Origin of the sequence: Anaerobiospirillum thomasii, from assembly GCF_900445255.1 — a bacterium.
GTDB classification, from domain to species: domain Bacteria; phylum Pseudomonadota; class Gammaproteobacteria; order Enterobacterales; family Succinivibrionaceae; genus Anaerobiospirillum_A; species Anaerobiospirillum_A thomasii.
Genome location: NZ_UAPU01000007.1, coordinates 1 through 115,343, shown reverse-complemented (window position 1 = coordinate 115,343; position 115,343 = coordinate 1). Strand labels below are relative to the sequence as shown.

The window sequence follows — 115,343 nt, the reverse complement described above, 5'->3', positions numbered from 1 at the left end:
CAAGGCAGCTAATGAAAAGGGGGCTAACTGTATCTTGATTGAGTCAGGTCCTTTAGGTACCACATCACAGCGATCTGGTGACATTCCTGCGGCCATTTTAATGGCTGCTGCCAAAAGAGTCAGAGCCTCAAGCAATCTTGATGCCTTTGGTCTGCGCCTTATAGGCGAGAGGGAGTATGATACCTCCGAGGTTATGAATGCTCTGCGCGCAGTCAGAGCTAGGGGTACTACAGAAATACTCTCTGTAATCTATAAAATACCTGAGAGCGAGCGCATCATAGGCAGAGCCAGATTTGTAGATCCTTACTGTGTTGAGATTATAGATCAGGATCTTAACATCACCTTTAAAACTGCTGTCATAGCCACAGGCTCCACCCCTGATATTCCCTATGAGATAGCTAAACTTGGTGATATTTTAACCACCAATGATATCTTTGAGCTTGATACTATACCAAAATCCCTGGCCGTCTTTGGCTCAGGTGCCGAGGCTTTGCAGCTAGGTCAGGCCTTATCATATCTTGGCTCTGATGTAACCATATTTTCGCGCAGCAATTTATGGCATCTTACCGATGAGTCTGTCATACAGGTGGCAGCCGATGAATTTGCCTCCAAGGTTAATATTGCCTTTAACAGCGTCATTACGGCTATTGAGAGGGAAAATGACAGCTATGGTCTGTATTATATTGATGACAGCAACTACGAAAACTATCTGAAGGTGGACAAGGTTTTATCTGTAAATACCCGTGTTGCAAGAACGCAGGGACTTAATCTGCGCGATATAGGGGTAAGACTTGATAAGCGCGGTTTTATTGATATTGACAATACCACCATGCAAAGCTCGGTCAATCATATTTTTGCTGCTGGCAATATAACAGATGCCAACATCTCAACTGTGCAGTCAAAGGCACAGGGGCGTTTTGCCGGAATGAATGCCGCCACCTATCCTCTTATCAATGTTATGAAAGAGAGGGTTAATCTTAAGATTTTAGATGCCGATCCGTCTTTGGCCATTGTAGGTATGTCGCTTGAGAGTATGCGTGACAGAGCCCGCAGAGGACAGAGTTTTATTGTAGCTGAAAGTCATACCTCATCTGGTATGTACCGTATTCAAAGAAAGGTAAACGGTATTGTCAGACTCTATGTTGATGAGGCAAGCCATGAGATTTTAGGCTCTGAAATGTGTGCCTCAGGTGCTGCCCATTTAGCGCAGTTTTTATCATTGTGCATAGAAAAGAAGATGACATGCGAGGAGCTTGCCTGCTATCCGTTTTTCAATCCAACCTATGAACAGGTGCTAAGCGATGTGGCAGGCAATGCCAGCAGAACCTTATCGCGTAAAAAGGTTATTTAAACAAAAGGAAAATTTGCTTTATGACATATCCAAAAACCATAGTTCTAGCCTCAAACAATGAGCACAAGGCCCGTGAGGTGGAGGCTATGCTTGAGGTTTTTAATATAAAGGTAGTGCCACAGAAAAATTTTAATGTGCCAGATGTGGCAGAAGATGGCAAAAGCTTTATACAAAATGCTCTAATTAAAGCCTATAACGCCAGTGCCTATGCCTCAATGCCGGCCCTTGCCGATGACAGCGGCATCTGCGTTGATGCCCTAAACGGAGCTCCTGGTATTTTCTCAGCCCGCTATGCAGGTGTGCATGGTGATGACAAGGGCAATAATAAAAAGCTTTTGGAGGAACTGGCTCATGTCAAGGCAGATAAAAGAACTGCCCGCTTTGTCTGTGCTCTTGCCTTTGTGCGTCATGGTGATGATCCAACCCCGCTTATTGCCACAGCCTCATGGGAGGGTATGATTGGCTTTGAAGAGCGTGGGGCCAACGGTTTTGGCTATGATCCACTGTTTTATTTAAAGGACAGACATGCAAGTGCCGCGCAGATTCCGCCACAGCTTAAGAATCTGCTCTCACACCGCTTTAAGGCCATGCAGCAGATGCTTGAGCTGTTAAGACAGTCCTATGCACACTAAGCTCTCTTTATATCTGCACTATCCATGGTGTATAAGAAAATGTCCTTACTGCGATTTTAACTCGCACAAAAAGGATATAAGTTATGATGAGGCCTATTTTGCAAGGCTTTTGGACGATTTTAAGGCCTCGCAGGAATATATACAGGGCAGGCAGTTTATATCTGTCTTTGTAGGCGGCGGTACTCCGTCGCTTGGAAATGCCTCATGCTACGCCTCCTTTTTTGACACTATTGCTCAGTTTTTAGATAAAGACTGTGAGATAACCTTTGAGGCCAATCCCGGCACTGTTGATTATAAAAATCTCTGTGACTTTAAAGCTGCAGGTTTTAACCGCATTTCTATAGGTGTACAGAGCTTTGATAATGCCATGTTAAAGGCCTTAGGGCGTATCCATGACAGTGATGAGGCCAAAAAGGCCTGTCTTGAGGCCAGAAGGGCAGGTTTTTTAAGGCGCAATTTTGATCTTATGCATACCCTGCCAGGTCAGAGCACTGCTATGGCTTTGGCTGATCTGCAGACAGCCTGTGACCTTGAGTGCACACATTTATCCTGGTATGAGCTTACCATTGAGGAAGATACTCATTTTGGCGCCCATCCTCCAGTCCTGCCTGATGAAGATACTATGCTTGATATAGAAGAGCAGGGGTTTGAGTTTTTGCAAAAGCATGGCTTTGAGCGTTATGAAGTATCAGCCTTTACTAAAGAGAGGCGCTGTGTTCACAATGAAAACTACTGGCTCTTTGGTGATTATCTGGGACTTGGTGCCGGGGCGCACTCTAAAATATCTTTAGGGCAGAGCATAATGCGCAGAGCACATCACTCTCTGCCAAAGTCTTATATGCAAGAGGACTATGCCAGATTTTATAATGTGAGCGACAATGATGTGCCTTTTGAGTATATGCTCAATCGTTTAAGACTGTTTGACAGTATTTCTCTTACTGATTTTACGGACAAAACCGGCCTTGATGTTGCGCTTATTGAAGATAAACTGCACAAGGCATCTGAGCTTGGACTTATATGTTTTGATACAGCTAACACTTATCACATAACCAGGCTAGGTAAAATTATGTTAAATGATATTCTTGCACTATTCTTAGAATAAAGTATAGACAGAATAAGGACAAAGGTATGGAAGATATAAAGGATATGCAAAGCAAGATAGACTTTTTGCTAAAAAGTCCCAATGCTCCAAAAGGTGAGGTGGCATCCAATCTCAAAGTGGCGCTGTATGTGGTAATGCAGCTGTATCCTCTTAATATTTTTAATCCGCAGGCGCAGGGCTTTTTATTCTATGCTCTAAAGAAAGTGGGATATGAGGAGAATACCTTAGGTCTTGGCATGGATGTGGTGCACAGCTTTTTAGATGAGCTGGTCAAGGAAGGAGCGCTTAGCTATCTTGAGGATTATTCATGCTATATCTGTGAGGACAATGTAGTAGAGTTTAAAGGCAAAATCTTTGAGGGTAAGATCTTAGGCGAATTTTTCATAAAGGATCTTGAGAAGGTTACAAGATATAAAGTTGAGTCCAAATTCAATTTAAACTCTGGTGATGAGGTTCTTGTAATTGCCGATAACATCAAGATGGTGGCCTATGTCAAGGAGCTTTTGAGCAAGAGCTCTGGTGTTATAGGCTATCTGAGGGCATCTGGATCATCCTTTGTGGTTGAACCATGTGATGTATCAAATAACAGAACTTATGAAATACTCTCCAAGGCCAGTTTGAACGGGGCCAGGGAAGGTGACATTGTTATTGCCCGCTATGCCCACAATAAAAAAGGCTCTGGTCTTGTGGTGCAGGAGGTGGTAAAGGATCTTGGCAAATTCAATAAAATTCTGTTAAGTGCCATTTTAAAATACGATATTCCAAATATCTGGCCACCTAACATGAAAAGAGCCCTGACCAGAATTCCTGACAGTGTAGATGAGTCAGAGATTAAAGGGCGCAGGGATCTGCGTGATCTGCCGCTTGTGACTATTGACGGTGAGGATGCAAGAGACTTTGATGATGCCGTCTATTGTGTCAAGGAAGGCACTGTATGGCGTCTTTATGTAGCTATTGCCGATGTGTCATACTATGTCAAGACAGGCACAGTGCTTGATGCTGAGGCTTTAAACCGCTGCAATTCAGTCTACTTTCCAAACTATGTCATACCTATGCTGCCAAAGAAGCTGTCAAATGGCATCTGCTCTTTAAATCCTAAGGTTGACAGACTGTGTATGGTCTGTGAGATGATAATCAATGGCAAGGGTACTATAGAAAAGTATGATTTCTATCCTGCTGTCATGAACAGTCATGCGCGTCTGACCTATACCGAGGCGCATGAGATGATAGAAAAGGGCAGTACCGATAATGCAGAACACAAAGCTTTAATTGGCGATCTGCAGGAGATTAATAAATTATACAAGGTCTTAAAAAGGGCACGTGAGATAAGAGGCGGCATTGCTGTTGAAGGACAGGAGGTGCATATTATATTTGATGAGCATATGGAGATAAGTGCTATTGAGCCTTATATAAGAAATGAGTCACATATGCTTATTGAAGAGTGCATGATTGCAGCCAACGTAGCAGCAGCCTGTTTTGTGCAGGCTAATGCCTCACAGACACTTTACCGTGTGCATGCCAAGCCGAGTGCTGTAAAGCTTGAGGCTCTGCGCAGCAATCTTTTAACTTTCGGTTTAACTCTAGGCGGTGGTGACAATCCTTCCAATCAGGATTTTGCAGTTTTAGCCAAACAGATAGAAAAAAGAGAGGATAAGGCCATTATTGAGCAGATTGTACTACAGGCTATGTCAAAGGCTATGTACAGTCCTGACAATATAGGTCACTTTGGTCTGGCTCTTGATAAATATGCCCACTTTACCTCTCCTATACGCCGCTATCCTGATCTGCAGCTGCATCGTGTGATCAAATATCTTTTAGAGAAGAAAAAGACTCACAGCTGGGGACGCATAGGCGCTAAATCCTATACCAAGGAGGAGCTTGTAACCTTGGGTACACGCTGTACTGACAGAGAGATTGCAGCTGATATGGCAGAGCATGATGTTGATAATGAGCTCAAGTGTGAATTTTTGAAAAATCACATTGGAGAGACTGTCACAGGCACCATCACAGCTCTTGTCTCCTTTGGCATCTTTGTGCGTCTTAACAATTTCTATATTGACGGCATGATCTTTATTGGCAATCTGCCAAAGGGTGAGATGAGAGACAACTGCTATGAGTACGCAGAGCCAGGCGGCTTAAAACGCCTGCATGTAGGCTCTCCTGTCAAGGTGGTTATTGCCTCGGTTGACTCAAAGACACACAAGGTTGATCTTTTCCTTGAACAAAGGGGCAATCCTGTGCTCAAGAGCATTATAAAAAGCGCCAAGCAGCAAAGGGCTAGGGAGATTGAGCAGAGCTCACTTGACAATGATGAGTTTGATGCTGTCTTTAACAATATCATGGGCTCTAATATCAATCAGGCCGTTGAGGATGACTCACTCTTTTTAAAAGAGCGCTCTGATACATTGTTTGAAAAGATAGCCAAAGAGAAAAAGCTGTCTAAAAAGCAAAAGAGCAAAGCCAAAAAAGATAAGGAAAAAGACAAGGTCAAAAAGAGCAAAGGCAAGAAAAAGGATAGATAGTCTGACTTTTTGTGTACCAAGCAGTATTTAGACAAAGGCAGTCTGGGGCAAAAAGCACAGCTTCAGACGGCCTTTAATTTTTTGTCTGCTGTGATAAACTTAGGGCCATAATTTTTAAACGGGCATTTATATATGATACATAAAAGTAAAAAGGGTTTAAGAGAGCTTGTCTATGGCATCAATGCCGTGACAGCAGCGCTTGAGAGCGCTCCTGAGAGCATCATTACAGCTTATATTCTAAAGGGCAAGGAAGATAAAAGACTTGAGACCATTGTGCATCTTCTAAAGGCATATGGTATTTCCATGCAGCACTCATCACGTCAGTATCTTGATGAAAGATCACAAGGCGGCGTGCATCAGGGCATTATGCTTGAGGTTAAAGCTTCCCCGCCGCTTACTGAAAGAGATCTGCCTGCTATTTTAGATAAGGCACAGGATAATGGACAGGATATGCTGGCCCTGATTTTAGATGGGGTTACCGATCCTCATAATCTTGGTGCCTGCATGAGATCTGCCTGGGGAGCAGGGGCCTGCTGTGTTATTGTACCAAAGGACAAATCAGCTTCATTTACCGCAGCAGCCAAAAAGGCAGCCTCAGGCGCTGCAGCTGTTATGCCGCTTGTCTACGTTACCAATCTGGCCCGCACCATCGAGTATTTACAGGATGAGCGCGACTTTAGAGTGGTAGGTATGGCAGGTGAGGCAGAGGATGACATCTACAAGAGCGATTTGACAGGAGCTCTTGCCCTGGTTATGGGCTCTGAGGAGAGCGGTATGCGTCGACTGACACGTGAAAAGTGCGACAGCATCACCAAAATTCCAATGGCCGCAGGCGTTGAGAGTCTTAATGTGTCAGTTGCAGCAGGCATTGCGCTGTTTGAGGCCAGACGTCAAAGAGGACTGCAGGACTAAAAGGTGCTAGCCTTAGTATAAAATGGCGCCTTAACTATGTCAGAGCAGCAAGTAGAAGCTCATATATGCCAATGGAATTTAAGGCTTTTGCGTCTTAAGATAAAAAGCTTTATAAAATCTGACTTGGTTCAAAAAAATACTTGCAAAATTATTTTTTGAGATTAAAATATTTGCCATTCTGTCGTTTCAGAAATTTTTTCTTATTTTCTGAATTTAGCTTCCTTGTCTACTAGATCTGACAGATATCTTTAGACTTTTAACCGTAAGGGGCATTAAATGCGTCACTACGAAATAGTATTCCTGGTTCACCCAGATCAGAGCGATCAGGTTCAGGGCATGATCGAGCGCTACACAGCCGAGATCGAAAAGACCGGCGGTAAGATTCACCGTCTTGAGGATTGGGGCCGTCGTCAGCTGGCTTATCCAATCGAGAAATTGCACAAGGCTCACTACGTTCTTATGAACGTTGAGGCTGAGCAGGAAGCCATCGATAACATCGAGAACAACTTCCGCTTCAACGATGCTGTTATCCGTAATCTCGTTCTCCGTACCAACGGTCCAGTAACCGAGCAGTCACCTATGCTGAAGGCTCGCGAGGAGCGTCGTGCACGTGATGAAGATCAGGACCGTCGTCAGCAGTTCAACAAAGACGCCGATGAGGCTGAGGTTGAAAACAATGCTGAAGAAGCAATTGAAACTCAAGAGTAAGGGAGAACTTTAAAATGGCTCGTTATTTCCATCGTCGTAAGTTCTGCCGTTTCACTGCAGAAGGCGTAACTGAAATCGATTACAAGGATGTTGCTTTATTAAAGAACTACATTACCGAGTCAGGTAAGATTGTTCCAAGCCGCATCACCGGTACATCTGCAAAGTACCAGCGTCAACTGGCAACAGCTATTAAGCGTGCTCGCTATTTAGCTCTTTTGCCTTACACCGATCTTCACAGCCGTTAATTGGTTGTTAAATAAGGAATTGCATAATGGAAATCATTCTGCTTGATAAGATCGCTCACTTAGGCGGTCTCGGTGACAAGGTTAAGGTTCGCAATGGCTATGCCCGCAACTACCTGTTACCACAAAAGAAAGCCGTTATGGCTACTAAAGAGAACCTGGCTAAGTTCGAGGCACAGCGTGCCGAGTACGAGGCTAAGCTGGCTTCAGAGTTAAAGGCTGCTCAGGACAGAGCCGCCAAGTTAGCCGAGTTAGGCACTCTGGTTATCAAGGCTAAGGCCGGCGATGAGGGCAAATTATTCGGCTCTATCGGTACTCGTGATATTTCTGATGCTCTTACTGCCCAGAGCTGTGAGATCCACAGAAATGAAGTTCGTCTCCCAGACGGCGTTCTGCGTTCAGTTGGCGAGTACGAAATTGCTATTCAGCTTCACGCTGATGTAAAAGCAGTAATTACTTTATCTGTTCAGCAGGACAAGTAATTTCAAAAGTGGCGGAGTAAAATACTCCGTCATTTCATTTGTGGGGGTATAGCTCAGCTGGGAGAGCATCTGCTTTGCAAGCAGAGGGTCAACGGTTCGATCCCGTTTACCTCCACCATCAGATTCCCATTTTTTTATTACTCTTCTATCTTTTACCAATCATTCTCTCTTAATAGTCTATTATTGTCGTGCCTCCGCTTTTTATATAAAAGCTGCAGCAACGTGCATATATAAAAAAAGTCCGGACCGGCCAGACTTTTAACATTTATAGCTTGTCTTTAAGCTTAAAAATAATTTCTTATAACCACCTCTGAGACCTTGCCGCGGTCTTTGTGATTGGCATTTATAAAGCGTGTGGTTTTAACCTCGGTTATAGAGAAGTTGGCAAAGAGTTTTATAACAGTCTCTGTCATAGAGTTTGATAGCATAAATTTAATGCCTCTTTTATCAAGGCTCTGACAGGTTTCAAGCAGCTGTCTGTGATCAGAGTACATAAAGTTATCTGAGGTATAGCGCGTAAAGCTTGAGTCCTTTAGCGGCATATATGGCGGGTCAAGATAAACAAAGGTGCCAGGTGTGAGACTGTCTAAGACCTCTTTAAAATCAAGACAGGTCATTTTAATTTCACTGTCTGCAAAGTAGTCTATAATGGCACGGGCTCTGTCCATATGCAGTATGGTAGGGTTGGCATACTTTCCAAAAGGAGTATTGAAAAAGCCTTTTGAGTTGACGCGATACAGACCGTTAAAGCAGGTATGGTTTAGATAGAGCAGTCTTGCCACCTTCTGAGCATCACTTCTTTTGCTGTAGCCCTCAACATCTCTGTCCCAGGCTCTAACCTGCATATAGCATTCTTTGGTGTTCTCAAAAGTATCGATTACTGCCTTGATCTCATCTAACTGCGTGCCAATGATTCTATAGAGTGTCATCAGCTCCTGATTTATATCATTGATCCAGGCCTTTTTAGGATGAATGTGGAAAAATAGTGAACCACCACCTACAAAAGGTTCGCAGTAATAGTCATAATGCTCAGGCATGAGCTTTTCTAGTGTAGTCAACAGGCGTTTTTTACTGCCCACCCACTTAACTAAGGGCAGCATGCTGTTATGTTCCATAAAATGTATATGCAGTTGAAGGTTGATAAAGATTTGATTATAGCATGTCATCTGCCTAGATACAGAAGATGACATGGCTTTTATTTAATTTCTCTGCTCTTTTTCACAGCTTGCATAGCATCCAAGGATTTTAAGCTCGCCGGTGTGCTCGACAAGGTTGGACATAATCTCCTGCATAACTGATGTATCAAGATTGGCCTGTACATCTGCAAAGAAGATCTCCTCCCAGGTTTCATTCATCTGTCCTTCACGTGGACGGGAGTGGAGCTTGGTCAGATTGATATGATGTCTGTTAAACTCATTGAGCACAGCTACAAGTGAACCTGGTTCATATTTCTTGGTAGTAAAGATAATAGAGGTTTTGGCATCAACAAAGGTTGGTATGGATATAGGAGTCATGGACATAACCACAAAGCGGGTAAAGTTACTGTGATTATTGGCTATGTCTGAGACTATGGAATTTAACTTATAGTAAATGGCTGCATTTTTAGAGCCTATGGCCACAATGTTTTTATCTTTCTTTTCATTGATAAGCATCATGGCATCTGATGTGGCCTTGGTGTAATGGATACGGGCCTTTGGCATATGCTCACTGATAAAGTGCGAGCACTGTGCAATAGGCTGCGGATGTGAGTAGATATCTGTGACATCTTTCAGATCGGTTGCAGGATCGGTGCACAAAATGGAGTGATCTATTGGATAAAAGAGCTCACCTACAATTGAGGCTTTAGTGGTCTGAATGACATCAAGCACTTCATTAATGCTGCCTGAGCTTGAGTTCTCAATAGGCAGTACACCAAACTCGCAGATGCCACTTTCTACAGCATGAATGATATCGGCAAAGGAATTACAGCCTTTTTCCTGAATCTTGCCTGCATATGAGTCAAGAAATTTATGGGCGGCAAGATGAGAGTAGGTACCTGTGGTTCCTAAATAGGCCACAGAGGTATTGCGCCTGTAATTGCGTGATGACATTTTGTCAACGATAAAGCTCTGCTCATCTGAGACTGTATGAGCCATAATGATTTTGTACATATCATTGACTAAAAGCGGGGATATTTCCAGATCAAGGGCCATCTGCATCAGACGGCTTATTTTTTCATTCTCGCGGTTTTTATCGGTAATAGGCTGATTGTGCTGCAGCTTATAGGTGGCAATATCAAGGGCTACGGCTTTGCGCTCTTTGAGCAGTTTTAATATTTTCTGATCTATATCGTCTATAGCATCACGACATTCTAATAAATCACGCATGATGTAAATTCCAATGTGTTAAGCAGTAATATGCAACTAATATTTAATATATCATAAATAGAAAAAGGCCGGTTTAACAGAAAAACCGGCCTTTTTTAGAATTTAGCTTATTTTAGTGCACAGCTTACTCACGCTTTGAGAGCAGACGCAGGATCTCAAGGTAGAGCCAGCAGATGGTAACGAGCAGTGAGAAGGCATTGAAGTACTCAAAGTACTTTGGCAGACCCTGATCAACTGATACCTGAATGTTGTCAAAATCAAGGATGAGGTTGAAAGCTGCAATGGTGCACACTACAAGTGAAATACCAATAGACAGAGCACCACTTGATGGAAGCAGAACCACATCAAATAATGACAGTACCATGTGCAGAATATAGATTACAGCAACAGCTAAGGTGGCACCTGTTACAATGGCTCTGAACTTTGCTGTAGGCACAATGATTTTAAACTTCCATAAGGCCAGCATGACCAGCACCACGGCAAAGGTTGAAATCACTGCTGTTGAGACAATACCTGGATATTTAAACTCAAAGACAGCTGAAATCACGCCTAGGGCTACACCCTCAAGGACTGCATATAAAGGAGCTGTATACATAGACAGCTGAGGCTTGAAGATGGTGAGCATGGCTATTGCAAATGTAGCAATGGCAGAGCCGATGGCTAAGGTGTTGGCAAAGCCTGCATTACCTGAAAAAATAAGACCGAAGGTATAGTTCATGGCAAAAAAGCCGACTATAAAAGTTAAAGCGACAAGAATTAATGACTTGGTGGCAGTACCTGATACAGTGGCTGCAGCCTCTACACCTCCAAAGTTAAACTGACCTGCCTGTGTGGCAATAACACGCATGGCTGGATTTGAACTTTGCATTTTTATCTCCTGTAAATTAAGTATCTGACACTATAGTATCATAAAGACAAAAGTGCAGAAAAATGTTTTTGCATTAAATATTTATATTGATTAAATTCATCATTTTTTTAATATTTGTATATAAAAAGCTGATAGCCTAAAGTAGTAAAAAAGTAACAATTGTGCCTTGCTTGGTACTTTACTCCATGCTCTTTTTTTACATTGCTACTCTAAAAAGATAGCGAAGAGATAGTAAATACCAGCTATAGAGACAATAAAGCTATAAAAGCGCTGTGTAACTTACAGATAAAGACAGAACAATGATCTGAGCAGCGCTCAGATCGTTATGGCTCGGACATTATTAAAAGAGAGTTAGTCTATAAAGTACGAGTGCGTGCACTTGTCCATAACACTTTGCAGTGAGATATAGGTCTTGTTGATATGATCGCACATAGCCTTATGGGCTGCAGCTGCTTCATGCTCTGCTATGGCTTTTATAATGCTTTCGTGGAAAAAGCAGGTGGTATGAATAGGAGTAAGCTCATTTTCAATGGATAAAAAGCGCACACGATCCATAGTACCTTTGACACCCTCTACTATATCCCATATCTGATTCAGACCTGACATTTCAATTAGCATACGATGAAAGACATCATCAAGGGCAAAGTGCTCATGCAGATTAAATTCAATGGCTGCTATTTTCTGCGCCTCAAGATTGTCCTCAAGCTGTGCAAGCTGAGCCTGATTAATATGTTCAGCAGTAAGGGCTACAGCATGACCTTCAAGAGCTATGCGTATCTGACAGCCCTGACGTATGCTCTCTTTTGATATGCAGCTTACTCGGGTGGCTTTTTTGGGCTCAATGGTGACAAAGTTATTGTTGGCAAGGCGGATAAGGGCCTCACGCACAGGCTGACGTGAAATATTGAAAAGGGCGGCTATTTCATTTTCACTTACTCTGTCAAAAGGCTTGTAGTGGCATTCAATAATGGCGTTTTTAAGATATTCATAGACCTGTGAGGCTATGGGTTTATTCTCATCAAGTTTAAAATAGATCTGATCTTTTTTGTCTGTGGCCATATCTGCTCTACCATAAGAGTTAAATAGTTGATATATAAACTTTTTAAGTTAAATTTAACCCAAAATAAGCGCAATAAACCTAAATTTTTTGATTTTGAGTTTTAGAAAAATGATATCAATTTTGCAACACTCATCATACAAATTTAATTTTATTAGCTCTTTATGGGTGCTATAATATTTTATTATAAACGTACAGTTGCTAACATCATTTTGTTATAGGAGTTATGTTATGGGTAAAGGATTAATGCTCGCCGGAGAGCCAATGGGTCTGTTAATTGCTCAGGCAGAAGGTTCACTTGACAGCGTCAGCGGATATTCACTGGCTGTAGCCGGTGCCGAGTTCAATGTGGCAACAGGTTCAGCCCGCCTGGGTCATAAAACTGCTTATCTTACCAAGTTAGGAGATGATCCTTTTGGCAAACTTATTGCCCGTACCCTACGTAACAACGGCATTATGGATGATCTGGTGCTCTATACTAAAGAGCGCTCAACAGGCTTTATGTTAAAGAGCAAGGTTTCAAAGGGCGATCCTGAGATTTTCTATTTCAGAAAAGGCTCTGCTGCATCCACATTAAATGTCGATGATGTTGAAAAGATTGATTTTACACAGTTCTCCCATATTCATCTGACAGGTATTCTGCCAGCTCTTACCGATGATACCAGAGCTGCAGTATACAAGATGATTGACAAGGCACGTGAGGCCAACCTCTTTATCTCATTTGATCCAAATCTGTGTCCACAGCTGTGGCCTTCAAAAGAGGTTATGGTTGAGACTATAAATGATCTGGCTTCCAAGGCCGATATGGTGCTGCCAGGTGATGGCGAGGGTGAGATTCTCTGCGGTACAACTGATCCACATGAGATTAATAAATTCTACAGAAATTTAGGTGCCAAGATTGTAGTTACCAAGTGCGGTCCTGATGGTGCCTTATGCTCAGTTGAGGACAGAGAGTTTATGACCCACGGCTTTGTAATTGACAAGGTTGTAGATACAGTAGGTGCCGGTGACGGCTTTGCCTGCGGTGTTATCACCGCTTTAATGGAAGGTCTGCCACTTGAGAGCGCTGTTGAGAGAGCTTGCGCAATTGGCGCCATTCAGTGTACATTTGTAGGAGATAACGAAGGTCTTCCTACACCTGAGGCCTTAAAAGAATTTATGTCAACCCACGCACGCAGAGGTTAATAATATGACTCAGTCAGTATTACAGCAGATTTCAGAATATGGTATTGTGCCACTTGTCACCCTGGATGATCCAAATGATGCAGTGCCACTGGCCAGAGCTCTTGTAGAGGGCGGCATTCCTGTAGCTGAGGTTACCTTCAGAACAGCAGCCGGCGGCGAGAGCATCTTACGCATGGCCAAGGAAGTGCCTGAAATTTTAGTGGGTGCAGGTACTGTACACAATATTGAGCAGGCTAAACAGACTGTAGACAACGGCGGTAAGTTTATTATCACCCCAGGCTTTAACCGTGAGGTTGTAGAGTGGTGTGTCAAGAACAATGTTGAAGTCTGCCCTGGTACTGTAGTGCCATCAGATATTGAAGAGGCTATGAACTTTGGTCTAAAGACTGTCAAGTTCTTCCCTGCCGAGGCTTATGGCGGCATCGAGACTCTAAAGGCTTTAGCCGGCCCATTTGGTGATATCAAATTTGTTCCAACAGGCGGCGTAGGTCTGCACAATCTTGAGGAGTACCTCAATCAGCCTAACGTAGCAGCCGTTGGCGGCAGCTTCATTCCACCATCAAAGATGGTCAAGGAAAAGGACTGGGAAGGTATTGCCAGTCTGGCCAAGAGCATTATGCGCAAGGTCTTTGACTTTACCGTAGGTCACGTTGGTATCAATGCAGGTACCGATGACAATGCCAAGCAAATTGTAGCTGGTATTGAGGCCTTATTTGACACTGTTTCCAAGGATGCTGGAATTTCATACTTTACAGGCAACATTGCAGAGGTTATGAAGGATCCATTTGTAGGTACCCACGGTCATATCTGTGTTGATACCCGCGATCTGCCTCGTGCCTATGCCATGTTAAAGCGCAAGGGCGTCAAGTTCAATGAGGATCTGGTATTTTATGATGCCAAGGGCCGTTTATTAACTGCCTACCTCAAAGAGGAAATTGGAGGCTTTGCCTTCCATATCCGCCAGCGTCCTGGCAAGTAATCCAATCACTAAATACTCTTTTTATCCTCAAAGCGCATCGCAAGGTGCGCTTTTTTGCGCTCTGTACTTTTTTAAATCAGATCCATCATTTTTGTAAAAACACGTAAAGTTTGCACTACCAAAGCCGTTAATATCAATAAATATATACATATAATGCAGGAGAGATAAGATGGCGCTTTATGTTAAAACAAACATAAGCTCGATTAATGCCATGCGTAACCTGAATAATGTTACACAGCAGCTTGATACTGTCTATAAGCGTCTATCCTCTGGTCTTAGAATTAATTCAGCAAAGGATGATGCTGCAGGACTGCAGATAGCCAATCGACTTACAGCTCAGATTAATGGCCTAAATCAGGGCAACCGCAATACCAACGATGGCATAGCTATGGCTCAGACTATGGAAGGAGCCATGGATGAAATGACATCTATGTTGCAAAGAATACGTACCCTTACCATTCAGGCAGCCAACGGTACAAATAATGCCAAAGATCGTCAAGCTATACAGCAGGAGGTCACACAGCTGTCGCTAGAGGTGACACGCATTGCCTGTCAGACCAAATATGGTGGTGAAAAGGTTTTGGCAGGTGTTGGCGGTATTATCAATGACAAAGGTCAGATACAGTTGCAGGTAGGCGCCTATGCCGGTGACACCCTGACTATGACAGGTTTTAGCCTGGGCTATACCTTATCCATGATTGCCGATGCCGCCAGCAAAAAGCCTGAAGCTGACGGAAAATCAGGTCTTATTCTTGAAAATGGCATCTCACGCTTTACTGTAAGTACACAAAGTGCAGCCAGCACTGCTTTGAGCGCTGTTGATGATCTTATCTCTGTAATTGATAAACAGCGTGCCCATCTTGGTGCCATGCAGAATCGCATGGAGTCAACCATACGCAATCAGTCAAATTCAGCCATGAATCTTGCCGATGCCAGATCGCGCATACGTGATACAGATTATGCAGAAGAAGCTGCCAGACTCTCACAGCTGATGATTATTCAGCAGGCTGCAGCCTCTATGCTCACACAGGCCAATCAAAGGCCGCATCTGGCTCTTAAGCTGCTTGGCGGCTAGTTTTTATATATCTTAAAGCAAAAGTGCTGTCCTCACACCTGACAGCACTTTTTTATTGTCTAGTGCAAAAAGAGCGCCTTGAGTCTTTTTGCAGCTGGCTTTAATTTATGCATCAGCCTTAGAACTATACTTTTTATTACCCCTGGGAGGTTTTTTATCATCACTCTCAAGCTTCTTTTCCACGCTCTCAAGATAATCGCACACGGCAATCTGAGCTCTGACCTTGATATCATCATTTGACGGCTGTACATAATTGTTTAAAAGCTTGTCATCAATGATACGGGCCTTTTGATTGTCAGAGGCCTGAATCTTGAAAATATGCATAACTCTCTCACGCAGCTTTGGATCAAGAATAGGGGCACCCACCTCAATACGATAATCAAGGTTACGTGTCATCCAGTCGGCTGATGAGATAAAGACATCAGGATCATTATTGTTGCAGAAAATCATAATGCGCGGATGCTCAAGGAATCTGTCAACAATAGAAGTAACAAAGATATTTTCAGACAGACCCTTGATGCCAGGGCGCAGTGAGCACATGCCACGGATAATGGCTCTGACTCTGACGCCAGCCTGTGAGGCCTTGTACAGTCTCTCAATAAGACCATTGTCCACAAGATTGTTAATCTTGATATGAATATAGGATGGGAAACCCATAGAGGCATTTTCTATCTCACGGTCAATCATGGAGTAGATTCTGTTTCTGGCATTGATTGGTGAGACTAAAAGATGTCTGTACTGCGGTCTTGTATATGGATATTCGATAAAGTCAAAGACAGAGTTGACCTCGGCTGTAAGCTCAGGCTTTACAGTAAAGAGGGCAAAGTCTGTGTAGATCTTGGCTGTCTTTTCATTAAAGTTGCCGGTACCTATATGGGCATAGCGTACAAAGCCTTCATCCTCCTTTCTGGTGATAAGGCACAGCTTGGAGTGGATCTTAAGGGTTGGCAGACCAAATAATACCTTAACGCCGGCATCGGTAAGACGTGAGGCCCATTTGATATTGTTGGCCTCATCAAAGCGGGCTTTGAGCTCTACCACTACAGTTACACTCTTGCCATTGTTGGCAGCATCTATAAGTGAGTCTATAACACGGCTGTTGGAGGCTACACGATAGATATTGATCTTTATAGACAGTACCTTTGGATCATATGAGGCCTGGCGCAGGAATTCTGTAAAGTATTCAAAGGAATAATATGGATAGTAAAGCAGAATATCCTGGGTCTTAATAGCCTCAAATGGGGTTATGGCTCTGTCAAAATGATAGCTTGGAATCAAAGGCAGACGTTGGTTTTCAAAGCCATCATCACCTACACTTGGGAAGGAGAGCAGATCTTTGAAGTTATGATATCTGTTACCTGGCATGAGCGAGTCAATTTCAGACATCTTAAGCTTGCCTGCAATAAATTCAACCATAGGCTTTGGCATGTCTCTGTCATAGGCAAAGCGAACAGGCATGGCATTGAGTCTTTGCTTGATGGACTCTGACATACCCTCTAATATACCTTTGTCCACAAGACCTGTAAGATCATATTCAGCATCACGGTTCATCTTGATGGAATAGGCCTCAATGACAGAGTAGTCAAAAAGACCTTTGAAAATAGTATCAAGACCTATGCGTATGACGTTATCAAGGAAGATAAGGGTAATGCCCTCACCCTCAGATGGCATGCGTATAATGCGCGGCACCACATCTGATGGAATTTCAATTAAAGCATGGTTCTGACCCTTATCACCAGACATTCTGACTACAAGATAGGTATACTCGTCTTTTAAGAATGACACCAAATCGGTAGCTCTGGTCACAATAATAGGGTTTATATGCTTTAGCACATGATGCTTGAAGTAGGATTTGACCCAGCTTATCTGATTTTCAGTAAGCTGCTTTTCATCGCGCAGGAAAATATTGTGGGTCTCAAGCTCATTAAATACATCATGGAAAATTTTATTTAAAATACTCTGATACTCATTGGCTGCAAGCTGCACCTGACGTAAAAGGCGGCTTGGCTCCTCACTGTCATTGCCGCTTTCCTTGGCAATAATGACCTGACGCTTGAGTTCTGCCACTCTTACTTTAAAAAACTCATCCTGATTGTTTGAGTAGATGCCTAAAAATCGCACTCTTTCAATAATTGGAACGGAAGGATCGGAGGCCTCCTGCAGTACACGGCCGTTAAAAGCCAGCCAGCTTAGCTCCTTAGGTATTAAAGTATCCATATATTTCACCATATAAAATTTTAGGTCAATATATTATAGGCTTAAGATAAATAACATGTTAAAGCCATGTCAAAATTATGCAAAAAGTCTGGTATTTTAGAGAAAAGTTTTTATTTTTTAGCCTTGGTACTGGCCTTGTCTGAAAGCCTTTTTAGCCTTCTGTCCTTGGCTTTAAAGTAATTTTCATTATATTGATTGGAGGCAATGCGCAAAATAGACAGAGCATTATAATTGCCAAGACGTACTGACTGCTCAAGCATAGAGGCACCCGTGGCAAGCGTTTTTCTGTCTTTTATAAAAACAGAGCCCAATGTTTCATAGCCATCTGCAAGGCCCTGCATATTGAGCACTCTTTGAGCCCAGTAGGCACCGTTTAACAGATCATATCTTTTATAGAAGTAGCGGCTGATGTGAGAGGCAAGATTAGGACTTCTTACAATCATGTTAAAGGCGCGGTCATCGCCAGTCTCATGAGCTTTGATGGCGCACTTTTCAAAGATTTTATTGGGGGCTAATTCAAAAAGAGCCATGCCTCTGTCAGATTTCATATCTGCAGCCGAGCGCATGTACATGGACATTATTTCATCAAGAGAGGATAAATCGCCTTTGATGCACTTCAAAGTCAGTGCAGAAAAGGTGTCTTTGTGCATTTCAAGATCAGAGGGTCTAAGTTCAACAAGATCTTCTTTAGACTCGTCATTTTCAATAGTGCAGCCTGTCATCAGGCTGCAAAGTAACAGTGCACAAAGAATTTTATACACGCTGTAATCCTAAATATCGCTCAGATCCACCTTATTGACAATAGTGCTGTTTTCATTAAAGGCAGCAGGCTTTTTAAAGTCACCTGCAATATCAACCAGGGTTCTGCCGTTAAAGAGCACAATAAGATTTTTTATCTGTGGATCAGACCAGCCCTCACGCAGATAATGCACATAATACCAGCGTGTGTTGTCAAAAGGATCAACCAGCATAGGGGTGCCCAGGACAAAACGTACCTGCTCATCAGACATGCCATAACGCAGTTTATCAATATTCTCCTGCTCCACAAAGTTGCCCTGAGCTAAATCGGCTCTGTAGGCACATGAGGTGGTAAGGGTCATGGCAGCTGCTGTGGCTGTAATAAGTGCTAATTTTTTAAAGTGCATAGTAAAAGGCCTCAGATAAGAGGGTTTAAAATTCGATTTACACACTAGTATAATAATTCTTTTATAAAATACCTAGTTTTTTGTTTGATTTAGTAGGCCATTATAAAACATAGGGCGCCATCTGACAAAATTCACATGTCCTGATAATCATTAAGACTTTAAATTAAAAGTCAGTCTTGCCCATAGCACCACTGTGTCTTTCTTTTAGCCTCTAATCGTCCTTGAGGTTTAATTTATCATCAGATTCTTTGGTGTTTTGTTTTTTGAGTTTTTCAATCTGAGTTTTTAGATCATCAATATCACTGCCAAGTTTGACTATAGCCTCTTTTATCATGGCCAGATCTGATGGCTGCGCACTTTGATCTTTTCTGCCCATAAGCACACGATAGAGTAAAAAGATAACGGCTAAAAGCAGCAAAGGTGTAATGATATGCATAAAGCCCCCTAAAATATCAAGGTACCATGTTTGTAAATAGTAGGATAAAAGCCCTATTGAGACTAAATGCAGTTTAATTTAAAAAGCTAGACGTGTCACATGATATATATAACCTAGATCCTAGATTTTTTTGTATGGCACCATATATGGTGCCATTTTCTTCTCTGTCTAAAAATTATATCTCTTTGTTTTATCGAAACAAATATAAAATTTGTAGATTTAGTGCTTGTTTTATGGTGCCATACAACTATGTTTAATAGTATGGTGTCAATCAATGCTTTACACATCAGTTAATTTTGCCATTCCTGATAATCCCAGGTATGAGAGAATGAAAGTCCATAACGGCAGTGTGTATCTTTACTATAGGGTCAAATCATTTCACGAGAATGGTAAAAAGAAAAATGAAAGATTTATTGTTGGCAAGGTGTTTAAGGATGCTCAAACAGGGCTTGATTATTTTTGCCCTAATGATAACTACTACTCAAAAATCTTAAAGTCAGATCCACCAGCAACAGCTACTACAGCTGTAAAGGGCATAAAGAAATCTAAAAAGACTGTTGCCACGTACTCAGAGTGTAAAGATGAGATGGGGTTTGGCTATATGCTTGCCTGTCACTCTATTATCCATGAGCTTCAGCTGGATGAGATTTTATCTGACAGCTTTGGCTGCTTAAGTCAGGATATTATTGCTGTAAGCGCGTTCCTTGCCTCTGGGGCGCCAGGTGGTCTTAGTAATATTGATCACTTTACTCAGAATAATTTTTGTTTTACCTCCAAAATAATAACATCTGAGTCACTCAGCCAATTATACAAAGACATTTCACAGTCAATGTGCAATGATTTTTTTCGCAGCTGGATCAGAAAGTGCTGTCAGAATGATTATATCTGCTATGACGTAACATCAGTATCAAGCTACTCAGACAACCTGCCTTTTGTTGAATGGGGCTACAATAGAGATAAAGAGCGCATGCCTCAATTTAATATAGGCATGTTCTGTACCGTTAAAAGCAAGGTACCTGTATATTACAGCCCTTACAACGGCAGCATAAACGACTATAGCAACCTTCCATATGTAATTAATAAAGCAAGAGGTGTAGGACTTGAGCCTGATGCTGACAAAAAAGTTACTTTGGTCATGGACGGAGGTTTTGCTATTCCAGATGTTATCCTTAAGGCCTCAGATATGGGCTTTAAATTATTAATAGGTGCACCTCAGGACTTTGGGGTTAAAATCAAGGAGCATCTTAGTGAGTGGGTAACAAATGGATTTCTTGAGGACTCTATATTACGTAGAAATGATGAGGCTATTCGATATAAAGAAAAGGAAATAACTATAGGCAGATTGCGTACCCGTCTTATGATGTTTAAATCTCCTCTTTCAGGTCTAGATCAGGAAAAAAGTTTAAACAGCATTATTAATCAGATGGAAGTTGAACTGCAAGATAAGAATAAGATTATCAAGGGCAAGCATAAATATGCCCCTTTTTTTCATATTACCACCAACGAAAATAACACATTTACATACACCTTCGATAAACATGAGCATGCTAAAACTCTTGCCTTATGCGGATGCTTTGCACTTTTGTGCACTAATACTGAGCTTAGTTGTGAAGAGGCACTAGATCTTTATCGCTCCAAGGATTGTGTTGAAAAGGCATTTGCAGTGCTAAAAAATGATATTTTGGATGAAAGAATAAGGACCAAGTCGATTGAAAGCACCAATGGCAAGATGTTTTTAGCCTTTATAGGTCTTATTATCAGGCGCACTCTAGAAGACAAATTAAGACGCTATTTAAATAAAAGCAGAATTAGCCTAGATAGTGCAATAAACAGGCTGTCATATATTAGATGTATTAAGGAAGATGAAAAATGGCTTTTATCTAATTGTCTGACCAAGGTGCAAAGGGAGCTAGTCGATATTTTAGGACTACCTGTTAGCGGGCTTGGACATTAATATAGACGCCAGTAGCCATCTGTCAGAGTAGCTCCTTTTACTTGAGCCTATCATCATTTTATATTTTGATGGGTAAAACCACCTATACCCTAAAATATACGGTACAATACAAAAAATTCTAGGATATAGGATATAACATATTGAAAATTTGGCTTTTTATCTGTACCTGATATGCTTTTTTTAAAAAATAGGGGCTTTTTACTTGAATTATTAAGATGCTATCCCCATATATGATTTATGTGAATAAACACCAAAGTGGAATTTAATAATGAGCGATTTAGAACAAAGACAGACAGAGCAGAATGTATGCTCTATGAATGAGGCGGAAAATACAGCCTGTGAGTGTGAAAAAGACTGTGAGTGTGCCATGCACGAGGGCAGTGACTGTCAGGATGAGGCTGTCTCAGAGAATGATCTTGTTTTAGAGTGTGAAACACTGCGCGGTCAGATTAAGATTCTAGAGGCCAGTGCTCAAAAAGACAAAGAGACAATGCTACGTGCCATAGCCGAGGCTGAAAATGCCAGAAAGCGTGCCGAGGCAGATGTGGAGCGTGAGCGCAAGTTTGCCATGGAGAAATTTGTCAAAGGCATTATTCCTGTAATAGATGCTCTTGACAAGGCTTTAGAGCTCTCTGACAGAAATGATCCTGCCACCAAGGCCACCATTGATGGCGTTGAGGCTACATTAAACCTTTTAATCAAGGAATTATCAGCCTTTGGTGTTGAGATTATAAATCCTGTAGGTGATGCTTTTGATCCTAATTTCCATCAGGCAATTTCCATGGTGCCAAGTGCCGAGGTCCCAGCCAACCACATTGTGGCTGTAATGCAAAAGGGTGTAGTGCTGCATGGCAGAGTGGTCAGAGCCGCAACTGTAATAGTGGCCAGAGCCTAAAGATAAAAAAATTAATAAATTAACTTGAAAATAAAAAATTTAACTCCATGTGAGTAGTAACAAAGTTAAAAAAGAATTCATATAAGGGAGATTTAAAATGGGTAAGATTATTGGTATTGATTTAGGTACAACCAACTCATGCGTTGCTGTACTTGACGGTGACAAGGTTCGTGTTCTTGAAAACTCAGAAGGTCGTCGTACCACTCCTTCTATTGTTGCCTATACTGAAGATGGCGAAATTTTAGTAGGTGATGCCGCCAAGAGACAGGCAGTTACCAATCCAAAAAATACACTGTTTGCTATCAAGCGTCTTATAGGTCGTCGTTATGACGATGCTGAGGTTCAGCGCGATCTTGGCATTATGCCATTTAAGATTGTTAAGGCTGACAACGGTGATGCCTGGGTAGAGGTTAAGGATAAGAATCTGGCTCCACCACAGATCTCAGCTGAAGTTTTAAAGAAGATGAAGAAAACTGCTGAGGACATTTTAGGTGAGGAGGTTACAGAAGCAGTTATTACCTGCCCTGCATACTTTAATGACTCACAGCGTCAGGCTACCAAGGATGCCGGCCGTATTGCAGGTTTAGAGGTTAAGCGTATTATCAACGAGCCTACAGCTGCATCTATTGCCTATGGTGAGGACAAGGCCAAAGGTGAGCAGAAGATTGCTGTATATGACCTGGGCGGCGGTACCTTTGATATCTCAATTATTGATATTGATGAGCTTGATGGCGAGAAGACCTTTGAGGTTTTAGCCACCAACGGTGACACCCACTTAGGTGGTGAGGACTTTGATAACCGTATCATCAACTACTTAGTTGACGAGTTCAAGGCTGAGCAGGGTGTTGATCTGCGTCAGGATCAGCTGGCTCTGCAGAGATTAAAAGAGGCTGCCGAGAAGGCCAAGTGTGAGCTTTCATCATCATCTCAGACTGATGTAAACCTCCCATATATTACAGCTGATGCCACAGGTCCTAAGCACATGAACATCAAGATGACACGTGCCAAGCTTGAGTCATTAGTTGAGGATCTGGTACAGAAGACTCTTGAGCCTGTCAAGACAGCTATCAATGATGCAGGTCTTAGCGTATCTGAGATTGATGACGTTATCCTCGTTGGCGGTCAGACCCGTATGCCAATGGTTCAGAAGCTTGTTGCAGAGTTCTTTGGCAAGGAGCCACGCAAGGATGTAAACCCAGATGAGGCTGTAGCCATGGGTGCTGCCATTCAGGGTGGCGTGCTCTCAGGCGCCAAGAAGGACGTGCTGCTGCTTGACGTAACTCCACTGTCACTTGGTATTGAGACCTTAGGCGGCGTGATGACTACTCTGATTGAGAAGAACACCACAATTCCTACCAAGAAGTCACAGGTCTTCTCAACTGCCGAGGACAATCAGCCTGCTGTAACCATTCACGTACTGCAGGGTGAGAGAAAGAGAGCATCTGACAACAAGTCATTAGGTCAGTTCAACCTTGAGGGTATCTCTCCTGCACCTCGTGGCATTCCACAGATTGAGGTATCATTTGATATCGACGCTGATGGTCTGATTCACGTATCTGCCAAGGACAAGAACACTGGCAAAGAGCAGAAGATCACCATTCAGTCATCATCAGGTCTGTCAGATGAAGACATTCAGAGAATGGTACGTGAGGCTGAAGAGCACAGTGCCGAGGACAAGAAGTTTGAGGAACTGGCTCAGGCCAGAAACCGCGCTGACGGTACTGTACATGCTATGCGCAAGCAGTTATCCGAGGCCGGTGCCGCAGTTGCAGCCTCTGACAAGGAGCGTGTAGAGAAGGCTTTAGCTGAACTTGAGCTTGCCATCCGCGGTGATGACAAGGATAAGATTGAGTCAGCCGAGAAGGCAGTGCTTGAGGCAGGTCAGGCTTTAATGCAGGCTGCTCAGGCCCAGGCTCAGGCTTCACAGGCTAACTCTGGTGCCCAGGCTGATGCCCAGCAGGGTGCACAGAACAAGGCAGATGACGGTGTAGTTGATGCCGAGTTTGAAGAAGTTAAAGACGACAAGAAATAATAGATAAAAGTAAGTAGTAGTATAAAAGGTAGGTCTGTGACCTACCTTTGAAGTTTGAGGGTATTATGGCAAAGCGTGATTATTATGAGGTGTTAGGAGTAGCCAAGGATGCTGATGAGGCTACCATCAAGCGTGCCTTTAAGAAAATGGCTATCAAGTATCACCCTGATCACAATAAAGATCCTGATGCAGGTGAAAAGTTCCGTGAGATCAATGAAGCCTATCAGGTGCTCTCTGATGCACAAAAACGTGCTGCCTATGATCAGTTTGGCTTTGATGGTGTCAACGGTCAGCAGGCTGGAGGCAATCCATTTGGAGATGGCGGCTTTGGCGATATCTTCGGTGATATTTTCGGCGACATTTTCGGTCAGAGCGGCGGTGGAAGACGCAGAGCAGGTCCGCAGGTTGTTCCAGGTCGTGATATGCGTATACGTATCTCCATTACTCTTGAGGAGGCAGTACGCGGCATAGAGCGCAAGATCAATCTCAAGACTCTTGTAGCCTGTGAAAAATGTCATGCCACAGGATCAAAGGACAGCTCCAAGCCAACACCATGTCCGCACTGTCACGGCACAGGTCAGATACAGATGCGCCAGGGCTTTATGGTGGTACAGAGCACCTGTCCTCACTGTCATGGCACAGGCACTGTGGTGACAAATCCATGTCCTGCCTGTCATGGTTCAGGTCGTGTGGAGAAGACCAAGACTATCAATGTGACAATTCCATCAGGTGTGGATACAGGCGACAGACTGCGTCTTGCAGGCCAGGGTGAGGCCGGACTTAACGGAGCTCCTTGTGGCGATCTGTATGTACATATTGATGTTAAACCGCATGATATCTTTGAGCGTCAGGGTAATGATCTGCACTGTGTGATACCAATTAGCTTTGTAACTGCAGCTCTTGGCGGTCAGGTAGAGGTGCCAACCTTAGATGGCAAACTCAATCTTACCATCAAGCCTGAGACTCAGACAGGTACACGCATGCGTCTTGCCGGCAAGGGTGTCAAGTCATACAACTCAAGAGAGCGCGGTAATCTTATCGTGACTATTGTAGTTGAGACTCCTGTAAACCTCTCTGATAAGCAAAAAGATCTGTTGCGTCAGTTTGAGGCTTCACTGCGCGGCGAGGAGAGTAGCAGCACTGTCAAAGGCGGCGCCAAAGACTCAGGTTCAGAGCTGATGAGTCCGCCACCAAAGGGCAATCACTCACCACTTGCAAGACAGTTCTGGGATAAGGCCAAGAAATTTATTGACGATCTCAAGAAATAAAAGGCTCTTATCACAAAGTAATAAAAATGTACTTGTAAAGTAGATGCTTTACATGTACATTTTACTTATTACAGCGCCAAAGTCCTTTGGCGTTTTATTTTTTTATAAAAAGGTAAATTTTAACTATGGAACAGACTCCAATGACAGCACGCGGCGAAATGTTGCTGCGTCAGGAATTAGAAAGATTAAAAGGTGTAGAGCGTCCTCGCATAGTTGCAGCCATAGCTGAGGCAAGAAGCCATGGCGATTTATCTGAAAATGCAGAATATGATGCAGCTAAGGAAGAGCAGGGACTGTGTGAAGCCCGCATCAAGGATATTGAATCTAAACTTGCATCTGCCAATATCATTGATGTCACCAAGTTAAAGCCTGCTGCAGGCTCACCTTTAAAGGTGGTGTTTGGCTGTACAGTGACACTGCTTAATGTAGATACTGATGAGGAGATAACCTACAAGATAGTAGGTGAGGATGAGGCTGACATTGAGGCCAATCTCATGTCCTACAAGACCCCGATTGCCAAGGGCCTTTTAGGCAAGACCATGGACGATGAAGTATGCATCAATATTCCAAAAGGTCAGGTTACATACGAGATTATTGATATTCAGTACGTATAAAAATAGATAAAGGTCAGGGCGCAAACTCTGACCTTTTTTGTCTGCACTGCATCTTTATGTAACTTAAAATATATATAAGTAAAAATATTCTTTTATACAGTTGTCTTTATTTAATATAAATATGTGCAAAGCTTTACTGTCAGCCCTAATTGTAATCCTTGCTGTAAATAATAATCCTGCCCATGCCCTGGCAGTAGATAGTAACTGCAGCAAAAATGGGGTGGCGCTTTATGGCAGGGTTAAAATTGTAGATAGCTTTGCAACTTTCAAGGTAAAAAAGGTAACGGCCTTTGCAGATCTTAAGGTTAAGTTTGTAGACTCTTTTGCCAATAAATGCGGACGCTGGCAGATAGTTGATACCTTTGAGGACTTTAGCGTTGAATTTGTAGATGCCTTTGAGGATTTTTCTATAATAGAAAGTGAGTTTCCAGGGGTCAGATAAGAGTATCAAGATCTCTAAAAGGGTATAGAGATCCTGATCTGCAATTTAGCGTGGCAGTATAAAGCGTGAGTCTTTCTTTTTCTGCCTGAAGAGTATGGCTACACGGCCTATGACCTGAATGAGCTCGGCATTTACGGCCTTGGCTGCCTGCTCGGCCTGCTCTTTACGGCCATCACCTGCGTTTAGCTTGATTTTGATGAGCTCATGATGCTCAATAGAGCTCTCAAGCTCCTTGATAACAGCCTCAGACAAACCCTCGTTTCCTGCGGTAACAACAGGGTTCAATTCATGGGCATGAGCCTTTAAAAACTGGCGCTGACGGGCATTTAATGGCATATAAGTTCCTATAGTGAAAAAAATAAGCGTTTGTGGGTATTAAAGTACACAGTCTTTATTATATTAACATGTTATTGTAATATAATATACTTTTATATTAACAAGTAATCGGAGTTTAAGTTTTCAAATCCATGCCGGCACGCAAAAGAACAGCAAGCCAGACACGCTGGCTCAAAGAGCATTTTTCTGATCCATTTGTTAAGGAGGCTCACAAGCGTGGTCTACGTTCCAGAGCAAGTTTTAAACTTGAAGAACTGCAGCAGCGAGACAGGCTTATTAAATTCGGCAATATAGTTGTTGATCTGGGAGCAGCCCCGGGTGGCTGGTCTGAATTTGCAGTCAAATGTGTAGGCGATAACGGGCGTGTTGTAGCCTGCGATATCCTTCCTATAAGACCTATACGCAATGTTGAGTTTCTGCAGGGCGACTTTCGTGAAGATGAGGTCTTCATCAAGCTCTACTCCATGATAGGCGGTGGTGCTGACGTAGTGCTCTCTGATATGGCGCCTAATATGTCAGGTACCAATGCCATAGATCAGCCGCGAGCCATGTATCTGTCAGAGCTGGCTTTGGATATGGCCCGTCGAGTGCTCAAGGTGGGCGGCAGTTTTGTAGTCAAGGTTTTTACAGGTGTAGGATCGCAGGAGTATCTTGCCGAGCTTAGAAAGGACTTTGGCTCGGTAAAAGTAAGAAAACCTGAAGCTTCGCGCGACAGATCGCGTGAGGTCTACATGGTGGCAACCGATTTTAAAGGTCACCCGCTAAACGGAGTGGCACCGAATTTTCAACAAGACGATGAAATAATCTAAGATAGGGAAAATATGGTAAAGAATATTGTTCTTTGGGTAGTAATAGCAGTAGTGCTCATGTCGCTCTTTGAGTCATTCAACTCAGGTGAGAGTCAGGGCCGTACTATGGATTACACAACATTTGTCCATGAGGTTTCTCAGGATCAGGTGCAGGAGGTCGTATTCAACGGCCAGGTGATAAATGGTGTCAAACGCAGCGGTGAGAAGTTCACTACAGTTATGCCGATTCATGACAGCGCCATTCTTGACAGCCTGCTGACCCACAACGTAAGAGCCACAGGTACCAAGCCTGAGGAGCCAAGTTTACTGTTCTCAATTCTTGTATCCTGGTTTCCTATGCTGCTGCTTATTGGTGTATGGCTGTTCTACATGCGCTCCATGCAAGGTGGATCCAAGGGTAACCCAATGTCTTTTGGCAAGAGCAAGGCCAAGCTTTTAAGTGAAAATCAGGTTAAGACCACTTTTGCCGATGTGGCTGGCTGTGATGAGGCCAAAGAGGATGTTGAGGAGCTTGTTGATTTCTTAAAGGATCCTTCAAAGTATCAGAAATTAGGCGGCCGTATTCCACGCGGTGTGCTGATGGTAGGTCCTCCTGGTACAGGTAAGACTTTGCTGGCCCGTGCCATTGCCGGCGAGGCTAAAGTTCCTTTCTTCTCTATTTCAGGTTCTGACTTTGTTGAAATGTTTGTGGGTGTAGGTGCCTCACGTGTAAGAGACATGTTTGCCACAGCCAAGAAAAATGCCCCATGTATTATTTTTATTGACGAAATTGATGCCGTAGGCCGCAAGAGAGGCATAGGCATGGGCGGTGGCCATGATGAGCGCGAGCAGACATTAAACCAGCTTCTGGTGGAAATGGACGGCTTTGAGGGGTTTGAGGCTGTAATTGTTATTGCCGCCACCAACCGCCCTGATGTTTTAGATCCTGCTCTTTTAAGACCAGGTCGTTTTGACAGACAGGTTATGGTAGGTCTGCCTGATGTGCGTGGCCGTGAGCAGATTTTAAAGGTGCATATGCGCCGTGTGCCTGTTGCCAAGGATGTTGATGCTGCAGTTTTAGCCCGTGGTACACCTGGCTTTTCAGGTGCCGAGCTTGCCAACCTAGTAAATGAGGCGGCACTTGCTGCTGCAAGAGCCAATCTGCGCAATGTTACCATGCGTGAGTTTGAGCTTGCCAAGGACAAGCTGCTCATGGGTGCCGAGCGCCGCTCTATGGCAATGAATGAGCATGAGAAGATAAATACTGCCTATCATGAGGCAGGACATACTATTGTAGGCCGTCTCGTGCCTGATCATGATCCTGTCTACAAGGTATCTATTATTCCACGTGGCAGAGCTCTAGGTGTAACCATGTATCTTCCAGAGCAGGACAGATACTCTCATTCAAAACAGTATCTTTTATCAAATATCTGCACTCTCTTTGCAGGTCGCATTGCCGAAGGTCTGATGTTTGGTGACAGCGCTGTGACTACCGGCGCCTCAAATGATATTGAAAGAGCTACAGATATTGCCCGCAAGATGGTGACACGCTGGGGTATGTCAGACAAGCTGCCTCCTATGCAGTTTGATCAGGACAGAGATGCCTCTTTATACCTTGGCGGCGGTACCACTCAGACTATGCCAATATCTGACAAGACCACTTTAATCATTGATGAGGAGGTCTCTGGCATTATCAATTCATGCTACGCCAAGGCCAAGAGCCTGCTTGAGGAGAACAAGGATATTCTTGAGGCCATGAAGGATGCACTGCTCAAGTATGAGACACTAGATGCTCTGCAGATTGATGATCTTATGGCCCGTCGTCCATGCCGTCCTCCTGTTCCTGAGAGTAGCGACAGTAAGGATGATGACAAGTCAGACAAGACAGAAAAGAGCACTGATGACAAGAGCTCTGATGACAAAAATGTCAGGGCAGATGATGACAAAGAGCCAGGCTCTGAGTCAAAAGACGCCAGGCAGGATGACAAGTCAGGTGCCAGAGATGGGGATGAAACCACTGACACTGATGATCAGGATAAAAAGTAAGCTTTAAAAAGCAAGGAGCCTGAAAGTGAAGCTATATATTGCAGAAGATACTGTGCTGCCTTTAAGCTCAACTCTGGTTATGGGTATTTTAGATATCCGATCTGATGGGGATTTAAGTCCTGAGGACTATGTGGATCAGGCCCTTTCTATGCAGGAGTCTGGTGCGCAGATGCTTGAGGTTGGTCTTATCAGCAGCTCTTCAGTACAGGATGAGAGTGATTTTCTGCTGCCTGTTATTGAAATGCTCTATACCAAAAGCTGCATGCATATAGCTGTTCACACCAGATTCCCTGAGATCATGGAAAAGGCTGTGGCACTTGGTGCACAGATGATTATAGATCCAAGTGCCCTGCGTGAAGAGGGCGCTCTTGAGACTGTAGCAAGGCTCAATGTGCCAGTCTGTCTTGTCTTTGACTGTAATAAAAGCTTTGAGTGCTCAGATGATCCTGTCTCCCATGTCTCTGAGTTTTTATATGAACGTATTGATGCCTGTCTTAATGCAGGCATCTCAAAAAAGAAAATAGTGATAGATCCATCTCTTGGTCTGTGTGCTCCTATAGAGGCCAGGTTAAAGCTCTTTGGCCGAATCAGCACCTTTGCAAGCTTTGGTCTGCCTGTGTGTATTGCAGTGCCAAGAGCTCTGCCACAGGAGGACTGCTTTATGTATGAGAATCAGTCTGTAAGCACAGCCATATCACTGTTCTTAGCCTCAAAGGGTGTACATATTATAAGAACCAAGCTGGTACAGGAAACAGTTCTGGCCTTAGATACATGGGATAGTGTGGAGCACAGCTCCAAGCCTTTCCGTCTGACCAAGGCTATAGCCAGTAAAATTCTGCGTCGTAAAACTAAAGAGCAGATAAGGACATAATTGTGAAAAGAAAATATTTTGGCACTGACGGTGTTCGCGGCAAGGTAGGTGTTTTTCCTATCACCCCTGATTTTGTAATGCGTCTTGGACAGGCAGCAGGTCGTGTGCTTTCAAAAGGCCATGGCAGCCGTGTTATTATAGGCAAGGATACAAGACTCTCAGGCTATATGCTTGAGGCTGCTCTTGAGTCTGGTTTTGCAGCATCTGGCGTATCTACAGTACTGCTAGGCCCAATGCCTACACCTGCCATTTCATATCTGACACGGGCCTTTAGAGCGGATCTTGGTGTTGTCATCTCTGCCTCACACAATCCATACTATGATAACGGCATTAAATTCTTCTCAGCAGAGGGCACCAAGCTGCCTGATGATGTAGAGCTTGAGATTGAAAAGGCTCTTGAGGAGGAAATGGTGCTGGCCGATCCGTCAAACTTTGGCAGAGCCTACAGACAGGATGATGCACCAGGCCGCTATGTTGAATTCTGCAAGAGCACCTTTGCCACCCATCTATCCCTTGACGGTCTTAAGATCGTCATAGACTGTGCCAACGGTGCCACCTATCATGTAGCTCCTCTTGTATTCAGAGAGCTTGGTGCCACAGTCATCACCATTGGCAGTAATCCAGATGGTATCAACATCAATGATGAGTGCGGCTCAACCCATCCATCAAAACTTATTGAAAAGGTATTGGCCTCAAAGGCCGACCTTGGTATTGCCTTTGACGGTGACGGCGATCGTGTCATGATGGTTGACTCTGAAGGTCATCTGCTAGACGGCGATGCTCTTTTATACATCATAGCCTGTGACAGACTGTCACAGAATAAATTACGCGGCGGTGTAGTAGGTACTTTAATGTCCAATCTAGGGCTTGAAAAGGCATTGGGACAGAAGGGCATAGAGTTTACCCGCTCTGCTGTAGGCGATCGCTATGTGATGGAGCAGCTTTTAAGCAAGGGCTGGAGACTTGGCGGTGAGAACTCAGGTCATATTATATGTCTTGATTATGTAAGCACCGGCGATGGTATTGTATCTGCTCTGCAGGTATTAAAGGCCTGTATGCGTCAGGATAAACCACTTAGCGAGCTGTTAAAGGATCTGACAATGTATCCGCAGGAGCTTATCAATCTGCGCACTGTTACAGGTTTTGATGCCTTATCTGATCACAAGGTGCAAAGTGAGGTCAAGGCAGTTGAGCACGAGCTTGGCGGTCAGGGACGTGTACTGCTGCGCAAATCTGGCACAGAGCCTGTGGTTCGCGTCATGGTTGAGGGTGAGAGCCGTGATATTGTGCACACCATGGCACAGCGTATTGCCAATGTTATAAGAACTCAGGCCGAAGGCTCATAATACTTGATTTATGGCGCAAAACTTAGTATTATGTTGCGCCATAGGTTTAATTAACCGGACATTGTTATGTACGAAATTGTTATTGTTTTATTTCTGATTGTGGCCATTGCCATGGTCGCCCTGATCCTTATACAGCAGGGCAAAGGTGCTGGTATGGGAGCCTCCTTCGGCGCCGGCGCATCAAATACAGTATTTGGCTCAGCAGGTTCAGGCGGCTTTTTAACCCGCGCTACCTGGGCTTGTGTCATTTTATTCTTCGGTATCTGCCTCTTTATTGGCTGGATGCAGAAAAATGCACATCAGACCACTGATTCATTCTCAAATCTTGAGACTGAGACAACAGCAACTCAGAGTGCAGCTCCTGAGGCTGTAACCGAAGACATTCCTGTTGTATCAGAAACTGATGCACCTACTGTTGATGATACTAACGACAAAAAATAATAAGTCTTAGTACTAAAAAGGCCCGCCATTGAACAATGAGCGGGTTTTTTATTGTCTACTCCTTCTGCTCCTTGCTCTCATGCTGCTCAATTTCATTTAAAGTCTGCTGCAGGGCATTAAAATCAATAACCACCTCAGGTTTTTCCTGTACAGGTTCACTGTCATCTATATTGTGATCCTCTGTGGTATCATTATGTGTATCTTTAGTGCTTTTACCTGCTTTATTGTCTGCACCTGCCTTACTGTCAGATGCATCTGTCATGTTTACAGCCTCTGCAGCTATAGCTGTGGCAGCAGCATTATCCGCACTGTTTTGTGTATTAGCTGCCATATCACCATCTAAAACTGCGCATTTTTTGCTGCGTCTGCCAATCTTTTTAACCTCAGTGTCAGCATCAGCTGTTGTTACAGCTTTAGCCCTGCCTTTTCTTGCAGGGGCAACTTTAATATTATCCTCATTATCGCTCTTATCTTGTGTATCTGATACTGCAGCTTTTCTGCGTGTACGGACCTTTTTAACAGAAATGTCTTTTTTATCTGTATTCTGACTGCTCAAAGCTGTATTGTCCAAAGAGCTCTGCTCTGTGCCATCTTGTACCATATCTGCAGGCATTAAACTGTCTGTCTCTGTCTCACTTTGTAAAAGCTCAAGCTCTCTTTGTATATCAATGACAGAGAGCTTTTTAGCCTGAGTCACCATAGATGAAACAGCACTCATTTTTCTTTTGTAGCGTCTCTTGCTGGCATTGGTCATATCCTTTTCATACTGCAGATAGCTTTGCTCTAAGGAGAGGTATTTGACCTCAATATTGGCCATGACACTCTCATCAAGATAGTAGGGCAGAGCTGAGCGGTTTTTAACACAGATTATTTCAGGCTCACGTCCCTCTTTATCGTTAAAGTAGGCTAAAAGGGATGCAATTTGCGGATCCTTGCTCTCTAGCATGTGACAGTCAAGGCTGTAGAGATCATCTGTATCAGTTACAAACATTATGCCTTTGACAAAGACAGTGCAGTCATAAAGATCCAGGCGATGATAGGCAATAACCCTGGCAGTGCCATACATTTTTAACAAGCCTGCCTTGCGCATAACATTGACAGGTGTCTGCAGTATGATGTCATCATCCTTAAAATTACAGCCAGAGCTATGCTCATGCACAAGCATAAGCAGATCTAAAAATGGCTGTGAGCAGGCCGCAAAGAGCACACCCTGTGTTGTTACAAAGATCTGCGCCTCAAGAGAGTTTATCTCATAGCTCAAAGATTTGATAAGATTTATAACACACATGCGCAGATAGCTTTTAAAAGACATAGCCGGTTTTAAAAACTGCAGATTGTAAGTGCTGTGATTTTGTCTTACAGCGCTTCTGTCGCAGATGGCAATGGCATTGTGATAGATATTGGTGCTGTCAAAACTCAAAAGCTCAATAGGATCATGACCGCAAGAGAGCAGAGGGATTAAATTATCAAGGCGCATTAAGAGCAGTGAGGAGATGATGGCTTTTAGCTGCACATTATCATGGCAGCGGCCTCTTTTATCCTTAAAGACAACTCTTATATAGCTGCTCTCTTTAAGATACTGTTTTAAAAACAGATCTAATGTGGCTGTATAAAAGTTATAGCACTTATCATCTGCATAAATATCCATATCAGTGACAATTTTAGTAAAGTCATGGAGCATGGCAAGAATCAAAAGCGCTCTTTCATCATAAAAAAGATTGTCATAAGATCTGCGGCGCAGCACAAAGGTATTGTCAGTATGATAAAACTCAAGGGCTAATGATGCCACATACAGTGAATGCCTGAAAAGACCGGCGCTGTCACTGTCATGACAGCCCTGTGAGGCTGGCACAATTGACATATGATCGGCAAAAAAATGCAAAATAGGGTAGATGCGCTCGGCAAATGCCTCCTTATCAAGAGTTGAAAATCTCTCATAGATGGCATCTATAAGATCTGCATTTTCCTGCAATATACTCAAAGTATCAGTATAGGCAAAAAATCTGATATTATCCGTATCATGCAGTAAAGGCAGTTTTTGTTCTCTGGTGACTGCCTGTGGTTGTTCCTCTGTGTCTTTAGAGTTTTTACAAAAGATTTTTTGTATAAAATTATGCATCTGAGCTAAGTCCCATCAGATAGTAGTATTTGTTGACAATAATATAAATGGCAAAAAGCATAAGGCTGATGCCAAGCAGGGCATGACAGATTAAAGGCTGTATACACAATATAAAAAAGATAAGGCTTATAAGAGGGCCGTGCATACGTGCAATGCGCATTTTCTGCTCGGCAATATGCTTTAACTCATAGGTTTTTTTATAGTAGCCAAGAGAGGACATACAAAAGATAAAAAAGCCTAAAAGCTGCAATTTGAGATAATAAAAAGGCATTAAAAAGCGCACAATAATAAGATCGTCAAGTGCATCAAGATTTACATAGCCAAGGTATTTATCAAGGCTGTGCGTATCTACAAAGGCACCAACGCTTTTGTAGGTTGCAAGCATAAGATCTTTATCATAATAGTAAAGCTGCTGCTCACTCTCGTGTATTACAGCCATAGAGAAAAGATGATTTACATCAAAGGCTGAAATACAGATAAAGATAAGACTCAAGAGCAGGGCCGTTGCTGATGTACGCATTAAAAGCATTATGGATTTTTGCATATATAAATCCTTAGTGTGCAATAGATAAAGGCAGTATGCCCTTGACTACCTGTGAGCCTGCAAGCTTTGCAAAAAACTCAAGATCGGGCAGATTCATTAAAAGCTGCTCATTGACAAGTGAGCTTTCATGCAAACTTACAGAGCGTGTAGTGGCTGTTGATACATTAAGGCTGTCAGAGTTTGAGTAGCTGTTTGACGTTGAGATCTTGCTGATGGTGGTGACAGGCATGCGCGAGCAGATAACAGAGGCTGTATGACTGTCAAGCACTCTAAGTGAGATTATGGTATTGCAGTTGGCTATAATCTGATGTGCAGCAGCCTCAGAGCCTGCTCTTTTGACCAGATCATCAAAAGACTGTGTGGCAACCGTAAGGGCAAAGTTGGCACCGCGGGCTTTGTTTAAAAGCTGTACTAATGGCTCATCTGCTATCTCAGAGGCCTCATCTACATAGATACTGACTCTGTCCCCTGTGACGCCTCGTGCATAAATATCGCCGGCACAGTGTGACAGCTCACTTAAGATAAGACGGCCAAGATAGGAGCCTAATGTGGCATTTGACAGACTGTAAAGCGGTACATACAAAACTTTTTTCTTATCAATAATCTCACGCAGGCCTGTAAGTATGGCTCTGTCTGATGAGAGCAGCTGATACAAAGAGCCTGCGCACAGGGCATTGAGCACTGGATGGACAATTGCCGTCATTTTAAGATAATAGGCTCTGTCATAAAGTGCCATGCTCTTTATGGTAAAAAAGGCAGGATCATGCTGTATATAGCCCTTGCTTACCATATAGGAGTAAATCTTTTCAAGATTGTCAGGGCTTATGGGACAAATGGCGCTTTTGAGCTTGGGTACACTGCCAAGGCGTCTGAAAAACTCAGTGACATCGGTTTTATCAAGACTCTGCACTGTCTTTTTTACAAAGTCATAGAGGCACTTTGCATAATTGTCATGATTGACAATAGTCTCTCTTATGGCATCTATGGTTATAGCCTGTCCGTTAAAGCGCAGACAGCCGACACCTGCAGCTAAGGCCTGAAAGGCTGCACTTTTAAAACTCTCGGCAGATCCGCTGCCACCTAAAAGGGAAGCTATTCTCTGTGCTATGGCTGTATCTGTGGCTGTGGCTGAGAGGGGATTTAAGGAGCATGATGTACTGTGATGCATATAATCTAACTCAAGAAAATCACCTGCTCTGCCACATAGGGAGCAGGCTGTGTCCAATGTATTGCGCAGATCCCTGTCGCCCTTTGGATCAAGGACAATTACACATTCACCGCGCTCTATAGCCTGAAAGCACAGCAGATCATAAAAGCGCGTCTTGCCAGAGCCTGTAGTGCCAAAAATAAGAGTATGGGTTGATAGATCAGAACTTGCAAAACACAAAGACTTATAATTATCCACATCAAGAGCATGAATAAGGGCAAGACCATGGGCCTTTGACTGTTGCGCCTCACTTAAGGAGCGATAGGAGGCACGCAGATGGGCAGTATTCCAGATAAAACCGCTGCCAAGAAACACAAGGCTCTTATCAATAAAATCCTTTGCAAAGCTATGCTCTTTAAGGTACAGGTGCGATCTGATATTTACAGGTCTGATGCTATCCTTATGTTTATGGTTATAGTTTTTACCTATAAGAGTGCATGTTCTATCTGATCTTAGGCAGTGGCTGGCAATTAAAGGTGCCCTGCTATAAGGCAGATTTTTGGGCTCTGCACCACTTTGTTCTTTAAAATCCCGGATATGCCTTTTTAGATATTTGAGCTTTTTATCAAAGATAAAGGCTGAAAAGTTTAGTCTGTCAACAGCCTCAAGTGCGTGCATTTTCCTGTGGGCAATCAGGATCTTTAGTGCATGCACATAGGGAAAGGGGATAAGGCAGATACCTGCGATAAAAGGGAGTATAAGAGCACCTGTACTTATATCTGATGCAAAGATTAAAACAAAGCCAATAAGTATAAGTACAAAGTGTTTTATAAGATAGTCACCTGTAAGGCTGTGCACGTACAGAAGATTGATTTTTTTTATAAACATATAAAAGTCAGGCACGTATTTAAAACGTGCCTTTCTAGCCTGGGAAATGATTATGAACGTGCGCCTAGTGTAGAAAATATGTGAGCTTTTTTCTAAAAGCTTTTATCAAAATGCTGTTATTTTTTAAAATTGACTTTTAAGATATGGAAATTAAAGAGATTTTTAAAATAAAAAAATGGCTCCGTATGGAGCCACTTTATGCAAAAGGATTAAAGCTTAGCTTAAAGTGTAGGCTAGATTGAAGGCATCTTCACTAAACTTATGCTTCATGGTATCAATACACTCAATAATGTCATGGTGTACGAGCTCGCCGTTCTTGATACCAATGCAGCGGCCTGAGTGACCCTGATGCAGAACTTCAACAGCATAAGCGCCCATACGGCTGGCAAGCACACGATCAGCTGCAGAAGGAGCACCGCCACGCTGAATGTGGCCAATAACAGTGGCTCTGGTTGAAAGACCGGTCAGAACCTCAATCTCACGGGCCATCAGATGCACATCAGTCTGATTCTCACAAACTACAATAATGGCATGTCTCTTGCCCTGATCGATGCTGTTCTTGATTGAAGAGTAAACCTCTTCCTTGGTCCATTTCTTCTCTGGCACGAGCACAGCTTCCACACCGCAGGAGATGGCGGCTGCAATAGCAATATCACCACAGTATCTGCCCATAACCTCAACTACAGAAATTCTCTTGTGTGAGGTACAGGTGTCACGCAGATTGTCAATACACCATACAGCAGTGTTAAGAGCAGTATCAAAACCAATGGTAGTATCGGTTCCGGCTACGTCGTTATCAATAGAACCTGGCATACTTACTGTAGGATAGCCAAGCTCTGAGAGGTATTTGGCACCCATGTAGGAGCCGTCACCGCCTATAACTACAAGAGCGTCGATGGCATGCTTTTTCATGACATCAATACACTCTATGCGTGTCTTCTCCTCGCGGAAGGCAGGGAAACGTGCTGTACCTAGGAAGGTACCACCGCGGTTTAAAAGATTGGATACACTCTTGCGGGTTAAAGGAATGATCTTTTCCTTGTGCAGTCCTGAGTAACCATCCTGAATACCGCAGACTTCATATCCATAGTCAAGGGCTGTACGTACCACGGCACGTATTGCCGCATTCATACCTGGGGCATCACCACCTGAGGTTAGGACGCCGATTTTTTTAATAGCCATAAAGAGTCCTGAATTTTAAATTAAGCGTTATCTACAGCAGCCTTGATAATAGCAGCAAAATCAGCAGCCTTGAGAGAAGCACCGCCAACTAAACCGCCGTCGATGTCCTTCTGACTGAACAGATCAGGAGCAGTCTTGGCATTGCATGAACCACCGTAAAGAATACGTACGCCGGCAGCAACCTCAGCATCAAATGAAGCTAAGTACTCACGGATATCCTGATGAACCTTCTGAGCGATCTCAGGAGTTGCAGTCTTGCCGGTGCCGATAGCCCAGATTGGCTCATAGGCAATAACAGCCTTTTCAAATGACTTGATACCGCACAGATCGATAACAGCCTTTAGCTCCTCACGTACTACATCCATAGTACGGCCGGCATCAAAATCTGCCTCGCTCTCGCCTACACATAAAACAGGAATCAGACCATTTTCCTGAGCGGCCTTGTATTTTTGTGCTACATACTCTGATGATTCCTTGTGATAGTCGCGACGCTCTGAGTGGCCGACAATAGCGTAGGTACAGCCAAACTCACGCAGCATGACAGGTGAATTCTCGCCGGTGAATGCACCCTGAGTGTGGATATCACAATCCTCAGAACCCCACTGCAGTTTGGAAGAAGATGCAAGCTGCTCTACCATGCCGATAAATACGGCAGGAGCGCAAACGGCCACCTCTGCCTTTGGAGCTGCTTCATTAGCAGGCTGCAGAAGATCATTAACAAGAGCTGTTACAGAATCTTTCGTACCATTTAGCTTCCAGTTTCCCATAACAAGAGGTGTTCTCATGATAGCTTATCCTCACTTAAAATATTTAAAAAAGTAATACACTTATTCTACAAGATATAAAAGGTATTTTACATCTTTATTTGTGCTTTTTGTAAACGTTTTCATGCTTTTGCAGGATAGGGAGCAAAAATCAACAAAACATTAAAAAACAAAGCAAATCAATCATATTATAAAACAAGCAACTTTGGGATAAAAAATTGCATTTATTATATTATTTATTGAATTTAAAGAGGTTTTTTAAAAAAGTGGATTAAATTCAGGAAATTTGCATCAGATCATAAAAATAGGGGGCGGCAATGCCCCATGTCAAGGCAGTTTGCACCTAAAAGTCGTGGTTTTAAGGCTATGTTTTAGATGCAGGCTGTTTATAAAAGCATGGACATATGATTTTCTTTTTGAGCCTGCTCATCTTTATACTTTTTACGATACAGACTGTCGCTGTAGCGGCCCTTGTCCTTTTTAAGCTTTTCTTTTAAAGCATAGCTTTTAAAGAGCAGCAGATATAGATATGGCATATAGGACTGATCAAAATAATAGCGGCTGCTGCTTTGTACATTGACCATGGCGCTGCTCATACGTGCAACCTCCTCAAGTGCGCATACTATTTTAAGTGTAAGCTTTAGAGTCTGCAGATCAAACTCTATAGAATCAAGACTCAGGGTGTTAGCTGCCATATTTGCCACAGATGGCATTGCAGCTGTAGCCTTGCACAGAGCCTGACGCAGATGCAGAGGAATATCTGTATTTAGCACATCTAAAAGGGCAGTTTCATCAGTACATACAAGTCTGTTGCCCTGATTTAGAAAATCATTTAAGGTGCACTGTCTGTGTCTTACAGACTCAGTCCCCTGCTCCTCGCTGTGCTGCATATTGCCGCTCTGTCCCTGAGAGCCGCCTTTTTTATGCTGATCTGCAACTATGGATTTTAATCCCTCATCGCGCTGTTCTTTAAAGACACTCTGCAGATCGTTTAAGAAATTTTTAAGGTTTTTGCCATCTGATGATGGATTTACCACCACAGCAGAGTTACTGCTGATATTGCCGTCATTTAAAAGATTGTGCCTCTCATGCACGCTTTTGGTAAAAGAGCTTTTAATCAGGGCCTGCGTAGCCTGCTTTAACTCTGCAACAGGCAGAGAGAGAAAGTTGGCGGCTGCATAATTTGTGTTCACTTTAATACCCCTTTTTGGTGCAATAGCTCTTTAAAGGTATTAGAGCAAAAGGTGTGCCTATTTTTAAGTTATTGAAATTTAAGTGATTTATGGCCAAAATGGCTTTTTGCCACGTGGCAGAAATTGCCCTAAACGGCTAAAAAACTTAAATTACTTTGACATTGATAGAAAAATCTAAATAATTTATCTAATACCTAAAACTATCTTAATTTTAAGAAAAATATATTTATAAAGGAGCCTTTATATGCGCGTTTTAAAATTTGGCGGTACATCTGTTGCTGATGCCAAGCGCTTTATTAATGTGTCTGATATTGCCATCAATACGGCAACACAGACGCAGACAGCTTTAGTTCTGTCCGCTCCTGCCAAGATTACAAATTTACTCGTAGCCTTAGTTAAAAGCGGTGTAAGTGGCGGGGACGGATCAGAGCAGATAACACAGATCCGCAGCATTATTGAGCCGCTTATAGACACACTTGACAGACAGTATGACAGATTTGACGGTCAAAGAATATTAAAGGAATTTAATACTACACTTGATCTTGTACAGCGCCGTATTGACGGTATTGTGCTGCTTGGTGTCTGCCCTGAGCCTGTTGAGGCCTTTATTGAAAGTCGCGGCGAGAGCTTCTCTATCCTTATTATGCATGAGCTGTTAAAGGCCCGTGGCTACAAGGTGCGTATAGTTGATCCTGTCACCACTTTAATTACAGAAGGCGGAGTACTTGAGTCTTCTGTCAATATTGAAAAATCAAAAGAAAGATATAAGATGCTGCCAGATGACAAAGAGGCCATTACTCTTATGTCAGGCTTCTGCGGTGGCAATGAAAATGGAGAGCTGGTGCTGCTTGGCCGCAACGGCTCTGATTATTCTGCAGCCTGTCTTGCTGCTATTGCCGATGCAAGCTGCTGTGAGATCTGGACTGATGTTGATGGTGTCTACAGCTGCGATCCAAGAGCTGTAAGCGATGCCGTGCTCTTAAAGCGCATGTCCTACAAGGAGGCTATGGAGCTGTCATACTTTGGTGCCAAGGTTATGCATCCACGCACCATTGCACCTATTGCCAGATTCCATATTCCATGCCTTATCAAAAATACTTTAAATCCTCAGGGTGAGGGTACACTTATTGCCGAGGATACAGACAGAAGTATTCCAATCAAGGGCATATCCGATCTTAAGAACATATCTCTTGTAAACGTCTCAGGCCCAGGCATGAAGGGTATGGTGGGTATGGCAGGACGCCTTTTTAGTGCTATATCAGCAGAGAAGATCTCCATTGTACTTATTACTCAGTCATCATCTGAGTACTCAATTTCCTTCTGTATCCATACACAGGATGCCATGAAGGCCAGAGCCGCCATAGAAAATGAATTTCTTTTAGAGCTCAAAGAGGGTTTACTTGATCCTGTGGAGATAGTGGATAAAAAGGCCATTATCTCTGTAGTGGGCGATGGTATGAAGACCATGAAGGGCACCTCAGGTAAGTTCTTCAGGGCTCTTGCGCAGGCCAACATCAATGTCAATGCCATTGCACAGGGCTCATCTGAACGTTCCATCTCTGCTGTAATTGATGAAGGCAAGGTCTCAGAGGCTATAGCCATCTGTCATATGAGTTTCTTCTCATCCCGTCAGGTGCTTGATCTTGTGGTCTTAGGCATAGGCGGTGTAGGCGGCGAGCTTTTAGCTCAGATTCAAAGACAGCATCACAAGCTAAAATATGTGCAGGGTATTGAAATACGCGTGGTAGGTGTTGGCAATTCCAAGCACTTTATCAAGGATATTAACGGCATAGATCTTGACAACATTCAGGACAGACTTAAAAACAGTGAAGACAGTGCCTTTAGCATAGATGAGCTCAGACGCCTAGTTGAGGATTCTCACCTTGTAAATCCTGTTTTAGTTGACTGCACCTCAAATGAAAAGCTAGCTTTATCCTATATAGACTTTATGCAGGCAGGTTTTCATGTGGTCACACCAAACAAGAAGGCCAATACCTGCTCTTATGAGTATTACAAAGGCATAAGAGATACAGCAAGAAAGTGTCACCGCAAGTTTTTATATGAGGCCAATGTGGGAGCAGGTCTGCCTGTTATCAACACATTGCAGAACCTTTTATCGGCAGGTGACAGCCTCATTGAGTTTAAAGGTATTATGTCAGGCACACTCTCTTATATTTTTGGCAAGGTTGAAGAGGGTATGTCACTGTCACAGGCTACCATGGATGCCTATGAAAAGGGCTTTACCGAGCCAAATCCTGCAGACGATCTTGACGGTATGGATGTGGCAAGAAAGCTTTTGATTTTAGCCCGCGAGTGTGGCTATAGAACAGATCTTGATGATATTGTCATGGAAGGTGCTGTAGAGAGCAGATTCTTAAAAGGTGCCACTCTTGATGAGCTTATGGCTAATCTGCGTGAGTATGATGCCATTTTTGATAAAAAGGTACAAAAGGCCAAAGAGAGCGGCAGGGTGCTGCGCTATGTGGCCTCAATCAGAGAGGGACAGTGCCGCTGCGGTATTGAGGCAGTTGATGTTTCAGATCCTCTGTACAAAGTATCAGGCGGTGAGAATGCCCTGGCCTTTACCACAGATTATTACAAGCCAATTCCACTTGTAATCCGTGGCTATGGTGCCGGCACTGCAGTGACTGCTGCCGGTGTGCTTTCTGATATTCTGCGTCTGCAGAACTGGACACGTGAGGGCTAGAATATGACTAAAGTTTATACAGCCTATGCCCCGGCCTCTGCTGCCAATCTATCTGTGGGTTTTGATCTTTTAGGAGCCGCACTGCGTCCTGTCAGCGGGGCTGTGCTTGGCGACAGAGTAAGTGTGTGTGAGGATAACAGTATTGATGGCTGCAAAGTGCAGACAGTGGGGCGCTTTGCGCACAAGCTGCCTGAGGACTTTACCAAAAACATTGTATATGTAGCCTATAACCTATATGCAAGAACACTTGCAGAAAAAGGTGCCAAAGCTAAAAATCTTAAGATGCGCCTTGAGAAAAATCTGCCTGTATGTTCAGGTCTTGGCTCCTCAGCCTCATCAGTTGTGGCAGCTGTGGCTGCCCTTGATGCTGCCCATGATGATTTTTTAGGCCGCGATGGTATGCTAAAGCTTATGGGTCAGCTTGAGGGGCAGATTTCAGGCTCTATACATTATGACAATGTAGCTCCATGTTTCTTTGGCGGTCTGCAGCTGGTCACAGGCTTTGACAGTCAGGTAAGTCTTACTTTAAGGAGTTTTGACAGCTGGCTGTGGGTTTCATGTTTTCCTGGTATCAGGGTCTCAACCTCAAAGGCCAGAGCCATTTTACCTGCACAGTATCTGCGCTCTGATGTTATAACTTTCGGACGCAATCTGTCAGCCTTTGTGCACGCCTGTCATACTCAGGATGAAAAGCTGGCCTGTCAGTGTCTTTATGATGTAATTGCAGAGCCATACCGTGCCTCATTAATTCCGGGCTTTGACAAAGCCCGCGAATATGGCAGGGCACATGGAGCTTTAGCTACAGGTATTTCAGGCTCAGGTTCATCAATATTCTCAATTTACACAGATATGGACAAGGCACGCGAGATGAAAGAGTATCTTGAACGCAACTTTATTGATAATGAAGATGGTTTCTGTCATATCTGCACTATTGACAAGGAAGGATGCACTGTAACTGTCAGTGAGGAATAGTTAGGTTTTAAAAGAGTGGATTGTAAATGCAATTATTCAATTTAAAAGATAAAAGTCAGGAAGTTAATTTTGCAACTGCCGTGACACTGGGTATAGGACGCAATCAGGGTCTGTTCTTTGTCGACAGGATTATCAAGCTTGATAATATAGACGAGCTATTATCCATGCCTTTGGTGGCCAGATCACAAAAGATTCTGCGTCATATTATAGGTGATGAGGTACCTGAGCTTGAGGCTATTGTTGAGGATGCCTTTACCTTCAAGGCTCCTCTTGTCAAGGCCGATGACAATATCTTTGCCCTTGAGCTTTTCCATGGTCCTACTCTTGCTTTTAAGGACTTTGGCGCAAGATTTATGGCCCGTGTGCTCTCTGCCATACGTGGTGATAAACATTTAACTATTTTAACAGCAACCTCTGGTGATACAGGTGCTGCTGTGGCTGATGCCTTCTACCGTCAAAAAGGCATAGATGTGGTCATACTTTATCCAAAGGGCAAGATCTCAATACTGCAGGAAAAGCTTATCTCAACTTTAGGTGAGAATATCAATGCTATTGAGGTTGAAGGTGATTTTGACATGTGTCAGGACATGGTTAAAAAAGCCTTTGATGACAGGGATTTTGTTGATGCTGTAGGTTTAAACTCAGCCAATTCCATCAATGTCAGCCGTCTTTTTGCTCAGATCTGCTATTACTTTGAGGCTGTGGCACAGCTGCCTGAGAGTAAAAGAGACAAGGTGGTATTTTCTGTACCATGCGGCAATTTTGGCAATATTACAGCAGGTCTTATAGCCAGGGCTTTAGGTCTTAAGGCCAGATTTGTCATTGCCTGCAATGTCAATGATACAGTGCCGCGCTATCTTAAATCCGGCAGATGGGAGCCAAAGCCTACCATAGCTACTTTATCAAATGCCATGGATATATCACGTCCTAACAACTGGCCGCGCGTTGAGGCTTTATGTCAGATGCAAAACTGGTCTTTACAGGATTTTGATTATGGCGTGCTTGATGATGAGAGCACCAAAGGCGTGATGCGCGATCTGTACAGCAGAACCTCATATATATTAGAGCCACATGCCGCCATTGCCTACAGTGTGCTAAAGGATGCCTTATCTGATGATGAGACAGGTATTTTCCTGGGTACTGCACATCCTGCCAAGTTTAAAGATGATGTTGACAGCGCTCTTGGTATTGATGTTCCTGTACCAGAGATTCTTCGCAGCAAGATGGAGCTTGAAAATAAATCTGTGGTCATGAAACCTGATTTTGAGCTTTTAAAAGACTATATGCTAAATACTCTAAAGCTTGATAAAAAATAAATCCTGAAATTTTAAAAAATTGCAAAAGGCCCATGTAGTAATAATACATAGGCCTTTATCTTTAGTTACCGTACAAAGCTGTCTAATAGGATGCTGCACAAAAGGCAGCTGTTCAGACAGGCCTTGTCGCACAAAGCTTTATGTGCGCCGTGAGGCGCACAGAATCTAGCATGAATACTGCCTGTCGGCTTTTTTCTCCTTTGTACTCTTTTCTATAGCATTTTTCCTGTAAGGATCAACTATAAAGCTTATGCCTGCCATCTTCTCTAAAAGACTGTCGGCATCATGGGTCATCTTATATTCCATCTCCTCCCTGTAAAGAGGAATAACCTGATAGAAGTTAATCTCAAGATCATCTGATAAAATACAGATCTCACCGTCATCTAAAGTATCCTCAAGACCTGTGAGCATGGCAGCGCACAGCTGTGTATTATCAGCAAAAGGTTTTTCATTATCAAGACTGTGACCAAAGCCAAGCCAGGTTTCACTGTATATAGGCAAGCGTGCCATGCTTTTTAACAGACGCACAGGCCAGTACCACTTCTCATCATGCAGCGAGGCATCATCAAGCTTCCAGTCAGGCGGTAGGGCTATGGCAAGCTCGGCACGCTCTAAATTGTAGGAGGCAAGCTCCTCTGGCACATTCATCCTATGGGCGCCCATACCCATGGTAATCAGGGTATAGTAATTGCGTCTGTCAGATGGAGGCACTACACATATATCTACATGAATATCAGGTGAGATAAGCTCATGCATCACCTTCTCAAAGTCACCAAAGGTCTTTGAAATATGCTCCTCAATCTGTGCCATTTCCTCCTGTGAATAGGTTTCAACGCCTTCATCGTTCATGACCAGACCAAAGGGCTCTGACTGTGTGCCATCGGCATGTATAATAACTCTAAAGGACTGCATCACATCTTTTGGACTGTAGACCAGGCATATATCATAGTTCTGTTCTACAAGTACGTAAGAGAGAGTACCTACAGTAAGCGCATCTTTTGAGTATTTAAGCCAGCTGCCATCAAGAAGTTTTTCCTGAAGATCATAAAGCCTGTCATAACTCATCTTGGACAGACCGGCCTCGTTCATGCGAAAGACCAGCACAACCTCCTGTCCCTCAATTACATATTTAAACTCACAGCCAGGAATGTCTTTTTTATACACAACTCCATCGAGTTTAAAGAGATCAAGTGCCTTTGCAAGACCTTCTTCATTGACTCTGATGCAGGCAATAGCGCGCTGTTTGTCATCGGCATCCTCATCAAGACCCATCTGCAGCTTTTTATCTGCATTTGGATTTATCCAGTGATACTCCATCTGCTCAAGGCTGGCACCATCATCAATCTCCTGCTTTAAGGTCTCAAACTCATAATCACCTGGTACAAGTTTTAAACCATGCTCAACAGCATCAAGAGCGCCTTCTTTATCACCAAAATGATAGAGCAGTTTGCCAAGCTGCAGCCAGATCCATGGATAGTCAGGCTCCTCTACAGCGCCTTCTTTGGCAAATTTTAAAGCCTCATCAAGGCGAGAGCAGTACATAAGAGCCACACTGTAGCGATAAAACCAGGTGCCGCAGCCTCTGGCATTGACATAAGAGTGCTCCATCCATTGTGCAACACTATAGTAGAGCATATAGCTGTCAAGATTGTTGCCGGCATATGCATACCACAGCGCAAGCTGCAGATCCTCCTGTGCCTGCTCTTTGCTAAAGAGCCTGTCCTCAATGCCTTTGTCTATAAAATCATCAAGATACTGCATCATTTTGCCATAGTAGCCGCTGTCATCATCTTCATCTACAAAGGACTCAAGAGTCTTGATATCCTCAGATGAGAGCACGGAGCTTGTATCTTCATGAATGACAGGCTCAATAGTATCGTCAATTAAAGACAGAGACTCACTGCCATATCTTAAAGTCTTAAAGAGGGCTGACTCTACCTTGTTTTGAGCAAAGAAAGCCTCAGCTGTCTCAAGCACGGCTGTAAGATCACAGGCTATAAAATCTATATAGCAATAGTAAAGACCTGTAGCTCCTCCTATAAAGATAAAGGCATCATCTCCTGTCTCCTGCACAATGGTATCGAGTAGTTTGTCTCTGAAATTTAAAATCTCCTTGGCTCTGTCATCAGAGACAAAAGACTCAAGTGAAAAGCAGATAAAGCCTGCAACTATGCCTTTACAATAGTATTCATCAAAAATATCGGTCTCATGACTATAATAGTCATTAAGCAGAGCAGTCAAAGAAGTGCTGCCTGCAAAGATATCAAAGCGCAGCGGAGCTTCAGGATCCTTGACAGGTTCAATTGAGTAGCTGTAAAAACTGTTGTCAAGAAGGATCTTGGCATCGGTATAAGGTTCACATCCCATACTCTCAAGCACGCCAGGCAGACGATTAAGAGGCAGACCCATACTGTCCTTTACCTTGTCAGCTATATCAAAAGAGGCTATATGGGCAATAGTTGAGATCTCTCCTATGCATTGCTCTATAAGCATGCACATAGCCCAGAAGGCATGATTTCTATCCTTTTTTAGCACAGGCAGCAGTTCATGGCAGTACAATGTGAGTTTGACTCTGTTGTCATCATTTTTTTCTACCCACATCAGTACGTCATCAGCGTTGATTTCAAAATCCTCAGTGCGCAGCAGGAAATTATCATTTCTCTGTCTGCCTACAACAATATTCCAGTTTTCAAACAATGACTGTGGGGCATGGTTTAGAAAATACTGCAGAATAAAAAGCTTATGGCGCAGGCTGTGGGCTGATAGTACCAGCTCATATTTGCTGCCATTAAAGCCAAGCTCAAAGGAGATATCATCAAGAGCAGTCTTTAGTGCAGTTGCGCACAGCTCAAGCATCTCATTACCGCGCTCATTTCTGTCCTTAGAGTCTATAATTTCACGCAGTCTGCCTTCAATTTTGACAAATTCCTCCCAGGCCTTTTGTGTTCTTTGAAAAAAGTCACGCGAAAATATAGGCATGCTCAGACGCTGCTTACAGTCCTCTATGTACTGTTTAATATTTTCATCATCTGGCTGCAGTGCTAAAGCTTTTTTATAGTATTCAAGGGCAACAGGAATATTTTCAAGCATTAAATTGGCAGTGGCCATACTGTTAAGGAATCTTGGCTCATCTGCAAAATACTCCTCATGCTCAAGAAGCAGATTACAGGCCTTTATAAGCATAGGACGACCTTCATCGCCAAAAGGAGCTATGCTGATGTAGGCACATGCCAGATCAAAGTCAAGCTCTGCAGTGCGCTCCTCAGGGGCAAGGGCCTCAAGAATTTCAATTATTTTTTCTATATTTCCCTGTGCCTTATACTGCTGACACTGCTCAATAATATTCATAGAAAATCTCCTTGCCTCTTTTGCTGTGAGAATAACAACATATTAAAAGCGCTGTAAGCTTTACTTCATATAATATATGCCCTGATACAGCTTTAAGTTAAGCGACCATTAACTAAATATAATGCCACTTTAAATCTTTCATTAGAGCTTTTTTCAATATTAATATGTGCAAAGGCTTTTGCAAGAAAAAGTGCTGTTTTTTATAGAGATATAAGAGCTAGGTATATTTTGTGCGCTAAGGATATGCAAAGGCTTTCGCCTTTTTTATCCCATGTGTCATTTAACTGTCTTTATAAGACAGAGGCATAATCTGTAGTATCAGAATGCCGGCATTAAAGGCCTGTCTTGGAGAGCGCAGATTTTATCTTAAAGCCAGACAGTACATGTTTATCTTAAAGCTGCGCTCTTTGCATCTGCACAAGCAGCTTTACAATGCGCTCACGGTTTTTAGCTGTTTTCATAAAGGTTGGCAGATGATCTGACTGTGTCTTTAAAGGATAGGTGGCAGGCTTTTGCCTTTGAGTGGCTGCAAGATAATCTATAAGATAGTTTAGATGCTCTTTATTAAGAGCCCATATGGCTCTGCCCTGAAAGTGGGTTAAAAACCACAGCTCAAAACCAAAAAAAGGCTCGCGCCCATTAGCTATAGACGCAATATAGGAATAAGCCTGCGCAGTTTTATGTACTGCGCCTGTCATAGCTGTGCCGCAGTAGGGGCAGGCTACAGTAAGTACACTAAAGTGCTGGCTTTTTTTATCTTCAATATCAACTCTGTAGTATCTGCCACAGTTTTTGCACTGATTGTGGACATCATAGCGATAGACAGTGCGATCCCTAGTCTGCTGACAGGTACAGCTGTGACAGACAAAATAGGCCATATTACCATCAACTTTTACAACACCTGCCTTATGACATCTAGGGCATTTGACCATAATACCCACGCTCATGGCATTGTAGGCACTATAGGTAAGGTATGGTTTATCAACATAGCGCTGCATATAAAAAACCTAAAACATCATAACAAAGCTTTTATGCTCATAGTTTTTAAACACTGTTTTACTCTGTCCTGCCAACAGTGCACTCATGGGCATTAAAGCCACTTAAAAAATTCTCAATATCTTCTGCGCTGCTGGATTTAAAGTTTTTGTTTAAAACAGCTACGGCACTTGCCATTACAGCTCCATCCTGTCCTGGTATGAGGCTCACCACTACAGGTATGGCATTTTCATAGGTTAAAAGATAAATAGCATTGTCCTTTAAAGTATTTAAGACAAAGGTCTGCTGTACTGTGCAGCTGCTTGATGCAGACAGTGTCACAGGCCCATCCTGTGCATTTATCCTGCTGCCAAGAGTGCTGTATAGAGCATCATTGATGCGCCTTTGCAGTGATGATGGCAGTGATGACAGATCTGAGTGCAAGGCAAGCCAGGCTGGGCCTTTCATGGCTGGACTTAACTTATAGACTGTCTTTAATTTTGAAAAATTTTTATCTTTTATTGTAAGGAGGAGCTGCCTTACATCTTTATCTGCTGTAAATAAGGCTATCCACTCCTCACTTTTTAACATTTGCTCCATTTCACTTACAAGAGACTGACTTTTTAGGTACAGTGCATTCTCAAGTATACATGAAGGAGCGGCACTTACAGATCCTCCATATACACAACAGCAAAAAGAACATGTATAAATAAAAGTTTTAAGTTTTTGCATATAAATTTAAGCCTATGTCATGCACTTTATAGCCTCAAAGGCAGAACTTATCTTTGGCAGCTAAGCAGGACTGGCATTATTATCCTTTTTAAAAAATCTATTGGCTGATGTATCAGCTGTAGCTCTCTTTAATATCAATAAAGCTTACATATATACCACAGACTTTGCCATTTCCATCATAGCCAAAGTAGACAGGATAGCAGCCATCACCCCAGCCTGAGGAGCACATTATAAGATTAAAACTGCTGTCAGGTACTGTCCAGTTAAGCCAGTCTCCATAGCGGCTTTGATATTTTGGATTTTCTTTGACATTCTGCTCAAGCAGATCCTCAAACAGATCGTTGTATGGATCAATGTCGCTGTCCTCCTCAAGACGTCTGTCCCAGTAGGCCTTAAATGCTTTTTGTGTCTGAATATCTGCTATGCAACCCATACCGGCATCAACGCCAAAGCCAAAATACTCACCTTGTGATGGCTCTTCATCAAGCTGTTCGCTGCCCGTCATAGCAAGCTCATATACAACAGGTTTTTCCTGGCTTATTTCAATCTTGATGCAGGCATAGCGGTCACCATACTTTTCACTTGGCACCACGCAGAGCTTTACAGGATAGGTTCCTGCCTCAACTGTCTGCAGAAAGGGCTCTGCAGTATCAAGATTTACCAGAGGATCACAGGCAATGACAGTGCCTGTTGGCAGATATAAACTGCCAGCATCAATAACATCAATTTTGATATCTTCAATAACATCACTGATAAAATACGACTCTAAATCGGTTTGACTTCTAAGTTTGACTTTAAAGGTCTCGTATTTTGCAAGCCATTCACTATCTGCCATGATTTTATCTCCCTTGGATTTTGTTAAAACCTGTCACTTAATTAATCTAAAACATTTTTAGACTGTATTAAAGAGTGCAGATCACATAGTCTTGATATGACAAAACAGTATGCAAAAGCTATGTTATCTTGTATTGAACTTAGGCTTTCATAGACATCAAAGAGCACAGAGAGATAATAATTGCAGCTATATGACAAAAAGAGCTCAAAGCATTTAAAAATACAGCATCATGCCTTTATTAATCTACTTAAGTCATATTATCATCAAAGACTTAGCTTTATATTTTTAGAGCTATTTTTTGTATAATATACGCATTTTGTTATGAGGCGTATATGCAGCTAAGAATATTAGGTATTGATCCTGGCTCACGAATTACAGGCTATGGGGTTATTGATGTCAATGGCCCTGTGGTGCATTACGTGGGATCAGGCTGCATAAAAGCCGGTACAGACGTACTATATAAAAGACTGCATAATATCTTTACAGGTGTATCTACTCTTATAGAGCAGTTCAAACCAGATGTCTTTGCTATTGAACAGACTTTTTTATCTAAGAATGTGCAGTCTACGGTCAAGCTTTCAGAGGCCAGAGCCAGCGCCATGGTGGCAGCTACTGTTGCCTCGCTTGAGGTTTATGAATATACCCCCATGCAGATAAAACAGGCAGTGGTAGGCTACGGAGCGGCCCAGAAAAATCAGGTACAGTTTATGGTGCAGAAAATTCTGCGTCTGTCAGGCACTCCTCAGACTGATGCAGCCGATGCACTGGCCTGCGCTTTATGTCATGGATATACATATGCTGTAAGCTCACGTATGGGTAATGATGTTGCAGTAGGCTCCTCCATACGTGGACGTTTAAGAGGCACATAAGGAGATTTTTTGTGATAGGCAGTTTACAGGGCAAGGTCCTGCGTATAGATGGAATGATGGTGCTGATTGAAACATCAGGTGTAGGTTATGAGGTGGAAATGCCTGTAACCTCACTAAGAGATATCAGCGTTGATGATGAGGTCTTTATTTTTATACATCATGTGGTGCGTGAGGATGCATCACTGCTTTATGGTTTTGCCGATATAGGCTCAAGAACACTGTTTCGTGAACTTATTAAAGCCAGCGGCATAGGCCCTAAAATGGCCCTGGCTATTTTATCCTCACTTACTGTGGATGATTTTATCAAGGCTTTGAGTTTTTCTGATGTAACAGCCCTGACAGCTATACCTGGAGTTGGCAAAAAGACAGCTGAAAGAATAATTGTTGAGTTTAAAGATAAAGTATCAAAGCTCAATCTTGCTCCAGCTGCCGCTGCAGGCTGTCAGAGCCAGGATAACAGTAACAGCGGAGTGTGTGTTAATATGTTTGCCACTCAGGAGGCCGTATCTGCCCTTATGGGTCTTGGCTATAAAGAGAATGTGGCTTTAGAGTATGTCAAAGCTGTATATGTTGAGGGTATGGATACAAAAGATATCATAGTCAAAGCTCTGGCACTGGTTAAGAGGTAGTCATGTCAGATGCATCAATTGTGGCTGATGCCATTGGGGTTAATCCTGATTTAAGCCCGGACAGGACTGCACAGGAAATACGCGATTTAAATACAGCCTCAGGTCAGGCTGAGGACAGGGCGCTGCGTCCTAAGACACTGTCTGACTATATAGGTCAGGAGGATGTCAAGGCTCAGCTTGAAATTGCCCTGAAAGCAGCAAAAAAACGCGGTGAGGCTCTTGATCATGTACTTATTTTCGGCCCTCCTGGTCTTGGTAAAACCACACTGTCAAATATTATAGCCAATGAGCTTGGCGTACATATGTCGCAGACTTCAGGTCCTGCCCTTGAGAAAAAGGGAGATGCGGCCGCTCTTTTAACCAATCTGCAGTCACGTGATGTAATCTTTATTGACGAGATACACCGTCTCTCTCCTGTGATTGAGGAATTTATGTATCCTGCCATGGAAGATTACGAGGTTGACATTATGACAGGCGAGGGTCCGTCAGCCCGCTCCATTAAAATAGGTTTAAGTCCATTTACTCTTGTTGGTGCCACCACAAGAGCAGGAACTTTAACCTCTCCTCTGCGTGCCCGTTTTGGCATCATACTGCAGCTAAACTATTACAGCCCTGAAGAGCTTGAGCTTATTATCTCGGCAAGTGCCAGAAAGCTTAATATAAGCATTGATTATGCAGGAGCCATGGAAATTGCCAGACGTTCACGCGGTACACCGCGTGTAGCCAATCGCCTTTTAAAGCGTGTGCGTGATTATGCCGAGGTCAAGGGCAGCGGCTTTATTGATGAGGATGTGGCCAATAAGGCATTAAATCTGCTCAAAATTGATCCTGATGGTTTTGATGATTTTGACAGGCAGTATTTAAAGGCCATTATCGATGATTTTAACGGCGGACCTGTAGGTGTTGATTCTCTTGCAGCCTCATTAGGCCATGAACGTGATACACTGGAGAATGTGGTTGAGCCTTATCTTATTCAGCAGGGTTTTGTGCAGCGCACCAGACAGGGGCGCATGGCTTCCAAAAAGGCCTATAAAAAGTTTAATATACGCTATGACGAGGATGGTGAGTAGTTTATGAGTTTTACTATAAATGCCCGCGTATACTATGAAGATACCGATGCCGGCGGCATTGTCTATCATGCCAATTATCTTAAATTTACAGAAAGAGCAAGAACAGACTGGCTGCGTCAGCTTGATATATCGCAGGATAAAATGTTAAAAGAGGGCGTGGGCTTTGTTATTTCACGTATCAATGCCCGTTTTATCAAAAGCGCAAGACTTGACGATATGTTAACTATAAGCTGTATTCCAGTACGTGTCAGACGTGTGGGGATCAGCTTTTTTCAGCAGATTTTCAATGACAGCGGTGAACTGCTTTTTGAAATGGAATGCGATATTGCCTATCTTGATCTTAAAAAAGGCCTACCAATGAGAATGGATGGTCCTGCTATGGATTTTGCTCTCTCGCAGGTACCAGCAGATATTAGTGATATGAGGGTTAAATAAATGCAGCAGGCACAGGGAACCTTATCTTTTACCGAGCTTATCTTCAATGCCAGCTTTTTAGTACAGCTTGTAATGCTCTTTTTGCTCATACTCTCTTTGGTGTCATGGACTATTATTATTCAGCGCTCCAATCAGTACAAGATAGCCAAGCGTCAGGCCATGGAGTTTGAAGACAGATTCTGGTCTGGTATAGATCTTAACAATCTCTATCAGGACTGTATTAAAAGACAGGATAGTCTTATAGGTCTTGAGGTTATCTATGCTGCAGGCTTTAAAGAGTTTGTGCGCCTTGTAAATTCAGGTCCTGCCGATCAGGAAGTGGTAATGGACGGTACCTATCGTCAGATGAAGGTGGCAAGCTCACGTGAGGTTGAGGCTCTTGAGTCACATCTGCCTACTCTGGCCACCATTGGCTCCATCTCCCCATATATTGGACTGTTTGGTACTGTGTGGGGTATTATGCACGCCTTTGTGGCACTGGCTGCAGTTAAAAACGCTACTTTGAACATGGTAGCCCCGCCAATTGCCGAGGCGCTGATTGCTACTGCCATGGGTCTTTTTGCCGCCATTCCTGCCGTTATGTTCTACAACCGCTTTGTAACCAAGGTAGAGGCTCTTGAAAACACCTATCTAAACTTTATGGATGAGTTTTCAACTATATTAAACCGTCGTCTGGTTACAATAAGATCACAGCTTTTAAAAAATGACAAGGATGGTGGGCAGAGTGCAGCTCACCATCAAAATGTTCACGGTACTGCTGCAGCTCCTGTCAAGACCAGAGCTGCCATGACACAAAGTACCATGTCTGAGGGTACTGTGCCGCAAAGAACTATGTCTCAAAGCTCCATGTCCCAAAGTAGTATAACCCACAATACTATGGCTCAAAGCACCGCAAGGCAGGAACTTTCAGGACACGCAGGTGCAGGGCACAGTCAGAGTGCAGCACAGACAGCTGTAAAACATCAGAGCACAGCTAATACCAGAGCCCCAAGGGAGAGTGCATCAGGCTCGTATATTGCCCCAGGTTCCATATCCTCTGTCTACAATAAAGCTATGCAGGATGTAACTGATGCTACAAAGGGCAGAGCCTCTTTAGCTTCAGGTGCTGCTGATGGCACTGTAAATGTAGATTTTTCAGGTGGCTTTTTGCGACCAGGTGCCCATGTATCCTCGCAGGGCTATGTAAATGCTAAGGATAGCGGTGGTATAAATAATACACAAAGCGATGAGCCAAGGTATATAACCCCAGGCGTGCGCAAGGACAGAGGCGGGCAGTAATCTATGAAGACACGAGCCAGATCCAAAAAAAGAGCAGTGGCTGAAATCAATGTAGTGCCATATATTGATGTAATGCTGGTGCTTTTGGTTATTTTTATTGCCACAGCGCCTGTGGTGATGCAGGGAGTGACTGTTGATCTGCCAAAGGCTCAGGCCGAGGCTATGAATGAAGATCAGAGAACTCCTATTATTGCCTCTGTTGACAGAGCAGGTCAGTACTTTGTCAGTATGGATACAACCTCTGTAAAAGTACCTGATCTTAATGAGGTGGCACGTCTGGTATCAATTGAACTTGCCAAGGATCCAACCCGTCCTGTGGTAGTGCAGGGAGATGCACAGGTGCCGTATGACAGCGTTATTCAGCTGATGAATGCACTTAAAAACGGTGGAGTGCAGTCAGTAGGACTGGTTACAGATCCTCTATAGGATAGAGTGTGAAAATAAATATTGTTGCTGCTTTTATCATAGCACTTGTTATACATCTAGGCCTGGTGGCCGCCCTGGTTATCAATATTTCTCTTGATAAGCCAAAAAGACCTAATGAAAATGTAGGCAAAATCATGCATGCCACTATAATCTCTGCACCGCCTAAGGGTAATCCTAATGGGCAGAAGGTTAATGCCTCCTCTAAAAAAGAACAGCAGAGTATACAGCAAAACTCCAAAAATAAAGAGCTTGAGGCTAAAAAGGCTGAGCTTGAAAAGCAGATTGCAGCGCAAAAAGCTTTAGAGCAGAAGCGTCAGGAGGCTCTTGCATTAAAGAAAAAGCAGGAAGAAAAGAAAAAGCTTGAAGAGAAAAAGAAGCTAGAGGAAAAGAAAAAGCTTGAAGAGAAAAAGAAGCTAGAGGAAAAGAAGAAGCTTGAGGAGAAAAAGAAATTAGAGGAAAAGAAGAAGCTTGAGGAGAAGAAAAAACTCGAGGAGAAAAAGAAGCTAGAGGAAAAGAAAAAACTCGAGGAGAAAAAGAAACTTGAGGAGCAAAAACGTCAGGAGGCTATGAACAAGGCCAAAGAGGAAGCCAACTCTATTGAAGATGAGCTTTTTGGTTCTGCAGATGGTGTAGAAGGAGGGGGCGGTGGCTCTGATGGCGGAGTATCGGCACAGTATGGAGCCAAGGTCACACAGCTTATTGAGCAGAACTGGCGTATTGATCCGTCAATGAATGGTAAAAAGGTGGTGGTTACTGTGACAGTGGGGCCTGATGGTCTTATCTCCAATGAAAAATGTGAAGGAGACAAGGCTGTATGCAACAGCGCTCTTAGTACTTTAAGACTTATAGGCATGTTGCCTATGCCTCCTAAAGAGTGCACAGACTGCAATACTATAGTAATTTCAATGACACCAAAACTTTAACGTATTATAATCTTACGTAATTTACAGCGTTATTGAGGGTAAAAATGTTTAGGAAACTTATAACAGCTATGGCGCTGCTGGCGGCTACATTTAGTGCCAATGCTGCGCTTGAAATTCAGATTACAGGTGGTATTAATGAAGGTCGCAAGATTGCAGTTATGCCATTTGAACAGCCTATGATAGGCATAGATGTGGCCTCTGTGGTCAGTGCCGATCTTATGCGTTCAGGTAAATTTTCACCACTGCCAAAGTCTGCTCTGCCATCACATGGCAAATTAAATCAGATTGATTTAAAGGCTTTTGAAGGCTCACCTGCCGAGGCCGTAGTTGTAGGACGAGTTTTTCCTGACGGCGATAAATATCAGCTTGAGTTTCAGCTCGTAGCCCTGCAGGGTGCCAACAAGGGCAAGATTTTAGCTCATTACCGTGGTCCTTCAAATCTTGAGACCATGCGTAAAGCCGCCCACCGTGTTTCTGACAGAGTCTACAAGCATCTGACAGGTCAGGAGGGCGCCTTTAGAACCCGCATTGCCTATATAGTCTACCGTCACAGCGATAAATATCCTTATCAGCTTATGACTGCAGATTATGACGGCTTTAATGAGACTCCTGTACTAAGATCTGCAGAGCCTATTATGACTCCTTCATGGTCACCAGATGGCAGCTCTTTGGTATATGTAAGCTTTGAGCGCAGAGCTCCTGCTATTTTTATTCACAATATCTATACTAAAAAGCGTGTAAAACTAGCTGCCTTCAAAGGTCTTAACAGTTCACCATCGTGGTCACCAGATGGCACCAAGATTGCCATGACACTGTCAAAAGACGGTCAGCCTGACATCTACTATTATGATCTTAATGTAAGAAAGCTTATACGTGTTACTTCAGACAGATCTATTGATACCGAGCCTACCTGGGATGAAAACTCCAATGCTCTGTACTTTACCTCAGACAGAGGTGGCAGAGCTCAGATCTACAGATTTGATTTTGCCACAAGAAAGACAGATCGTGTAACCTATCAGGGCAATATGAATCTGTCAGCCAAGAAAATTCCTGGCAGTGATGCCCTTATTGTGGTGACACAGCAGAACGGTTATCGTGTAGCCCGTGTTGACAAGGATGGAAGCATTTATATGTTAACTACATCAGCACTTGATGAGTCTCCATCTGTTGCTCCAAATGGCTCTATGGTAATATATTCAACTGTATATCAGGGTCGCAAAGGTCTGGCCTTGGTGTCTGCCGATGGAAGATTTAAAGCCAATTTACCTTCTACTCAGGGAGAGGTCAGTGCACCATCCTGGGGTCCAATTGTTGATAGATAAAATATTATAGGAATTGTTATTATGAAAAAGTCAATTATATCCCTTGTATTATGCACTGCAGCTGCTCTGTACCTGACAGGCTGTACCACCTCTGAAGAGCCTCAGGAGGGCTCTGGTGTTCTTGTTGAAGACGGCACTATGCAGAATCAGGGTCAGATGGGTACTATGGGCGGTTTTGAGCAGGGTTCTTTAGATCCTGACGGCGCTCTGGTTGTAGGCGATCCATATGCCGAGCAGAATCAGGCCATGCAGGGTCCTCAGGCTCTGCGTGAGAACAATACCATTTACTTTAAATACGACTCAGAGCAGATCCAGGATGCCTATGTAGGCGTAATGCAGGCTCATGCCCAGTATTTAAGAGATAATCCAGACTCACGCATTATCATCGAAGGTCACACTGATGAGCGCGGTACACCTGAGTACAATATCGCCCTAGGAGAAAGACGTGCCCGTTCTGTTGCCCGTTATATGCAGAATCTTGGTGTTGATGTAAATCAGCTTTCAATTGTAAGCTATGGCGAGGAAAAGCCTGTTGATCCAGGTCATGTTGAAAGCTCATGGCAGAAAAACAGAAGAGCTGTTATCAACTATTAATTTTTAAGTTTTTTAATGTTAAAAGGCGCTCTCGGGCGCCTTTTAGGTAGATAAATATGCAATTAGTAAAAGTAATATCGACAGCTATTTTAACTTTATCGATAAGCACTGCAGCCATGGCCTCGGATTCACTGCAAAGACAGCTTGATGCTCAGCAGCGCACCATGCTTTCCATGCAAAACCGTATGGCCGAGATGGAGCGTGAGATAAAGCAGTTAAAGGGCAGTATAGATGAGCTAAGCTACAGATTAAACAGTGCTCCTGCCGCATCTGCAAATACATCTGCACCTTCAAATACAGCAGTGTCACAGCCTAAGGTTGAGCAGACTCAGACTACTGCACAAGCTCCTGTACAGACAGCTGATAAAGGCAGTGCTGATACTCAAAAGGACAGTGTCGCAGGTGTTGATGATAAGGCTCAGGCTCTTTATGACAAGGCCTATGCCCTGGTGCTTGACAACAAGCTCAAAGAGGCAGAGCAGGCTTTTGGCAATTATATTGATACCTATAAAAACAACAAGCTGACACCTAATGCCTGGTACTGGAAAGGGCAGGTACAGTACAAGCTTCAGGATTATGACAGTGCCAGAGTAAGTTTTTTAAATGTGGTACGTTTTGAAGATTCACTAAAGCGTCCTGATGCACTCTACAAGCTTGGTATGATAACTAAGTTCAAAGGTGATAAGGAAAAGGCACAAAAATACTTTGAGCTTGTTATAAAAAGCTATCCTGGTGATACAGCAGCTACGCTGTCACAAAGGGAGCTTGGGCGTTAAGTTTTACGTAAAAGGGCAGGGTGAACCTGCTCTTTTGCATTTATGTGCCCTAAAAAGTAAAAGAGGATAGGGGTGTACATAAAAGATAGTTTAAAGTCTTGGCACAATGCTGCATAAAAATTGAGGCTTTTTGTATAAATAAGCTGTTGCAAAGAGCCCTTAGCTCTAAAGAGCCCATAAAATATCTATATGTAAAAAGCAAAGCGTGCTTGTGCGCCTTATGTAAAGATCTGCAAAATGACTGAAAAGAAGCTTTTTGCATATTGATAGAGTGTATGCGGTGCACTCGGGTCTAAAATTTTTTTGCCTTATAGATGGCTTAAATAAGCGATTTTTAAAAATAATTTTAATTTTTTGTAAAAAAGTGCTTGCATTAGATCTAAATTCAAGTAAAATATCGCTCCGTTGAGGCAATAAAGCCAAAACGATTAAATCTGGGCGGGTCGTTAGCTCAGTCGGTAGAGCAGCGGACTTTTAATCCGTTGGTCGAGAGTTCGAATCTCTCACGACCCACCAAATTTAAAGCAGGATCAAGTGGGTCTTTAGCTCAGCTGGTAGAGCAGCGGACTCTTAATCCGTTGGTCGCGGGTTCGAATCCCTCAAGACCCACCATTTGATTCCTAGACCATTTAAGTGGGTCTTTAGCTCAGCTGGTAGAGCAGCGGACTCTTAATCCGTTGGTCGCGGGTTCGAATCCCTCAAGACCCACCATTTAAATGGATGCTTAGCTCAGTCTGGTTAGAGCATCTGCCTTACAAGCAGAGGGTCATAGGTTCGAGTCCTATAGCATCCACCATTAAATTTAAATATCCTTTAAAGGATGCTTAGCTCAGTCTGGTTAGAGCATCTGCCTTACAAGCAGAGGGTCATAGGTTCGAGTCCTATAGCATCCACCATTAAACTTAAATATCTTTTAAAGGATGCTTAGCTCAGTCTGGTTAGAGCATCTGCCTTACAAGCAGAGGGTCATAGGTTCGAGTCCTATAGCATCCACCATCTAATTTAAATATAACAGCACACTATACCCATACAGTTAAATCTATTTTCACTGCTCGCGCTGTAATGTACCTTTGTCTATATTAGTTGTTAATATAATTCTGATTTAAATACTTTGATCTGTGCAATCTGTTGCTCTGTCAGTGCTCAAAAGTGCGCACTCATGCGGTGTTGTGTGCTTTTTTGTATATAATTTTTGTGACTGTGCTAGATTTTATTTAAAGTACTGTTACTTTGATATTTATTAATAATTTCTATGAGTTAGAATAACAGAAATTAATTTATAAAAATCATACTGGAGTAATAACATGTTAGCTCCCCTGCTTAGTAAAGATAAATCAGAATCTGTAAGCCTTATTGCAAATTCAAATATACAGTTTTTAGATTATGAAGTTATATTAGGTGTTGAGAGTAAGACACCATCAGAGACAGTGCTCAATGCTGCCTATGAAAATACCTACTTTGAGGTGGCACAGGATCTGTCAGGTAAGAGAATATTTGCCCGCTATCTGCCTTATCTTATCAATTCATATGATGAGGAGGCGCACTTTAAATTAAATGATATTGTGCTTAATCACAAGGAAGTTGAGAGAAAAAATTTTATTACTCTTGATGATGCTCTGTATCTGTACAATGGTGTCTGGTTTCCTGTTCCATGTTTTGATGACAGTGCCAGGGTTTCACGCTTTGGACCTATAGACTGGTGCCGCTGTCGTGTGGTGGAGATTGCCTTTGATGATGGCGATGTAAGGGCCTATGGTCAGGAAGCTCTTAAAGATGCAAAAAAATACCATATAACCTTTGCCTTTGACACCAAGATTGCCCCGCACAAAACCGAGCGCTATATTATTCCAACTGCAGAGGATGTGGACAGAACCTACAGCATAATAACTAAAGGCGAGCTTTTAGATGCCTTTATGTTAGATGAGCTAAGTGGTTCATGGGTAAAATCCTGGGCCCGTGATGTCTTCTCCACTCTGTTTGATGACAGACTTAAGGATTACATGAAGGAAACTTTAAAGGGACTTGACTATGTAAAATATGACAGCAAAGTCTCAGATAAAGAACAGGCAGTAGAGGCTGGACTTGATACAGTCTTTTATCTTGCCATGCTCTCCTTTATTGAAAACTTCGTGGATTTAAAGGAAGTTAAAATCATATCCAATTCCAAAGAGGCTATAGGTGTAAGTCTTGTGCTGGATATTGGCAATTCACGCTCCTGCGGTCTTTTATATGAAGAGCTCAAATCCATTGAAAATAAAAATGATGATTTTAGCGGCGTATATAAACTGCAGATCCGCGATATAAACTCACCAGATCAGATCTATGAGGAGCCTTTTGCCTCACGAATTGAATTTGCCAAGGCCTCCTTTAGCTTCAACAACCGTCAGGCTGTTAAAAACTCTGATTTAAGCTTTGTGTGGCCATCCATTGCCCGTGTAGGCAACGAGGCCTCAATCCTTGCCTCACATGCCAATATCTCAGGGGGCAGATCTGGCACCTCAAGTCCAAAACGCTATTTATGGAATGTCTATGGCGGCGACGGGCAGGGCGGTGTCAACAGCTGGTGCTTTAACAATTTCTCCTATCAGATAACCAATTTCAATGATCAAAGCAGTGATTTTGATATACCTCGTGTGCTTAAGGATTTAAACCGCTCCCGTGTGGAGATTACAGACTCAAGCATAGGTCTTTATCTAAATGCCAACGGTGATGCCACCTTTGCTCTTGAGCGTGGCGATGATGCCGGTGGCTTTTCATCAGGCTTTTGCTACAAGGCCACTATGACCTTTATGCTTATGGAAATTTTCCTGCAGGCTTTAACACAGATAAATTCCTATAAGGTCAGATCGGACAAATCAAACTCAGATGTTCCACGTGTACTTAAAAATATTATTTTAACCACACCGCCTTCCATGCCGGATCAGGAAAAGGAGATTTTCCGTCTGTGTGTCTATGAGGCTGTGGGTATTTTATACAAAAGTCTTGGCTACGATAAAAGCGATGATCCATGCTCTTTTAATTTCAGAGATAAAGATTCCAAGATAGATATAGAGGTTCCTGAGGTCATCATGGACTGGAATGAGGCCGAGTGCTGTCAGTCAGTCTATATCTACAATGAAACACAAAAGGTCTTTGGCGGTGACTGCAAGGGCTTTATTGAAAACCTGCGCCGCGACGGTATGGAGGGGCGTATTTTTGACAAGCTCTATGACAGTATGGAGCTAAAGGCTGCCATTGATAATGGCTATGAGCTTAAAAAGACCTATACCTCTGCGCGTATTGCCACTGTCGATATTGGAGGCGGTACCACCGATCTTGTAATACGTGACTACTCATTCAGAGATGACAGTGAAAATGCCAGATCTTTAATCTACCCTTCAAATCTGCTTAGTGACGGTTTTAAAAATGCAGGAGATGACATCTCAAAGCAGCTTATAAAAGAGTATATAGTTGATACCCTAAAATCCTATCTTGATGAAAATGGGGCTGATGGTCAGGCTCTTTGCAACAAGCTCTTTGCCTTAAGCGAGGGCAGTTCAGAGGTTGAGGCACTAAGAAAACAGATTATTCAGCAGATCTTTATGCCTGTAGTCTACAGAATTATTTTCCATCTTGAGCACTATACAAGTGGCGAGGAAAATACTGTTACAGGTACTATACGCGATTTTCTGCAGGGCAAAGAGGTCAATAAGACTTTAGCTGATCTTGTTGCCAAACCACATGTGGCAGGTGAGGCAGAGTCAGAGGTTTTAAATCATATAAACAATACAATAGCTGATAATTCAAGTTTAAAGAACTTTGATATTATGGATTTAAAGCTTGAGATTAATTTGCGCTCTTTAAATGATAAATTTATCATAGGCAGTATGGATATATGCAAGGCTTTATCTGTACTTTGCAATCTGCTGTCAAGTTACAATGTTGATCTGCTTTTAATCTCAGGCCGTCCATCTAAGATACCTGGTATCAGGGAGTTTTTCCTGCAGCGTCTGCCTCTGCCAAAATCACGCGTGGTGGCAATGCATCAGTATCACTGTGATACCTGGTATCCATTTAATTCATTCCTTGACAGGACTATCAATGATCCAAAGACCACGGCAGCTGTAGGTGCTCTGATCAATCTTATCAAGACCACCAATCATAATGCTTTTACAAACTTCAAGTATTATGCCAATGCTCTGCCATCAAGAGCGCAGATCAGATATTTTGGCGTTATAGATAATAATTCTTTAATGCAGGGCCGTCATGTGTATTACACCTATGCCCCATATGAAATAGATGAGAGCAAGGCAGTATCTGACCTTCAGGACAGACTTTCGCATATGTTGATACGCCCAGGTCATAATCTTTTAGATGATGAGATAAAGGGTGTAAGTTTTGGCACAGGTAGACTTAAATCTACCCATCCTGTACAGGATCAGGAGCAGGACAATACCTGTCGCCGTCGCCGCAATAAAAATATGTGTGCGCAGCTTGATGCAATGGAGTTTTCGGGCAATGAGTGCTTTGGCTACAGACAGCTTGGCTCTGAGCTGTTAAAGGCTACACCGCTTTATAAACTGCAGGTTTTAAATAATCCTTTAAGAGCAGGCAAGGTCAGACGTGCTATAGATCTGTCACATAAAGCCCAGGATATTTTTGAAATTTTCGGACTTAAATCTGCAAGTAGCAGTGCCCAGGAGGTTTTAAAATACTCTGATGATCCTGTAAGTGCAGGTGTAGTCAATACGAAAAAAGACAGTCTAAGTGAAGAGATCTTTGATAAGTACAAGGATAAGGTTGCTCTGTTATATGCAAAGCTGTATAGCCTAGCAGATCTTTTAGCAGCAGATGGCAGTGAAAAGACACTTGACAGACTTCTTAGCTACACAGGAGATGTTGTTGATATTATCTCTGTGCAACAGCGCTTTAAGGCTCTGTGTGATGCTCTGCCTGCAAATGTGGCAGCACAGGTTGATGAAAAGATGAAGGAGCAAAAGCTTTCTGTTACAGATAAGATCTTTGGCAAGAGCAAAAGAGAGCAGGAGCGCAAAGATGCAATCAGTGAGCAGATAGCGCAGCGTCTTATCGAGCTTGATATGGATGTTAAAGAGGAGCTTGCTGCCTTAAACGACAACCTTGTAAATGACAAATATTTTTTAAGTAATGATATCTATGATGAAAATGTAGCCGCCTGCCGTGCCGAGATTAAGCATAAAATCGATATGGCAGCCCAATTGCTTGGCAGACAGGAGAAAAACATCAAAGTTGAGGTTGAGATTACCAATGTTATAGGTTATGTCAAAGATCCTGACAATGTTCTGCTTTATGAAGATGGCAGAGACAAAATTGCCTCTGGCTCAATACAAAGCAGCGATATACGCTATGCCATGTTTGTCAACAGCGCGGTTATAAATCCTGTGCAGCTTTTATCTCTTGTATCCATTGAGGATACTGATTCAAATGATTTGACTGATGCCTTTGAGCTGTCACTGCAGACTGTCAATGAAAATGAAAGAGTGTACTGGATAGATACAGGTATTATTGTATAGAGAGTTTTTTATGGAAAGTAAGTTACATACAGTTGCACAGGCTGCACATGATGCCATAGATTTTATAAAGAGCAATTATGAGGCTGATGAGAGATTAAAGAGCAGGGCCTATGAATTTATATATATGGCCTCAAAACTTACCAATAAGGCCAGCGCCTATGACAGTGTGCTGCACAATAACAAAACTATAGGCGTTTTTGGCGAGTCTCAGGCAGGTAAAAGCTATTTAGTCTCAAAGCTTGTAGGTGATGGGGTTGATGATCTTAATTTAAAGTGGGATGACAGAGTATTCTCATTTTTACACAATATAAATCCGCCAGGTGGCGGTGCTGAGTCCTCGGCCTTTGTGACACGCTTTACCTCAAAGGCCTATGCGGCACCTAAAGGTTATCCTGTACTCTTTAGACTGTTTAATGAGGCTGAAATTGTCAAAGTTCTTATTAATTCTTTCTTTCAGGATTATGATCCAAAGACCATAACCTTTGATTTTCATTCTATTGACTTTACCTCACATCTTAAAGAGTGTGACAGGGCAGAGTATAGGGATTTTGCTACAGATGAAAAGCCATGTGTCCTGACAACAGAGGATATCTATGCGCTTTTTGATTATATAAAGGAGAGCTCATCAGGCAGACTTAACGCTATGAGCTTTGATCATCCTTATATTGTCTATGGCATCAATAATCTGCCATCGATGAATATAAAGGGCAGAGCCTTTTATTTCTCGCTACTGTGGGACAGACTCAAGGTTATAAGTGCACTTTATGAGCGTCTTATACAGCAGCTCTCCTTGGTTGATTATGCCCGTGAAGTCTTTGCCTCTCCTACAGTCTTTGTTATTGATGATAAAGCAGAGCATATGAAGCAGAGGGATAATAATATCATCAAGGTTGATGCTCTTGAGGGTATTATGGAGAGCAAGGAGAAGGTCAGTGTCTGTGTAGGTGCTGATGGCAGCTGTGTGCGTGAGCTTGAATTTGCAGCTCTTGCTGCTTTAATCTGTGAATTTGTACTAAATCCACTTGATAAGAGCAAATACACTGATACCTTTGATGTGCTTGACCTGCCTGGTGCCAGATCGCGCGAGCAAAGCTCACAGCTGGCTCTCAAAGAGGAGGATGAGGCTTTTGATCTAAAGGCTATTGCCTCATTTAGCACCAACAAGGACTCTCTTGTTGGCAAGGTTTTAAATGAAAAGTTCAGACGCGGCAAGGTGGCCTATTTATTTGACAGATACTGTGACCGCGGTGAATTTGAAGTACTTTTATACTGTATGGCCGCCAATAAGCCAAATCAGGAGGTCAGAACTCTGCCATCTATGGTCAGAAAATATGTCACTATGAATATAGGCGCCAGTGCAGAGCAAAGAGCCAGAGCTAAAAACACTCTTATAGGTGTCTTTACCAAATTTGATGATGCCATACAGACGCAGATTGTAAACAATCTTGGCAAGGGCAACAATCCTGATACCAAGTCAAAGCTTGATGCCATTTTAGATGACTTCAAGGCCGAAAACTTTATGTCAAACTTTGCCGGCATGGGCGATGAGTTTAACAATTTCTATATTGCGCGCAATCCTGAGTATACCTCTCAGACCTGCTATCTTGATGACAATGGAGTCAAAGAGGAGCACAGGGATAACTTTAACAGAGTGGTTGATGATTATCTAAATAACAACTCAACCTTTGTAAAAAGAGTAAAAAATCCTCAGACGGCCTTTATTGAGCTTGTAAAACCTGATGGCGGTGTGGGTTATCTTGCCGATGCTATCTTAAAAGAGCATGGATCAGACAGTAATCGTACTAAAGCCTTTAGTGACAGACTTTTAGCAGATATAGAGGCACTTGAGCCTTTGAGTGCCTTTGCCATGCGCGATGGGGCAGAGGGCAGAAAAAAAGCCCGTGAGAGCGCCATGTCACTTGCCTATAAATTTATACAGTTAAATCAGGCCTGTCCTTTTTTATATGTACTAAAAGAGCGTCTTGAGCCTGACTATGGGGAAATTGAGAGCTGCTACAATGCAAGTTTTCAAAGCAACATTGTAGAGAGAAGCTTTGCCACGGCTCTTGTCAAGCTGCTTATAAACAAGGTTGACAGCCTGCACAGCGGCTCTTTGTGCGCCTTTATGTCCTCCTTTGTGGCAGAGGGCATACTCTCTGTCAAAGAGGAAATAACAGAGGATATCTATCCATATCTTTTTGCAAATGGTGTTTTAAAGGACAGACAGACACTTATAAAAGATATAGGCAATGTCTTTACGCTTTATGCCATGGCTTTAAAGGATATGCTTACATCAGAGCGTATCAATCTACAAAATGCTCTGTCAGAGCGTCTGTCCAAAGGCCGTGTGGCAGGAGCCACACGTGATGTGCCAAAGGCTTTGTATGTAGGCTTTGCTCTTGATTTTATATCTGAGTTTTTTGCCTCATATGGTCTGTTCTTAATGAATGATGTAGCCCTGATGCGCTATTTTGAGCTAAAGCATCATAGTGATCTGTGCTATATAAGTCCTTTAAGTCAGGCTGTGCCTTTAGATACAGCAGGTTATCATATAGGCAGGGCAGTGTGTGAATATGATCTGGTAAAAACCGATGACAGTATAGATAAAGAGGATTATGCATTTATGTATGTGGCAGATAATATGTCCAATTTTATCTGTATGTTTGAGGAGATAAAAAGTGCCGCCTCTACAGGTGTCTTTGACAGGGAGCGTAATGAGCAGTTATGTGCCATTATTGATGGACTTGAGAGTTTAAAGGAATAATTTATGAGCGACAGTTTTGAGAGTTTTGACGCCTCGATAAAAAATCATGGCACCAAGGGCGTGGTACTGTTTTTAAAAGGCCGCGGTCTTAATGACTGTCCTATGACAGATCGTGGTCGTGAAATTTTAATTAAACTATACAGACGCCATGGTAATGAGCTTATACCTAACTGGCCTGTACCTGATGAGATTAATGACAGATATTACAAATTAAACTTAGAGTTTGATTCAGGAGCTATGGTCTCAAGGCTGCCTGGCAGTATAGTGCAGTCTGTTTTAGAGTCAGGTGATGACAGTTTTGATCTTATGATAAGAGGTCATCAGCGCGAGATTAAGGTTGAGTGTCTAAAGCAGGGTGCCATTTCAAAAGATCAGGCTTTAGGTAAAGAGGTAAACTTTAGTACTGAGTATGTTGATACTCACAGCAATACTGATAATACAGAAAATACAGAAAATACAGCTACACAAGATCAAGCTTTAAAGGTTGACAACAACAGGCAGGCGGCCGATGCCTCTTTTAAGACAGCAGCACAAAGTTCACCTGTAAATGAAAGTCAGGCACAAAGTAAGGGCAGCAACAAGATTTTACTGATTGCAGGTCTTGCAACTCTTGCTCTAGCGCTAATAGCGGCCATTATCTATTTTCTGTTCTTTAAAGGAGCACAGGTAGATACTCAGGTAACTCAGACAGAACAGGCACAACAGCAGACAGCAGGTACACAGGCAGATGCTAAGCCTCAGGCAGTAGAGCCTGTGGTAGTGCAGACACCAAGTACCACAGGCAAATGCTCTGTGGACTCTGGCTATGACAGCTCTGTTATAGCTACATGTGCCAAAGAGGGAAGTCGTGATGAGATTATTGGCTTTATCAAACAGGCTGTAGCTGACAGTAAATGTGAAAGTGCTGTCAATGTGCTTTTATACAGAGCCAGAAATGAAAAGAGCGATCCTACCTTTGCCTTTAAGCTGGCACAGTTTTATGACAGCAAGTCATCTTTGTCTCTGCCATGTTTAAACAAGGATGACAAGGCTGCCATGTATTATTATGACATTGCCAGAGCACTTGAAAAACAGTAGGAAAAACAATATGAAAAAAACACTTTTAGCTTTAGCTTTGGGCTCACTTTGTGCCATATCCTTTAGTGCCTCTTGCAATGACAAGCCACTTTTACAGGATGGCAGTAAAAGTTTATATCAAAGAGTGCTTACCACTCCATCATGTAAATTATCACAGACTGCCGATGGTAAAAACGGCAGCGCTGTAGATGCTTTTTCACGTTTTTACGTCTATGGCCGTGAGGGTGGCTATGTAAAAGTAGGGCCTGATACTACAGGTAAAATTGCAGGCTATCTTTTAGAGGAGTGTACAGTACCCTGGAAGATACAGACAGCACTGCTGTTTAACAATCCAGCCTCACGAGACAGAGCCATTATTTTTGAAAAATATGACACTTTAACTGAGATTATGAATCTTGATGATCCAAAGGCCATTATCGATCCTATAAAGGAGAAGGTCTATAAAGGTCAAAGTGCCAAGGGTGTCATAGCCACAGAGCCTGAAACTTATGTAAATTTTGCAAAGCAGTTTTATCTGCTGCCAATACTTGACAGCTCAGAGTCAATGTTTGCCGACGGTTCACCTGCACTTGAGCTTAAAATAGCCTCAGTTACAGCAGATGGCAGCGCTGCGTCACAGACTTTAGCAAGTGCTGGTGGCAAGGGCACAGGCAGTGCTGCAGGCTCTGCCATAACAGCCTTTAAGGCCGGCATTGTCTTTGTGGTAGATGCCTCAATTTCCATGCAGCCATATATTGACAGAACCAAGATGGCCATCAATACCATTGTCTCTAAATTAAAGGACAGAGGGCTTGAGGATTATGTGCAGTTTGGTCTGGTGTCATTTAGATCAAATACCAAGGCAGTACCTGCCCTTGAGTATGAGTCAAAAACCTTTTTAAAGCCGGGCGATGCTTTGACTGTAGATGAGTTTAATGAAAAGCTAAAGGATTTAAAGCAGGCCAGCGTTTCATCCAAGCTTTTTGATGAGGATGCCTACAGCGGTATTGCCAGGGCTTTAAATGAGGTCAACTGGGATGAGTTCGGTGGACGCTATATTGTGCTTATTACCGACGCTGGCGCCATTGAGGGCAGCAATGATCTCTCAACTACACATTTAGATGCAGCACAGATTGCCTCCGAGGCTGAAAAGAAAAAGACAGCTATTTTCACACTGCATCTTTTAACTAGTGCCGGCAAGAAAAACCATGCCAAGGCCAAGGCTCAGTACCAGACGCTCTCCTATAACAATGCCATTCAGGATACGCTCTATGAGTCTATAAATGCAGGCTCTGTAGATGAGTTTGGCAAAAAGATAGATCATTTTGCCGAGGTTATATCCAATCAGGTGCGCCTGGCCTCAGATGGTAAGGTAGGAGCTGGCTCTGCCGCTATTGCCGACAGCAGCGAGCTTGATAAAAAGCTTACAAAGCTTGGTTATGCCATGCAGCTTTATTATTTAGGCGACAAACTTGGCACCAAGGCTCCTGATTTCATTCAGGGCTGGATGGCTGACAGAGATCTTGTAGATCACAGTAAAGCCGTAGTTGAGCCTGTGGTACTGCTCACAAGAAAGGAGCTTGCTGATCTTTATGATCTTGTAAGTCAGGTACAAATGGCTGTAGATGAAAGATCGCTAGGCTCTGCTGACTCCTTTGCCTCACTGCGTGAGCTGGCACTCAAGATGGGCAGCGATCCTGATAAGGTTAAGGATAAGAGTTTAAATCTGACACAGATGGGTCTTATGGATGAGTATCTTGCTGCACTGCCATATAAGAGCCGTATAGCCGAGATTGATGAGGATACCTGGAATGCACTCTCGCCACAGGAGCAGGACAGCATTTATCGCGATCTGTCATCAAAGCTTGAGCATTATAAGATTTATGATGGCGATCATGGACGCTGGGTGTCTTTATCAGAGGGCGCCTCAGAGCGTGAAAAGGTTTATCCTGTGCCGCTAAGAGATCTGCCATAGGATTTTTATATGGAATATACTCTTTATGTAAAGGATTTGAGCTTCAGACGCTCTGATGTTTTTGCACTGCATCTTGACAGCCTGTCTTTAAAGGCAGGCGATGTGGTGGCTCTTACCGGACAGTCAGGCTGCGGCAAGTCAACTTTGCTTGAGTGCATAGGTCTTTTACATGACAGCCTTAAAGCCAAAAGCTTTAAGATAAAAGGTCTTGATGCTTTGAGCCTTAAGGGCGCCTCCTATGACAGTATAAGACGTACGGCCTTTGGCTATATGCCGCAGACAGACGGTCTGCTGCCTTTTTTATCTGTAGAACAGAATATAAAGGTGCAGATAGATTTGTCCCATCATGATAAGGATAAAGAGTATAGACATAAGTTACAGGACAGGGCCATGGCATTGTGTGCTGCTCTTGATATTGGTCATCTTGTTGCTAAAAAGGCCCATGAAATGTCCATAGGACAAAGACAGCGTGCCTCTTTTATACGATCTATTGCCCATGAGCCTGCGCTTTTGTTAATAGATGAGCCCACATCGGCTTTAGATCCTGTGCATGCTCTTGAGCTTTTTGCCATTATCAAAGAGGTAGTGCAAAAAAGCAGCAGCGCAGCTGTGGTTGTGACACATGATCACAGCAGTGTAGAGCGCTATGACTATGACATATGCTCCTATCTTGGTATAGAAAATGGCATCTGCTCTTTTGCCATGCAGGAGAGATTACATGTTTAAACTTGCCATAAGAGATCTTGTCTTTGACAGGTGGATGTCACTGTGTACGGCCATTACAGTCTGTGCCATTATTGCTCCTTTGCTGTTGCTCTATTCGCTGCGCTTTGGTATTGTCAGCACCATGCAGCACAGTCTTGTTTCAGATCCTTATGCCCTGCGCATCAGCTTTAGAACAGGCGCGCAGCTTGATGAGGCCTTTTTTAAAAGCATAAGAGACAGAGATGATGTGGCCTTTGTTATAGAGCAGACCCGTGATATTTCAAATTCTGTGGTTATATTTAAAGATAACAAGCGCATTTCTGTCAATGCCGAGGCCAGTGGCTATGGCGATCCTACACTTTTAATGTCAAAGCTTGATTCTAACTTTCAAAATGACAGTGTCTATGTCTCAGCATCTGCAGCCACAAGATTAAAACTTGCACAGGGTGACAGTCTTAGTGTACAGATCTCAAGGCTTAATGAGGGTATCACACAGATAAAGCGTGCTGTCTTTAAAGTCAGGGGCATTATCAACAGCAAGTATGAAAAGCGCGATGCCATCTATCTGTCACTGCCAGTAATTTTGGCCATTGAGGATTACAAGTCAGGCTATGAGCCAGAGATTTTCTCTGATGGCTCCAAAGTGGCACCTGTGCGCCACTATTATGAAAAGGCTTTAATCTATGGCAAGGATATCTATACTCTTGAGGCCCTGGTCTCCTATCTTGAGGCTCAGGGATATGATATAAACTCCAAGGTGCATGAGGTAGTGGGGCTTAAAAATATCAAGAGCACGCTTGATTTTATCTTTACAGTTATAGCCTCATGCTCAAGCTTCTGTGCCTTTTTAGTGCTTATAGGCTTTAATACAGGCGCCATAAAAAGAAGGATGAAATCCATTGCCCTTATGCGTCTTACAGGCTTTAGCATGGGACAGATCAAAACCATGATTGTCTATGAAAATCTGATTTTAGGCCTGTGCGGCATGCTTTTATCCCTGCTTTTGTATCTGTCAGGATCTTTTATTTTCAATCAGAGATTTGCATTGCAGTTAGGTCAGGACAGTGTAGTTTCAACACTGCTTGCAGAGCATATTGCAATAGCCTTTGTGCTGTGTGCTGCTGTCAGTGTATTTTCAGCTTTGATGTGCCTTTCTATGCTGCTTGGCAGATTTAATGTGGCAGATAAGCTACGTGAGATTTAATGTATGAAAAAGTATCTGTTATCTATAGCCTGTTTAGCCCTTTATACTTCAGTATCCAATGCTGCACAGATAAAGGAGATCTTTTACAATCCAAAGCCATTGTCTGATGATGTTGTAGTATCTATGCCATGTGATATGAAAATGGTGTTTAGAAAAGTCTATACCTCCTATGACAATGAGCGCATCAAGGATAAAAGCTTTAGAGCAGGAGGCGAGCAAAATACCGATCTTATCTCTGAGAGTTTAAATACACGCTATGTGCAGGGCTCATTTAAGGATAAAAAAGGTTATTACTATCTGCTTGGCAAATATGAGTTAAGTGCATTGCAGTATCAGGTTTTAACTGATGAAAAATGCCCCAAGGCTACAGTCAAGGGACGTATGCCTGCTGTCAATATAAGTTATTTTGATGCGCAAAGGGCAGCTGCCAATTACTCACTGTATCTGCAAAATGCCAAGGATGCCCCTAAAGCAGATGGCGTTGCAGCCTTTGCGCGTATGGTTACAGACAGTGAGTTTGAATTTGCCGTGCGTGGCGGACTTGTAAGCTCACAGGCACAGTTTGATGCCATGCTGCCTCCTATGGAGGGTAGTTTGAATGATTATGCTGTCTATCAGGGTGTGGAGTCTGCCAATGGTAAAATCTCACCTATAGGTACCAGAAAGGGCAATGTGCTTGGCCTGTTCGATCTTTTTGGCAATGCCAATGAGATGATGCATGATTTGTTTCATGCCACAAGAACAGGACGTCTGCATGGCCAGGGTGGCGGCTTTACAGTGCGCGGCGGCAGTTTTTTAACTGCAGCAGATGAGATGAGCAGTGCCTATAGAAAAGAGCGTTCCTTTTTTATAAAGGGCAAGGAGAATAAATCGCGTGACATGTCAACACGTTTAGTGCTCTCTTTGCCTGTGATTTCATCTTTGCAAAGTGCCGATGCTCTAAATGCCGAGATTAAAAAATTAGGTTATGACTCAGATGAAAAGGACAGCAGGGGCGGTAATTTAAAGACTGTAGAAAGTCTTGATAAGATAATTGCTAACAATAAAAAGACCCTTGATGAAAATAAAAAACTTATTTTAAAGGGTGAAAAGGATTTAAAGGATGAAAAGGCCTTATCTGCAAAGCTCAAAGAGCGCAACAGCTCATTAAGTGAGCAGATTGAGAGCATGGGCAGTGCGCTAAGTGCCCTCAAGCAGGATATGGTCAAGGCCAATGCTGCACGTGATGAGATGCGTGACAGAGCCATAGCCTCAAATATAAGAATAGGCGCTCTTATGTGCTCTATAGTCTCTGACTATAAAAAGAGTGAGGTTACAGCTAAAAAGAGACTTGATCTTATAAAAGACATGGCTGATAAGGATGAGAGCTATAAAGAGAGTTATAAAAAGGCAAAGGCTCAGCATGAGGCCTTTGTGCAGGATTTAAAGATGGTCTCTGACACCTATGGATCACTTATTGCAATGACACAGAGCAGCTATGATCTGCCTCTTGTCAAACAGCAGTTAAGTACAGCAGGCGAGTCATTAGGCGCCTTGTCTGATAACAAGATGTTTGCGCAGTTTATAAATAATTTTTATTCAGATCTGCTCTCGTACAGCAAAGATAGAAAAAAAGATCTTAAAAAGAATGAACAAAAGTGGATTGAAGGCTGTTTTAAAACAGGCAGTGCCGCCGATAAATAGGTGTACTCATGATTAGAATAGACAGAGTTTTAAAAGACAGTTTATCAGACAGAGCATTAGCCTTAATTCCCCATCTTGAAGCTATAGGCAGCAGTTTAGGGCTTGCCTTAGGGCAGAGCTTTGCCTCACTTTTTGCAACAGCAAAGGAGGATGGTGAGTATATAAACTTTTTTGCAAAAAGCTCTGGCAATATAAGCTATACAGACTATGAGGAGCTTAAGAATACCAACAGCTCTCTTTTTGAACTATTAGAGCAAAAGTGCAGCGGTATTAAAGATTATCTGCACTCAGCCTTGTGCACTGATCCACTGCTTAATGAGCATAAAGAGAATATTATCTATTTTCTTGACAATATACCAAAGCTTGCGCTTATTGAAGGGCAGCAGGTTCTTATTGTCATAGCACAGAGCAAAGAGCAGGCTGCAGCAATAGGGGCCGCACCAGCAGCCTCTGCTGTTGCAGGAGGGGCTGCGGCTGCCACCTCCCATACTCTGTGTTATATTCTGACAGCTCTTTTTGCTCTGCTCTTGTTTCTTGGTGTTTTGTGGTGGCTGTTTTTAAGACCATGGCCGCTTAGTGGAGATTGCGCCAGTTTCTTTGCCGATCTGCCGCCAAAGCTTGATTATATTTCTGAACATGAGCAGCAGAAATTAGATGAGCTTAATGCCAGACTTTTAGATGCTGATACCAAGAGTTCTCAAAAGGATGATGAGATAGCTCGTTTAAATGAGGAGCTTTTAAAGAAAGAGCAGGAGGCTAAAAATAATCAGGAGGACAGATTAAAGCACGATGAGATGCTAAAGAGCAAGGATGAGCAGATACAAAAGCTCAAAGATGATATTAAAAAGCTTGAATCTCAGACTAAGGCCCAAAAGGTCAAGGTCACAGATCCTGCCATGGCCTCAAAGCCTAAATGCTCCGATCTTAAAAAGAGCAATAAATATCCGCGTCTTGTCATAGCCTTTGATGGCAGCGAGTCCATGCTCTCCAATGATATTGATTATACAACGGCTCATAATAGAATAAATTTAGCCAAAAAGGCTGTATCTGATATGGTGCCTCTTATTGATAAAAGAGTAAGTATTGGTCTTGTGGAGATTAATGGCTGTCCTCTTGCCAAAAATCATGGATTTTTTGCCTCAGATGCAAGATCTGCTCTTATCTCAAAGGTCAGGGCCATAAGTCCGTACAGCTATGATGGAAAAACTCCGCTGTCATCTGGAATTTTGAATATTGCCAACAGTGTTGATGGTGTAGAGAGTGATGATGTGGGCATTTTAATCTCAGATGGTGAGGATACGTGCTTTGGTGCTGAGGTGTGCTCGCTTGCAGCCTCAATACACAAGGCCAAGCCGCGCCTTAAGATCCATGTGCTAAGCATTGCCCAGGATATATCCAATGTCAAATGTGTAGCTGACATTACAGGCGGTAAGATACTAGAGCCGCAGAGTGTCAGTGATTTTACTCAACAGTTAAACAATCTGTCATCTGAATTGAATCAGGGACGTATCTGCAAGGACTGATTATGCTGCATGCTTTATTAAATTCAGGCAAGATTACCCAATATAAATATATTGCCCAGGATGGTTTTGCCATCTATGAAAAGGCCAAAAGTTTCAGAGATGCTTTGATTAAAGCTCCTGAGGTAGGTCCTGCCTATGTCAAATATCTTGCTGTACCAAGTTATGATCCACTTGATGGGCATATTGACTGGTTTACCCCAAATGAAAGCCGCTCTTCTGATGGTGAGTATCAGATTGTAAAGTGGTCGGCTGCCTCTGATGATGAAAAGAGGGCTGCCTATGCCAAGCTAAAACAGCTTGAGGATGTGCTCAAGGTCTATGGCAGACGTCTTATAAGCCGTGGAGCTAGCGGTGATATGCTGGTGCTGGCGCACTTTTTAACAGGCAATCAGAAGGGCAATATACTGCCTGCCATTCATTTTCCAAATCAGGACTGCGTCTTTATTGTAGACGGCGAGCCTGTCATTACCTTCTGGGGCTTTATTGAAAATGATGCAAGTATAGATATAAGTCCTTTGTCGCGTCTGTCTATGCCGCAAGGCAGGGTTCAGGCTACAATAGCTTCGGCATCTGCATCGGCTGCAGCTGGTGCACCAAATGATAATAGCAATGAAAAAAGAGGGCATAGCTGTGCACTTTTTCCACATTGGAAATGCCTGCTTTTAGGCCTGCTGTTATTATTGCTGCTGCCGCTTTTATTATGGCTTTTATCAAAGCTCTTTAATTTTAATCTGCCGTTTTTTAATCCTGCACTGCCAGATCTGCCATCAATAAGTGCACCTGATATTAGTAAAACACCTGTGAATACAGAGGCTGCTGCTGATAAGACAGTACATACTGCTGATGCTGTTGATGTAACAGCACCATCAGTGCCTGTAACTTCAGCTCCTCAGGCCAATTTAGATGCACTTGATGCACCTGTTGCTAATATTCCTGATCTAAAAGAGCCTGCTGTGCAAAATCCTTTAGATGCGCTTACAGGTACACAGGCAGAGACAGATTCAGGTGACAATTCCACAGAGTCTGATGCTCCTGTAGATAGTGCAGATGAGAGCAAGAGCCCTGAGAGTCAGGATAATGCGCCTGCTGCTGATAATAATGCAGTATCGGACAAGGGCAGTGTTGGCAATGTCAATCCTTTTGCTGATGGGGCTTTGAGTATTGATCCTGCTGCTGTACAAAAGGGCGATCTGTCATCGCTCAACGGTCACTGGCAGACAAAGTCCGGTCTTATGGATACAAATTCAGGCAAGCCTTTGAATTTAAGCTATGATCATAAGGATAATGTAGGTCAGCTTACCATTACCCGTCAGGATGGAGTCAAATGCACTGTAGGATCAAAGGCCTCAAATGATAATGGCGCTGTGTCTATAACTCCAGATGGTGCTGCTGTGTGCAAGGATAATGTCACCTATCAGATGCCAGATATTAAATGCTCTCAGCAAAGTGATGGCAGTACCAGATGTTTTGGTCAGTATGACAATCAGAGCGCATTTCCAATAAGAATATTTAAAAACTAGAGGAAAAAATATGAAAAAAACAATAACAATAATAGCAGCCCTTACTCTTTGTGGTTGCAGTATGACAGCACAGGAGTGCGATCCTTCAGTTGATAACGGCTATTTTGGCAAGATTGGCTGTACCTTCTCAGGCGCCTACTCAGACAGAGTTGAGCAAAAGGAGATAGAAAATGAAAGGCTTAGAAAGGAAAATACCACTTTAGCATTGCTAGCTGAGCAGATTGAGGATCAAAACCGTCTTTTGTATGGCACTATAAATGACAGAGCTGCATCTTTAGATGCCATTGTTGGTACCTTAGATAAGCTTGAGGCTGAACTTAAAGCTAAAAATAAACTTACAGCAGAGGCTAAAGCCCAGCTTGAGAGTACTAAAAAGACAGTTGGTAATATGCAAAAGAACAATGGACAGATGCTTATAGCCAAAAGAGAGGCAGAGCTTAAAGAGCTTGAGGAGCAAAAGGCTAAGCTTACCGATCTGCTCCTGTTATAAAAGGCGTATGGTGCTCACGTGCCTTTAAAAGCAGTGTTAATAGCACCTTGAGTACACATTTAATGTTTTGATAGATTACTATTAAAGTAAAAGGGAGAAGATATGGCATCACTTGGTAGAACAGTTGCATATATGCTGCTTCCTGTGTTTTTAACCACAGGATGTTTAAGTAACTCAGATGAAAAAGGTGAGGTTGATCCTCGACTTGAGAAAAGCTCATTTACAACAAATTCCTATTTTACATCATGTCTTTTAGGTGGCACTCTCGGTGCTTTTATAGGTTTTACAGCATCTAATGACAGGGCAGCAGGTGCTCTTATAGGTGCAGCAAGCGGCTGCGCTGTAGGTATGGGCTCTAATCTGATTTTTGACAGTATACGTAAAGATTACAAGAGCAAGGAAGATCAGTTAAATGCAACACAAAAGAAGCTGCAGGCTGAAAATGACAAGCTCACCAATATTGTAAATCTGGCCAAAGATATTCAAAAGCAGCAACGTGAGGAGCTGTCTAAAATAGATAAGGCAGAGATGGACAGCATCAACAGACAAAAAGAGGTTAAAAAGCTCATAGCAGATGCTGATGCCAATATTGACAGTCTGCGTAAAAATCTTGAGGCTTCACAGCAGATTGAAACAGACTATATACAGGTAAGAGAAAAAATTGTAGGTAAGGACAATCTGACAGATGCTGAAAAGGAGGCACTTGCCAATCTTGACAAGAGTATTGCCAAGACAAGAGAGCAAAATGCCATGCTCAAATCACAGATTGAGTCAATGGTAGCTCAGCGCAACAGTATGCACAATGATCTAACCTAGATCCCGTAATTTAATATAGGGTATCACTTAAAGTAGTGTCAAGCCAAAAACTGAGGGTCGGCACTACCCCTTCTTTATATCTAAGAAACTTATAGGGATGTTAAGAGTCTCTACTAGCTCTTTCTGTTGCTTTGAAAGGGAGCTTGTTAGAACCCAGCTTTCCCCATATTTTCTACAGGTAATGTCAGATAACCGAGCAATAGCACTATCTAAACCAATACGAGAGATCTTTAGATAAGGTCTTAGCTTGTTATCAAGCATGCGTCGAATAATAAGCGCAATGAAGGCTATAAACAACTTGCCGTATATGCTTTCTTGACTCTTAACCTCGAGTCTTTCATAGAGAATATCGTTCTTGAAGACACTGAAAGCTTTCTCAACGCAATCTTTAGCTCTATAGATATCAAGCACCTCTTGTGGCGATAAATCATTGCGTGTACAGAACAAAGCAAAACATCCACAAAGTTCCAGGATCTCAGAGTAGTGCTTTTCCTTGATCTCAAAACTTAAAATCTCGTTCTTTTCATTTACATTAATATGAAAGAGCTGAGAGTATTGCTTGTACCTATTTGGACCAAGGCGAGTTGCAGATCTTAACTCTTCACTAATTTTAGATACATACGAGCTCAAAGATGCTTCATCTCTTGAGGTTGAAAGTGGAGACTTATACATCATAAGTCTTGTATTTATGCGGCCAATATTGTAGTCCTTAACAGAGCAGCGTATAGTCTCATCACTGCGCTGAATAAGGATTGTATTTTCTGATAATGGATTTCGTCTCCAGTTCAAAACCTGTTCTCTAATGTCCTTGCAGAAGTCAAGAGGAGCACCAACAATAAAGTCACAGCCATGAGCTCTTGCATTATCAAGAGCGTCCCCAACAGCAAAACCTCCATCAATTACCAATGTTATAGGTACATCTAACTTAAGACCATTAGCTTTGGCCTGCTCTAAAACATATGGCAGATTTGTAAAATCATTAATTGAGCCATTGTAACAACTGAAATAAACAGGCAACTTGCGTTGAATGGTGCAAAACATACCTACATTTACTTGAGGAAGTCTTTCTTTATCGCGATTATATCCCCATGCAACCATAGGTAATGAAGTGGAGTAGTTTGATATCGATGTGACGTCATAGCAAATGCAGTTGTCAATGCTCTGCTAGTTTGTCATTAAAATTGCTCATAATTATGTCCTTATTTAATGGCTTTTCTGCTATTTTATTGTTGACACTAACTGCTTTATTTCTGTCGCCTTTTTGACCTCAAATTGTTGTCTCCATTTGCTCGAGTTTGTCGGCAATATCTGTTTAAAGTATGTTGCCACTAATTGCTTACAATTATGTCGTAATCTTGTCTTGTTTGTGCCTACAATAATAGTGTCACCACCTGCTCAAATATGTTGTCTATAACTGCTCTTTTTTGTCATAACCATATGATTGCAATAATGTTTTTACCACCTGCCAATTAGTCTGACGTAATACTATAAAAATTTTCTTAATATTCATTAAAATGATGACAATTGGCTTGTATTATTGGGAGAGGTGGCTTATGATTGTAGGCACAGCTTATCCTGGAAGCTTCACAGGATAAGCTCAATTTAACACTAGTTTAAATTCTTTAAAATTAGGTCAATAACCTCGTTATTGGCAACCTCAGTTACGGTAGCTTCGGTTACCTTCTCTTCACGCTTTAAGCATGTATAGCTTAAAGCGTGCATACAGATCTTATTAATAAGTCGTGGATTTCCTCCTGAGAGATCGCCTATCTTTTCCACGGCCCTATATTCAAACGGATTATCTTGACATCTTGACCACTTTAAATGAGATCCTATATAACTGCCAACCTGCTCATTTGTCAGATTCTGCGTAGAACTAAAATACATAATCCTTTGAGTTATAGCCTTGCACTTATCTGTCTTGAGCACAGACAGAATTTCTTTTTGGCCTGAGAGTATCAGTGTAAGCGGTGATCCGCTGTCATAGCTGTTACCGTTGAGTAAAAATCTAATCTCCTCAAGCAGGCTGAATTTACTGTACTTATTAGCCAGCAGGTGGGCCTCATCAAATATCAGAATTACCTTTTTACCGTGGGTCTTTCTTAATGTCTCAATCTCTCTGTGCAGCTGCAGACGCGCATCATTGACATAATACTTTGACTTTACACCCATCTGATTTAATGGAGCAATATACATCCACCTGGGTGTGGCATTAGACAGTGATACATACATCACTGTATGTTTTTCTTCATTAAGCTGAGATGTAAAGTAGCGCAGCAGTGTGCTTTTACCTGTACCAGGGACTCCGGTCAGCAATGCAAATGAGTTGTTCTCAATGGCCATTTTTAACTTCAGGCATGCTCCTCTAAAAATGTCTGTCTGATAGAGAAAGCCAGTGTCAATATTATTTGTAAAAGGGGTATATTCCATCTTAAAGTAGTCTAGCAAATCAGTGCTTATCATAATTATTTATCCTCATCTGTCTTGATTGAGCTTTTGTTGTATAAAGAGCTATTTCCTGGCTCTGTGCTATAGGAGGCCGAGCCTTGGTGGAATAGCTCTTTCCTTAGTTGCTCTTCAAAATCCTTCTCTGTGGTATAAAGATCTCTATCCTTATACAACCTGCGGGCGAGCCTTTGTATAGTTGGCTTTATTTCATCAGGCAAAGACTGAGGCATGTCTTCTGATCTATCAGATGCACGTTCGGTAAAGTCAATATTCTCTTTGATTTCACGCTCATACAGCGGTATAAATTTATACATGCTCTGTGAGAGGCTTTCTTTTTTTTCTTCCTCAGTAAGCTCCTGTACAAGCTCCACTGAATTGCCCACTAAAGAGCAGTGCACGACCACATACTCTCCACTTTTGGCGCTATTTGCAGGCAACTTGTAATAACGGCCTTTTATGTGTATGACGCCATCCTTGAGGACCTTACGAGAGTACTCCATAGTAAAGGCCAGATTCACAATATCATCTACAGGTCTTGCTACAGGCTCTATATATTTGTAAAAATATTCTTTAGGGGATAGTGTTACCTCTGCATCTGTTCCCATATTTTCGGTTAGAGCTGAATGTGGTGTTTCGTTGTACTCTGCAACCCACTGTTTTACAAGTAATTCAACCATACTCAGCTTTACATTATTCATACCTTCAAGCTGCTTTAATACTTTATCTAAAGTACCATTTAAACGTTCAATTGCCCCTTTGCTCTGAGGTTTATATGGTTTTGAGCGCTTATGAGGAACTCCTAAAGTGCTGGTGCAATGCTCCATTGCAGCGCTCTTATATACAGAGCCCTGATCTGTAAGAATGCTCATTGGAATACCATAGCCTGTAACAAGCTCTCTAAAAGATGACAGAACCAGGCTGTTATCCTGGGTGTCAGATATGGTTGCCACGAGGATCATGCGTGAGGCATTGTCCATCCATAGATGGATATATGGGGTTACTGGCATGCCCTGCTCATTAACACAAAATGATTTTCCAGCTATTTTAATATCTGCCTGAACCTGCTCCATAGGGAGCTTTTTACGATAGGCTCCGAAAAATGCTGTTCCTCCTTTTTCACGCTCTCTTAAAAGCTCCCCACGAGAAAAACCTTTCTGCTGTAAATGCCTCTGTAAAGTAGAGCGCTTTATAATGCCCTTTATGTTTTGGTGTTTTTCTTCCAGACATTTAATGATCTCAACTACTGAAATGGTAGGACATTGCCTGCGCAAGACTATTGCTTCATCTAGTAGACTCTCAAAACTGATGAACCTCCTTATATCTGAGCGAAACTTCTTATACTTTGGCTCAAGTCCTTGCAGACCAAATTGTTCATATTGGTCAACCCAGCGCTCAATAGTTCTCACAGATAAGCACTGCTCTGCTGCAACCTGTTTTATCATAGCCACACGCTTCTTCGAATTTTTCCCATTGGCATCTTTCTTAAGTGACACAATGGGCGCAATAACCCTCATTCTGTAACTCTTTGGATCATCATTTAAATCTTTAATTCTTTGTTTAATATTGGTCATTTATAGAATCTCCTATAAAACAAATGACTAAGAGCTGTCATCTGGCTCTTTGATTATCATGTTATTGCAGGAGATCACCCAATTATGTTTTAGGTGTATGGGTGGGTCGTTGACAAACTGCGAGCAACAGTAGACACCAAAAATTCTAAATTTGTTTTTTCCTTGTATATCAAAAGCTTTGCCTCTGGTTTTAACAGGTGCCCTGTTAAAATTTAAACTATAAGTTTCAAAAACATTTTGAGCATGAGATAGCACCGTTTCAACGGGCATTGATAGGTGTTTTCCTAAGGGACCAAGAGCTTTTATGACAAAATATCTAAAATTAACGTACTCTTCTTTGAGCTTGTGTAAAAGCTTACTCTGAGAGATATATAGCTCTATTCTGGGCCATGACAGGTTAGTGTGATTAAACTGTCCCTTTAAATGCTGTATCTCTTTATTGGCCTTGGCAAGATCTTCTGCTGTGTCTGACTGTACTCTTAAACCTGGGCAGGCATAATCAGGCAGCAGAACATGGGTTGCTTTATTGCTGTTACCTTGAGGATCTTTGCCTGATGTTATGTCACGGCATTTTTCTTTATTGGGACAGGTTAGAATCTGCAGGTGAAAGATCTTTGTAGGAGTTCCGTGGCGAATGTCTTCAATATGCTTTTTATAACCGGTTATACCATAACGTATCATAGGCTGACCGCAATACCGGCATTTGACCACAACGCCCGGCTTTAGCGTAAGCACTGGTACTAGCTCACGCTTCCCGGTTTTATTTGATTTTCTGTATACCTCTTTAACAAGAGTATCTTCTTCTGCTACAATTATTGCCATGAAGACGCCTTGTGCGTTTTTGGGCGGGACACTATTTTTAGGGCTCTAATCTAAAGGGTAGTGTCCCGTGGCATTTCTAAAACTGTCTTTTCCTAAATCATAGCAAAGCATCTGTACCTTTTTCTGCATTTTTCAACGTAAGGTAACCTCTATTTCCAAATTTTTAACAAAAAATAGGCCCAGACTGGGTTTTGACAAAAAGTGAGCAGAATGTGGTGACTTTAAAGAAGAGCAAGAGGAATCAATAAAAGATAGGCAGAAAACTCGACAAAGATATGAGCTAAATTAATGACAGATTAATAGAGCACTGACAGCAGTCATCGGCACAACAGTACTTGATCCAGTCTTGAAAGAAATCATTGCACTCAACAAGGCTAATACTACGATAAAGCTGACTTAAAGCCTGAGAGGATATCACGCTGTCAGTAAAGCACATGTGTTTATCTGTAAAGTGATCAATGTTTGAAAGCCCACCAGGAGCACCAGCTGCAAAGAAGGATGCTACAGCAAGGATCTTGTTAGCCATGGACTCTCCAAATGCGTTCCTAAGCATCACATCAAGAGAATACTCTTTTGCAATAGAATGGCAGGCCAAGGTATATCCAAAAGACGTAATGTTTGCTTTACGTGCCGGCGCTGTAGATATATCTTTACAAGGCCGTCCAGGACCTTTTACAGTTGAGATTTTAGGAAGTGGGATTTTAAAAAAAGAGTAGTAGTTCTCATTTGGATGAAAAGTTTTAATTCCCTCAATATCTTCATTGCTTATCTTGCCAATTAAAAGTCTATCATGCTTAAGCTTACCATCAACGCGATAGCTCTTAATGCGATACTTTACATAGGTCTGGCCTTTTTTTTGCCTATGAAGCTCATATCTAGAGTCATTAGGTAAAGATATAGAAACATCAGTGTACAGCATATATGATACTCCATTAAATATATTTATAGGGTATCATAAAGTGCATAAAAAAACTAGCATATAAGTCTCAAAATCGCTTGTTTATGCTAGTTTTATGGTATTATAACGCTACCCCATTATGTTACCCTATAATTAATTTGGGGATTTAGGATCTAATTGTGGCATCATAGTTAATCTTAAATAAAAAGATTAAAACTAGGTGCCCTGTTGTTATACAGCAGGGCATTTGTGTACATGCGCACTTTTATCCTGCGCCAAATGAAAAAGCCACATCGCAATGATGTGGCTTTGAGTTGGTAATTCTTTAAATTACTGCTGTGTGGCCTGAATGGCTGTGATGGCAATAGTGTAGATAATATCATCTACTAAAGCACCACGTGAGAGATCATTTACAGGCTTTCTCATACCCTGTAGCATAGGGCCGATAGATACAAGATCAGCAGATCTCTGAACAGCCTTGTATACAACGTTGCCAACCTCTAAAGATGGGAAGATAAAGACAGTTGCTTTACCTGCAACAGTTGATTTTGGAGCCTTCTGAGCTGCTACATCTTCCATAACAGCAGCATCGTACTGCAGAGGACCGTCGATGTTCAGATCAGGTCTCTTCTCCTTGGCAATACGTGTAGCCTCAACTACAGTATCAATATCAGGACCTTTGCCTGAGGTACCGGTTGAGTAGGTTACCATGGCTACGCGTGGGTCAATACCAAAGGTCTTGGCAGTATCTGCAGACTGAATGGCAATCTCGGCAATTTCCTCTGGTTTTGGATTTGGATTGATGGCACAGTCACCAAAGACATAGACCTGCTCTGGCATCAGCATAAAGAATACTGATGATACCAGTGAGGCATTAGGTGCAGTCTTGATAATCTGCAGTGGTGGACGAATGGTATTGGCAGTAGTGTGTACAGCACCTGACACCAGACCGTCAACCTCATTGCGCTCAAGCAGCATGGTGGCCAGGGCTACATTATCCTGCAGCATCTCTAAAGCCTGCTCTGGTGTCATGCCCTTTGATTTGCGCAGCTCAACAAGACGATCTACATAGTTGGCGCGTACCTCATCAGGATCGATAAACTCAACGCCGTCATCTAAGGTTACGCCCTGTTCTTTGGCTACATTTAAGATAGTTTCCTTCTTGCCAAAGAGTACTGGGGTGGCAATACCCATCTTGGCAACCTTGGAGGCTGCACATACTGTACGTGGCTCATCACCCTCAGGCAGAGCAATTCTCTTGTGGGCGGCACGGGCCAGCTCGGTTAACTTGTAGCGGAAGGCTGCAGGTGACATGAGAGGAATGCGATCAGCATCATCCTTTACAACAGTATCTAAAATCTCATCTGTATAGTACTTGGCACCAAAGGCGGCAGCAAAGTCAATGCGCTCCTTATCATCGGCATTAATCTCAGGGGCAATAGAGCCTAAAGCCTTGACTACCTGCCATAAAGAGGCCTTGGTTGAAATAACAGTCTTGCCCTTATAGGTATTTTGTGTACCTGAGGTCAGTACTACAACACCGGCATTGGTCTCTTCGCATCTGTCGGTTACAAGTACGTGGTGAGCTGCAGCGTCCATGGCATTGAAGACTAATTTGTAGACGCGAACTGAGCCATCACCCTCAAGAGTTGAGCCATCAAGCTGTGCGTTAAGATCGCAGGCGCGCAGACCATAGTTTTCCTTGGTGTATGGAATTGAGCACAGAATGTTCTCAAGTGGGCGGCTATCTGCTAAACATGAGCAGGTCTTGGTAGCTGAACAGGCATTGTCACAGCCGCAGCCTGCTAAGGTTAAAATCTTGGTACCTGAGGCATCCTTTGGAGCATTGTCATTTAATACAACAGTGCCAAGGTGGCGCTTGAGGCCGGCCTGACCGAAGTATTTTAAGGCCATTTTGACATTGTTGGCAGCCTTGCCGCAGGTGCCCATGGTTACAGTAATGATTCTTGCATCAAGAGCATGGCAGATGGCAGCGTTGAGCTCATGCTGGGCAATACCCTCAATCTGAACACCCTCAACCACAACTACACTGGCATCAGTAGCTGCAAGGAGTTTTTTGTAGTTTTCAACAACAAGCTCTAAAAGCTCAGTTTTTAGATTATCTGCAATCATCTTTCTGGCAATACGCTTGCTAAGAGCATAGCCTTTTTCACAAACATTCTTGCAGCTCTCAACTGGACGGAAAAGCTGAGCTTTTAAACCTTTATTCTCTAAAGCTTTGACAAGACCTAAACTTGCAGGGAAGATACCTGTTGAAGCACCAACAGGAACTAGCATTACTGAATTGGCCACAATTAACTCCAATTAATTAATAATTTACACAATGTAAAAAATATACTCCTATCTTATGCAAATGGCTTTAATGTTTATAAAAATAAAGCGATAAATATATAAAAATACCATTAAAAACAATACGTTATACATAAAAGTGCTAGTATTTATTTAAACTTACTTTATTAAGTAAATTTAATAACTAAATATCTGTTAAATAAGAACTTATTTTAAATGTGTGAATAAGGTCATACTATAAAATCAGCTTCATATGACTCTTAGGCCTTTTTTGCTCTTTGCTCACAGTGCGCATCAGTGGCGGCAGGGACATATTAAATGGGAGGCAGGGTATAAAAGGATACAGACTGGTGGCCTGTACTGTCCTTATTTTATTAAATCTTACATTTGTGTGCACATAATTTATAATAACTGTCTTTGCAGTAAAGCTTATATATTTTCTTGTGGTGTATTTAATTTCTATGGCAGGATTTTTTAAAAGAATAGCAAGAGGGCGTGAGTATATGGCCCTCTGGCCTGAGGAGAGGGTGCTTGTAGCCATTTTTCCAGAGCTTAGGGTCAGACGCACCCTGGCTCTTGGGGCCAAACTCTGGCCGCCTTTTATAGTTTTTATCATAGTCTGGACCTTTGTCATGGGCGGAGGACTCAAAGGCGTTGATTTTCTTTTTACGCTCAAGAACAATTATGCCGTGGCTATCTGCTGTGTCCTGTTTATTGCTCTTATACCGCTGCAGGCCTATCTGTGGTATGACAAAAGATCAAATCTTAAATTAAACAGCAGACAAAAGGCTATTATGCACAATATATGCGATCTGACACAAAGACCGTGTCCTGCTGATCCTGTTATGTATGATTTTGTGCTGGCTTTGAATGCGGCACTGCGCACACAACCTAATAAAGATTTTCTAAATATGCTCTGATTTGTTACAATATGGCTTTTTAGGTAAGTTAAATTTTAAGTCAAAAAAGTTATAAGAAATATGCAAGACAGTATTCTTCGTAAGCTCGATGCTCTTGTCGAGCGTCATCAGGAGGTTGAACAGTTAATCAGCCAGCCTGAAATCATAGCCGATCAGGATAAATTTCGTGAGTTAAACAAGGAATATTCACGCCTACAGGTTTTAGTTGACACCTACAGAGATTACAAAAGAGCCTCAGATGACGTAGCCGAGATGCAGATGATGCTAGATGGCGACGATGAGGACATGAAAGAGATGGCCGCAGAAGAGCTTGAGCCTACCAGACAAAGAGAGGCTCAGCTTGAGCAGGAGCTGCAGATTTTACTGCTGCCGCATGATGAAAAAGATGACTGCAACTGCTTTTTGGAAATCAGAGCCGGCACCGGCGGTGACGAGGCTGCTCTGTTTGCAGGCGAACTGTTCAGAGCTTACAGCAAATATGTTGAATCAAAAGGCTGGCAGCTTGAAATTGTATCTAAAAGCGAGGGTGAAGTCGGCGGCGTCAAGGAAATTATTGCCAAGATGTCAGGCGATGGTGCCTATGGCTTTATGAAATTTGAATCAGGCGGTCACCGTGTACAGCGTGTACCAGAGACTGAAGCTCAGGGTCGTGTCCACACCTCAGCCTGTACTGTAATGGTTCTGCCTGAGATTCCACCTTCAAAGGCCCCTGAAATCAATCCGGCCGATCTGCGTATTGATACTTTCAGAGCCTCAGGTGCCGGTGGTCAGCATATTAATAAAACCGATTCTGCCATCCGTATTACCCACAATCCTACAGGTATTGTAGTTGAGTGTCAGGATGAAAGATCACAGCATCGCAACCGAGAAAAGGCCATGGCTGTTTTAGTCTCACGTCTTGCCAAGCTTGAAGAGGACAAACGCCGCGCCGAGCAGGATGAGGTCCGTAACAGCATTTTAAGTTCAGGTGACAGATCAGATAGAATCAGAACCTACAACTTTCCGCAGTCACGTGTTACCGATCATCGCATCAATCTGACTTTATACCGCCTCTCAGAGGTTATGGAAGGCAATCTTGATCTTCTGTTAAAACCTGTAATTGAAGAGTATCAGGCCGAGCAGCTGGCAGAAATGGCTCGTCAGGGCGGACTTTAATGCGCTTTGATGCACTGCGTGCATGGGGGCGTGAGTATTTAAAGGAAAGTAAGCTACCCTCATTTAAATTAGATGCCGATCTCCTCTTGCTGCATGTAACAGGCAAAAAGGAGGTGGCATTGTTTCTAGATGGGCACGAGGAAGTAGACGATACTTTGTGCTCACACTATAAAGATCTCATCAAAAAAAGAGCTGCAGGCTATCCTTATGCCTATATAACAGGTTATAAGGATTTCTGGACCTTGACACTAAAGGTAGACAGCTCAACTTTAATCCCGCGTCCTGATACAGAAACTCTGATTGAGGCTGCCCTTGAACTTGATATTCACGGCAGGGTTTTAGATCTTGGCTGCGGCAGTGGCGCTATTATTCTTGCTTTAAAAAAAGAACGACCAGCTATTGAAGCTACAGGCTGTGATCGCATTAAAAAGGCCATTGAGCTGTCAAAGAGAAATGCTCTGCTCAACCATCTTGATGTGACATTTACTCAAAGCTCATGGTTTGATGCCTTTGACAATGAGCGCTTTGATTTTATAGTCTCCAATCCTCCATATATAAAAGAAGGAGATGAGAATTTAGATGGAGACGGTGTGCGCTTTGAGCCGCGCAGCGCCTTAACCTCAGGCTCTGACGGGCTTGATGATATAAGAGAAATTATTCACAAAGCACCTTTGCATTTAAACAATGGCGGCTATCTCATGCTTGAGCATGGCTATGATCAGGCCGAGTCCATAAAGGAGCTTTTTTTAGAACATGGCTTTGTCAATACCGGATCTAAAAAGGATCTGTCAGGCATTGTCAGAGTAAGTTATGCACAGTATTTTAAGGAGTGATGCTATGGGAAAAACTGTAAAGGTAGGCTCTATTAGTCTGTCCAATCATAATACACTTGCAGTCATTGGTGGACTTAATGTTCTTGAGTCACTAGATATGGCCTGTGAGGTATGTGAAAAGTTTTTAGAGGTTACACAGTCTCTTAATATGCCTTATATCTTCAAGGCCAGTTTTGACAAGGCCAATCGTTCATCACTGCACTCATACCGCGGTGTGGGTCTTGAAAAGGGCATGGAGATTTTTGATCATATTAAAAAGACCTACAATGTGCCTGTAATTACCGATGTGCATGAGCCATATCAGGCTGCCATTGTGGCAGAGCATGTGGATATTCTGCAGCTGCCAGCCTTTTTAGCCCGTCAGACCGATCTGGTCTTTGCCATGGGAGCTACCGGCAAGGTTATCAATGTTAAAAAGCCGCAGTTTATGGCCCCAGCCCAGGTTGCCAATATAGTTGAAAAATTCAAAGAGTCAGGCAATGAGAATGTTCTTTTATGCGAGAGAGGCTCACAGTTTGGCTATGACAACCTTGTAGTTGATATGTTAGGCTTTGGCGTTATGAAAAAGGTTGCAGATGACTGCCCTATAATTTTTGATGTAACCCACTCACTGCAGTGCCGTGATGCCAATGCCAAGGCCTCAGGCGGCAGACGCTCACAGGCTCTTGAGCTGGCCAAGGCCGGTGTGGCTGTATCTATTGCAGGCATTTTCCTTGAGACCCATAAAAATCCTGACAAGGCGCTGTGCGATGGTCCATCAGCTCTGCCTCTTGACTGCCTTGAAGTCTTTTTAACACAGCTAAAGCAGATTGATGATGTGGTTAAGGCTCAAAAGAGCGTACAGATAGATTAATCTTATACAGAGTATGTAACAGGCTTTAAGTATTTGGAGCATCAGTACGCTGAATTTTATACATACTCTTAAAATCACAAATTAAAAGTGCTGCCTTCTTTTTTGATTATATAGTGATTAAAAGAACAGGCAGCATGAGTGGTATATTCAGATTTTTAAAGGAGAGAGCGTTCTTATCCTGGTACTAAAGATATAAAGGACGCCTGGTGCAATATGAATAAAATATGTCTTGTTTTATGTATTAGTGCAGCTTTGTGCGCAGGATGCTCTGCATCAAAGCGCTCAGAGCTTAAAAGTGACTTTTCGCATGCAGCCTCTCAGGCAGGATCTGATGCAAAAAATTTTGGCAAGGGTGTGGTCAGAGGCGCTAAAAATGTCTATTCAGGCTCCAAGGAGGCTGCATCTGATTTTGTAGATGAGCTGGGTGAAATGGGTGATGAGATAAAGGATGATTTTTATTAAAGACTGAATATTTTTTATAAAAATAATAAAATTTTATCCTCTTGGAGTATTGCATGTCTTTTTTTAAAAGCTCTTTATCTACATTACTGATAATTATCAATGCTCTGGCTTTAGGTTATTTTTCTTTAAAGATAACTGGCAGGCATCTGCCTACTGATTTTATAAGACCTTTTATCATAGGCATATTAGGCTGGAGCGCTGTCTATCTGCTCATAAGAGCCAGATGGCATAAAAGCGCTCTTATCTGGACGCTGATACTATCTGTTTTTTCTGTATCAACAGCTGTATCCTATGTCTATTACACCAGCATAGATTCATTTTTTACAGGCGATGACATAGTAGCTATTGCTCAGTCAAATGTTGAGGAGCTTTATGACTTTGCCGAGCATTATCTTATAAATGAAAATACTCTGCTCTATGGAGCATTGAGTCTAGCAGCAACTCTTTTAACACTTGTATTTCTGTATTTTAGAGCTGCGGGCAAAAAGATTGTCTATAAAAATACAGCAGTGTTTTTTGCCTTTATATTTATTATAGCCAGTGTCATTATCACCACACAGCTAAGACCTTTTAAATATTACAGACTAATGGTCTCAGATCTGCAAAGCAAGATTGACACTTTTCATGCTCTGACGCAGAAGCTAGAAAGTGCCTCTGTATCAAATGCCTATAAAAGCAAAAAGGGCGAGCTTTATGTTCTGGTCATTGGCGAGTCACTCTGTCGTGACAATATGGGGCTTTATAACAGATCTATAGATAATACTCCTTTTTTATCAAGGCTTGGCAGTTTAGATAATACAGTGGTATTTAACAATGCCTATTCAAGCTTTGTAAATACAGTGCCATCTATTACAGCCTCATTCTCACAGGGTAATTTTGTAACAGGCCTTATCTTTCCTGAGGGCGAGAATTTAATTTCCATGGCCAAAAAGAGCGGCATGGTGACACACTGGATTTCAAATCAGGTCAAAAACGGCAATGCAGATACACCTGTAGGCGCCATCTCAAGCCTTGCTGACAATTCATTTTTTACCACCAACTATGTCTTTGACGGCTCCTATTCACAAAAGCCTGACAAGGTTTTACTTCCGCAGTTAAAGAAGGTCTTTGACTCACTTGACAGCAGCCAGAACAACTTTGTTATTGTGCATATTATGGGCAATCACTCGCCATACTATAATCGTTTTCCTGAGAACTATCCTGTAATTAAAATCAATGATGCCTCACAGCTTGGCAGTCTGTCTCTTGATGCCAATGTTGTAAACATGGCTTTAGATAAAGCCACAGCCTATGACAATTATGTTACAGCTGTAAAATACAATGATGAGTTTTTAAATGAGCTTTATGATCTTTTTGCCACACGTGAGGATTACAGAGCCTTTATTTACTATTCAGATCATGCCGAGGCCATACATTATGACGCCGTGGGCAAGGCTGTACAGAACAATGCCCATGTAGGACGTCACAATGTGGCTCAGTTTTCCTATGCCATGAGCCGTATTCCTTTTATAGTCAATGTCTCAGATAGTTTTGTAAAGGAATATCCATCAAGCTTTTATGCCATGGAGCGTAATAAGAATAAGATTGTCACCAATGACACTCTTTATGATTTTATGCTCGATCTGATGCAAATTAAAAGCTCTGCTGTAAATTATAAGCTCTCTGCTGCCAATATGTCCTTTGACATGGGCAATGAGCAGGATATAACTATTATCAAGGATACAAAGGTAGCCAACGATCCTGAATATATAGCCAATATTACAGCACTTGATCCTCTTGTAAAAAGAATAGCCATACGCAGTGCCAACTCACTGTTTAAGGCCAACAGTCTTATCTCCAAGGGTTATGAAACATTGCATGTTGATACCATAACCCATGACGGTAAGATCTTTGTAAGAGCACTTAAGGACTATGATGATGACTTCATAGGCGATAAAGAGTATATGCACAAGCTCTATAACAAGGATACCAGGGTTATTTTTGCACTTGATGACAAGGCTGAGATCTCTATGCTTGAGGATCTGTTATCTTACAAGAATGTAGCTCTTATGGCCTCATCTTTAAGTCAGTACGAAAAGCTTAAGGCTGCAGGCTTTGCCAATGTTATATTAAAGCTTGCTGATTATGATGAAAGTGCCATTGAAAAGGCAGATAAGATCTGTATTGATGAGGATGTGTTTAAAAAGCATGAGGCTATCTTTACAGATCTTATAAAACCTGCATCTGCGGTAAATAAGAGTGTAGAGACTGCCACTGATGGCAGTGCTGATGGCAATACTGATAAGGGTGTCAATGAATACAGTGCAGATGATGTCTCATCACGCCTTGTCTATATTATCTTTGATGAGCTTAGTGTGCAGGACAGACAGTCAGTACTACAGATGCACTCTATGTCAGATAAGCTTAATTTTATAGTAAATTATGACAATGCCTTTAGCTCTGATTTTTAAGATATAAGATAAAAGCAAAAACTGTAAAAAAGCCTGTCAGGATTAACAGCTAACAGGCTTTTATATACTCTTTATATAAAGAAATTCTGCACAAGTATCATATAAAAGACAGTGCCTGAGGCAATACTTAGCAGTGTATTTTTCTTCCATTTGTGTATAAGCACAATAAAAATAATGGCAATAAGATCGGGCAGACCATGATGGCTTTTATAAATACTGTCCTTAAGGCAGTAGATGACTAAAAGCGCAATCATGGCAAAGGGCAGTACCTTGCCAAGAAAGCTGATATAGGCAGGTGCTGTTCTTTTTTCACTAAAGAGCATAAAGGGAATAAAGCGGGTGAGCATAGTGCCGGCTATAACTGCAGCTATAGTTATAATCTCCTGCGTTGTTGTCATTTAAAATACCTCCAGTTTTCTTCTTAGCATTGAGAAAATGAGGATAATGCCAAGCATGGCCGGTACGATAAAGTGATCGCTGCCAAAGAGCACAAGACAGATAAAGGTACAGATTAAACCTGTAAGAGCCGGGGTATGATTTTTAACGCTGTCCCACTGATTTAGAAAAATCACCACAAAAAGGGCTGTCATAACAAATTCAATACCTGTGGTATCAAAGCTGACCACGTAGCCAAGTAGAGCTCCTAGTGTAGCGCCTGCCACCCAGTAGATGTGATTTAACAGGGTGACAAAAAACATAAAATAACCTTTGTCCACATCAGCTGGAATCTTTGTGGTGCAGTTGATGGTAAAAGATTCATCACACATGCCAAAGATTAAATAGAATTTTTTTAAACCTGTATTTTTATATTTATCGAGCATGGATATGCCGTAAAAAAGATGACGGGCATTGACCATAAGAGCCATAAGCAGGGCATAGAGCGGATTGAAAGTACCAAGCAGCAGGGCTACAGTGATAAACTCCATGGATCCGGCAAAAATAAGCAGGCTCATGAGCATAGGGTAGATAAAGGAAAAGCCCTCGCTTTTCATAAAAAAGCCATATGACATACCTAAAAACAAAAAGGCTACGCATATGGGCAGAGTATGGGGCAGAGCTGCTTTAAAGGCTTTAAGTTTCACGCCTTACTCCTTAAGAAGCAAAGTTATCTTTTATTTGACATAAGTCTGGCTATTTTACAATGTTTCCTGATGGTGGTGGTGAATAATATAATATTGACTTTTTTGTGTGCATCTTAGGTGCAGTGAGCTTTTAGCCACATAAAACGCAGGAAAATAATGGAAGAATATGGTTTGGCACAGATCCAAAATATGTTTTGGTAGTCAAAAGCATTAAAGTGGTTTACAATTATACACGCAAGGAAGGGTGGCAGAGAGGCTGAATGCACCGCACTCGAAATGCGGCAAACTCTTATCGGGTTTCAAGGGTTCAAATCCCTTCCCTTCCGCCACAAAGCCTTTTTAACCTATATCAAACCCATTCAATCCCACTCAAAACAATAAATAAAAACCTTGTAAAATCAACGTTTTGCCGTTTCAGCCCATTGCAACCTATGTCAATTGACTTTTTTGCTATGCAGGCGTGTGGTAACCTATGATCACCGATTTTTGTAAAAAGTGATCATTTTAACGAGTGATCACGATTTCATGATCACCACAGAGGCGACACACAATGATTACTGCTATTCAAATCAAGAATTTAAAGAGTGGATCACTTGCAGACGGTAAAGGGCTGTATGTGAGGGTCTTAGGGAGTGGAACGAAAAGCTTTATTGTCAGAAAAAAGATAAACAATAAAATTTTCACCAAGACTCTAGGCTCCTATCCTGAAATGTCTATTGCCACTGCAAGACAATTGGCCAAGGAGTACATTGACAGTCTTCAAGGGGTAGAAAGTGGCAGCGTCAAAATATTTAAAGACGTGTATGATGAATGGATTGAGTTTAAGGCAAAGCAGATAAAAGATGTTAAAAACGTTAAGCTGCGTCTAAATGGATTAGTGGCTAAGTTTGGACACCTGCCCTTTCATTCTCTCACTACAGTACAGATAGGCAATGAAATAAAGAAGTACACGGCAAACGGCACGCAGAAACTTGAAAGCGCTAAGCGTTTGGCTATTTGGCTGAAACAGTTAGAAGTGTACGCCGTAAACAGTGGCTATGCAGACAGCTATAAGTTTCAGGGCATTAACAAGATTGTGCCACCACCTAGAGCCAAGCCTATGCCTTCTGTTCACCCTGACAATTTGGCAGAGATCCTACAGAAGTTTAAGCAGGAGCAGATCCACAGCCCTTCAATTTTTGATATCACTCTTACAGGGTTTTACACGCTGCTAAGACCTAATGAGTATATAAGTTTAAAATGGGACTACATTGACCTAGATAACAGAGTCATCACCCTGCCCTCTGCACTCATGAAAATGAAAAGGGAGCATGCCATTCCTGTAAGCGATCAATTATATGCATTGCTTAAAAGACGTAAGGGCATGCAGATAAATGAGTGGCTGTTCCCTTCATCAAAGCCAGGGCAACCACTGACCACAGCCTTAGCTGAAAAATTCTTTAGGACAAGAGGGTTTAAAGACATTCTTGTACCCCATGGCATCAGGTCAATAGGGCGCACTTGGTTTCAAGAGCAGAGATATGATCATGACTTATCTGAGATGTGTCTTGCTCATTTAACAGCATCAAGCACAGAGCTTGCCTATAACCGATCACAGAGATTAGATGAGCGCCGTGAGCTGATGCAGGCATGGTCCGACTTCGTAGAATCTTGTCTCAATGCGGAGCCGATAAAAGGGCAGGGTAAATTTTTTACTTTTTAGGAGGATCTTATGAGTGAATATATATGCAGGCTTAAGGCCGATAAGTCCGGCGTTGTTGGCGCAGGTGTGAGATTTCAACGTATCAGACGCATAACAGGCTATCTTGTAGGAACAACTGACAGATTCAACAATGCCAAAAAGGCAGAGCTTGATGACCGTGTAAAACATATGAGTTTAAGTTAAACAATAAAGGCGCCACCTGGCGCCCTTGTTTATTCTGGCATATCCCTTCTTAAATAATCTCTGATCACCTTAAAACATGGGTCATCTGAGAATAGGGCTTTAAATAGTAAAGTTTTTATTTTTTCTGCCTGTCTGTCCGTCACCGGCCTTAGACCTCTTTCCATTTTGGAGACATACTCAGCTGATATGCCAAGCTGCGCTGCTAACTCCTCAGGTGATAACCCCATAGCCAGACGCAGCCTTTTGTATAATTTGCTATCCATATTTTTATGTCCTATAATTTAGGAGAAAGAAGGGGTTGCCCCCTTCCGTTTTATCTCCTTTGCTTTGACTTTTTGCGTTCTAACTCGTTTTCTTGTTTCTGCACTATTTCAGAAAACTGTCTTTTAGCATTAGTAGAGCAAAGGATCCAAAGAATTTCAAACTTTTCCTTATAGGTTAATTTCATTCTTTGTTCTCCTTAAATTGAACATCCTTTTCAGGGCCCCAGTCTTAACTGACTGTAGTTATATTGTACGATAAATCCGTACATAAAGTCAATGCTTTTTAGCTTACAAGGTCAAAAAATGAACGAAAGATTTGATTACTTCAAGGCTATGATTTTGGCCAAGACGCTGCTTGAGCGTATCCACAATTTCAGGATTAAATTTATATTATTGTGCGCCATATGCTCAGCTGTATGCGCTACACTTGGCTTCTATGCTGTTACAACAGAAGATGATAATTTTATTGGTGCCCTCATTTTTGCGATCTTGGTCAGTGGCATGGCTATCTTTGCCTACCGGGCCCATTGGCTTGATATGCGAGACAAGTATTATGAAATGATCAAAAATGATTATGACTACTACATGACAGAGTATAAAGAGTTTATAAAATAAAAGCCCTCAATGAGAGGGCCTTATCATCAGCAAAAATCTAAACTCTAAAATTACCGATTTTATTTTTAAATGCACATTTCATCACCCCATTATCAGACTAACCCATGAAGGTTTTTATTAATTTTTAGCAAGCAGAATATCCAATACATAACGACTTAAATTCTTGCCACTCTCCTGGGCCAGTCTTTTAATCTCCTGCTCCTCTTCTTTGAGACATGACACCACAATCCTGCCCTCAGCCTTTGGCTTGTTGCTGATAGTGCCCTTTGGACGTCCTGCTCCTTCTCTTGAGCCACCTCTAGCCATAAAAGAACCTCACAACCTGTAAAACAATTGATATCACTTGTAATGCTATTATGATTTTTAAAAGCGTTTCTCTGCTCATTTTGACATCCTTTTGTATCTAATATACAATTTAGGAGCCCTGCCTCCACAGGGCCTAAGGTTATTTTAAATAAAGGTCAAGGATTGATATTAGTATTTGAATAAGTGTAAGTATGAAAATAGCTAAATCAAAACTTGACCATCCTTGTTTACGTTGGCGTTTTTGCCTTCGTTTCTTTTTCATCATGGATGCCTCCTACTCCATGTTATCATGCCCTTATTATAACACTATTGAATAATAATTACAATAAAAAATCAAACAAAACAGCATATATTTTGCGTTTCTATCTAATGCAACCTATATCAATCTAGTGCAACTCCATTCATTTTGCTTTGACGTGGCTTTTCTTAGATCCTATAATTAGGGGAAAAAAGAGGTGTTGACATGAAATACAGAATAGGATGGCCAGGGTGGAAGGTTGCTTATAAATTAGGCTTTACTATGACCTATAAAGTGAGTTTTGAGTACTCTCTTGCTGATGACGAATTTCAAAATGAAGAAGGAAATTTGTATACATATACTGGCTATTTTGATGATTTAGATCTTGCTTTTGAGGCTCTTACATTTGAAGAGTTGATTAAAGAAGCTCAATCAATTGCAAATGAGTATGTTGAAATGCAATGTAAAACAGATAAGCTTTCTTCAAAAATTCAACCTATTCTGCCTCAGCATATAAAAGGTCTTGTTTAAATGGGCCACAATGGGTATGTAAAGCTAAGCAAAATTTTAAAAAATAATGGCTGTACAGTTATAAGGCAGGGGAAAGGCTCTCATGAATGGTGGTACAGTCCAATTTCAGAGAACACTTTTACAGTGTCCAAAAATATTTATAAAAGAGACATGATGAATGTAATTTTAAAACAGGCAGGACTTAAAAAGGAGTTTTAAGTTGAAGTATAGAATAGGTTGGCCAGGGTGGAAGATTGCTTACAAGCTTGGCTTTTCACTGTACTATCGGTATGTTGTCTACTTTAATAAAGATCTTAAACATTTTTGTGGATATAGTCCTGATGTTAAAGGAGTCATAGCCGAGTCAGAAGATCTACGTGAAGTTATTGAGGCAATTCAGGACAGTGCTAATGAGTTTATTGCAATAGATTTAAACACCACTAAAAATTTAAATATTAAGCCATTAGGTGCATTAAAAGGCAAAATTGCGTGAACATGTAATTTTATAAATTATAATCTTTTAAAGTATGCGCATCGTAAATGTTATATATTTTATTCTTTGCTGTTGTTTTTAATTTGGCTTGTACTCTTAAAATTTCTCCTGTATTAAATGCTGTGGTATATACGTTAGATGGGAGACTGAACGCATCATCAGATATTACGGCATTATGTTTGATAAAGCTTTCGTTGTCATTTTCATAATAGTTGTTGTTTGGGCAGTCTTCAGCTTTGATAAAAGTACATTTATTTGATATCTTATTTAATGAGCAAAGTATAATATCAAACTCCATTATTTGGGATACAACAGGTTGCTCATTTTTAGATATTACTTTTTTTACTTCATTATCAACAGTAGCTATTAGCTTATCCTTTTCCTGTAAGTTTGTAGCTGGCTGAATCAAATCAATTTCACCACAACTTTTACCAATTGGATTTAGAGCGTTTCTGCTATACATCTTTGTAATTTCAGCTATTTTATCTATGGCATGTTTTGCAGTATCCGCCGTAATTTTTTGTGACTCTATACTATAATTTAAAATTGCATTAACAGCGTTTTGTGAATCACTATCAGATCTTTTACTAAATATAAAACTACACATAGCGTTAAACAACTCCCTTATAGAGTTTATAGTCTCCCCTATCGGTTGGGCTGCTTGAGATATTGCCGAAATAATGGCTATTATCTCAATTGAGCCGGGGGCAAGCTTTGCGTCTGTTACTACATCTACAATCCAATTTTCAGGTTTTTCCTCAATCCTTCCGCTTACAGAATAAGTTCCAACGATTGATAATACATTTGAGTATCCTGACAAGGACTTTGCAAAGTCTTCCAACGAAATGCGATATTCACCTAATTTCAAGTCTTTATATTTAATTTTTATTTGAAACTCATCCATAGTCAATGCTCTTATAAAAATAGAATCGTTTTTATAGTTTATCAAATGAGAGATATATGACATCTAATATTTTAATAATTGTTGCACATTAAAGGCGCCATTGGCGCCCCTCTCTATTTACGACCCTCAAAAATTTCTAGCATAAACTCACTTACGTTTTTATTGGCCTCTTTAGCTGCATCTTTTATTTTCTGCTCCATCTCTTTGGTGCAGGATATAACAATGCGCCCTGTCTTGTAGCCCGTACCGCCTGTAGTAGATCCAACTTTACGGCCAGCCCCTTCACGTGCTCCACCCTTAGCCATTTATCCACCTCATAACTGTAAAAAATAAGTCTATTGCGTTTAATGCTATTAATACCAATAATAAAATCATTATTTTTGTTTGCATGTTTTCACTCCATTATTGTATTATTAATAGGCCCTGCCTCCACAGGGCCGTAAATCTAGGTTAATGAATTTACGATGTCAATCAATGTCTTTACTATTTCAAGAATGGCCAAAATCAGAACTAGTAAAGCATTGATTCGGTTTAAGCGCTTTTCTTTTCGCTTCATCTTTCACCTCCTTGGCCTCAATTATATCAATAATTGATTAATATAGCAACAATAATCAATAATAATTTTACATTTTTGCTAAAATAATTATAGATTTTAATTTCTAGGAGACATGATGCCTGTTTATATGATTGTGCCTGTCGGTACTTCAATAATTACTCAAGAGCTTGAGGATAGAATAAAAAGCGTAATAGCAAGCCCCTCAGATATGTATATGCTTTTAAATAGAAATGCCTGCTATGTTGCATTTAATGGTATCAGTACCGAGCTAAGAGATAGGCTCAATCTAGGTGGCAAAAATAACCCTCATATGTCAGATAGTGAAATATCAGAGGCTCCTAATATCCCTCCAATTTCAGCTATTATCATATCTGTTGTACCTGGTGGGTTTAATGGTTATGCCCCTACTGATATATGGGAATGGTTAAATTTAAAAATGGGCCCATACTAAAACATGGCTAATCAATTCCCAGAGCAGACCAACTCAGTTGCTCCTACAAAAAATGATTATCCAGATAAGATGCATTCTCTTTCTGAAAGGGTGTCTATATTAAATAATGATCAAAAGCATTTAAAAGAGCTCCATGAAAAGGACTTAAAGATAATAGAATCATCAACACAGAGCATTATTAAACGTCTTGAAAAACTAGAAGATAAAGTTGAAAAAATAGACTCATTAAGATGGAAAATTGTTGGCGCAGCTGCCACTTTGGTATTTTTTGCAACCATTACTGCGGCAATTTATAAATCATTATCATAATTTAATGCGCTAGCGCCAGGCAAGTGGCGCCTCTGCCTGGCAGTCTCACCTAGCGTGCCAAGTGAGGGCCCTAAGGCCGTGAAGAGATCCGGCACCTTAGGGGAAATGTCCCCACATTTTTGCGCAGCTTAAGCCGTAGGCCGTGGGGCTCTGTCAGTTAAATTATAGCATTTCTAATCGTTCTAATCTTTCTAGTCACCATCTATTCACTTTACAAATTTTTCAGCGATGCAAAGATCTAGATCTTCTAAGTCAAAACCTCCAAAGTCAGAAGGATAGTGCTCTTTAACAATAGGCTTGATTGTATATAAAATCACCTCCTGAAGAACGCCAAGCACGTGGCAATTCAGATCGCCTAACAAATAATTGAGCTTTCTAAATATCCTATCGTTCTGATCGTAGCTCTTTACTAGATTTTTTAAGGCGCATAGCTGCGTCTCATTTAATGCATATTGACCTCTGCTTGCTTTGGCAGTTGCAACATCAATTAAATTTTTTACAAACTGGGCTTGCTCATCTGTGAATAAAGGCACATGTTTAGGAGCTGTGCATGATTCAGTTCTATAGACGATTGAGTACAAATCTCTATAGTTCTCAAGGCGTGCCTCTTTTTCCTCTGCTGACATGTATGTACCTGTCCTTCTTATCTGAGGCAGAACCTCTGATGTAACCCATTTTTTGAACTCTTTTGCCTTTGGAAGTTTGGAGCCGAAGATGAGGGCATACATGCCACTTTCATTTACAAAGTTAGCTTTTTGTGCTCTACCCATACTGTCTATGACGTCGCGTTTGGCTACGTCATCTTCATGAACATAATTTTTAAGCGCATCTCGTGGGTTTGTGTAACCTAAAGCATCACATAGATCCTTGGCACACATCCAAAGGTTATTTTTAAAATCAATCTCAGTGCGAACAGTTGAATCTTGAAAGTTTAAGACTTGTAATTTAGTCATGATTTATCCTTGCTTTATATTTTTCAATTGAGATCTTAAGTGGGTGGGTAGGTGCTGAAAAACCGAAGCAAGACGGCCTGCTTATTCAATATATTCACACGACACCTACCATAGACGCACAGTATAGTTACAGCTATACCATGGGTAGAAAGGTTGCGCTCTTGCTTCATAGTGTTTTTCAGGCACTAGTCCCACGACTTAAGGACACTACTAATATAGAGCGCTTTTTGAATTTTTGCAAGTTTAAAAAATTATACCCCTCATTTACTGTTATCAAGTTTTCTGTATAGGTATGAAATAATAGTGAATAAATCAAACAGATCTTCCTTTCCTTCACATAACATTACCGGTCTGTGCGCTAAAGGATTCCTTATGATTGAATAGGCAGCTTTAAATAACAGAGCTATTGCCCTCTGATCTTTTAAATCCTGCTCTGATTCCATTTTTGTAAGTTTTACTAAAGGCTGACTACATAAAAGAGCCTGATCAATAAGCATATGACCATCTATACCGCTGTTTAGATTTGCTTTACGCCTTAATTCTTCAAACAATCCTTTTGTTGCTTCAAATAGGACAGAGAACTCATCGCCATTAATGCTCTTATCTGAGCAATAGGTTAAGACTTTATGATAGATCCCGCGTTTCTCTAGCTCCTTTAATAAGGCAGCATTTGATCGTTTGCCATAATAGCCCTCTGGCGGATTCCTAAGGTCAATAAGCCCATATCCTTGAGTATAATCATAATATATAGGTAGTTTTCTTAACTCAAAAAGTGAGTTTATACCATCTATTGCTCTTTTAAATGTTGGATTTGTGTTAATAAGAGAAGGTGAAAATGCTGCTGCTATAGTCTGAAACACAAAACCGTCATTTTGATAGTTCTGTTGTCCATACTGAAAAATGGATAGCAGGCAGTTAACCTTAGAGCCACAGTTTTGTCTTAACTGCAGAATGTTAAAATTACCCCAACTAAGTACCTTTGAAAATTCATTCCAGGAAGAAGAGTAGGGCTGCTCAATTAGCTTTGCAAGCTCGCTTAACTCGGATACACTAAATAATTGATTCATTGTATTTACTCACTATAAGAGGTTGATAATAGTTGTTTTTTTTCAACAATTGTCATCATTTTAAGAAGATTAACATCATCAAGTAAGGCTGTGAGCAAAGAGTCAGCCAAAGCTTGATTTCCTATTTGTATGTTGTATTCTATTTCATTAACCTTATGTTTAATTTCCTGTATTTTATCCTGTTGGAAGCTCATAATTATTATTCTCCTTTTTCACGGCTATAATTTCGGTTATAAATCCGACAGATGGCTTATCCATCGGATTTAGTAACGGTTAAACGGTTATAATTCGGTTATAATTCAGTCAAGGGGCCCTAGGACAGGCACTGCCTGCATCAATGTAAGAATGTATGCTGACAAGCCCTCTTGCCCTTCTTGTTCAAAATGCCTAGCAAGCTCTAAAGCGTTTTCTTTAAATCCTTGCTCATCGTTCTCTACATGGCATCTGATAAGATTAAGTACGGTTGTTATATTCATGGCTACCTCACTGTATTTTTGTAAATCTGTTCATAAAATTAGGGTTATCATGTAGAGCATCAGTTTTGTCCCCAGTGTCCACCGATGTGGCAATATAATCTAAGAAAAATTTTAAGTGCTGCCTTTGAATGTCGCTAAGATCTTCTTTTTCCATGACAGCGATGCCCTGCTGTAAGATGTCAATCTTGTCTGAGTCTGTTATGTTTTCTAATGCCGTTCTTTTTTCAACCTCTCTTTTTAAATAAGAAAAAGGTCTTAAATCATATTCCTCTGCGATGCCTTTTAATCTTTGTAATGAAGGCTTTACTGTGCCCTTGGCTATGTTTATATCAATTACAACATCTTTATTGATCAATTCGCGTTCTATCTCTAACACAAGGGTTATAAAAGGCACGCCGTTTTTGTTAATTGAATAAAGTGGTTTAAAAAAATTAAAGTTAGGTCTTATTGCCATTTTATTTTGCCTCTCTTGCTTCTTTCTCTTTCATAATTCCATACATCCAAAGGACACAGTTCACATCTTCTAGCAGCTGCAGCAGCTTCTCTGTATCAAGCTGAATTACTGTCCTTATGGCCATCATGCCTTCATATAAATCGTTTGGATCTTTTAGCGTCTTCTCAAGCTCTTCAAGATCGTAACGCTCCTTGATGCGCTCCCATATCTCATCGGGGGTACATTTGAGTGATGCCACAGTAGGGATTTTTACATTCTTCATCAGGCGTGAGTTAGTTGTTCTGTTAAGCCTGGCAGTGAATAGGGTCAAAGAGGTGCCCTTATCCATCACACGCATTGAGCTTTTATCCAAAACCCACAGCTCTGTGTTCTGCGGAGTAATCACGTTAATGCCAACAGTCAGATTTGGATCGTACTGACTTAGAAATTTCATGTATTGCTTAAGTTTCATCGTTTAAAATCCTACGCTATGTAAATACTCATTAATCTGTCTATCTATGAAATTCTGACTGCTTTGGTCGTGCTCTTTTCTGATTTTTCGGCACTCTAAAACAACTTCCATATAATACTTTTGCTTATAGTAAAAGTTTTCAATGGCGTGAATTTCTTCATCAGTTGGATTGCATAAGTCTTTAAATATTTGAACATGACTTTTTTTTAAAACTAAACCATTAATTAATTTATTTATTACAGATGTTTTAGTTTTTGTCTTTTTACTAAGATTAAAAGCACAACCATACTCCAATTTGACCCATTTGCGTACCTTATATAAAAACCTAATATAATCAGGAGCAATCTTTACTAAAAACCATAAATCATCTACGCCAAATGGATATGTGTTTTCATATTTCTGCGCTTCTGACTTTTGACCTGGCAGGCTCTTCTGCTTTTCATATTCTTTAAAAAATTTATTTAATTGTGCTTTCTCATCTGCATTTAACTCTAATAGTCTGCAAAGCAGCTTTCTCTTATCCTGTGGAAAGCAACGTGAGCCAGTGGTGCAACTTATAAAATATGAATAATTCATATCTAAAATTTTTGCGAGCTTAGCTTTTGATTTATATTTTTCAAAAATCTTTATGTTTAAAAACTCAAGCATTTCTTTTGCTTCTTCCTGATTAATCATGAGCAATCTCCTATTAATTCTTTTCTTTTAAATAAACAAGCACACTTTTATAAAAAAGGGCTGTCCATTCTTTTAGTGGAAGCATGGAGTACAGCTTGTTAATTGTTATCATGTAATAAAAAGTCTGTATGCCCATGTCATTAATGTAAGTTACATGTTTAACCTCTTTTATTTCATCAGTCTTTATGCAACCTGGGAAAGCTTTTTCTAAATGTCTGATGCAGTAATAAAAGGTTCCGTCTGTCTTGACGCATTTAATTGTTGTGTTGTTCATTTCAACTTTTAAAAAATAAGGAAACTCTGCCATTTTTTATAATCCTTCTATAATTAATAAATAAATCTTAAAATCTCATCGTAATAGCGCTTTTGATAGAAGTTGCGCAGGATGACTTCAATGCCCTTAGGCTGCTTAATCTCTCTTTTACGCTCCAATGCTTCAGCAACTGATGCCGGTGCCATGGTGTCTGCCAACTGTCCCCATGTCTCCTTGGCTGTCTGGTATGCTGTAGATTTTTTGCCAAAGTCAAAGCCAAGCCATGTGCTTACATTGTGAGTCTTGCCCTTGTATTTGCTTAAAAAGGTCACCTTAAGCAGGTTGTTACCATTCCTTGAAAGCTCCTGACTTACTTTCAGACCATCAATGTGCAGCACATGCCCTCCATATGCCGGCTCCATGCCTGTAGGGAGATCTTCTTCTATGACTTTCACATCTGTGGCAAGTTTGTAATCAATCTCTCTTATAATGGTGGCACCACAGTAAGGGCATACCGTTGAAGTGGCAGGGATGTAAGTGCTGCACTCTGGGCATGCCTTGACAGGTGATGGCCTCTTATTGCCCTTCTTTTTCTCGTTCTCAGAAGGCTCATGGCTTTCTATCTCAATGGCATTGATAGGGCCATGTCTTTCAATGTTGCGGGCGAAGTCTAAGATTAACGCATCCTTTTTGCCCTCAGCAGGGCGCAGGGCACGACCAATGATCTGCACATATAAGGCTGTAGACTTGGTAGGTCTTAACATTATGAGCATATCAACAAAGGGAACATCAAAGCCTGTGGTCAATTGGTCTGCACTTACAAGACAGTCAATATCTCCAGCTCTGAATTTTTCTATAGCAGCTGCATTGTCTTCTTTTGAATTGGCTGAATTGACAGCATAAGCTCTGACGTTTAGATCGCGCAATTTCTGTGCTACCTTCTGCGTATTCTCAATGCCTGCAATAAAGCACAGCCAATGTCTGCGATCTTCTGCCTTGGCTATCTGCACTGACTGCAAGAGTGCTGCGTCTAACATGTCACTGTCACCGCAAGCCTTCTCAAGCTCTTCAAGCTTAAAGTCACCACCCCTTGTGTGCAGTCCCTCTGCCTTTACCTCTGCCTTGGTATGCAGAGTTCTTAAGTTTGACAGATAGCCCTCTTTAATCAGTCTGTTTAGTGACTTGGTGAGATCGTAGGCAACATCTGTAAAGATAGCGTTGTTCTGCTCAGTTAAGAGGCCTCCCTGCATACGATAAGGTGTAGCTGTTAAGCCAAGGACACGCATGCGAGGGTTGGCTGCTTTTAAAGTTGATATAACAGTTCTGTACTGAGAGCTTTCCTTCTCTGACAGCAGATGGCACTCATCTATGATGATTAGATTGATAACGCCAAAGGTATGACGACAGCATCTTAAAGTGCTTGCCACACTCTGAATTGTGCCAAAGATAGCCTTGTGCCCTAGATCCTTGGCGCCAAGTGATGCGCTGTGAATGCCCATGTCTATCTCTGGCCATACAGCGCGCATCTTTTCTGCATTCTGCTTTACAAGCTCACCTACATGAGTCAGCATCAGACAGCGAGTGTTAGGCCAGGTCTTGAGCATGCGCTGTACAATAAGGGCAATGATGATGCTTTTACCTGTACCTGTAGGCAGGACAAGCAGAGGATTCTTTGAGCTGCTGCCATTTGTATCGGAGTTTTCCGTCACAAAGCGCCAGAACTCATTGCAGGCCTCTGCCTGATACCAACGTGCACTTATCATATTGTGCCCTCAACAAAGTGCTTGGCAAATGACTTGGCATGCTCAAGGGACATGGCAGAGCTGTACATCACTACCTCACCGTCCATGAATCCTACAACATCAAAGCTTGATGCCTTAGGCCACTCATATATCTCAGCTCTCATGTTGCCTTTTTCCTTGACCTCAATGGCTGTCTTTTTCTCTCTGAAATTTAAGAATGCACGTGCCATTTTTAAACCTCCATCTCTGCAACGAATTTTTTAATGTCATCAAGCTTATAAAAGGCCTTGGTGCCTAATATCAGTGGCTTTGGAAACCCCTTGAAGGTGCTGTTTAAATACCTGTATACGGTTGAATAGCTGATACCGACATACTCTTTAAACTGTGCTCTGCATATAAAAATTGGCTGAATATCCACTTTTGTTTGTTCTGTCATGATTAAAACCTCTTAAATTTATGCCTCTCAAATCGCTTCTCAATTAGATATTTGGCGTATTTGTCCTTGAGACTCTTCAGCAGCTCTGTCAGATATGCCCTGTCATCCAGGTTGAACCTTTTCATAAGCCACTCTTCTATCTCTTTCTCATCTTTGAACGAGGGGCAGAACTTATAGCCCAGCACCCTCATTAAATTGGTTTTAGATGGAAAGAAGACGTCAAATACCCTTATGCCTTTAACCTCTCCTTTATTCACACCTTCTCCTTAAAATGGATTTACATTAGCCTGCTGTTGTGCAGCTGCTGCTTGGCCATAGATATTGTTAGGGGCGCCTTGGCCATAAGCAGGAGCCTGTTGTGCTGTCTGGCCGTAAATGTTCTGTGCAGCACCTTGGCCATATGCTGGGGCTTGCTGTGTGGACTGATTGCTGATAGTCAGCATCTCATTGCCCTCACTCTGCAAGGTTGCCATAGCCTCGTGGATCTTCTGTGGTTGCTGACCTCTTGCAAGCTCAATAGCGCTCTGTCCTTGTGGATTGAAAAAGGCCACGACAGAGAAGTAAGGCACGCCTTTTTGATTTGTTTTAGATGAACGGCGCACGGCTACCTTTATCTGCTTCTGTATGAAGTTGGCAATAATGGTCAAGGAGGTGCGACCATCAGGAAGAGGTTTTGGCAGCTGCTTCACCTGGTCGTCAATGTATACCCTGCCGGTCTGATCAACAGAGCCAAGCAGATAGGCCAGGTTGGTTGTGTGGTGTGAGAACTCTGTCTGTGATAAATCAATGGACAGGTTCATACGGCCCTTTTTGCCATCTGCATCGGTGCACAGCAGGCCAAGGGAGATGACCTTGTGATTAGGGTCGTTCTGTCTAGCGCCTGCAATTGCATCAATAATCACAGCATCGTACACGCCTGAATTGTTGATGTATGGCAGACCGTCAAGAGATGCAAAAAACTTCTCGTCAGTTAAGGTCTGTACATTTCCTAGTTCAATCATGTTGTTTTACTCCTATTAAATTCAAAAATTAAAATGGTGGGTTGTCAGCATCAAGCACAGGCTCTTTAATCTCTTCAATGTGTGGGCCTTCTGCTTTGGCATTCATCTGAGACAGTACCTGTGGAGGTGGCACAAGTGAAGGTGGCTGAATGCTATCTGTTGTGCCTATTACCTTCTTGGTGGTGCGTGTCTTTTTAAGCGCATCTTTGACTGATTTGCTCTCCTTGGCAGGCTGGCCTTCTTTGTGCTCAGATGCTACAGGCAGGGCATCAAGATCTTCCATTTCCTCTCTTGAGGTGTAGCCACCGATAACATCAGGGAACACTTCATCAAGGAAACGGCCCAGGGCGCGAATTCTGATCATGTCAGGCCATTTGTCTGCCCATTTGCCTTGTCCGAAAATGTTGCCGTTGGCGTCAATGGCCACAAGGTTGCGCAGCTGTGCGTCTGCTGTTGAATAGGTCACAGAGTGAGGTTCATTAGGTCTGTCTTTTCTGTAGCCTGAATAAGTCACACCATAGTAGCCAGGCTGCTGCTCTACCTTATAAGACCATGAGCCGTACTTGATGCAGATACCGGCCTTGGCTTTGACAAACATATCTACACGGCCGTTCGCTACATAGAAGGCTCTTAGGGCCATCTCAGGAGACAGGTCAAAACGCTGACCTGCAGCTATGATCAGAAAAACATCAACACTATGATCTACTGTATCGGTTGAGCGCAGTGCAGCAGGCACTAGTAAAGAAAAACTTAAATACTTGGCGTACTCTCTAGCATCATTGATGGTCTTAGGCAGTACATTAAAGCCATTTACCACCTTTCTGCCAGCCTCTTCCATTGCCATAGCTACAGAGGTATCAGACTCAACATGGCCAAAGTCATGGGCAAGAGTCTCAGCACTTGGCACCATTGGAGCAGGAGGCACAGGAACAGGAGGGGCAGAAGGGATAAAAGCATTTGACTGCATCATCTGCGGTGTCATCTGTGGCTGTGGCTGAAAGGCCTGCATAGGCTGAACCTGTGGGGCCTGCTGTGGCTGAAAGCTGTTAAAGCCATTAGAAGTGGGCTGTGCGCCCACAACGGTTGGTCTTGTATTGAAGTTTGATACGTTAAAATCTGCCATTTTTATATTCCTTTTTAATTAATTGCTTTTGTTCTTAAAACTCTGAAATTTGCGCCCTGAACTCTATAGCGGGCATATAGCTCTGGGTGCTCAATCTCTAAGAGATCTTTATTGATTGAGATTCTGCCCTTTTGAAGCTTGTAGGTAGCCAGGACGGCACCGTTTGCATCTTGAATGCCTTCGTTTTCTCCGATAGCTGTGACTATCTTCTCTTGCAGTGTGTCTGCCTGCTTTTCAAGTGCCTTTATTTGGTCCTTAATCTCTCTGTAGCTAATGACAGCGTTTTTAATGTCTGCATCTACCTGAGCATAGTCACTTGAGTGCTCTGCATTCTTTAGATCCTTGATAGTCTTTGGAGGCTCCTGATCTAGAAGAACATGCTTAACCCACCACTCATATGTGTTCCTATGGAGTTCAACAGCTACCTCTAGATCAAAGTCAATGGTATAGACACGATAGTCAGAGGTCTGCATTAGGACAGCAAGGTCACAGGTTCTGACACCGGTAAGGAGCATATACACGTGAACTTGTAAGATGTACTCCATAGGGACTTGAGAATCCTGCACGGCAAGCTTGCCATTTATGTACTTGTTGCCAGGGCCCCACAGCATGACGGTGTCTCCGTTGTCGTCTATCTCGTTAGTAGCTGTGTTGCGCCTTGTTGTTTTTATTTCTAAAATAGATACAGGTGAGTTTGGATTCTCCTTGGTTGTTACAATGCGATCAGGAGAGCCGAACAGCCAAAAACATGTGTTATCATTCAGAGTCGGACAGGTGTGTAGCATCATGCCTGTGCGCTCTGCGTATTCTTCTGCTATAACGTCCTCAAGTCTCTGACCCCAGTGTGTGGCATCATTGCCCTTGAAAGGCTCTGCACGTCCTGTCTTTTCAAGCCAAAGCTCATAAGGGCTCTTGTATTTGCTAAGGCCAAGGATTACAGCCACATCAGAGCCACCAAGACCGCACTGACGCTCTGCAAGCCATTTGTCATAGCCTGTAAGGCCTTTATCTGCGATCATTTGGTTGATTTTGGCTGTGCGCTTATCATGAATGTCGCCTGCCTGCTCATAGGTAAGACCCTCAATTATTGGTAAGTCAGTCATTAAAAAATCTCCAAAAAGTCAAACAGTGTTGCCACTGCAAAAAATAGAACTGTTGAAATAAGGGCAAACAAGAAAGCCTCTTTGTTCATTGATTCACTCATCCAGTGTTTAAATTCTTTGGTCATTGGATTTTTCTCTATCATCAATTTGTGCTAGTTCATCAATTAAGGCTTTGTATTCGTTGATAACAGCCTCTTTTTCTTTGTTGCTTAAAAGCGCCTTCACCTTTTCAATAACTATCCTGCGTCTTAGTTTTAAAGTTGAATTAGGGGCAAATGTTAATAATGTAGTGCTTTCGGTCATATATTTCCTCTTTATGATGAATTTGATCATATTATATGTTTAATATAGAAAAAATAAAGATATATATGAGTTATTTTAAATATTTTATGCAGATTTATTGCATATCTGTATGATAAATAGGGTAATTTTTATGCGACAAGTGTTTGCCATGGTGCATATTTGAAGAAGCAGGAGGGAATTGTAGGGAATTAGGGCAAAAAAAAGCCCCAGCAAGGGGGCTAAAAAAAAGACAATTAAAGTTTTTTAATGATGTTTGTGACTTTGCCTTCAATCTCTGTATCAGCGCGGACAGGAATTAAAGGGAATTGAGGGTTGTCAGATTTAAGATAATAACAGCCTGTTTCATATACAAGGCGCTTAATTACGTGCTCTTCATCTTCTACTCTTGCGCATACTATCTGATTGCGCAGATCCTGAGGATCTTTCTGTAAAGAGTCAACAATAACAAAGTCTCCATTGTTGATGGTTGGCTCCATGCTGTAGCCTGAAACCTGCACAATAAAGATGTGCTCATGAGTTGGAACAATGTCCGACAGAGTGCCTAGATCGTCAGGATAGCGATCTGTTGGAAAGCCAGCACTGGCAGTTCCTGCAACCTTTGGAGAGTTTAATTCAAAAAAATCTGGTGGCGTGTTTGTATATTCAAGCAGAGCGTCAACTTGTTGATCCGATGGTCTAGCTTGTCCATTCTCAATGCGAGATAGTCTAGATTGAGATATCTCCATGGCTGTGCAGAAGTTAGACTGTAAGAGCCCTGAGCTATGTCTTAAAAGCCTTATTTTTTGTCCCAATTCTTTATCACTTAAATGTGAGTATTTTGATCGTCGCTTCATTCTATTGTCCTCTCTTAATATGTAACTTTTAAAGTATAGGAAGAAAAGCGCATATATTCAATGTTTTTTATGGTCTCAAGCATATTTTTTATTGTTAGGTGAAGATTTTATATTTATTAAGTCATATAATATGCTAATATCAGTTATATTATATTTCTTTGGAGAGTATATATGCGTTCTTTTTCTATTTCTAAACGAGAATGTGAATTAATTCTGTTCTTTCAAGGGCTATCAAAAAATCAGTTTGTCTCAATAGATGATCTTTTATTTAAGTTCAAAATTTCAAGGCCTGCTCTTTTTCAAACATTAAGCAGGCTCAAGGATAAAGGAATAGCAGAATATGCGACACAAAGATCGGACGGTTCTCTCATTGTTTATCCAAAGGTAAAAATTATTGAGGTACAGTGATGGGGGCAGTTGATAATTTTAATGCTGAAACTTTTTTAATCCCTAACAGCTTAAAAGGCATATTTAAAAAATGTGGAGTCTCGGAGCTGTTAGCGTTATTCATTTTAGGTAAAGCTTGTCACATGGCAAAGAAAAAAGGGCACTGTGTCCTTTCGGATGCAAAAATTCAAGAGATGATCCCTTTTCCTCTGTATCGCACTCAAATTGCAAGAGCGCTTCAGGTGTTAAAAAGTGGAGATTTGATCAAAGTGTCTCGTACAGGTTTACACATGCACGGATCTAGAGTGATTACGCCTAACTGGGAACTTTTAGCCTGTAAGACCGATGACGTCAATGTACACAAGGCGTGTACAACTAGTTGTACTCATACAGATACATCTAGTCGTACACAAGATGTTACTTCTAGTTGTACACACTCTGACACCTCAATGTACACACAGTGTGACGTCAATGTACACAAGGCGTGTACAACTAATAACCTAAGAAACCTAAGAAACCTAAGAATATATATAGAAAGGTTTTTACTCAAATTTTATAAAAATAATTTAGACCAATTGTTCAAAGACAAGGATGTATTTCGTTGTGATTTGGCAGAGGCTAAAAAGACTATCCCTTTTGATGGTGGGCCTTATGAAGCTCTGACTGATTGGATTTATACAAATATCAAAGAGTGGGCCAGAGAGCTCTTATGTTGCAAGTACTTTTATCACGATCATGCAGGCAGGTGTGAATTTAATCTTGAGCCCGTGCTTGACTATGCTCTTGGTCATTACGACCCATCCAAGGGCGTTCACTTTCTTGATTACTTTCAAACAGTGATTCTTAATAACTGCAAAATCTTATTTAGAAAGTACAGAGACGGTGAGGATAACTACATTGAAACCTTTGGCAGACTCTTTGATCGCCTGATGTTGCAAAAGTGGCTGTTTCAGAAAGATGAAAAAATGAAACTTACACCTACATGGGCTGAGGCTCATTACTTTGCCTTTGATGATAAAGCTTTGAGAAAAATAAGACGCCACTGCCGTGAGGGCTATGACTTTAGCGGTTATGACATTATTGCCAAAAAGTACATAGGCACCAAAGAGCTAATCATCATTATCAATGCATGGTTTATACATTTCTGCCTGTATCGCTTCAGGTATCACAACGATATGCATGACACATGGAGAGATCTCTTTAAATTTACAAAAAACGAGGATGTCTTTCTCAATGCCTCAGATAAGGAAATGCTTGATTACTTTGCAAGTATATGGGGCGTCTTTAACAAAGCATATACGCAGTTTAAGCTGCCTGCCGTGACTTTAGATGAAACCTTGGATGCTATTTTTAAGGAGGGTGAATAATGAATTTTGATAAAGCACAGGTGGCAGAGCTTTTAAACTACTTTGAACCAAGTGAGCGTGATGAGTGGGTGGACGTCTTCCGTGCGCTGGGGAATGCCTTCCCTGGTGACGGTGATGTCTTTAACAGATGCGTCTCATGGGCATCAAAGAGTGATAAGCATGATGCAGCTGCTGCTAAACATGAGAAGAGTTTGTTTTATAAAGATAATCAGGGAATAGGGATAGGCGTGCTTATTAAAAAGGCGCAGGAGAGAGGTTTCTCAATGCGCCAGGGACAAGTATTCTCAAACAAATCAAAAGTGGATGATGCTGCTGTAGAGCTTAAGTCATCAGAAGCGACAGAGATGACACTCTATGACAGCATCAAAAACTTAAGCTCTTTGATTATAGCAATTTGATTATGTATTGCACAGCCGAGGACAGAAGTAAATTCATCTCACGCTATAAAAACAGCATTAAAAAAATTCCTGTGGAACATGTGGGCATATTCAAGGCCCTGTATGAACATACCAAGACTCACAGCATCTTTGTCCTCAAAGAGTTTAGGCAGACCCTGCACAAGTTTAATGTGTCTGATGAGCTGTTTAAGGCTGTAACAAGCGCATCCTCTCCTGTGACCTTTGACACGCTGTGCGAACAGATGGAGCAGATGATAGACAAGGCATCAAGATTGCAGATTATCAATATATCAAAGGCCAATATCAAAGCAGCACTTGAGGGCAGTGCCTCAGATATGAAAGATCTAACCAATCAGGCCATGATGTGCCTTGGCTCCAATACAGGACTTAAAGAGCTCAAAGAAAGAGATGAGGTTTTAAAAAGCTGTAACTCTGCCCTTAATGATATAAGCGATCCTGATGTCTTTAACCACCTGTATATATCAACAGGCTATCAGAGCATTGATAATCAAGTCTATGGTTACAGACGTGGCGAGGTCTCCATATTGGCAGCACATACAGGTGTGGGTAAGACCTACTTTGGCATTGAGTCTGCCCTGCGTGCCATTGACAACAATAAGCGCGTTTTATTTTTCACCGCCGAGATGAGTGTGGATTCAATCGCACAGCGCCTTTTTATGGTCAAGATGAAAGTGACCGAGAAGATGGTTAAGGAGCACGGCTTTCCACATAAAGCTTTTAATGAGTTTAATCAGGCCTACGATCTGAACAACAATTTAAAAATCATCGGTGGGCGCTCAATGTCTATCAATGATATCAAGAGCAGTGTAGACAGTGCCAAGTTTATAGGCGATGTAGATCTGATTGTCATTGACTATCTGCAAATTATTGAAAACGACAGATATAAAAGGGGCGAGCAGTGGGAGCAGATTTCCGATGTTATGCGTCAGCTTGTAGCCCTGGCGCAGGATAGTGATACTGCCATTCTTGTTCTGACTCAGCTGACCAAGCCACAGTTTGACAAGGGCAAAAAGAAAAAAGAGCCGACCCTTTATGACATTGCAGGATCCTCGGGTGTTGTGCGTGATGTCGCTCTTGCCCTTATTCTGTTTAAGGATGATGAAAAGTCAAACTTTAAAATGGTGGTGGCCAAGTTCACGCTATGCATCAACATCAGTGCATTTTGAGCTTACAAGAACCACAGGCGGTGGTTTTCATGTGCTTGATGGCTCTTATTCAAATTCTAAAATCTTTGATCAAAGTGTTGCCACAGTTAAGCCTTCAATTAGTGCTGATAATGTACTTGATGAGTTCACTCCACGAGATGAGGGCTATGAAATAGCGCCAGGTGTTGAGCCTAAGAG

The 115,343-nt window shown here is 42.0% G+C and carries 111 protein-coding genes, 8 tRNA genes and 1 pseudogene (1 of these 120 running past the window's edge); 73 read left to right on the top strand and 47 right to left on the bottom strand.

Annotation, left to right across the window (positions count from 1 at the left end):
• The 9 genes from DRZ93_RS07655 to DRZ93_RS07615 all read left to right on the top strand — a co-directional run.
• On the top strand, window positions 1-1,351 hold the 3' portion of the coding sequence (locus DRZ93_RS07655; RefSeq protein WP_146741105.1) for an FAD-dependent oxidoreductase. The gene continues 62 nt to the left of window position 1, outside the view; only the last 1,351 of its 1,413 coding nucleotides appear in the window; its start codon lies beyond the left edge, outside the window; the stop codon is at window positions 1,349-1,351.
• 20 nt (window positions 1,352-1,371) lie between these two features.
• Window positions 1,372-1,983, top strand: a complete 612-nt coding sequence (gene rdgB, locus DRZ93_RS07650) for an RdgB/HAM1 family non-canonical purine NTP pyrophosphatase (RefSeq protein WP_113746254.1) — start codon at window positions 1,372-1,374, stop codon at window positions 1,981-1,983.
• Window positions 1,973-3,085, top strand: a complete 1,113-nt coding sequence (gene hemW / locus DRZ93_RS07645) for a radical SAM family heme chaperone HemW (protein WP_113746253.1) — start codon at window positions 1,973-1,975, stop codon at window positions 3,083-3,085. The genes rdgB and hemW overlap by 11 nt, the downstream gene beginning before the upstream one ends.
• 26 nt (window positions 3,086-3,111) lie before the next feature.
• Complete coding sequence (gene rnr / locus DRZ93_RS07640) at window positions 3,112-5,607, top strand: ribonuclease R (protein WP_113746252.1); 2,496 nt, start codon at window positions 3,112-3,114, stop codon at window positions 5,605-5,607.
• A 132-nt stretch (window positions 5,608-5,739) separates the two neighbouring features.
• Complete coding sequence (gene rlmB / locus DRZ93_RS07635) at window positions 5,740-6,519, top strand: 23S rRNA (guanosine(2251)-2'-O)-methyltransferase RlmB (RefSeq protein ID WP_113744085.1); 780 nt, start codon at window positions 5,740-5,742, stop codon at window positions 6,517-6,519.
• Between the two features lie 276 nt (window positions 6,520-6,795).
• Window positions 6,796-7,227 (top strand): 30S ribosomal protein S6, encoded by a 432-nt coding sequence (gene rpsF / locus DRZ93_RS07630; RefSeq protein WP_113746251.1) that lies wholly within the window; start codon window positions 6,796-6,798, stop codon window positions 7,225-7,227.
• A gap of 14 nt (window positions 7,228-7,241) precedes the next feature.
• The gene (gene rpsR, locus DRZ93_RS07625; protein ID WP_113744087.1) at window positions 7,242-7,472 is read left to right on the top strand and encodes a 30S ribosomal protein S18; all 231 of its coding nucleotides are present in this window, start codon (window positions 7,242-7,244) and stop codon (window positions 7,470-7,472) included.
• 26 nt (window positions 7,473-7,498) lie between these two features.
• A complete protein-coding gene (gene rplI / locus DRZ93_RS07620) occupies window positions 7,499-7,951 on the top strand; it encodes a 50S ribosomal protein L9 (RefSeq protein ID WP_113744088.1) in 453 nt (150 codons plus the stop codon).
• Window positions 7,952-7,993: 42 nt separating this feature from the next.
• Window positions 7,994-8,069, top strand: a tRNA-Ala gene (locus DRZ93_RS07615).
• A 166-nt stretch (window positions 8,070-8,235) separates the two neighbouring features.
• Here DRZ93_RS07615 and DRZ93_RS07610 read toward each other — a convergent pair.
• The 4 genes from DRZ93_RS07610 to DRZ93_RS07595 form a co-directional block, all read right to left on the bottom strand.
• Window positions 8,236-9,051 carry a DNA adenine methylase gene (locus DRZ93_RS07610; protein ID WP_172458126.1) on the bottom strand — a complete coding sequence of 272 codons (816 nt, stop codon included), beginning with the start codon at window positions 9,049-9,051 and terminating at the stop codon, window positions 8,236-8,238.
• Between the two features lie 99 nt (window positions 9,052-9,150).
• The gene (pheA, locus tag DRZ93_RS07605) at window positions 9,151-10,317 is read right to left on the bottom strand and encodes a prephenate dehydratase (protein ID WP_113744090.1); all 1,167 of its coding nucleotides are present in this window, start codon (window positions 10,315-10,317) and stop codon (window positions 9,151-9,153) included.
• A 124-nt stretch (window positions 10,318-10,441) separates the two neighbouring features.
• A complete protein-coding gene (locus DRZ93_RS07600) occupies window positions 10,442-11,185 on the bottom strand; it encodes a Bax inhibitor-1/YccA family protein (RefSeq protein WP_113744091.1) in 744 nt (247 codons plus the stop codon).
• 351 nt (window positions 11,186-11,536) lie between these two features.
• A complete protein-coding gene (locus DRZ93_RS07595) occupies window positions 11,537-12,244 on the bottom strand; it encodes a GntR family transcriptional regulator (RefSeq protein ID WP_113744092.1) in 708 nt (235 codons plus the stop codon).
• Between the two features lie 229 nt (window positions 12,245-12,473).
• Between DRZ93_RS07595 and DRZ93_RS07590 the strand changes: the two genes are divergently transcribed.
• The 3 genes from DRZ93_RS07590 to DRZ93_RS07580 all read left to right on the top strand — a co-directional run bounded on the left by DRZ93_RS07590 (window position 12,474) and on the right by DRZ93_RS07580 (window position 15,481).
• Complete coding sequence (locus DRZ93_RS07590) at window positions 12,474-13,427, top strand: sugar kinase (RefSeq protein WP_113746250.1); 954 nt, start codon at window positions 12,474-12,476, stop codon at window positions 13,425-13,427.
• 4 nt (window positions 13,428-13,431) lie between these two features.
• Window positions 13,432-14,406, top strand: a complete 975-nt coding sequence (eda, locus tag DRZ93_RS07585) for a bifunctional 4-hydroxy-2-oxoglutarate aldolase/2-dehydro-3-deoxy-phosphogluconate aldolase (RefSeq protein ID WP_113744094.1) — start codon at window positions 13,432-13,434, stop codon at window positions 14,404-14,406.
• Between the two features lie 169 nt (window positions 14,407-14,575).
• A complete protein-coding gene (locus DRZ93_RS07580) occupies window positions 14,576-15,481 on the top strand; it encodes a flagellin N-terminal helical domain-containing protein (RefSeq protein WP_113744095.1) in 906 nt (301 codons plus the stop codon).
• Window positions 15,482-15,586: 105 nt separating this feature from the next.
• Here DRZ93_RS07580 and ppk1 read toward each other — a convergent pair whose 3' ends face one another.
• The 4 genes from ppk1 to DRZ93_RS07560 form a co-directional block, all read right to left on the bottom strand.
• Entirely contained in the window at window positions 15,587-17,698 is a 2,112-nt protein-coding gene (ppk1, locus tag DRZ93_RS07575) for a polyphosphate kinase 1 (RefSeq protein WP_172458123.1), read from the bottom strand.
• A 110-nt stretch (window positions 17,699-17,808) separates the two neighbouring features.
• Entirely contained in the window at window positions 17,809-18,459 is a 651-nt protein-coding gene (locus DRZ93_RS07570) for a hypothetical protein (protein WP_113746248.1), read from the bottom strand.
• 9 nt (window positions 18,460-18,468) lie between these two features.
• On the bottom strand, window positions 18,469-18,843 hold the full coding sequence (locus DRZ93_RS07565) for an outer membrane protein assembly factor BamE (protein ID WP_113746247.1): 375 nt from the start codon (window positions 18,841-18,843) through the stop codon (window positions 18,469-18,471).
• Between the two features lie 211 nt (window positions 18,844-19,054).
• Window positions 19,055-19,279, bottom strand: coding sequence for a hypothetical protein (locus DRZ93_RS07560; RefSeq protein ID WP_113744099.1), 225 nt, complete (start codon window positions 19,277-19,279; stop codon window positions 19,055-19,057).
• A 274-nt stretch (window positions 19,280-19,553) separates the two neighbouring features.
• Between DRZ93_RS07560 and DRZ93_RS07555 the strand changes: the two genes are divergently transcribed.
• From DRZ93_RS07555 to DRZ93_RS07530, 6 genes are all read left to right on the top strand, one after another.
• Window positions 19,554-21,233 carry an IS1634 family transposase gene (locus DRZ93_RS07555; RefSeq protein ID WP_113746246.1) on the top strand — a complete coding sequence of 560 codons (1,680 nt, stop codon included), beginning with the start codon at window positions 19,554-19,556 and terminating at the stop codon, window positions 21,231-21,233.
• 268 nt (window positions 21,234-21,501) lie between these two features.
• Complete coding sequence (gene grpE / locus DRZ93_RS07550) at window positions 21,502-22,128, top strand: nucleotide exchange factor GrpE (protein ID WP_113744102.1); 627 nt, start codon at window positions 21,502-21,504, stop codon at window positions 22,126-22,128.
• Between the two features lie 97 nt (window positions 22,129-22,225).
• Entirely contained in the window at window positions 22,226-24,160 is a 1,935-nt protein-coding gene (gene dnaK / locus DRZ93_RS07545) for a molecular chaperone DnaK (RefSeq protein WP_113744103.1), read from the top strand.
• 65 nt (window positions 24,161-24,225) lie between these two features.
• On the top strand, window positions 24,226-25,428 hold the full coding sequence (dnaJ, locus tag DRZ93_RS07540) for a molecular chaperone DnaJ (protein WP_113744104.1): 1,203 nt from the start codon (window positions 24,226-24,228) through the stop codon (window positions 25,426-25,428).
• Between the two features lie 125 nt (window positions 25,429-25,553).
• Entirely contained in the window at window positions 25,554-26,042 is a 489-nt protein-coding gene (greA, locus tag DRZ93_RS07535) for a transcription elongation factor GreA (protein WP_113744105.1), read from the top strand.
• A gap of 121 nt (window positions 26,043-26,163) precedes the next feature.
• Complete coding sequence (locus tag DRZ93_RS07530) at window positions 26,164-26,484, top strand: 7(1) septoil knot domain-containing protein (protein WP_113746245.1); 321 nt, start codon at window positions 26,164-26,166, stop codon at window positions 26,482-26,484.
• A gap of 45 nt (window positions 26,485-26,529) precedes the next feature.
• Here DRZ93_RS07530 and yhbY read toward each other — a convergent pair whose 3' ends face one another.
• The gene (gene yhbY, locus DRZ93_RS07525) at window positions 26,530-26,820 is read right to left on the bottom strand and encodes a ribosome assembly RNA-binding protein YhbY (protein WP_113744107.1); all 291 of its coding nucleotides are present in this window, start codon (window positions 26,818-26,820) and stop codon (window positions 26,530-26,532) included.
• A gap of 131 nt (window positions 26,821-26,951) precedes the next feature.
• On the opposite strand from yhbY, the gene rlmE reads away from it, so the two are divergent.
• The 5 genes from rlmE to secG all read left to right on the top strand — a co-directional run bounded on the left by rlmE (window position 26,952) and on the right by secG (window position 32,312).
• On the top strand, window positions 26,952-27,629 hold the full coding sequence (rlmE, locus tag DRZ93_RS07520) for a 23S rRNA (uridine(2552)-2'-O)-methyltransferase RlmE (RefSeq protein ID WP_113744108.1): 678 nt from the start codon (window positions 26,952-26,954) through the stop codon (window positions 27,627-27,629).
• Between the two features lie 12 nt (window positions 27,630-27,641).
• On the top strand, window positions 27,642-29,654 hold the full coding sequence (gene ftsH, locus DRZ93_RS07515; protein ID WP_113746244.1) for an ATP-dependent zinc metalloprotease FtsH: 2,013 nt from the start codon (window positions 27,642-27,644) through the stop codon (window positions 29,652-29,654).
• A 25-nt stretch (window positions 29,655-29,679) separates the two neighbouring features.
• Complete coding sequence (locus tag DRZ93_RS07510; protein ID WP_113746243.1) at window positions 29,680-30,525, top strand: dihydropteroate synthase; 846 nt, start codon at window positions 29,680-29,682, stop codon at window positions 30,523-30,525.
• A 2-nt stretch (window positions 30,526-30,527) separates the two neighbouring features.
• Window positions 30,528-31,871, top strand: a complete 1,344-nt coding sequence (gene glmM / locus DRZ93_RS07505) for a phosphoglucosamine mutase (protein WP_113744111.1) — start codon at window positions 30,528-30,530, stop codon at window positions 31,869-31,871.
• 66 nt (window positions 31,872-31,937) lie between these two features.
• Complete coding sequence (gene secG / locus DRZ93_RS07500; RefSeq protein WP_113744112.1) at window positions 31,938-32,312, top strand: preprotein translocase subunit SecG; 375 nt, start codon at window positions 31,938-31,940, stop codon at window positions 32,310-32,312.
• A 55-nt stretch (window positions 32,313-32,367) separates the two neighbouring features.
• On the opposite strand, the gene DRZ93_RS07495 is transcribed toward secG, so the two are convergent.
• From DRZ93_RS07495 to DRZ93_RS07470, 6 genes are all read right to left on the bottom strand, one after another.
• Entirely contained in the window at window positions 32,368-34,431 is a 2,064-nt protein-coding gene (locus DRZ93_RS07495) for a TraI domain-containing protein (RefSeq protein WP_113746242.1), read from the bottom strand.
• On the bottom strand, window positions 34,424-34,975 hold the full coding sequence (locus DRZ93_RS07490; protein ID WP_113746241.1) for a hypothetical protein: 552 nt from the start codon (window positions 34,973-34,975) through the stop codon (window positions 34,424-34,426). The genes DRZ93_RS07495 and DRZ93_RS07490 overlap by 8 nt, the downstream gene beginning before the upstream one ends.
• 10 nt (window positions 34,976-34,985) lie before the next feature.
• Window positions 34,986-37,010 carry a type IV secretion system DNA-binding domain-containing protein gene (locus DRZ93_RS07485; protein ID WP_113746240.1) on the bottom strand — a complete coding sequence of 675 codons (2,025 nt, stop codon included), beginning with the start codon at window positions 37,008-37,010 and terminating at the stop codon, window positions 34,986-34,988.
• 216 nt (window positions 37,011-37,226) lie between these two features.
• Window positions 37,227-38,192 (bottom strand): 6-phosphofructokinase, encoded by a 966-nt coding sequence (pfkA, locus tag DRZ93_RS07480; RefSeq protein WP_113744120.1) that lies wholly within the window; start codon window positions 38,190-38,192, stop codon window positions 37,227-37,229.
• A gap of 20 nt (window positions 38,193-38,212) precedes the next feature.
• Window positions 38,213-38,977, bottom strand: coding sequence for a triose-phosphate isomerase (gene tpiA, locus DRZ93_RS07475; RefSeq protein WP_113744121.1), 765 nt, complete (start codon window positions 38,975-38,977; stop codon window positions 38,213-38,215).
• 365 nt (window positions 38,978-39,342) lie between these two features.
• Entirely contained in the window at window positions 39,343-40,149 is an 807-nt protein-coding gene (locus DRZ93_RS07470; protein WP_113746239.1) for a hypothetical protein, read from the bottom strand.
• A 244-nt stretch (window positions 40,150-40,393) separates the two neighbouring features.
• On the opposite strand from DRZ93_RS07470, the gene thrA reads away from it, so the two are divergent.
• From thrA to thrC, 3 genes are read left to right on the top strand one after another with little or no spacing between them, the layout of a single operon-like run.
• The gene (gene thrA / locus DRZ93_RS07465) at window positions 40,394-42,856 is read left to right on the top strand and encodes a bifunctional aspartate kinase/homoserine dehydrogenase I (protein ID WP_113744123.1); all 2,463 of its coding nucleotides are present in this window, start codon (window positions 40,394-40,396) and stop codon (window positions 42,854-42,856) included.
• 3 nt (window positions 42,857-42,859) lie between these two features.
• The gene (gene thrB / locus DRZ93_RS07460) at window positions 42,860-43,828 is read left to right on the top strand and encodes a homoserine kinase (RefSeq protein ID WP_113744124.1); all 969 of its coding nucleotides are present in this window, start codon (window positions 42,860-42,862) and stop codon (window positions 43,826-43,828) included.
• 26 nt (window positions 43,829-43,854) lie between these two features.
• Window positions 43,855-45,144: a threonine synthase gene (gene thrC, locus DRZ93_RS07455; protein ID WP_113744125.1), complete on the top strand. Its 1,290-nt coding sequence runs from the start codon at window positions 43,855-43,857 to the stop codon at window positions 45,142-45,144.
• Between the two features lie 165 nt (window positions 45,145-45,309).
• Here thrC and DRZ93_RS07450 read toward each other — a convergent pair whose 3' ends face one another.
• The 4 genes from DRZ93_RS07450 to DRZ93_RS07435 all read right to left on the bottom strand — a co-directional run bounded on the left by DRZ93_RS07450 (window position 45,310) and on the right by DRZ93_RS07435 (window position 51,034).
• Window positions 45,310-48,492: a suppressor of fused domain protein gene (locus DRZ93_RS07450; protein WP_113746238.1), complete on the bottom strand. Its 3,183-nt coding sequence runs from the start codon at window positions 48,490-48,492 to the stop codon at window positions 45,310-45,312.
• A gap of 392 nt (window positions 48,493-48,884) precedes the next feature.
• Window positions 48,885-49,490: a hypothetical protein gene (locus DRZ93_RS07445; protein WP_113744127.1), complete on the bottom strand. Its 606-nt coding sequence runs from the start codon at window positions 49,488-49,490 to the stop codon at window positions 48,885-48,887.
• 58 nt (window positions 49,491-49,548) lie between these two features.
• The gene (locus DRZ93_RS07440; RefSeq protein WP_146741104.1) at window positions 49,549-50,058 is read right to left on the bottom strand and encodes a hypothetical protein; all 510 of its coding nucleotides are present in this window, start codon (window positions 50,056-50,058) and stop codon (window positions 49,549-49,551) included.
• A gap of 253 nt (window positions 50,059-50,311) precedes the next feature.
• Window positions 50,312-51,034, bottom strand: coding sequence for a DUF4241 domain-containing protein (locus DRZ93_RS07435; RefSeq protein ID WP_113744129.1), 723 nt, complete (start codon window positions 51,032-51,034; stop codon window positions 50,312-50,314).
• Between the two features lie 332 nt (window positions 51,035-51,366).
• Here DRZ93_RS07435 and ruvC point away from each other — a divergent pair, with 332 nt between their 5' ends.
• The 27 genes and pseudogenes from ruvC (at window position 51,367) to DRZ93_RS07300 (ending at window position 78,623) form a co-directional block, all read left to right on the top strand.
• Window positions 51,367-51,903: a crossover junction endodeoxyribonuclease RuvC gene (gene ruvC, locus DRZ93_RS07430; protein ID WP_113746237.1), complete on the top strand. Its 537-nt coding sequence runs from the start codon at window positions 51,367-51,369 to the stop codon at window positions 51,901-51,903.
• Between the two features lie 11 nt (window positions 51,904-51,914).
• Window positions 51,915-52,532 carry a Holliday junction branch migration protein RuvA gene (gene ruvA, locus DRZ93_RS07425; RefSeq protein ID WP_113746236.1) on the top strand — a complete coding sequence of 206 codons (618 nt, stop codon included), beginning with the start codon at window positions 51,915-51,917 and terminating at the stop codon, window positions 52,530-52,532.
• A gap of 2 nt (window positions 52,533-52,534) precedes the next feature.
• On the top strand, window positions 52,535-53,602 hold the full coding sequence (ruvB, locus tag DRZ93_RS07420) for a Holliday junction branch migration DNA helicase RuvB (protein ID WP_113746235.1): 1,068 nt from the start codon (window positions 52,535-52,537) through the stop codon (window positions 53,600-53,602).
• Between the two features lie 3 nt (window positions 53,603-53,605).
• Window positions 53,606-54,037 (top strand): YbgC/FadM family acyl-CoA thioesterase, encoded by a 432-nt coding sequence (locus DRZ93_RS07415; protein ID WP_113744133.1) that lies wholly within the window; start codon window positions 53,606-53,608, stop codon window positions 54,035-54,037.
• A pseudogene (gene tolQ, locus DRZ93_RS13765) lies at window positions 54,038-54,712 on the top strand (protein TolQ); the annotation flags it as partial.
• 606 nt (window positions 54,713-55,318) lie between these two features.
• Complete coding sequence (gene tolR / locus DRZ93_RS07405; protein ID WP_113744135.1) at window positions 55,319-55,741, top strand: protein TolR; 423 nt, start codon at window positions 55,319-55,321, stop codon at window positions 55,739-55,741.
• An 8-nt stretch (window positions 55,742-55,749) separates the two neighbouring features.
• Window positions 55,750-56,664 (top strand): cell envelope integrity protein TolA, encoded by a 915-nt coding sequence (tolA, locus tag DRZ93_RS07400; protein ID WP_113746233.1) that lies wholly within the window; start codon window positions 55,750-55,752, stop codon window positions 56,662-56,664.
• Between the two features lie 44 nt (window positions 56,665-56,708).
• Window positions 56,709-57,986, top strand: a complete 1,278-nt coding sequence (tolB, locus tag DRZ93_RS07395; protein WP_113744137.1) for a Tol-Pal system beta propeller repeat protein TolB — start codon at window positions 56,709-56,711, stop codon at window positions 57,984-57,986.
• Between the two features lie 21 nt (window positions 57,987-58,007).
• Entirely contained in the window at window positions 58,008-58,580 is a 573-nt protein-coding gene (pal, locus tag DRZ93_RS07390; protein WP_245933790.1) for a peptidoglycan-associated lipoprotein Pal, read from the top strand.
• A 56-nt stretch (window positions 58,581-58,636) separates the two neighbouring features.
• Window positions 58,637-59,356, top strand: a complete 720-nt coding sequence (ybgF, locus tag DRZ93_RS07385; protein ID WP_113744138.1) for a tol-pal system protein YbgF — start codon at window positions 58,637-58,639, stop codon at window positions 59,354-59,356.
• 440 nt (window positions 59,357-59,796) lie between these two features.
• Window positions 59,797-59,872, top strand: a tRNA-Lys gene (locus DRZ93_RS07380).
• A gap of 20 nt (window positions 59,873-59,892) precedes the next feature.
• Window positions 59,893-59,968 (top strand) — tRNA-Lys (locus DRZ93_RS07375).
• 23 nt (window positions 59,969-59,991) lie between these two features.
• A tRNA-Lys gene (locus DRZ93_RS07370) sits at window positions 59,992-60,067 on the top strand.
• Window positions 60,068-60,074: 7 nt separating this feature from the next.
• Window positions 60,075-60,152, top strand: a tRNA-Val gene (locus DRZ93_RS07365).
• Between the two features lie 22 nt (window positions 60,153-60,174).
• Window positions 60,175-60,252 (top strand) — tRNA-Val (locus DRZ93_RS07360).
• A 22-nt stretch (window positions 60,253-60,274) separates the two neighbouring features.
• Window positions 60,275-60,352: transfer RNA gene (locus DRZ93_RS07355), tRNA-Val, on the top strand.
• Window positions 60,353-60,660: 308 nt separating this feature from the next.
• Entirely contained in the window at window positions 60,661-64,887 is a 4,227-nt protein-coding gene (locus tag DRZ93_RS07350; protein WP_113746232.1) for a virulence factor SrfB, read from the top strand.
• Window positions 64,888-64,897: 10 nt separating this feature from the next.
• Entirely contained in the window at window positions 64,898-67,651 is a 2,754-nt protein-coding gene (locus tag DRZ93_RS07345) for a virulence factor SrfC family protein (RefSeq protein WP_113746231.1), read from the top strand.
• Window positions 67,652-67,654: 3 nt separating this feature from the next.
• The gene (locus tag DRZ93_RS07340) at window positions 67,655-68,728 is read left to right on the top strand and encodes a hypothetical protein (protein WP_113746230.1); all 1,074 of its coding nucleotides are present in this window, start codon (window positions 67,655-67,657) and stop codon (window positions 68,726-68,728) included.
• Between the two features lie 10 nt (window positions 68,729-68,738).
• Entirely contained in the window at window positions 68,739-70,682 is a 1,944-nt protein-coding gene (locus tag DRZ93_RS07335) for a vWA domain-containing protein (RefSeq protein WP_172458121.1), read from the top strand.
• Window positions 70,683-70,691: 9 nt separating this feature from the next.
• On the top strand, window positions 70,692-71,408 hold the full coding sequence (locus tag DRZ93_RS07330) for an ABC transporter ATP-binding protein (protein ID WP_113746228.1): 717 nt from the start codon (window positions 70,692-70,694) through the stop codon (window positions 71,406-71,408).
• A complete protein-coding gene (locus tag DRZ93_RS07325; RefSeq protein WP_172458119.1) occupies window positions 71,401-72,591 on the top strand; it encodes an FtsX-like permease family protein in 1,191 nt (396 codons plus the stop codon). Before DRZ93_RS07330 ends, DRZ93_RS07325 begins: the two co-directional genes overlap by 8 nt.
• 3 nt (window positions 72,592-72,594) lie before the next feature.
• Window positions 72,595-74,274, top strand: coding sequence for an SUMF1/EgtB/PvdO family nonheme iron enzyme (locus DRZ93_RS07320; RefSeq protein WP_113746227.1), 1,680 nt, complete (start codon window positions 72,595-72,597; stop codon window positions 74,272-74,274).
• Between the two features lie 8 nt (window positions 74,275-74,282).
• Complete coding sequence (locus DRZ93_RS07315) at window positions 74,283-75,797, top strand: VWA domain-containing protein (protein WP_113746226.1); 1,515 nt, start codon at window positions 74,283-74,285, stop codon at window positions 75,795-75,797.
• A 2-nt stretch (window positions 75,798-75,799) separates the two neighbouring features.
• Window positions 75,800-77,317, top strand: coding sequence for an SrfA family protein (locus DRZ93_RS07310; RefSeq protein ID WP_113746225.1), 1,518 nt, complete (start codon window positions 75,800-75,802; stop codon window positions 77,315-77,317).
• A gap of 10 nt (window positions 77,318-77,327) precedes the next feature.
• Entirely contained in the window at window positions 77,328-77,807 is a 480-nt protein-coding gene (locus DRZ93_RS07305) for a hypothetical protein (RefSeq protein WP_113746224.1), read from the top strand.
• A gap of 102 nt (window positions 77,808-77,909) precedes the next feature.
• Window positions 77,910-78,623: a hypothetical protein gene (locus tag DRZ93_RS07300; RefSeq protein WP_113746223.1), complete on the top strand. Its 714-nt coding sequence runs from the start codon at window positions 77,910-77,912 to the stop codon at window positions 78,621-78,623.
• A gap of 63 nt (window positions 78,624-78,686) precedes the next feature.
• Here DRZ93_RS07300 and DRZ93_RS07295 read toward each other — a convergent pair whose 3' ends face one another.
• The 6 genes from DRZ93_RS07295 to pta form a co-directional block, all read right to left on the bottom strand.
• Window positions 78,687-79,769 carry an IS1634 family transposase gene (locus DRZ93_RS07295; protein WP_281268124.1) on the bottom strand — a complete coding sequence of 361 codons (1,083 nt, stop codon included), beginning with the start codon at window positions 79,767-79,769 and terminating at the stop codon, window positions 78,687-78,689.
• A gap of 462 nt (window positions 79,770-80,231) precedes the next feature.
• A complete protein-coding gene (locus DRZ93_RS07290; protein WP_113742925.1) occupies window positions 80,232-81,086 on the bottom strand; it encodes an ExeA family protein in 855 nt (284 codons plus the stop codon).
• A gap of 2 nt (window positions 81,087-81,088) precedes the next feature.
• Window positions 81,089-82,642: a DDE-type integrase/transposase/recombinase gene (locus tag DRZ93_RS07285; RefSeq protein ID WP_113745562.1), complete on the bottom strand. Its 1,554-nt coding sequence runs from the start codon at window positions 82,640-82,642 to the stop codon at window positions 81,089-81,091.
• 27 nt (window positions 82,643-82,669) lie between these two features.
• The gene (locus DRZ93_RS07280) at window positions 82,670-83,464 is read right to left on the bottom strand and encodes a hypothetical protein (protein ID WP_113742927.1); all 795 of its coding nucleotides are present in this window, start codon (window positions 83,462-83,464) and stop codon (window positions 82,670-82,672) included.
• A 280-nt stretch (window positions 83,465-83,744) separates the two neighbouring features.
• Window positions 83,745-84,383 (bottom strand): hypothetical protein, encoded by a 639-nt coding sequence (locus DRZ93_RS07275; protein WP_113746221.1) that lies wholly within the window; start codon window positions 84,381-84,383, stop codon window positions 83,745-83,747.
• 309 nt (window positions 84,384-84,692) lie between these two features.
• Window positions 84,693-86,675 carry a phosphate acetyltransferase gene (gene pta, locus DRZ93_RS07270; RefSeq protein ID WP_113746220.1) on the bottom strand — a complete coding sequence of 661 codons (1,983 nt, stop codon included), beginning with the start codon at window positions 86,673-86,675 and terminating at the stop codon, window positions 84,693-84,695.
• 458 nt (window positions 86,676-87,133) lie between these two features.
• Here pta and DRZ93_RS07265 point away from each other — a divergent pair, with 458 nt between their 5' ends.
• The 6 genes from DRZ93_RS07265 to DRZ93_RS07240 all read left to right on the top strand — a co-directional run bounded on the left by DRZ93_RS07265 (window position 87,134) and on the right by DRZ93_RS07240 (window position 93,345).
• Window positions 87,134-87,592: a DUF412 family protein gene (locus tag DRZ93_RS07265; protein ID WP_113746219.1), complete on the top strand. Its 459-nt coding sequence runs from the start codon at window positions 87,134-87,136 to the stop codon at window positions 87,590-87,592.
• A 60-nt stretch (window positions 87,593-87,652) separates the two neighbouring features.
• Window positions 87,653-88,747 carry a peptide chain release factor 1 gene (gene prfA, locus DRZ93_RS07260; protein WP_113746218.1) on the top strand — a complete coding sequence of 365 codons (1,095 nt, stop codon included), beginning with the start codon at window positions 87,653-87,655 and terminating at the stop codon, window positions 88,745-88,747.
• Complete coding sequence (gene prmC / locus DRZ93_RS07255; RefSeq protein WP_113746217.1) at window positions 88,747-89,580, top strand: peptide chain release factor N(5)-glutamine methyltransferase; 834 nt, start codon at window positions 88,747-88,749, stop codon at window positions 89,578-89,580. Before prfA ends, prmC begins: the two co-directional genes overlap by 1 nt.
• Window positions 89,581-89,584: 4 nt before the next feature.
• Entirely contained in the window at window positions 89,585-90,433 is an 849-nt protein-coding gene (gene kdsA, locus DRZ93_RS07250) for a 3-deoxy-8-phosphooctulonate synthase (RefSeq protein ID WP_113746216.1), read from the top strand.
• A 213-nt stretch (window positions 90,434-90,646) separates the two neighbouring features.
• Entirely contained in the window at window positions 90,647-90,895 is a 249-nt protein-coding gene (locus tag DRZ93_RS07245) for a hypothetical protein (RefSeq protein WP_113744156.1), read from the top strand.
• 53 nt (window positions 90,896-90,948) lie between these two features.
• Complete coding sequence (locus tag DRZ93_RS07240) at window positions 90,949-93,345, top strand: phosphoethanolamine transferase (protein WP_113746215.1); 2,397 nt, start codon at window positions 90,949-90,951, stop codon at window positions 93,343-93,345.
• 71 nt (window positions 93,346-93,416) lie between these two features.
• Here the strand turns inward: DRZ93_RS07240 and DRZ93_RS07235 are convergent, their stop codons facing one another.
• On the bottom strand, window positions 93,417-93,743 hold the full coding sequence (locus tag DRZ93_RS07235; RefSeq protein ID WP_113744160.1) for a branched-chain amino acid transporter permease: 327 nt from the start codon (window positions 93,741-93,743) through the stop codon (window positions 93,417-93,419).
• Complete coding sequence (locus DRZ93_RS07230) at window positions 93,744-94,427, bottom strand: AzlC family ABC transporter permease (RefSeq protein ID WP_113746214.1); 684 nt, start codon at window positions 94,425-94,427, stop codon at window positions 93,744-93,746.
• Window positions 94,428-94,665: 238 nt separating this feature from the next.
• On the opposite strand from DRZ93_RS07230, the gene DRZ93_RS07225 reads away from it, so the two are divergent.
• From DRZ93_RS07225 to nrdD, 3 genes are all read left to right on the top strand, one after another.
• Window positions 94,666-94,756, top strand: a tRNA-Ser gene (locus DRZ93_RS07225).
• Between the two features lie 221 nt (window positions 94,757-94,977).
• A complete protein-coding gene (locus tag DRZ93_RS07220) occupies window positions 94,978-96,129 on the top strand; it encodes a tyrosine-type recombinase/integrase (RefSeq protein WP_113746213.1) in 1,152 nt (383 codons plus the stop codon).
• Window positions 96,130-96,138: 9 nt separating this feature from the next.
• Window positions 96,139-96,312, top strand: coding sequence for an anaerobic ribonucleoside-triphosphate reductase (gene nrdD / locus DRZ93_RS07215; RefSeq protein WP_113746212.1), 174 nt, complete (start codon window positions 96,139-96,141; stop codon window positions 96,310-96,312).
• Between the two features lie 29 nt (window positions 96,313-96,341).
• Here the strand turns inward: nrdD and DRZ93_RS07210 are convergent, their stop codons facing one another.
• A complete protein-coding gene (locus tag DRZ93_RS07210) occupies window positions 96,342-96,575 on the bottom strand; it encodes a helix-turn-helix domain-containing protein (RefSeq protein WP_113744164.1) in 234 nt (77 codons plus the stop codon).
• Between the two features lie 303 nt (window positions 96,576-96,878).
• Between DRZ93_RS07210 and DRZ93_RS07205 the strand changes: the two genes are divergently transcribed.
• Entirely contained in the window at window positions 96,879-97,190 is a 312-nt protein-coding gene (locus DRZ93_RS07205) for a hypothetical protein (protein ID WP_113744165.1), read from the top strand.
• Window positions 97,191-97,307: 117 nt separating this feature from the next.
• Here the strand turns inward: DRZ93_RS07205 and DRZ93_RS07200 are convergent, their stop codons facing one another.
• Window positions 97,308-97,496 (bottom strand): hypothetical protein, encoded by a 189-nt coding sequence (locus tag DRZ93_RS07200; protein ID WP_113745443.1) that lies wholly within the window; start codon window positions 97,494-97,496, stop codon window positions 97,308-97,310.
• 463 nt (window positions 97,497-97,959) lie between these two features.
• On the opposite strand from DRZ93_RS07200, the gene DRZ93_RS07195 reads away from it, so the two are divergent.
• The 3 genes from DRZ93_RS07195 to DRZ93_RS07185 are packed head-to-tail and all read left to right on the top strand — an operon-like array spanning window position 97,960 to window position 98,737.
• Window positions 97,960-98,265 (top strand): hypothetical protein, encoded by a 306-nt coding sequence (locus DRZ93_RS07195; protein WP_113746211.1) that lies wholly within the window; start codon window positions 97,960-97,962, stop codon window positions 98,263-98,265.
• Window positions 98,266-98,463 (top strand): type II toxin-antitoxin system HicA family toxin, encoded by a 198-nt coding sequence (locus tag DRZ93_RS07190; RefSeq protein WP_113746088.1) that lies wholly within the window; start codon window positions 98,266-98,268, stop codon window positions 98,461-98,463.
• A 1-nt stretch (window position 98,464) separates the two neighbouring features.
• Window positions 98,465-98,737, top strand: a complete 273-nt coding sequence (locus DRZ93_RS07185; RefSeq protein WP_113746210.1) for a hypothetical protein — start codon at window positions 98,465-98,467, stop codon at window positions 98,735-98,737.
• Between the two features lie 10 nt (window positions 98,738-98,747).
• Here DRZ93_RS07185 and DRZ93_RS07180 read toward each other — a convergent pair whose 3' ends face one another.
• Both DRZ93_RS07180 and DRZ93_RS07175 read right to left on the bottom strand, forming a co-directional pair.
• On the bottom strand, window positions 98,748-99,641 hold the full coding sequence (locus tag DRZ93_RS07180; RefSeq protein WP_113745446.1) for a DUF7946 domain-containing protein: 894 nt from the start codon (window positions 99,639-99,641) through the stop codon (window positions 98,748-98,750).
• A 113-nt stretch (window positions 99,642-99,754) separates the two neighbouring features.
• Window positions 99,755-99,946 (bottom strand): hypothetical protein, encoded by a 192-nt coding sequence (locus DRZ93_RS07175; RefSeq protein WP_113745447.1) that lies wholly within the window; start codon window positions 99,944-99,946, stop codon window positions 99,755-99,757.
• Window positions 99,947-100,309: 363 nt separating this feature from the next.
• Here DRZ93_RS07175 and DRZ93_RS07170 point away from each other — a divergent pair, with 363 nt between their 5' ends.
• Together DRZ93_RS07170 and DRZ93_RS07165 are read left to right on the top strand one after the other, a co-directional pair.
• Window positions 100,310-100,648, top strand: coding sequence for a hypothetical protein (locus tag DRZ93_RS07170; protein ID WP_146741071.1), 339 nt, complete (start codon window positions 100,310-100,312; stop codon window positions 100,646-100,648).
• Window positions 100,649-100,651: 3 nt separating this feature from the next.
• Window positions 100,652-100,957 (top strand): hypothetical protein, encoded by a 306-nt coding sequence (locus DRZ93_RS07165; protein WP_113745449.1) that lies wholly within the window; start codon window positions 100,652-100,654, stop codon window positions 100,955-100,957.
• Between the two features lie 206 nt (window positions 100,958-101,163).
• Here the strand turns inward: DRZ93_RS07165 and DRZ93_RS07160 are convergent, their stop codons facing one another.
• From DRZ93_RS07160 to DRZ93_RS07085, 16 genes are all read right to left on the bottom strand, one after another.
• Window positions 101,164-101,910 (bottom strand): BRO-N domain-containing protein, encoded by a 747-nt coding sequence (locus DRZ93_RS07160; RefSeq protein ID WP_113746209.1) that lies wholly within the window; start codon window positions 101,908-101,910, stop codon window positions 101,164-101,166.
• Window positions 101,911-102,170: 260 nt separating this feature from the next.
• Window positions 102,171-102,977, bottom strand: coding sequence for a TIGR02391 family protein (locus DRZ93_RS07155; RefSeq protein ID WP_113746086.1), 807 nt, complete (start codon window positions 102,975-102,977; stop codon window positions 102,171-102,173).
• Between the two features lie 5 nt (window positions 102,978-102,982).
• Window positions 102,983-103,171, bottom strand: a complete 189-nt coding sequence (locus DRZ93_RS07150; protein ID WP_113744172.1) for a hypothetical protein — start codon at window positions 103,169-103,171, stop codon at window positions 102,983-102,985.
• A 289-nt stretch (window positions 103,172-103,460) separates the two neighbouring features.
• Entirely contained in the window at window positions 103,461-103,907 is a 447-nt protein-coding gene (locus DRZ93_RS07145) for a hypothetical protein (protein ID WP_113746208.1), read from the bottom strand.
• A 1-nt stretch (window position 103,908) separates the two neighbouring features.
• The gene (locus DRZ93_RS07140) at window positions 103,909-104,358 is read right to left on the bottom strand and encodes an EAF7 family protein (RefSeq protein ID WP_113746084.1); all 450 of its coding nucleotides are present in this window, start codon (window positions 104,356-104,358) and stop codon (window positions 103,909-103,911) included.
• 3 nt (window positions 104,359-104,361) lie between these two features.
• Window positions 104,362-105,033, bottom strand: a complete 672-nt coding sequence (locus tag DRZ93_RS07135; protein ID WP_113746207.1) for a hypothetical protein — start codon at window positions 105,031-105,033, stop codon at window positions 104,362-104,364.
• Window positions 105,034-105,046: 13 nt separating this feature from the next.
• Window positions 105,047-105,340 carry a hypothetical protein gene (locus tag DRZ93_RS07130; RefSeq protein WP_113744176.1) on the bottom strand — a complete coding sequence of 98 codons (294 nt, stop codon included), beginning with the start codon at window positions 105,338-105,340 and terminating at the stop codon, window positions 105,047-105,049.
• A 20-nt stretch (window positions 105,341-105,360) separates the two neighbouring features.
• Entirely contained in the window at window positions 105,361-107,049 is a 1,689-nt protein-coding gene (locus DRZ93_RS07125; protein ID WP_113746206.1) for a DEAD/DEAH box helicase, read from the bottom strand.
• Window positions 107,046-107,258, bottom strand: coding sequence for a hypothetical protein (locus tag DRZ93_RS07120; RefSeq protein WP_113744178.1), 213 nt, complete (start codon window positions 107,256-107,258; stop codon window positions 107,046-107,048). Before DRZ93_RS07120 ends, DRZ93_RS07125 begins: the two co-directional genes overlap by 4 nt.
• A 2-nt stretch (window positions 107,259-107,260) precedes the next feature.
• Complete coding sequence (locus DRZ93_RS07115) at window positions 107,261-107,464, bottom strand: helix-turn-helix transcriptional regulator (protein WP_113744179.1); 204 nt, start codon at window positions 107,462-107,464, stop codon at window positions 107,261-107,263.
• Window positions 107,465-107,466: 2 nt separating this feature from the next.
• The gene (locus DRZ93_RS07110; protein WP_113744180.1) at window positions 107,467-107,721 is read right to left on the bottom strand and encodes a hypothetical protein; all 255 of its coding nucleotides are present in this window, start codon (window positions 107,719-107,721) and stop codon (window positions 107,467-107,469) included.
• 9 nt (window positions 107,722-107,730) lie between these two features.
• On the bottom strand, window positions 107,731-108,465 hold the full coding sequence (locus DRZ93_RS07105; protein WP_113746205.1) for a hypothetical protein: 735 nt from the start codon (window positions 108,463-108,465) through the stop codon (window positions 107,731-107,733).
• Between the two features lie 28 nt (window positions 108,466-108,493).
• Window positions 108,494-109,588 (bottom strand): hypothetical protein, encoded by a 1,095-nt coding sequence (locus tag DRZ93_RS07100; protein WP_113746204.1) that lies wholly within the window; start codon window positions 109,586-109,588, stop codon window positions 108,494-108,496.
• Window positions 109,589-109,602: 14 nt separating this feature from the next.
• Window positions 109,603-110,691, bottom strand: coding sequence for a YqaJ viral recombinase family nuclease (locus DRZ93_RS07095; RefSeq protein ID WP_113744183.1), 1,089 nt, complete (start codon window positions 110,689-110,691; stop codon window positions 109,603-109,605).
• Window positions 110,692-110,799: 108 nt separating this feature from the next.
• The gene (locus tag DRZ93_RS07090) at window positions 110,800-110,994 is read right to left on the bottom strand and encodes a hypothetical protein (RefSeq protein WP_113745455.1); all 195 of its coding nucleotides are present in this window, start codon (window positions 110,992-110,994) and stop codon (window positions 110,800-110,802) included.
• A 233-nt stretch (window positions 110,995-111,227) separates the two neighbouring features.
• Entirely contained in the window at window positions 111,228-111,827 is a 600-nt protein-coding gene (locus tag DRZ93_RS07085) for a LexA family protein (protein WP_113745456.1), read from the bottom strand.
• Window positions 111,828-111,998: 171 nt separating this feature from the next.
• On the opposite strand from DRZ93_RS07085, the gene DRZ93_RS07080 reads away from it, so the two are divergent.
• The 5 genes from DRZ93_RS07080 to DRZ93_RS07060 all read left to right on the top strand — a co-directional run.
• Window positions 111,999-112,235, top strand: a complete 237-nt coding sequence (locus DRZ93_RS07080) for a MarR family transcriptional regulator (RefSeq protein ID WP_113745457.1) — start codon at window positions 111,999-112,001, stop codon at window positions 112,233-112,235.
• Window positions 112,236-112,504: 269 nt separating this feature from the next.
• Window positions 112,505-113,581, top strand: a complete 1,077-nt coding sequence (locus DRZ93_RS07075; protein ID WP_146741073.1) for a hypothetical protein — start codon at window positions 112,505-112,507, stop codon at window positions 113,579-113,581.
• Entirely contained in the window at window positions 113,581-113,979 is a 399-nt protein-coding gene (locus DRZ93_RS07070) for a PriCT-2 domain-containing protein (RefSeq protein ID WP_113746203.1), read from the top strand. The genes DRZ93_RS07075 and DRZ93_RS07070 overlap by 1 nt, the downstream gene beginning before the upstream one ends.
• A gap of 2 nt (window positions 113,980-113,981) precedes the next feature.
• A complete protein-coding gene (locus tag DRZ93_RS07065) occupies window positions 113,982-115,166 on the top strand; it encodes a DnaB-like helicase C-terminal domain-containing protein (protein WP_113746202.1) in 1,185 nt (394 codons plus the stop codon).
• Window positions 115,156-115,343 (top strand): hypothetical protein (locus tag DRZ93_RS07060; protein ID WP_172458117.1); only part of this gene is annotated, 188 nt, incomplete at its 3' end. The genes DRZ93_RS07065 and DRZ93_RS07060, both read left to right, overlap by 11 nt.

Excerpts from the sequence above, each read along its gene's own strand:
- rdgB (WP_113746254.1), top strand. The coding sequence starts at position 1,372 with ATGACATATCCAAAAACCATAGTTCTAGCCTCAAACAATGAGCACAAG.
- hemW (WP_113746253.1), top strand. The coding sequence starts at position 1,973 with ATGCACACTAAGCTCTCTTTATATCTGCACTATCCATGGTGTATAAGA.
- rnr (WP_113746252.1), top strand. The coding sequence starts at position 3,112 with ATGGAAGATATAAAGGATATGCAAAGCAAGATAGACTTTTTGCTAAAA.
- rlmB (WP_113744085.1), top strand. The coding sequence starts at position 5,740 with ATGATACATAAAAGTAAAAAGGGTTTAAGAGAGCTTGTCTATGGCATC.
- rpsF (WP_113746251.1), top strand. The coding sequence starts at position 6,796 with ATGCGTCACTACGAAATAGTATTCCTGGTTCACCCAGATCAGAGCGAT.
- rpsR (WP_113744087.1), top strand. The coding sequence starts at position 7,242 with ATGGCTCGTTATTTCCATCGTCGTAAGTTCTGCCGTTTCACTGCAGAA.
- rplI (WP_113744088.1), top strand. The coding sequence starts at position 7,499 with ATGGAAATCATTCTGCTTGATAAGATCGCTCACTTAGGCGGTCTCGGT.
- DRZ93_RS07610 (WP_172458126.1), bottom strand. The coding sequence starts at position 9,051 with ATGCTGCCCTTAGTTAAGTGGGTGGGCAGTAAAAAACGCCTGTTGACT.
- pheA (WP_113744090.1), bottom strand. The coding sequence starts at position 10,317 with ATGCGTGATTTATTAGAATGTCGTGATGCTATAGACGATATAGATCAG.
- DRZ93_RS07600 (WP_113744091.1), bottom strand. The coding sequence starts at position 11,185 with ATGCAAAGTTCAAATCCAGCCATGCGTGTTATTGCCACACAGGCAGGT.
- DRZ93_RS07595 (WP_113744092.1), bottom strand. The coding sequence starts at position 12,244 with ATGGCCACAGACAAAAAAGATCAGATCTATTTTAAACTTGATGAGAAT.
- DRZ93_RS07590 (WP_113746250.1), top strand. The coding sequence starts at position 12,474 with ATGGGTAAAGGATTAATGCTCGCCGGAGAGCCAATGGGTCTGTTAATT.
- eda (WP_113744094.1), top strand. The coding sequence starts at position 13,432 with ATGACTCAGTCAGTATTACAGCAGATTTCAGAATATGGTATTGTGCCA.
- DRZ93_RS07580 (WP_113744095.1), top strand. The coding sequence starts at position 14,576 with ATGGCGCTTTATGTTAAAACAAACATAAGCTCGATTAATGCCATGCGT.
- ppk1 (WP_172458123.1), bottom strand. The coding sequence starts at position 17,698 with ATGGATACTTTAATACCTAAGGAGCTAAGCTGGCTGGCTTTTAACGGC.
- DRZ93_RS07565 (WP_113746247.1), bottom strand. The coding sequence starts at position 18,843 with ATGCACTTTAAAAAATTAGCACTTATTACAGCCACAGCAGCTGCCATG.
- DRZ93_RS07560 (WP_113744099.1), bottom strand. The coding sequence starts at position 19,279 with ATGCATATCATTACACCTTTGCTGCTTTTAGCCGTTATCTTTTTACTC.
- DRZ93_RS07555 (WP_113746246.1), top strand. The coding sequence starts at position 19,554 with ATGCTTTACACATCAGTTAATTTTGCCATTCCTGATAATCCCAGGTAT.
- grpE (WP_113744102.1), top strand. The coding sequence starts at position 21,502 with ATGAGCGATTTAGAACAAAGACAGACAGAGCAGAATGTATGCTCTATG.
- dnaK (WP_113744103.1), top strand. The coding sequence starts at position 22,226 with ATGGGTAAGATTATTGGTATTGATTTAGGTACAACCAACTCATGCGTT.
- dnaJ (WP_113744104.1), top strand. The coding sequence starts at position 24,226 with ATGGCAAAGCGTGATTATTATGAGGTGTTAGGAGTAGCCAAGGATGCT.
- greA (WP_113744105.1), top strand. The coding sequence starts at position 25,554 with ATGGAACAGACTCCAATGACAGCACGCGGCGAAATGTTGCTGCGTCAG.
- DRZ93_RS07530 (WP_113746245.1), top strand. The coding sequence starts at position 26,164 with ATGTGCAAAGCTTTACTGTCAGCCCTAATTGTAATCCTTGCTGTAAAT.
- yhbY (WP_113744107.1), bottom strand. The coding sequence starts at position 26,820 with ATGCCATTAAATGCCCGTCAGCGCCAGTTTTTAAAGGCTCATGCCCAT.
- rlmE (WP_113744108.1), top strand. The coding sequence starts at position 26,952 with ATGCCGGCACGCAAAAGAACAGCAAGCCAGACACGCTGGCTCAAAGAG.
- ftsH (WP_113746244.1), top strand. The coding sequence starts at position 27,642 with ATGGTAAAGAATATTGTTCTTTGGGTAGTAATAGCAGTAGTGCTCATG.
- secG (WP_113744112.1), top strand. The coding sequence starts at position 31,938 with ATGTACGAAATTGTTATTGTTTTATTTCTGATTGTGGCCATTGCCATG.
- DRZ93_RS07495 (WP_113746242.1), bottom strand. The coding sequence starts at position 34,431 with ATGCATAATTTTATACAAAAAATCTTTTGTAAAAACTCTAAAGACACA.
- DRZ93_RS07490 (WP_113746241.1), bottom strand. The coding sequence starts at position 34,975 with ATGCAAAAATCCATAATGCTTTTAATGCGTACATCAGCAACGGCCCTG.
- DRZ93_RS07485 (WP_113746240.1), bottom strand. The coding sequence starts at position 37,010 with ATGTTTATAAAAAAAATCAATCTTCTGTACGTGCACAGCCTTACAGGT.
- pfkA (WP_113744120.1), bottom strand. The coding sequence starts at position 38,192 with ATGGCTATTAAAAAAATCGGCGTCCTAACCTCAGGTGGTGATGCCCCA.
- tpiA (WP_113744121.1), bottom strand. The coding sequence starts at position 38,977 with ATGAGAACACCTCTTGTTATGGGAAACTGGAAGCTAAATGGTACGAAA.
- thrA (WP_113744123.1), top strand. The coding sequence starts at position 40,394 with ATGCGCGTTTTAAAATTTGGCGGTACATCTGTTGCTGATGCCAAGCGC.
- thrB (WP_113744124.1), top strand. The coding sequence starts at position 42,860 with ATGACTAAAGTTTATACAGCCTATGCCCCGGCCTCTGCTGCCAATCTA.
- thrC (WP_113744125.1), top strand. The coding sequence starts at position 43,855 with ATGCAATTATTCAATTTAAAAGATAAAAGTCAGGAAGTTAATTTTGCA.
- DRZ93_RS07450 (WP_113746238.1), bottom strand. The coding sequence starts at position 48,492 with ATGAATATTATTGAGCAGTGTCAGCAGTATAAGGCACAGGGAAATATA.
- DRZ93_RS07445 (WP_113744127.1), bottom strand. The coding sequence starts at position 49,490 with ATGCAGCGCTATGTTGATAAACCATACCTTACCTATAGTGCCTACAAT.
- DRZ93_RS07440 (WP_146741104.1), bottom strand. The coding sequence starts at position 50,058 with ATGTTAAAAAGTGAGGAGTGGATAGCCTTATTTACAGCAGATAAAGAT.
- DRZ93_RS07435 (WP_113744129.1), bottom strand. The coding sequence starts at position 51,034 with ATGGCAGATAGTGAATGGCTTGCAAAATACGAGACCTTTAAAGTCAAA.
- ruvC (WP_113746237.1), top strand. The coding sequence starts at position 51,367 with ATGCAGCTAAGAATATTAGGTATTGATCCTGGCTCACGAATTACAGGC.
- ruvB (WP_113746235.1), top strand. The coding sequence starts at position 52,535 with ATGTCAGATGCATCAATTGTGGCTGATGCCATTGGGGTTAATCCTGAT.
- DRZ93_RS07415 (WP_113744133.1), top strand. The coding sequence starts at position 53,606 with ATGAGTTTTACTATAAATGCCCGCGTATACTATGAAGATACCGATGCC.
- tolR (WP_113744135.1), top strand. The coding sequence starts at position 55,319 with ATGAAGACACGAGCCAGATCCAAAAAAAGAGCAGTGGCTGAAATCAAT.
- tolB (WP_113744137.1), top strand. The coding sequence starts at position 56,709 with ATGTTTAGGAAACTTATAACAGCTATGGCGCTGCTGGCGGCTACATTT.
- pal (WP_245933790.1), top strand. The coding sequence starts at position 58,008 with ATGAAAAAGTCAATTATATCCCTTGTATTATGCACTGCAGCTGCTCTG.
- ybgF (WP_113744138.1), top strand. The coding sequence starts at position 58,637 with ATGCAATTAGTAAAAGTAATATCGACAGCTATTTTAACTTTATCGATA.
- DRZ93_RS07350 (WP_113746232.1), top strand. The coding sequence starts at position 60,661 with ATGTTAGCTCCCCTGCTTAGTAAAGATAAATCAGAATCTGTAAGCCTT.
- DRZ93_RS07345 (WP_113746231.1), top strand. The coding sequence starts at position 64,898 with ATGGAAAGTAAGTTACATACAGTTGCACAGGCTGCACATGATGCCATA.
- DRZ93_RS07340 (WP_113746230.1), top strand. The coding sequence starts at position 67,655 with ATGAGCGACAGTTTTGAGAGTTTTGACGCCTCGATAAAAAATCATGGC.
- DRZ93_RS07335 (WP_172458121.1), top strand. The coding sequence starts at position 68,739 with ATGAAAAAAACACTTTTAGCTTTAGCTTTGGGCTCACTTTGTGCCATA.
- DRZ93_RS07330 (WP_113746228.1), top strand. The coding sequence starts at position 70,692 with ATGGAATATACTCTTTATGTAAAGGATTTGAGCTTCAGACGCTCTGAT.
- DRZ93_RS07325 (WP_172458119.1), top strand. The coding sequence starts at position 71,401 with ATGTTTAAACTTGCCATAAGAGATCTTGTCTTTGACAGGTGGATGTCA.
- DRZ93_RS07320 (WP_113746227.1), top strand. The coding sequence starts at position 72,595 with ATGAAAAAGTATCTGTTATCTATAGCCTGTTTAGCCCTTTATACTTCA.
- DRZ93_RS07315 (WP_113746226.1), top strand. The coding sequence starts at position 74,283 with ATGATTAGAATAGACAGAGTTTTAAAAGACAGTTTATCAGACAGAGCA.
- DRZ93_RS07310 (WP_113746225.1), top strand. The coding sequence starts at position 75,800 with ATGCTGCATGCTTTATTAAATTCAGGCAAGATTACCCAATATAAATAT.
- DRZ93_RS07305 (WP_113746224.1), top strand. The coding sequence starts at position 77,328 with ATGAAAAAAACAATAACAATAATAGCAGCCCTTACTCTTTGTGGTTGC.
- DRZ93_RS07300 (WP_113746223.1), top strand. The coding sequence starts at position 77,910 with ATGGCATCACTTGGTAGAACAGTTGCATATATGCTGCTTCCTGTGTTT.
- DRZ93_RS07290 (WP_113742925.1), bottom strand. The coding sequence starts at position 81,086 with ATGATAAGCACTGATTTGCTAGACTACTTTAAGATGGAATATACCCCT.
- DRZ93_RS07285 (WP_113745562.1), bottom strand. The coding sequence starts at position 82,642 with ATGACCAATATTAAACAAAGAATTAAAGATTTAAATGATGATCCAAAG.
- DRZ93_RS07280 (WP_113742927.1), bottom strand. The coding sequence starts at position 83,464 with ATGGCAATAATTGTAGCAGAAGAAGATACTCTTGTTAAAGAGGTATAC.
- DRZ93_RS07275 (WP_113746221.1), bottom strand. The coding sequence starts at position 84,383 with ATGCTGTACACTGATGTTTCTATATCTTTACCTAATGACTCTAGATAT.
- DRZ93_RS07265 (WP_113746219.1), top strand. The coding sequence starts at position 87,134 with ATGGCAGGATTTTTTAAAAGAATAGCAAGAGGGCGTGAGTATATGGCC.
- prfA (WP_113746218.1), top strand. The coding sequence starts at position 87,653 with ATGCAAGACAGTATTCTTCGTAAGCTCGATGCTCTTGTCGAGCGTCAT.
- prmC (WP_113746217.1), top strand. The coding sequence starts at position 88,747 with ATGCGCTTTGATGCACTGCGTGCATGGGGGCGTGAGTATTTAAAGGAA.
- kdsA (WP_113746216.1), top strand. The coding sequence starts at position 89,585 with ATGGGAAAAACTGTAAAGGTAGGCTCTATTAGTCTGTCCAATCATAAT.
- DRZ93_RS07245 (WP_113744156.1), top strand. The coding sequence starts at position 90,647 with ATGAATAAAATATGTCTTGTTTTATGTATTAGTGCAGCTTTGTGCGCA.
- DRZ93_RS07240 (WP_113746215.1), top strand. The coding sequence starts at position 90,949 with ATGTCTTTTTTTAAAAGCTCTTTATCTACATTACTGATAATTATCAAT.
- DRZ93_RS07235 (WP_113744160.1), bottom strand. The coding sequence starts at position 93,743 with ATGACAACAACGCAGGAGATTATAACTATAGCTGCAGTTATAGCCGGC.
- DRZ93_RS07220 (WP_113746213.1), top strand. The coding sequence starts at position 94,978 with ATGATTACTGCTATTCAAATCAAGAATTTAAAGAGTGGATCACTTGCA.
- nrdD (WP_113746212.1), top strand. The coding sequence starts at position 96,139 with ATGAGTGAATATATATGCAGGCTTAAGGCCGATAAGTCCGGCGTTGTT.
- DRZ93_RS07210 (WP_113744164.1), bottom strand. The coding sequence starts at position 96,575 with ATGGATAGCAAATTATACAAAAGGCTGCGTCTGGCTATGGGGTTATCA.
- DRZ93_RS07205 (WP_113744165.1), top strand. The coding sequence starts at position 96,879 with ATGAACGAAAGATTTGATTACTTCAAGGCTATGATTTTGGCCAAGACG.
- DRZ93_RS07200 (WP_113745443.1), bottom strand. The coding sequence starts at position 97,496 with ATGGCTAGAGGTGGCTCAAGAGAAGGAGCAGGACGTCCAAAGGGCACT.
- DRZ93_RS07195 (WP_113746211.1), top strand. The coding sequence starts at position 97,960 with ATGAAATACAGAATAGGATGGCCAGGGTGGAAGGTTGCTTATAAATTA.
- DRZ93_RS07190 (WP_113746088.1), top strand. The coding sequence starts at position 98,266 with ATGGGCCACAATGGGTATGTAAAGCTAAGCAAAATTTTAAAAAATAAT.
- DRZ93_RS07180 (WP_113745446.1), bottom strand. The coding sequence starts at position 99,641 with ATGGATGAGTTTCAAATAAAAATTAAATATAAAGACTTGAAATTAGGT.
- DRZ93_RS07175 (WP_113745447.1), bottom strand. The coding sequence starts at position 99,946 with ATGGCTAAGGGTGGAGCACGTGAAGGGGCTGGCCGTAAAGTTGGATCT.
- DRZ93_RS07170 (WP_146741071.1), top strand. The coding sequence starts at position 100,310 with ATGATGCCTGTTTATATGATTGTGCCTGTCGGTACTTCAATAATTACT.
- DRZ93_RS07165 (WP_113745449.1), top strand. The coding sequence starts at position 100,652 with ATGGCTAATCAATTCCCAGAGCAGACCAACTCAGTTGCTCCTACAAAA.
- DRZ93_RS07160 (WP_113746209.1), bottom strand. The coding sequence starts at position 101,910 with ATGACTAAATTACAAGTCTTAAACTTTCAAGATTCAACTGTTCGCACT.
- DRZ93_RS07155 (WP_113746086.1), bottom strand. The coding sequence starts at position 102,977 with ATGAATCAATTATTTAGTGTATCCGAGTTAAGCGAGCTTGCAAAGCTA.
- DRZ93_RS07150 (WP_113744172.1), bottom strand. The coding sequence starts at position 103,171 with ATGAGCTTCCAACAGGATAAAATACAGGAAATTAAACATAAGGTTAAT.
- DRZ93_RS07145 (WP_113746208.1), bottom strand. The coding sequence starts at position 103,907 with ATGGCAATAAGACCTAACTTTAATTTTTTTAAACCACTTTATTCAATT.
- DRZ93_RS07140 (WP_113746084.1), bottom strand. The coding sequence starts at position 104,358 with ATGAAACTTAAGCAATACATGAAATTTCTAAGTCAGTACGATCCAAAT.
- DRZ93_RS07135 (WP_113746207.1), bottom strand. The coding sequence starts at position 105,033 with ATGATTAATCAGGAAGAAGCAAAAGAAATGCTTGAGTTTTTAAACATA.
- DRZ93_RS07130 (WP_113744176.1), bottom strand. The coding sequence starts at position 105,340 with ATGGCAGAGTTTCCTTATTTTTTAAAAGTTGAAATGAACAACACAACA.
- DRZ93_RS07125 (WP_113746206.1), bottom strand. The coding sequence starts at position 107,049 with ATGATAAGTGCACGTTGGTATCAGGCAGAGGCCTGCAATGAGTTCTGG.
- DRZ93_RS07120 (WP_113744178.1), bottom strand. The coding sequence starts at position 107,258 with ATGGCACGTGCATTCTTAAATTTCAGAGAGAAAAAGACAGCCATTGAG.
- DRZ93_RS07115 (WP_113744179.1), bottom strand. The coding sequence starts at position 107,464 with ATGACAGAACAAACAAAAGTGGATATTCAGCCAATTTTTATATGCAGA.
- DRZ93_RS07105 (WP_113746205.1), bottom strand. The coding sequence starts at position 108,465 with ATGATTGAACTAGGAAATGTACAGACCTTAACTGACGAGAAGTTTTTT.
- DRZ93_RS07100 (WP_113746204.1), bottom strand. The coding sequence starts at position 109,588 with ATGGCAGATTTTAACGTATCAAACTTCAATACAAGACCAACCGTTGTG.
- DRZ93_RS07095 (WP_113744183.1), bottom strand. The coding sequence starts at position 110,691 with ATGACTGACTTACCAATAATTGAGGGTCTTACCTATGAGCAGGCAGGC.
- DRZ93_RS07090 (WP_113745455.1), bottom strand. The coding sequence starts at position 110,994 with ATGACCGAAAGCACTACATTATTAACATTTGCCCCTAATTCAACTTTA.
- DRZ93_RS07085 (WP_113745456.1), bottom strand. The coding sequence starts at position 111,827 with ATGAAGCGACGATCAAAATACTCACATTTAAGTGATAAAGAATTGGGA.
- DRZ93_RS07080 (WP_113745457.1), top strand. The coding sequence starts at position 111,999 with ATGCGTTCTTTTTCTATTTCTAAACGAGAATGTGAATTAATTCTGTTC.
- DRZ93_RS07075 (WP_146741073.1), top strand. The coding sequence starts at position 112,505 with ATGCACGGATCTAGAGTGATTACGCCTAACTGGGAACTTTTAGCCTGT.
- DRZ93_RS07070 (WP_113746203.1), top strand. The coding sequence starts at position 113,581 with ATGAATTTTGATAAAGCACAGGTGGCAGAGCTTTTAAACTACTTTGAA.
- DRZ93_RS07065 (WP_113746202.1), top strand. The coding sequence starts at position 113,982 with ATGTATTGCACAGCCGAGGACAGAAGTAAATTCATCTCACGCTATAAA.